This window comes from Microbacterium sp. NPDC057659 (assembly GCF_042799915.1).
In the GTDB taxonomy this organism is placed as follows: domain Bacteria; phylum Actinomycetota; class Actinomycetes; order Actinomycetales; family Microbacteriaceae; genus Microbacterium.
On the sequence record NZ_JBHVHU010000001.1, the window covers coordinates 1,484,498 to 1,597,665 of the forward strand.

The window sequence follows — 113,168 nt, forward strand, 5'->3', positions numbered from 1 at the left end:
GTACGCAGCCAGAGCAGCACCGCGCCGGCGAGGGTGAGGACGGAGATCGCGGCCTTGACCAGGACGATGGGGTCGACTCCACCGGTGTAGATCGCGTCCTTGCGCCAGGGCACGACGGCGATGATCAGCAGTAGGCAGAGGAACCCGACGACGACGAGACGGTCGCGGCTCGGCGACCGGGCGTCGCCGTGGCGATGCGGTCGCGTGCCCGCCTCGGCGATCCCGCCGGCGATCACCGGCGGGATCGAGGAATCATCGAGACTGCGCATCGCCCTGCGCCGCGGTGACATAGCGATCCGACGCCGTCCAGGACTCCGCGACCGCGTCGTTCGCACCGCTGCGCGTGCCGGTCATGAGCACGCCGAGAGGGCGGATACCCATCACCTGCATCCGCATGCTGACGGCGATCAGCTCGGTCACCGTGGTCTCGCCGGCCCGCGTGCCGATGACGATCGGGATGCCGTGGGCGGCGAGGCCCGCCAGCGTCCCGGTCATGCCCGGATCCAGAATGGCGACCGCGATGTCGGCGGCCGCATCGTACCCGTCGAGCCGTGTCAGGACGTCGGCGAGCGGGACGGTCCCGCCCTTCCGCCCGGCCCTTGGCGCGTCGGCGTCCGGCGGCGAAGCACTCGCCCGTGCCGCGGCCCGCAGGTCCACGATCTGCGCGCGCCGCCCCAGCTCCGCGTATGCCTGGACCAGACCCGCCACGGCCTGCACCTCGAGCGCGTGCGGCGAGGTGGGAACGACGACGATCGCCCGGTGATCGGCACCGGCGAGGGCCACCACGTTGCTGACGGTCTCGGCGTAGGCCGCGCTCTGGACCTCGCGGCTGCGCTTTCCGTTGGGACTGAGCCGAGATCGACGAGGGACACGGCCGACGACCGGCAGGCCGCACGCCTTACGCACATCGGAGATCGTGTGCAGGTGGCGGTTGGTCGTCGTGCGGTAGACCGCCACGATGGCGCCGACGGCGAGGCCGAGGATCAGTCCGAGACCCACGATCGGCAGCGTCTGCGGGGAGACCGGGGATGCGGGCTGAGTGGCGGGCAGCACCTGCTGCATCGTGACGGTGTACCGCGAATCACCCGGCGTGTTCTCGGTCGACTCGATCAGCGCGGAGGTGTGCTTCGCCGCCGAATTGGCCATGTCGGCCGACATCTTCGCCGTGGGCGCCTGTGCCGTGACGACCAGGAGCACGGTGTCCGTGGTGTTCTCCGCGGACAGCATCTTCATGATGTCGCGGTCGCTGTACTCCGCCGGGTCGAGACCGAGGTCGGCGCGGACGCCGTCCACGACCTCGGGGCTGTCCACCAGTGGCGGATAGGACTTGATCCGCGCCTGACTGAACTGATTGCGTTCGAACAGGGATGCCTGATCGGACTCCACCTGCAGGATCAGCGTCGACGATGCGGCATAGGTGCGCTGCATCGGCACGGTGATGCCGTACGCGATCGCGGCGCCCACGATCGCCGCGAGAAGGATGATCGCCCATCCCTCTCGCAGAATCCGGCCGTACGGAACGTCCTCCAAGAGCCCCTCCCCCTGTCCGGCACCACGTGTCACGCGGTGCTGACTGTCTCAAAACTTAGCATTCGGTGACAGCACCGACTCGTCAGGTTCCCTGCGACTCCGCTTCGCCTCTCGCCGCGACGATGCGCAGCCCGATCCCGCCGAGCAGTGAGGCGATCGCGAGCAGGAACGGGGCGACCTCGAAGGGCGCTCCCAGTGCCAGTGCGAGGGCGGTGAGGACGATGCCGAGCACGGTGTCGCCGAGCCGGATGAGGAACACGACCATCTGCCGGCCCGAGACGGCGCTGAGCGCGCCGTACGGCGTCACCATCGCGATCGACATCCCGTAGGCGACCCAGCTGATGACCGAGACCTGGTCGAGATGAATGTCGAACACGAGCGGCCCGACGACGGGGGCGAGCACGAGTGCCACTCCGCCCAGCACGACCGAGAGCAGCAGGAGCAGGAGGACGACGCGATCGGCCTCGCGGAGGGATCCCCGTCCCCCGGCCTTGGCGCGCTCGGCGAAGCGGACGAACAGCAGGGAGGAGAAACTGCCGACGACGAGTGTGAGCGGCGAGACGTAGGTGCGCGCCGCCTCGAGGAGTCCCACCGCCGCGATGCCGGCGAAGGCCTGCACGAGCATGCGGACGACGGTGAACAGGCCCGGTCGCAGCGTCTGCTGCAGCGCACGCCAGGATCCGTATCGCCAGACCGCACCGAGGTCGGGAGAACCGGGCCTCACCAGAGATCTCTCCTCCCGCGGGAGCATCCGCCACCCCACGAGGATTGCGACCGCCTGCCCGACCGCCATCGCCGCCAGGAACGTCCACAGCGCGAGCCCGCTGCCGTGCCAGAACGGGAGCACGACGGCCAGCGCACATACCAGGCCGATGACATCCCCCATGGCCGCGCGCAGGAACCGCAGGTGTGCGACCAGCAGCCGTCGCACGACCTCCATCACCGAGAACAGGAGCAGCGCGAGCCCGAAGACGGCCGCTTCGACGGCGTCGACGAAGCCGGTCAGCAGCGCGATCCCCGCCGAGATGATCGCCGCCCCGAGGCTCGTCCACAGCGTCATCAGCTCCAGCGCCGCCCTGATGCGGTGCTGCTCGCGATGGAGCACCACCAGCGAGTCGCCGACGAGACCGGAGATCACCGCCATCGCGAGAACGATGACGCCGTAGAGGATGGCGAAGCGTCCGTAGTCGCTGACGCCGAGCAGGCGCAGCACGAGGATCTGCAGAACGAAGCTGACGGCGGCCTGGATCCCCTGGGCCGTGACCGCCGCAAGGGCGAATCGCTTCATCTCGCTTCGGGCTGTCGTGACGGAGCCGCTCGGCGCCGGCGGAACCGTGGAGCGAAGGCGGATCCGTCGACAGTCTCGATGCCGCCTCCGGTGTTGAGGGTGTGCAGCCGGGTCCCCGGCCACGCCTCCCCCGGGGCGAAGCGCCGGATCACGCACTGCTCGAACGCCTCGTCATCCAGCCGGGTGATCTCGGCCACCGCGAGCGCGGCGCCGTACCCGGCGCGGCAGTCCTGTACCGGGCGCAGGAGTCGGCCCTCATGTTGCACCACTCGTCCCGCTGGTCGTGCGCTGGCGATGTCGACGAGGACGGGGTTGTTCCGGTGCGGGCTCCACGGCCCGCGCAGGTCGGGGGCCGACCACAGCCAGAGGCTGTCGGACAGTGAGCCGCCGTCGCCGACCGTGGCGGTCAGCCACCACCGCCCGCCGTGTCGGAACGGCGTGCTGTCGCTGGCCTCGACGTCCTCCAACAGGATGCTGTGCCGTTCCCACGTCCAGGGGAACCGGACGGCGCGATACAGCTCGACGGTCCGTGCTCCGGAGGTCTCCGGGATCATCCACACGTCGCCGTCGTGCTCGAGCACGAACGGGTAGGACAGATGCACGTCGTGTTCGAGCACCGGCACCGGCACACCGTCCGGACCATCCTCCGTCCACGGGACGACCGAGATGCCCGCGCGCCCGACGGAGTGCTCGAAGTCCTCGACGAACAGATACGCGCGTCCCTCGTGCTCGAACGGGAAGGGATCCGCGTAGAACCGGAGCCCGTCGTCGGGCAGGTCGTGCCACGGCCCCTGCGGAAGCGCGTCCTCGGCCACCGTCCCGGCGCCGTCGACCCGTCGCCATCCGACGCGCCAATGCGGCGCGCGGTACAGCAGGCGGTAAGCGTGACGCGCCATCGCGCCGGCGACACGGCGGATGCCGATCTCCGTCAGGGAGCGATTCCGCCCCGACGGGCGCGGCGCATCCGCCGGCGGTGCGAAGTCGCGCCCTGCCAGCGCTCCCACGATCAGCGCGACCACACCCGCGCTGAGATCGGCGAGCGCCGTCGCGAAAAGACCCGGCACTTCACTGCCCGGTCGTCCCTGCGCGCGGATGTCACCGGTGCCGTCCAGCACGGTCACGACGGGGAACCCGCCCGTTCGCAGGGCGGCCGCGGCCGCGCACTCGCCCCAGCCGTCCTCGTACCGCACGGCCCATGCGCCGCGGAGAGGAGCCGACGTCAGGTCCACGATCGTGTCCGGCTCCCAGGCATCCGGCACTTCCGACTCGATGCGCGCTACGGCCAGCAGTCCGTCGTCGAGGCCGTAGAGCCGCCGTTCCAGACGGAGGAGTCGTTCCCAGCTGCGCTGCGTCGGGCACACCGGTTCGTCGACGACGCGCACGCCCACCTCGACTTCGTCAAGGGCGCGCAGACGCTCGATCAGCACCTGCTGCCACCGCCGCAGGGTGCGCCGGCCCAACCTGATCTCCACGCGCATTCGACATCCCCTCATGTCCCCGTATGTGCTCGTCCGACAGGGAACGGCGCATTGGCCCCCGTCCGCGTGACGCGGACGACCGGCGCGGATGCCCTCCCCGGGCCGCGCTGGTGAGCGCAAGCGTAACAGGCCGCTGCATCCCGCGGGACGGCCGTCGATGGCTATACTCACCCTGATGCTGCGACGGGGCGCCGCCCGATGCCGACCGCCCCGGCCAGCCACCTGGGGAGGAACGTGAACATGGGCACCAATCTGTCTGGCGGCGTCTTCGCCTCGCACCGAGATGCGCTGCAGCGACTCTCCGCAGCGCAGAAGCCCTCGGCCGGCACCCCCGCGTATTCCCGCTACGTCAACCGTCCGCTGGGGCGGCAGATCGCGTCCTGGGCCTACGTGGCGGGGCTCACGCCGAACGGCGTGACCGGTATCAGCGCCGTGCTGACGTTCTCGGCGGTCGCCGTCCTCGCGATCGCACGCCCGGACTGGTGGGTGGGCGTGGCGGTGTGCGTGCTTCTCCTGCTCGGCTACGCCTTCGATTCCGCCGACGGGCAGCTGGCCCGCCTGCGCGGGGGCGGCTCGGCGCAGGGAGAGTGGCTCGACCACACCGTGGACGCCGCCAAGGTCACGGCCCTCCACATGGCGGTGCTGATCACCGCTTATCGTCATTTCGACTTCCCGATCGCCTGGCTGCTCGTGCCGATCGTCTACGTGTTCGTCGACAACCTGACGTTCTTCGGCATGGTGCTCAAGGACCTGCTGTCGCAGCGCGAGACCGGCGGGAAGACCCGTGCGTGGACCACCTCCACAAGCCCGCTGCACGCCATCGCCGTGATCCCCACCGACTACGGCGTCTTCTGCCTGATGTTCCTCCTGCTCGGGCATCACGTGCTGTTCTTCGGCGCGTACACGCTCATGGCGGCCTGCAACGCCGTGATCCTCGTGCTCGTCCTCGTCAAGTGGTATCGCGACATGGGGGCGCTGTCCCACGTGTCCTGAGGACGTCGCCGAATTCAGTCATCGCGTTTCGTACGCCGTGGGACTAGACTGCACGGATGCGGCTGTGGGAGTCGCTGACGGATGGGGATCCGTCTTGGGGAACTGCGCTCTGGGGAGATCATGGGGACGCGTATCGGCTATGCCGCGGGAGCTTTCGACCTGTTCCACGTCGGGCATCTGAATCTTCTGCGCCACGCGAGACAGCAATGCGACTTCCTCGTCGCGGGCGTCGTCAGCGACGAGATGCTGCGAGAGGTGAAGGGCATCCAGTCCGTCATCCCGACGGCGGAGCGCGCGGAGATCGTGCGGCACATCTCGTTCGTCGACGACGTCTACGTCGAGACGGAGCCGTCGAAGATGGCGGCCTGGCGTGACGTCGGGTTCACTCACTTCTTCAAGGGCGACGACTGGCGCGGCACCGAGAAGGGTCTTCTGCTGGAACGCGAGTTCGCCGCGGTCGGCGTCGAGGTCGTGTACTTCCCGTACACGGCGCATACCTCCAGCACCGCGCTGCGCCGCGCGCTCGACGCCCTCAGCAGGGGCGCCTCCGCCGCGGCCGCGAAGTAGCCGGAAGCCCGTCCACGAGAATGGGCCGGCACGGGCTCGTCGTGCGACGGTCCGATCAGCGATCGTCGGGGACGAGGTACTCCCGCAGCGACCTCCGCCAGTCCGCCGCCGCGAAGCCGGTGCCCTCGATCTTCGCGAGGTCGAGCACGCTGTTCCGGGGGCGCGGAGCGATCGGTCCTGCCGCGTCGGCGTAGTACTCGGCCGTGCTGACCGGGGTCACCCGCACCGGGTCGTGACCGCTGAGCGCGAACACTTCGCGCGCGATGTCAGACCAGGCGGCCGGCTCGCCGCTGCCCGTGAGGTCGTACGTGCCGAACGGAGCCCCGGTGTCGAGCAGATGGCGGATGCCACGGGCCAGGTCGCTCGCGAACGTGAGGCGCCCGCGCTGATCGTGGACGACCCTCGGGTGAATGCCGCGCTCCGCGAGCGAGGCCATGGTGCGGACGAAGTTGCCGCCGTCGCCGATCACCCAGCTGGTTCGCACGATGTAGTGCCGTGGCGCGGTCTGTACCGCCAGGTCGCCGGCAGCCTTCGACTGGCCGTAGACGCCGAGCGGGCTCAGCGCCGACTCCTCGTCGTACAGCTCTGAATCGCCGTCGAACACGTAGTCGCTCGACACGTGCACCAGATTGATCCCGTTCGCGGCCGCGATCCGGGCCAGCGCCGCAGGACCGGAGGCGTTCACCGCCCAGGCATCGGCCCGTCCCTGGGCGGTCTCCGCGGCGTCGACCGCCGTGTACGCGGCGGCGTTGATGATCGTGCCGTAGTCGCGCCAGTGCCTGGGGCCCGGAGCGGTGATGTCGAAGTCGGCGCGTGTGACGTACTCGAGGTGCGCCGCCGTGCCGAGCTCGGCGCGCAGCGCTCGGCCGAGCTGCCCGTCAGCACCGAGGATCAGCGTCCTGCGCGGGGGCACGGATGCGACGTCGGCCAGCCGCGGGTGCGCTCTGTCCTTCTCGGACAGCACCGCTTCGGCGAGCGGGATCGGCCAGTCGACGCCCGCGGTCTCGTCGGCCAGGTTGAGGAACGAATACTCGGCGTCGGGCGACCAGTGGTCGTTCACCAGATAGGCGTATACCGTGTCGGCCTCGAGCGTCTGGTACGAATTGCCCACGCCTCGCGGCACGAAAACGGCGCGGTCGGGGCCGAGCTCGATCGTGAAGACAGCGCCGAACGAGTGCCCCTCACGCAGATCCACCCAGGCGCCGAAGATCCGGCCGGACGCCACGGACACGAACTTGTCCCAGGGTTCGGCATGGAATCCGCGAGTGGTGCCCACGGCCGCGTTGTACGCGATGCTGTTCTGCACCGGTCCGAAGTCGGGCAGGCCTGCGGCGACCATCTTCTCGCGCTGCCAGTTCTCCTTGAACCAGCCACGATTGTCGCCGTGCACCGGCAGGTCCACGACGAGCAGACCGGGGATGCTCGTCTCGGTGATCTTCAGGTCGCTCATTGGCCCTTTTCCGCGTAGAACGCCTCGACGCCGTCCTTGGACGGCGCCCACCAGTCCTCGTTGCGTCGATACCACCCGATGGTCGCGTCCAGTCCGGCCTCGAAGTCGCCGTACTGGGGTGTCCATCCGAGCTCGGTGCGCAGTTTGGTGGAGTCGATCGCGTAGCGCAGGTCGTGCCCGGCGCGGTCGGTGACGTGGTCGTACGCGTGCGGGTCCTGGCCCATCAGGGTCAGGATCAGTTCGACGACGGTCTTGTTGTCTTTCTCGCCGTCCGCGCCGATCAGGTAGGTCTCCCCGATCCGCCCCTTCTCGAGGATGGTCAGCACCGCCGAGGAGTGGTCGTCGGCGTGGATCCAGTCCCGCACGTTCAGCCCCGCCCCGTACAGCTTGGGACGGACCCCGCGGATCACGTTGGTGATCTGCCGGGGGATGAACTTCTCCACGTGCTGGTACGGGCCGTAGTTGTTCGAGCAGTTCGAGATGGTCGCCTGTACGCCGAAGGACCGCACCCAGGCGCGCACCAGCAGGTCGGACCCGGCCTTGGTCGACGAGTACGGCGAGGACGGGTTGTACGGGGTGGACTCGGTGAACCGGTCAGGGTCGTCGAGTTCGAGGTCGCCGTACACCTCGTCGGTGGAGATGTGGTGGAACCGCACCCCGTGCCGGCGCACCGCCTCGAGCAGCGTGTAGGTGCCGATGATGTTCGTGTCCAGGAACGGCCGCGGATCGTGCAGCGAGTTGTCGTTGTGGGACTCCGCCGCATAGTGCACCACGGCGTCGGCGTCCGCGACCAGGGCGTCGACAAGCTCGGCGTCGGCGATATCGCCCTGCACGAACGCCACGCGCGCGTCGGGCAGACCCGCCAGCGACGCCCGATTGCCGGCATAGGTGAGCTTGTCGAGCACGGTCACATGATGATCGGTGTGCGTGACGACATGGTGCACGAAGTTCGACCCGATGAACCCGGCACCACCGGTGACCAGCAGCCTCATCGCTCTCCTCGCTCCAGCAGACCCAGCAGGTACTTGCCGTACCCCGACTTCGCCAGCAGCTCGCCCCGGGCGCGCAGCTCGTCGTCGGAGAGGAACCCCTGCCGCCACGCGACCTCCTCAGGCGCTCCGATCTTCATACCCGTGCGGCGCTCCATCGTGCGCACATAGTCACCCGCATCCGTCATCTGGTCGAACGTGCCCGTGTCCAACCAGGCCGTGCCGCGCGGCAGCACCTCCACCTGCAGCTTCCCCCGCTCCAGATACGCACGGTTCACATCCGTGATCTCGTACTCCCCCCGCGCGCTCGGCCGCAGGCCGCGCGCGATCTCGATGACATCGTTGTCGTAGAAGTACAAGCCAGGCACCGCGTAGCTGCTCTTCGGCTGCACCGGCTTCTCCTCCAGCGACACCGCGGCACCCGACGCATCGAACTCGACGACACCGTACGCCGACGGCTCAGCCACCCAGTAGGCGAACACCGCACCACCATCGATATCGGCGAACCGCTTCAGCTGTGTGCCGAGGCCGGGCCCGTAGAGCAGATTGTCACCGAGCACGAGCGCGACCTTGTCATCACCGATGAAGTCCGCACCGATCGTGAACGCCTGCGCCAGCCCGTCCGGCGAGTCCTGCTGCGCGAAGCTCAACGAGACCCCGAACTGCGACCCGTCCCCCAGCAGCCGCTCGAAATGCGCCGCGTCATGCGGTGTCGTGATCACCAAGATGTCGCGGATGCCCGCCAGCATCAGCGTCGACAGCGGGTAATAGATCATCGGCTTGTCATACACCGGCACCAACTGCTTCGAAACGCCCAATGTGATCGGGTGCAGCCGTGTCCCCGATCCCCCAGCGAGAATGATCCCCTTCATACCGCCTATCTTGGCATCCACCCAGATACTGCACAGGTAGGGTCGTGCACGTGCGCATTCTTCTGACCGGCGGTGCCGGCTACATCGGATCCCACGTCGCCCTCGTCCTGCTCGAGGCCGGCCACGACGTACTGCTGCTGGACGACTTCTCGAACAGCAGCCGCGAGTCGCTCACCCGCGTACAGGACCTCACGTCCCGCACCATCGACGTCATCGAGTGCGATCTCGCAGATCGCGCGGATGCGGATGCCGCGCTCAAGAAGGAGCACTTCGACGCGGTCATCCACTTCGCCGGCCTCAAGGCCGTCGGCGAGTCGGTCGCCAAGCCCTCGGAGTACTACCGCACCAACCTCAACTCCACGCTGAACCTGCTCGACATCATGCGCGAGAAGGACGTCCGCAAGCTCGTCTTCAGCTCGTCGGCGACCGTGTACGGCACGCCCGCCGAGGGAGTCGAGCGGCTCGACGAGTCGCAGCCCTCGGGCACCGGCATCACCAACCCCTACGGCTGGACGAAGGCGTTCAACGAGCAGATCATCCGCGATGTGCACGTCGCCTGGCCCGAGCTCGAGGCCGTGCTGCTGCGTTACTTCAACCCGGTCGGAGCGCACCCGTCCGGCCGCATCGGCGAGGACCCCTCCGGCATCCCGAACAACCTCATGCCCTTCGTCGCGCAGGTGGCCGTGGGCCGCCGCGATCACCTCAACGTGTTCGGCGACCAGTACCCCACCCACGACGGCACCGGCGTGCGCGACTACATCCACGTGATGGACCTCGCCGAGGGCCATGTCGCCGCGCTCGAGCACCTCTCGGCCGGCGTCGAGACCTACAACCTCGGCTCGGGCGAGGGCCAGAGCGTTCTCGACGTGGTGAAGGCGTTCAGCGAGGCATCCGGCCGGGAGATCCCCTACCAGGTGGTCGCGGCGCGCCCCGGCGACTTGCCCACCACGATCGCCGACCCGACCAAGGCCAACCGCGAACTGCAGTGGCACACCACGCGCTCGCTGGCCGACGCCTGCCGCGACACGTGGAACTGGCAGTCGCAGAACCCGAACGGCTTCGCCGGGGCATGACCCGCGGGCGCACCGTCGCCCGCATCCTGCTGGCGCCGTACCTGGTCGTGGTGCTGCTGCTGACGTGGCTGCCCGCGAAGGATGCCGGGCAGGTGACCGGCATCGTGGCGACGGTCGCGCACTGGTTCGAGGGCCTGATCCCGTTCGAAGTCGGCTATCCGATCCTGGAGTTCCTCGCGAACGTGGCGATGTTCGTGCCGCTGGGCGTGCTGGCGACGCTGGCCTGGCCGCGCATGCACGGCGCGTGGGTCATCGGCGCGGGCGCCGTGCTCAGCACTGTGATCGAACTCGTGCAGCTGTCCATGCCGTCGCGGTACTCCACGCTCTCGGATGTCATCGCGAACACGCTGGGCACTGCCGTGGGATACCAGGTCGTCGTCTTTTGGCGGCGGATGAGGCGTCGTCGTACGGTGAACGCATGAGCGAGTCCGCTGCACCCGAGCCCGGTCTCACCCGTCGCGAGAGAAGAGAGCGGCGCGAGGCCGCCAAGCTGCCCTTCACATCGCCGTTCGACCCGCCGCCGTCGGGCGCCCAGCACGGCCGCGCGACGATTCTCACCGTGTGCACGGGCAACATCTGCCGGTCGCCGATGGCGGAGGTGCTGCTGCGTGCGCGTCTGCCGCAGTCGGTGAAGGTGCACAGCGCGGGCACCCAGGCGATGGTCGGATACGGCATGACGCAGGATGCCCGCGACCTGGCGGTCGAGCGGGGCGCAGAGCCGGATGCCGCGGACGCGCACCGCGCCCGGTACCTGGTGGAGCCGATCCTGGCGGAGTCCGATCTGGTGCTGACGATGACCCGTGAGCACCGCACCTTCGTGGTGCAGATGATGCCTGCGCTGATACGACGCACGTTCACGCTGCGGGAGTTCGCTCGGCTGGCCGCCGAGCTGAGCGACGAGGAGGCGCACGAGATCGCGGATGACGCAGGGACGGATGCCGCATCGCGGCTGTCCGCACTGGCGCGCGCGGTGGGCGGGCTGCGCAGCGCTGTCAACGGGCCGGACGACGACGATGACGTGATCGACCCGTACCGCCGTGGCCGCGAGACCTACGAGCTGTCCGCGTCGCAGCTGATCCCCGCACTGGCCCAGGTCGAGCGCCTCACGCGCATCGCCGCGCCGCTCTGACACCCAGGGGCGTTCCCAGCCCTGACGCCGTATGCTCAGTTCCGGAGGAGTGTCTCCGTCTCTGGGGAGGGGCGGCGGTTCGAAAGGGAGAATGTGGAGCTTCGCGATTACCTGCGCATCATGCGTGCGCACTGGATCGTCATCGTCGCCGCAACCGTTCTCGGCGCGCTCATCGGCTTCGGCTGGAGCATGATGCAGCCGAAGGTCTACACCGCCGACGCCACGGGCATCGTCTCGGTGAAGGCAACGGATGACAGCGCGGGCAGCGCAATGATCGGCAACCAGCTGGCGCAGAGCCGCGTGAAGTCGTACCTGAACCTCGGCACCTGGCGCGCGGTGGGCGAGTCCGCCGCTGAAGAGCTCGGCATCGACGAGTCTCCGGAAGATCTGGTCAAGCGCGTCACGGTGACCAACCCGATCGACACGGTCGCCCTGAAGGTCACCGCCGAAGGATCCAGCCCCGAAGAGGCGCAGAAGCTCGCCGAGGCGTGGCTGCGCGGCATGTCGGTGGAGATCAACAAGGTCGAGGGCGGCACCGCCGAGAAGCCGGCGAACGTCTCGCTGACCGTCGGCGACTCCGCCAAGCTCCCCACCGCTCCGTCTTCACCGAACACCAAGCTGAACACCCTGATCGGCGCGCTGATCGGCCTGGCTCTCGGCATCGGCTACGCGTTCATCCGCAACACGCTCGATCGCCGGGTGCGGCATCCGCGCGATATCGAGCGTGAGACCGGAGTGTCGGTCATCGGCACGCTCCCGCTGGAGAAGTCGCTCGACGGCGAGCGCAAGGTGATCGACTTCTCGGCCGACAGCGAGCGCGAGATCTCGCATCACACGATCGAGGCGATGCGCGAGCTGCGCACCAACCTGCAGTTCATCGACGTCGACAACCCCCCGCGGGTCATCGTCGTGACCAGTTCCGTGCCCGGCGACGGCAAGTCGACCGTCGCCGTGAACCTCGCATCCAGCCTGGCCGCGGCCGGCCAGTGGGCGATCCTGATCGACTGCGACCTGCGCCGTCCCGTGGTCTCCGACATCTTCGGCGTGCCCGGTGATGTCGGGCTGACCGACATCCTCGCCGGCCGTGCCGAGCTGCAGGATGTCGCGCACCGTCCGCGCGCGGACATGCCGCTGGCCGTCGTGCCTGCGGGCCGCATCCCCCCGAACCCGAGCGAGCTGCTGGGTTCGAAGCGCATGCACGAGTTCATCCAGTCGCTCAGCGAGTCGGCCATCGTCGTCCTCGACACTCCCCCGGTTCTTCCGGTGACGGATGCTGCGGTGCTCGCCGCGTCGGCGGATGGCGTCGTCGTGGTCGCCTCGGCCGGCAAGACGACCTTCGACATGCTGAACCGCGCGGTGGAGAACATCCAGCGCACGAAGGGTCGGGTGCTGGGGATCGTGCTGAACCGCGTGCCGCGCACCGGTGCCGGGTCGGCGTACTACGGCAAGGAGTACTACGGCGCCTACGAGCGGTACGGCTCGCACCAGGAGCCGACCGGCGAGCGCGGCTCGATGCCCGAGCCCGCGCCGTCTCCCACGCACACCGCGCACTGACGCCTGCGCCCTTCGTCTCGCTGCGCTCGCTCAGGGTGCGGTTTCGAGGAGCGCCGGCGACGAGACGAAGGACGTCAGCAGTAGTCGACGACTCGCTTCACCCGCAGCCCCTCGAGCAGCGCCACGACGTCGGCCTCGATATTCGCAGGCTCCACGTCGAACCCTGCGGCGACCTCGCGCAGCAGTTCACCCTGCCCGATCGAGCCGCGCTCGGAGAGCACCTGCCACACCGCGTGCGCGGAGGCTTCGAGCGCCAGCGGCTGCGCCTGCGGGTCGGCGAGCCCGAGCACGACGGCGCGGTCTGCTCCGCCGGTCCACGCCACGCGCGGATCCAGCCGCCAGCAGGGTTCGTCCGCGAGGATCCCGCTCGTGCGCAGTTCGTCGACAGCGACGCGCACCAGTCCTGCGGCATCCGCTCCTTCCGGCGGTTCGCCCATGACGTCGGTGACGGCCGTCACGAGCTCGTCGAAGGTCGTCCCGTCGGCCGCGCGCCAGATGGCGGGCGCGATGCCGTCGAGCACGCTCAGCCGCCCGCCGCTGCTCGACCGCTGCAGCACGGCGATGCGGCCGTCGTCGGGCAGTTCCATGGCGTCGACGACGGCGCCGCGGTAGAGCCGGTCCCCCGCGTCCGTCACGCGGTCCGCTGCCGGCGCCTCATAGGTGGGCACGACCGGGTCGAACGGCGGCTCACGGTCGAGCAGCACGTCGATCGCGTCGTCGAGCGAGGACGCCTCGCGGTAGCGGATGCGCACGGCACCGCCGGTCGCGCGCAGCAGCGCCTCGAGCAGGTGCAGGCCGTCGCGCAGGTCGCACAGGTAGCTGGACTGCGGTCCGAGCGCCTCGAGGGCCTCGGCGGTCGTCAGCGGCGTGACCTCGGGCTGCTCCGGTGCCTCAGGATCGCGTTCGAGCACGGCGATCGCCGAGAGCCGCAGGGCGCGCTCGGGCCAGGCGCCGCCCTCGAACTGCGATGGCGCGATCTGCTCCTTGTGCACGCGGTCGGGCTGGATCACCGAGAGCGGTTTGCGGTAGGCGACGATGCCGCCCTGCGAGTCGACGCCGACGGTCTCGTCGCTGACGTAGGCGTAGCGGGCGGAGAGATGCCGCGCGGCGGTGGTCTTGCCCGTTCCGGAGGGCGCGGCGAGCACGACCACGTGCCCGCGCTCGTCGGCGAGGCCGGCGGCGTGCAGCATCCACAGGTCGCCCTTGCGGTGTTCGAGCGCCGCGAGCGTGACCTGGGTCGACAGGTTCGACAGCATCCGCTCGGTGTCCTCGGTCGCCGCGACGAGGACGGTCACGTCGATGTGGCGTCCGTCGGGCAGCAGCGCATCGCGCCAGGCGTCTGCGACCTGGGCCCTGGCGGCTTCGTCGAGCTCGGTCATGTCGATCTCGACGCTGACCCCGACGGCGCTGATGACGATCCGTTCCCCCACACGGACAGCGTATCGATTCGTTGACACCCTGTGGATTCCCTGAAAGGCTGGCGCCGACCACCGAAGACAACGATGTCCGACGTTCTCTGGGGAAGTTCATCCGACGTCCTTGACGTTTCAAGGAGCCCCGACCCATGCCGAAGAAACCCCTCGCGATAGCCGTCAGCGCCACGATGCTGCTGTCATTGGGCGTCGCCAGCCAGGCATCCTCCTCCACCGCCTCCGCCGAGGAGACCTTCGAGCCGAGCGTCACCTACGACCTGTCGGTCAGCGACGCCGAGCGCACGAAGGTGCACGCCGAGGTGGAGGAGCTCGCAGGCAAGGTCGAGAGTGCCCGCGCCGGAGACGGCAGCTACGACCCGCTCACGCTGATGGGCGCGATGCTCGACGGCTCGAGTTACGACTCGATCTCGCGCGGCGGCACGGCGGCGACCTCGTACCCGTTCCCTGTGACCAACAACGAGGCGAACCAGAACGAGTACGACCGCAAGGTAGCGAAGCTCGCGTGGGTGGTGAAGCTGGCGAAGGATCTCGGGTTCCCCGTCGTCGTGCAGCGCCAGCCCGACAAGTACGTCTACGTCGAGATCGGTGATCCGGAGGCCCCGGAGATGGTGATGGCGCTCAGCCACCTCGATTCTCCGAAGTCCGCGGTCACCCCCGAGCAGCTGGCCCGCTGGCGCGACGCCGACGGCAACCTCGGCACGCCCGGGGCCTACCACTCGCCGTACGTGCAGGACGGCTGGATCTACGGCACCGGCATCCAGGACGACAGCGGCCCGACTCTCGCGACGCTGGTCGCCGCGAAGGCGCTGCTCGAGGCGGGACTGCCCATCGACCGCCGCATCCGCATCGTGATGGGCATCTACGAGGACGGCGGACCGGGAACGCCTTCCACCGCGAACACCGCCGCCTTCCAGTCGATCCCCTACAACTCGAACCCGGGCTTCTACGACAACTGGGCGTACAAGAACCTGAACCGCGAGGAGATGCCGATCGCCGGCTACACCTCCGACTCGCGGTTCCCGGTGATCACCGGCAACTCCGGATCGGTCACGCCGACGGTGTCGATGGATCTGTCGGCCGACGGCACGAAGGCGTTCCGGCTCCTGGACGCGTCGGCGGGGGTCACCCTGCGCGAGGGCGACCCGACGCTGAAGGACATCGCCTACGGCAGCACGACGCAGATCGCGTCGCGCGCGATCTTCACGCTCGACGTCACGGATGCCGCAGACGCCGACCGCGAGAGGTTCACCACCGCGATCACCAAGTCCGCGACCGAGAGGGGCTGGCTGCCGGCATCCGCCGGGACGACGCCGAAGGTGCAGACGAAGATCGCCGACGGCGTGCTCACGCTCGAGGTGAACACGGATGTCGCGATGGAGATGCCGACGCCGCAGTACGGCAAGAACGCGGTGGTGTGGGGCATGTCGCTGCTCGCATCGGGCTTCGACGCGCTGGGCGTGACGGCCGACGACATGCAGCTGAAGAAGGCTGCGGACGGTATCGGCGATCTGTTCTTCCGCGACGGCGTGGAGGGCGAGGCGTACCTCGGCAAGTACATGGGCATCCCGTCCGAGTTGCTTCGCAACGCGCAGAACGGCACGCCGAACCTGACGTTCGCGCTGATGGGCGGCATCAACTCCGAGGTGCCGAAGAGCTTCGTCGTGAACGGCGCGCTGAGCATCCCGATGTACGTGCGCAGCATGCACCTGAACGCGGATGACTCGAGCCGGGCGACGAAGGCGGTGACCGCGGCGTTCCAGAAGGGCGGCTTCTCGATCACCGATCTCGGCGCTCCGATCGGCGCGGGCCTGTACGTCTCGCACGACAACCCGCTGACGGCGCTGCAGTTCGCCAGTTACCAGGCCACCGTCGACCAGGATCCGAAGGGGTTCGCCGACCCGTATTCCCTGCGCGACATCGTCTACCCGCAGGGCACGACCGGGGGCACGCTGGCCAGCAGCTTCCGCAACAAGATGACCGCGTTCGGTGCCGTCATCCCCGGCAACGAGCGCTGGTGGCATTCGGCGAACGAGCGGATGAAGACCGACTCGGCCGTGCAGATGACCAAGATGATGGCCGACGGGATGCTCGAGATGGCGCGGTACTCCGGACCGGCCGGCGCGAAGTTCATGTGGGCCGACCTGCCGGGGCTGAACGCGAACCGGTCCGATCTCGACCTGCTCGACGTCACGATCGGCACCTACAAGGATGCTTCGGCCGAGGTCACGAAGAGCGAACTCGGCGACCAGGCGCTGCTGGGCGCCACCTCGTTCACGATCCCGATGTGGAACGTGCGCGGCAACTCGACTCCGACCGCCGCGGCCTTCGCCCTCGGGCACCAGCCCGGCGGCGTGTACCTGCCGCTGGACGACCCGGAGTACGTGGCCGACACCTATGTCGCGCCGATGCGCCTCGAGTTCAAGGTGGATCGACCTGAGCACCTGTCGGATGCCGCGTGGAAGACCTTCCGGGACGGCGGCTTCGGCGACTTCACGTTCAACATCCTCGTCGGCGACAAGGTCGTGCCGCTGGCTGTGCCCGAGGGCCAGGATGCTGCGAGCTACTTCTCGTCGCGCACCTCCGCGACCAACCCCGATGCGCTGTACCTGTCGGTGAATCTCGCCGTGACCGATGCCGCGTATGAGGGTGTGAAGCCGGTGCTCGCCGACTCGAAGTCCGACCTGTACACGGTGAACCCGGAGTTCCTGAAGACGAACGCCGACCCGTTCCCGGCGCGCGGCCAGGTCGAGAAGCGCGGGTTCTTCGTGTTCGGCGACGGGCAGAAGAACGCCGAGTTCTCGTCGCCGGATGCCGTGTACGTGACCGTCGACAACGCGGTGACCGACGCCGAACCGTCCGCGACCGTGAAGAAGCAGACCGGCAGCACGAACCGGCTGACGGTCACGGTGACCGAGACGCACGTCGACGGCAGCACATCGAAGGTGTCGGACACCTTCACCATCAGGAAGAACTCCACCGGCGTCTACACCGTGGGCGACTACCGGGTGCGCGTCGCGACGAGCGGCAACGACAAGGTGACGTCGGTGCGCATCGTCGAGTGAGAGCCGGCGCGGGCGGCATCCTTCGACCAGATGCCGCCCGCGCCACCCGCTGCGAGAGCGTTCAGAAGAACTGGGCGCATCACCTTCCGGTCACATTCTCCGCTCCCTCTACCTTCCCCGCCTCTTCCGCGCTACTGTCCACGACAGGGACGGCGCGCCGGCATGGGAGGCTCGGCGCGCGTCCCTTACCCGTTTGGGATGGTCGGGAAGGGAGCAGTATTGGCCATCGGCTTTCGGGGCCTTCTGTCGAGCCATTTGGGAGTGGTGGCAGCCGGCCAAGGGATCCTGCGCGGAGTCGCGCTGCGCGGCGTGCTGCTGACCGCGCACCAGGTGCTGCCGGGACCGTGGGAGTGGAACGGATCGGCAGATGCTCCGCTCTCGTACAGCGCTCTGGTGCTGCCGACGGACGGCCTGCCCGTGCCCGCCACCGGCGGTGATGCGATCTTCCTGCCGGCCACGGCTTCCGCACGGATCGATTGGGCGAAACGGCGCGATGTGCTGGTGATCTGGGTGCCGGCGGCGACGCTCGGCGAGGCCGAGCAGCTGACCGCCGGGCAGGTGATCCCGATTGCGGAGTCGCGCCTCACCGCGGCCACCAGGGCGTTCGCGACCTCGGCGCTGCGCGCCAAGCTGCCCGGGTCGCCGGTGGGCGACTATTCCATGGAGCAGCTGCTGTCGGAGATGACGCTGGGTCTGCTGCTCGAGTCGCAGGACCGTGGATTCCCCGGTGTGCGTTCCCGGTCGCTGCTCGAGCGTGCCCGAGCCCTGATGCTGGCGCGCCGAGAAGATCCTGAGCTGACTACTGCGGTGATCGCGACTGAGCTGCATGTGTCACAGCGTCAGCTCCAGCGCGAGTTCGCGCGGGCCGGCTCCAGCCCGTCGTTCGAATTGCGACAGATGCGGGCGGCTCTGGCCGAAGACGTACTGCGAAGTCCCGCCTACTCGATGCTGCCCGTGGTCGAGGTGGCCCGGTTGTGCGGGTTCCGCAGCGCCCTGCACCTGCGGCGTGCACTGCAGGCATGCGGGATGCCGACTCCCCGTGAACTGCGCGCGCAGGCGGTGGCGCTCACGACCCGTGCCCCAGGAGTCTTCCGCGAGGTGCAGAAAACGACCGGCTTGGATCATCTCGCGCCAAAGTGAACCACCGCAGTCGCGGTATACCGGAGCCTTGTCGCGAGGCGTCCCCAGCGCCTCTTAGGGAGGTCGCAGCGTTCCACGTCGAGCGCTGCGCGAACATACGTCCGGGGAGGGCGCAGTGGAAGAGAACACCACTCGCGGAGGCATCGACCGCCGCACAATCGTCAAGGGCGCCGCGTGGTCGCTGCCCGTCGTCGCCGTGGCCGTTGCCACGCCGTTCGCATCGGCGTCGGCTGCACCGTTCAACGCGACGGTCACCGGCAACTGCAGCGGCAACTACGACCTCAGCGTGCTGACGAGCATCGTCGGACCCGCCCTCGTGGGCACGGTCCAGACCGCACTGGGCCTGCTCGGCTTCCAGCCGAACGCGACCCGCCGGTTCACCGTGACAGCGACCAGCGGCACCATCCCCGCAGGCACGAGCTACACGCTCACCGACCCCAACGCGCTCCTGACCGTCAGTGGACTGCAGAACGTCATCGGCGCCGGTGTGGCCAGCGTCGTCAGCACCACCGGCGGATTCGTGATCACGACGAGTGCAGACATCGCTCAGGGCGGTTCGTTCACGGTCGACGTCTACCGCGCGCTCGTGAACGTCGGTGCACTCAGCAGCTTCACGCTGACCCAGAACGTGTCCGACTCCGACAACGCCGACAACTCCGACACTGTGAGCAGCCTCCTTGCTGCCGCCGTCAACCTCGGCTCTCTCGGGATCATCGGCGTCTCGGGCTCGCTCGCAGTCCAGACCTGCAACTGACGCTAGCCTGGCCTCGTGCCCACGAACCCCGTCGAGATCATCCTCATGTTCTCGACGGGGTTCGTCGCGTTCGTGCTGCTCCTCTCCGGCGGCGCGAAGCTCAGGCGGCCGGCACAGACGCTCGAGGCGATGCGCGCTCTCCAAGCCCCTGCGTTCGCCCAACGCCGCTGGATCGCGGCCCTTCTGCCGTTCTGGGAGATCGCCGTCGCCCTGGGCCTGCTGCTCGCCCCGAGCCCGTTCCGTGGCGTCGCAGGCGCGGCGGCGCTCGGCACCTTCCTCCTCTTCACGGTCTTCGTCGTGCGGATTCTCATCCGCGGCGAACAGGTCGACTGCGGATGCTTCGGCTCGCTCTCCGTCGATGACCGCGTGACCTGGTGGACTGTCGTGCGCAATCTGGTGCTCATCGTTGCGTCCGCCGTGGTGCTGCTCGCCTCTGCCGGGCACCCGCCGTTCATCTTCGAACTCTTCACCGCCGATCTCGTGCAGGTGCTCGTCGTCAGCCTCGCGTGGGCTCTCACGGCGATCGTCGTCCTGGTGCTCCTGCTGATCCGACGCGGGCATCCGAAGACGCCCACGCGGAACGACGCCGTCGCCGGCGTGGGCGCCCCTCTGCCGGATGCCGAGCTCGTGAGCGCGGAGAGCGTGACTGTGCCCCTGCTCGCGCTCGGGTCGGGCTCCCCCGTGCTGCTCGTCTTCCTCTCCGCCAGCTGCTCCAGCTGCGTCGCGGTCTCGTCGCGGCTCGCCGAGTGGCAGCGCGCGATCGACCCCGTCCAACTGCGCGTCGCGACATCTTCCCGACCCGCGGTCCTGGGCGAGCGGATGCCGGAGGCGCTGCCGTTCGCGTACTACGGTGCGCAGGCCGCCAGACGTGCCCTCGGCGTGCAGGGTTCGGCCGCTGCCGTACTGCTGGGCGGTTCGGCCCACCCCTTCGTCTCATCGCCGATCGCGCGCGGCGAGGACGAGATCGACGCGCTGGTGCGGGGTGTCGTCGCAGCGCGCTCCGCCGTGCCGCCTGCTCAGACCTGAGCGGGCACCCGCCCCTCTGGCCTCCAGCGTCTGCGGCGCCCGATGACGAGCCCCATCAGCCATTCCACCGGTCCGGGCCCGACGAATCGCCACCACGCCCAGCCGATGAGACAGACCAGCGGCACCACGAGCATCCATCCGATCAGGATGTTGCGGTCGGGCAGCCCGTAGAGCCGCATCCACCCGGCGATGATCGCGACGTGCAGCAGGTACATGCTCAGCGCGACCTGACCCCAGGCGCAGAACGGCACGAACACGGCCGCCCAGAATCGCTGCGCCGATCCGCGCGCGGCCGTCGCCGCGAGGATGACGATCACGTAGACGACGCACACCAGACCTAGATCGTGAAGGGTGTCGAGGTAGTCCCCGGACTGCACGGGGCCCGCGCCGAGTCGCTCCCCGATCGGCTTCGCCAGGTAGGCCGGCACCGCGACGATCGCCATCACCCACAGCATCCGTCCGCGGTGAAGGCCAGCGCGCAGCAGCAGCGCGCCGAGCAGGAAGAACAGCAGCAGGTTCAGCAGGCGGTAGTGGGTGCCGAGCACGGTCCACTCCGCGAGCGCGCGCACCACGGGACCCTGCCCGTAGATGATCGCCGCGTAGTCGCGCGCCAGCGTCAGCACCGGCTGGCTGAGCACGGCGAGCACGACGAGGAGGGTGGTGAGCACGCGGCTGCCGCACAGCAGCAGGGGCACCCCCACGATCAGGAGCAGCCCCAGGGGCTGCAGGATGATCGCGACCCAAGACCCCCAGGTCATCATCCAGAGGCCGAGCACGACCAGGATGACGCCTCGCACCGACTGCTGCAGGATCGTTCGGCCGACGCCGGCTCGCCGGTTCCAGACCAGTTGCGCCGACATCCCCATGACGAGAGCGAACAGAGGGGATGCCACATCGTTGATGTTGCCCCGGACGAAGTCGACGGCCCAGGGCATGTTCGGCAGGAAGAGTGCCGCATGGGCGATCAGCATGGCGAGAATGGCGACGCCGCGGAGGACGTCGGGCACGACCAGTCGTGTTCTTCCTGCCGGAGCAGCTTCGTTGCGTGGCAACACGGTTTCACCGTAGCGGGGCAGACATCCGTTTGTCGCGCATCTCCGCACAACTACTCGGTCGGATGTCGCTCCCGCCACCATTCCCACACGGCGACCCCGACCAGCCCCAGGCATGCCCCAGCGGTGTTCGCGATCACGTCTTCAATGCTCGGACCACGGGTCGAATAGAAGAGACCCTGCACCGACTCGATCGTCAGAGTGACCAGCAGCGCCACCGGCATGATCAAATAGCGCAGCTTCGGCATCATCAGCGCCATGCCGACACCGAGGGGCACGAACAGCAGGATGTTGAGTCCGAACTCGACGCGTTGCCCCGTGAGCCCTGGCACGACTTTCTTGATCACGTCGATCAGCCCGATGATGCCGATCTGCGCGGGGTGCGGCCAGAACACGATGATCGCCAGACCGACGGCGTAGACGATCAGCCAGGTGGAGAGCCGATGCCAGCGTGATGCCGCCAAAGGAGCGTCAACGGCGTCGGTCTCGGCCACCGCGTCGAGTCCCAGTTCAGACATCGCTGCGTCAAGTCGTGGATCCCCGTTGTCCCGAACGGGCGGCGGGGGTGGCGCAGAGGGCAACGGCGGCCGCGGCGGCACTACGAACTCGGGCTCGTCCATCTCATCCCCCCAACCCCAGAGTCAGGATATCGGTGAGAGCCGGCCACGACCCCTATGGGCTCCCCATCCCGTAGTAGGCGTACCCCGCCGCGCGCCACTCCGCCGGGTCCCAGCATTTCCGTCCGTCGACGACGATCCGCCCGGCCATGAGAGACGCCGCGTGCGCCGCCGGAGGCTGTCGCCGGTACTCGCCCACTCGGTGACCAGCAGCAGGACCTCCGCGCCCTGCAGGGCTTCGTCGCGGTCTCGCACATACGTGAGCTGCGGACTGATCCGCCGGGCGTTGTCGATGGCCTGCGGGTCGGTGACGGTCACGCGCGCACCGAGTCCGTGCAGGCGCGTCGCGACGTCCAGCGCGGGCGAGTCGCGCACGTCGTCGCTGTGCGGCTTGAAGGCCGCGCCGAGCACCGCGATCCGCCTGTCGAAGACCGAACCGCCGAGAGCATCCGTGACGATCTGCACGGCACGGTCGCGTCGGCGCATGTTGATGTCGTCGACCTCGTGGAGGAACGAGACGGATCTACCCAGGCCCAGTTCGTCGTCGTGCGAGACGAACGCACGAATGTCCTTCGGCAGGAAACCACCGCCGAACCCGATCCCCGCACCCAAGTACCGGTGGCCGATGCGGTGTCGTGGCCGATTGCTTCTGCGAGCGTCTTCACGTCGGCGCCGGTGGCTTCGGCGATCTCGGACATCGCGTTGATGAACGAGATCTTCGTGGCGAGGAACGAGTTGGCCGCGACCTTCACGAGCTCTGCGGTGGCGAGATCGGTGACGATGAACGGCGTGCCGTCGTCACCGTCGGGCTGGTATATCGAGCGAAGGATGCCGGCGGCGCGCTCGCCATCCGGACCGGAACAGAGACGCCATTGCTGCGGCATGCACCACACCCAGTTATCCACATCCGACGACGGCAATCCTCATCTGGTCTGTCCCTTTCCGTTCCCGCGCAGATGGCGCATCGTCGCGCGCCACCCGCGAGCCCATCGACGCACCCGGTATTCCCACGCCTCTCGATGGCTCGGGAGCGAGTCGACATCATTGCGAGGAACATCACGCCGCGGCACCCAGACGGCCCGCCACAGCCACGCCGGTTTTTCCCACCACCGCGCGGCGCCGATCTGACGCCACCAGGCGACGCTGGAGGCGTCATCTACGTTGCTCCGGAAGATGTCCCAGCCCAGACGTCGGGCCTCGTCGCCGTCGTCGTCCACGCCCGGAAGGCCCGCCTGAGCCAGAAGGTCCTTCAGCGCCCAGCCCGCGCCGCCCACACGGACGATACCGATGAACTCGTCGCGCTCGTTCTCCGTGAATGAATCTGTCAGAGCGGTCAGCACGAGGAGGCGTTCGGAACGATGCCGCTCTGCGCGCAGGTCTCGAACGGCGTGGAGAGCCATCACGACCGCGGTCCCGGGCCTCGACGGTGCGGAGACGCGAGTACTCGCGATGGTCAGGGTCGAGCGCGACCTCCAGAGCGCCTCGAAGACGACCTCGGCGTCTGCGAAGAAGCCCGGGAACATCCAGTGCACGTCGATGTCGCACGGCCAATCGGGGTGGATGTAGGTGGCGGAATGCTGCGGTAGCAGTGAAGGCGTATCCCGCCCCACTCGCGTTCGCCAGCCGAGTCCAGCGAGGTCGTCACAGAACTCGGCGAACCGCGCGGGTTCGACGAGGACGTCGGCGTCGGCCGACATGCGCGGAGCACGCAGCCCGTGATGCTCTGCGACCGGGCCCTTGATGCTCAGAGCACGGATGCCTCGTCGGCGAGCGATGTCAGCCGCCAGCGCATGCGCGAGAGGGGCCGCAGCACTCAGCTCGAGGACTTCAGCGTCCACGATCTCGTCCTCGAGTACTGCTCGGCAGGGGCTGCGCGCCCGGACTCGTGTGCCGGCCCGATCTCTTCCCGCGCGCGTCCGCCCGCCACAAGCCGGTACAGGATCAGCACGTAAACGAAGAGCACGGTGCCCCCGATGAGCAGACCTCCGCCGGCGAATGTCGTCCCTGCCAGCAGCGCCACGACCGCGCTCTTGAACCCAGGCCTGAAGGCGAGATCGCTGTCCCACCACTTCGCGTTATCGACACGAGTGAGGAGCATGCCCCACAGCAGAGACAGGAGGACGACACCGAGGAAGCCGAAATTGATGTACGCCTCCGTGAAGAAGCCTGGGGCCGCGGTGTAACCGTAGTGGCCGCCGTACACCCGCGCGAAGAAGTCGACTTCAAAGTTGTTGATGTCCGACCCCGGGAGGTTCGCTTGAATCGCCTGCCAATAGCTGGCTCCCTCGAGCTCGCCCGCGGCGAAGACATGACGCTGAAAGCTCAGGATCGGTGTCGCGCTCTGTTCGAAGACGATCCGCTCGTAGAGGTTCTCGAAGACGAACGACAAAGCGGATCCTGCGTTGTCGATCACCTCGGTCGTCCTCTTCTGCAGAAGAGTAATCACCATGCCCACCGCGATGAGCGCCACGCTGAACCCGAAAACGCGTCGCCCGCGGGGCCGGAGACCGAACCGGGCGAGGGCGTAGATCGCGGCAAGGGCTGTCACGACCAGATAGATCATCGGCCAGCGCTGGCCGGCGGCGAGTCCGGTGATGACTGACGCGACGATGAGGACGATGCGCAACGCCTTGCCGCGCTTCTGCAGAAGCTGCACCGTACTCACGCCGACGATGAAGAGTGTGCCGTAGTTCCTCGCGATGTCGAAGAGACCCTTGAACGGGATCGACTCGCCGGTGAGGTGCGGGGTCAGCGCCAGGCGATAGGTCTGCAGAGCCCCCAACCCGCCGTATCCGCTGTTGACGACATCCGTTACACCCATGAACAGCGGCACTTCGCCCAACAGCACGAAGTAGACCCACGAGGGGATGAGAATCGCGGCCGAAATCATGACCAGTCCCCGCGTCTCGCGCTTCGCGCGAGCCGCTGTCGCGGCGTCATCTTCGACTAGGACGAGCGGCTGAGGCGGCGCCCGACGCACAAGTGCGTCCATGAGCAGACATCCGCCGATGAACGCGAGCACGCCGAGACTCACGACCACCACGCCATCGGCGAGTCCGTCGACCTCGTTGAATCCGGACTCCGCCCAGACCGAGACGAAGGAGAACACGAAGAAGATCAGGCTCAGAACGACGAACCAGAATCCTGCGCTGGTGAGGTCGCGGCGCCGAATGCGGCTCAGCAAGAATCCGGCCGCCACGACGGTTGTGAACAGCGCGAGGATCAGGATCATGAGCCGTGCGCTCTACTGTTCGCGGTGGCCAGATGGCGCACCTCTGCTCCTGTCACGATGCACCGTCTCTGCTCGGCCACCCCGGCACCGTCGTCCGCCTGATCTCCTCGAGATCTCCGCGCAGCGTCTCTAGCTCTGGCCCGGTGAGCGGATCGATCCTCCGGTAGTACAGCCGGTCCGATCTCCCCAGCAGCGTCGCCGCCGCCACGACAGCCTGCTTCACCAGCGACTTCGCGTAGATGACCGCGACGGCCGGAGTGGAGCAGATCTCCCGCCCGTAACGCCAGATGACCTGGCGGGCGTACTTGCTGCCCCACGCGTACTTCCGATAGCTCAAAGGCTTCGGCACACGATAGAAGTAGACCGCGTCGTCCATGATCTCGATACGGCTGCCCTTGTGCGAGCGGATCCAGAAGGCACGGTCCTGTGCTCGGATCAGGCTGGTGTCGTAAGGATGGTCTCGGAACCATCCAGATGTGGCGACGGCGGTGGCATGAGAGATCGGAGTCCCCTCGACCCACCCCCGAGAGGAGTTCGGGACTCGCGCAGGTTTCTGCGCACCCTCCACGGTGACGCTGTCGCTGATGACGACCATCTGGGCGGCAAGCACATCCGGCGCGCCCGCCTCCTCCATCCGCGCGATCTGTTTCTGGAGCCGGTCCGGAGTCCACATGTCGTCGGCTGCCAGGATCGCGATGTACTTGCCTGCGGCCATGTCCGCCAGCCGGTTGAGGCTGGACGCGATCCCCTGGGATGTCTCATTGACGATGATCGACACACGAGGATCGTCGATCCTCTCGAGCATCCGCACTCGTTCCGGCGAGCTGCCGTCGCAGAAGAAGACGAGCTCCCAGTCCGGGAGACTCTGCGCGTAGACCGAGCGGACGGCGAGCTGGATCTCCTCGATGTCCTCATTGACGAGAGGAATGCCGATCGTGACGAGCGGACCAGGCATCATTCCTCCCCTCCAGAAGCATCATGATCCGGCGGGCGCCCGCCGAACACAATCCTAAGGGGAGACCTCCAGATCCGAGATCCACCGGTAGCATCGAGGCGGAGGGACGCGTATGCGGCGCGGGAACGGAGTACGTGCGTGGTTGCCGTGACAGTCCTGATGGCGGAGTACAACACGAACCCGGAGCATCTGCGCACCTCGATCGGGTCCATGCTCCGGCAGACCTTCGTCGACTTCGAGTTCCTCGTCGTCGATGACGGATCTACGACGGACGTGCTGCGAATCGCCAGCGAGTTCGACGACTCCCGCCTGTCGGTCATCTCATACGGTTCGGATCGCGAGAACCGCGGCTTCGCCGCTGCCCTCAACCACGGCCTGAGCGCGGCGAACGGTGAGCTCATCGCACGGATCGATCCGGATGACTGGGTGAGCCCGGAATATCTCGCCACGCTGTACGCCTTCATGACCGCCCACCCCGAGTACTCCGTGGCGTCCGCCTGCGCAGTCGAGTTCTCCAGTTCGATGCCCCCGATCCAGATTGGACGGGACGGCGAGAAGACGAGCCGAGACGTCATGCGCGGCTCCGCGCCCATCCACGCGGCGAGCATGATGCGCCGTTCGGATATCGAGGCCGTCGGTGGATATCCGGACCGGCACAGAGCGGAAGATCTCGCGCTGTGGTGCGAGCTCCTCCTCGCCGGGCGGCGTCTCTATGTGATCCCCTCGGTCCTCTATCACTACCGTGTCGAGCCGCAGGACCTGAGGAAGCGACGCCTCGGGAACCGGGGCGGAGAGCTCGCGGTCCGCATGCACTACTACCGTCGTCTCGGAGCGGGGCCCGTGGAGTACCTCCGCATCTTTCGCTCCGTGCTCAGCGGCGTTCTCCCGCAACGCGTTGTCCGTGGCACGCGCTATGTCCTCTGGCGCTCACGCGCGAGGCTGCGAGAGACGCAGCTCCTCCGGGGCGTGTCCCGTAAGGACGAGTCCGTACACCCAGGTGATGAGGTACGTGAACGCCAGGGCGGAGTAGATCAGCCATAGCGCGGGGAACAGGCTCAGCTGGAGCAGCATCGTGGCAGCGAAAGCGCCGCCGACGAGCATCACGCGGATCAGATCCAGGACCGTGTTCGCCAATGACCGCTGATACAGCAGGATGAACTTGCTCAGAGGGCTGCCCACGAGCCGAATCCCCGCGGCCATCGCCATGATCTGCACCGCCGTGCCGGCGTCCTGCCATTGCGCGCCGAGGAGGATCGGGATGATCCACCCCCCGAGGATTCCGAAGCCGAGCGCCGCGATAGCGGCGAGGCCGCCGAGCATCGCGCTCACCCGCCAGTAGATCGAACGGAGCCCCTGCGCCCCTTCACGAAGTCGCTTCGCCACTTCTGCCTCGAGCACCTGACCGGCTGCGGCGCCGACCAGGACGAGTGGTAATCCGACGATCCGTTCGGCCATGCCCACCTGACCACCCGCGTCGACGCCGAACCACGCGACGACGAAGATCACTGGCGCCTGCGTCCCTAGAGCGTTCAAGAGTGCGGAGGGAGTGAACACCGCAGGAAAGCGCCAATACTCCCGCCACACGTTCCGACGCGCGTCCGCGCCGACAGCGCCGAAATACTGGCGAGTCTCACGCCAGAGCGGAATGATCCCGATCGCCCGCCCGACCGCATGTCCCAGCAACAGTCCACCCGCGTTGCGCAGCACCAGCCCTAAACCGAGCTGGCTCACGGCGGTACCGCTCGACTGCAAGAGCGTCCGCGTCGCGACGGACTGATAGTGGTGATCACGGAGCGCGAGCTGGCTCATGAGCGAGAAGAGCGCGGTGAGCAGCACCAGGCCTCCCACCCAGACGCCGAGGTAGGGGAAGTCCACCTCGTCGTCGATGCCCCCGAGCGCCCTGATCACTTCGATCACGACCACAGTTCCGCAGGAGAACAGGAGGATGCTCGTCATGCAGGCGCGCACGATTGCTCGCACCCCGGTCGTATCGTGCGGCAGCATGGCCGCCGTCTCCAGCCGCAGTCCCGCGATGGGCGCGAGCACTGCGGTCACGGCCAGCACGAAGCTGAACACGCCGAAATCCGCTGGCGCGTAGAGCCTCGAGAGCAGCGGAAGCGCGAGCAGGGAGATCACTTGCGCCGCCACGGTCCCGGACATGAGGAACGCGAATCCCTTGCCCGCTCTGCCCAACCTCATCTCGAGGCCGTCCGTCGGCGGAGGGCCCGTTCCAGCTGAGAGCGGAGGTGCTCCTCGGAGAGGCGCCATACGTGCTCCGGATCGAACGTCTTCACTGCTCGACGGCGCGCTGCGACTCCGAGCGCGCGCAGTGCCACCGGATCACCGGCGAGTTCCGTGATCACGGAGCCGAGAGCATCGACATCCCCCGTCGGAACCACGTATCCAGTGACACCGTCGATGACCGAGTCCACGCATCCCGTGGCATCCGAGACAATCGCCGGCACCTCCATCGAGGCTGCCTCCAGGACCACGTTCGGGAATCCCTCCCGCCGGCTCATCAATACGAGAACGTCGAAGACTCCGAGGTACGGCCGAACGTCCATGACCTCGCCGGTGAGATGAACTGCGACGCCAGGTGGGAACTCGACGGCCGCTCCTTCTGCGCCGCCGACGAGGAGGACACGTACGTCCTCACCTTGCTCGGCCAGCCGCGACGCCGCGGCCATGAGAGTGTCGATGCCTTTGTCAGGATGCAACCGCCCGACGAACCCGAGAGTGATGCCTTCGTGCTCCGCCAGGAAGGCAGCCGTCGCCTCGTCGATCTCCGGGACCTCGGCCAGCGGGGAGAAGTGCTTGCTGTCGACCCCATGGGACGAGCCCTCGCCCAGGACGATGACGTGGTCGGCCCCGGTGATCCCGAATTCAGCGGCACGCGCGGCGAGACTGGCGCTGTTCGCGACGACGACCGTCGAACACGTGGCGATGACTCGTTCGATCCCTCTGTACAGCGCTCGCGCTGCGCCCCGCGCCGTCTCGAAACGGATTCCCCACAGCTCGTACACCCGCAACGGAACGCCGAGCACCCGTGCGGCGATCGAGGCCAGCAGGCTCGCCTTCGGCGTCGCGTAGACAACTGCATCCGGGCGTGCGCGCGCGATGAGGCTCGCCATTCTTATCAGGCTGACGAGATCCCTGAGCGGAGCGGGATCGCGCGACATCGGCAGGGACATCGCCCTCACCCCGCGCTCGAACAGCGGCTCACGCAGGGCACTGAGATCGTCCGCGACCAGCATCACCTCGTAGCCGGACCGGGAGAGAAACTCCACATATCCCCTCATGAACAGGCGCGCGGTGACCTCTGCGGTCACGACGACCATGATTCGAGGTCGCCTCTCGGTGCTCAATACCCGGCCTCCATGCCGCGTGCAGGAACGCCGATGACTGTCGTCCGGGCCTCGACGTCCTTCGTCACGCACGCCGCCGCTCCCACGACCGCGCCCGCGCCGACCTCGAGTCCCTGCAGAACCGTCGCCCCGGCCCCGATCAGCGTCTCCCTCCGCACGCGCACCTCGCCCGAGATGACCGCTCCGGGATTCACCGACACGAAGTCGTCCAACAAGGTGTCGTGCCCGATGATCGCACCGGGATTCACGTGCACGTGCTCGCCGACCCGCAGGTTCGTCGACAGCTGCACTCCCCCGCAGACCACGGTCCCGGGTCCGAGTTCTGTCTGCGTGCCCACAACCGCGGCAGGATGCACGAGCGTGACCGCCCGATGCCCCCACGGTTCGATGGTCGCGGCGATACGTGCCCGGATGGCAGGCGATCCGATACCGATCACGTACCGGCATCCGGCGCCCTGCTCGCGCAGGGCCTCGAGGCCACCGAGCAGCGGAATACCCCGCGCCTCAAGCCGCTCCGCCTGAATCTCCGCCGGCCCGTCGTCGACGACGCCGACGATGTTCCACACCGGCGCATCCGCGGCGGCGTTGATCGCCTCGATCACGTCGAGCGTCTCGCGCCCGAAACCGCCGGCACCGACGACGACGATGTCCTCAGGCATCCGACCCTCCGAACTTGCTCATCGTCGCTTCGCCCGGCGCGGAGATGCCTTCGCGCACGAACACGGAACGGATCGTCGCGAAGATGATCCGTGCGTCCAACCCTAGGCTCCGGCCGTCGACGTACTCCACGTCGCGCGCGAACTTGTCCTCCCAGCTCAGTGCGTTGCGGCCGCTCACCTGCGCCAGTCCTGTCACCCCGGGGCGCACCTCATGCCTGCGAGCCTGCTCACGCGAGTACAGCGGCAGATACTCCACCAGCAGCGGCCGCGGACCGACGAGGCTCATGTCGCCCTTCAGCACGTTCCACAGCGACGGCAGTTCGTCGAGGCTGGTCGAGCGCAGCAGCCGACCGAATCGGGTCAGCCGCTGCTCGTCCGTCACCAGCCCGCGAGCCTCGTCGACGTCGCGCATCGAGCGGAACTTGCGCAGCACGAACACGCGCCCGCCCTGACCGGGTCGCTCCTGCGCGAAGACCACCGGTCGGCCCAGATTCACCGCGACGAGAACCGCGACGACCACCATCACCGGCAGCAGTACGACAGCAGCGATCAGCGACAGGAAGACGTCGATGAACCTCTTGAGCAGGTCATAAGGCCGACGGTTGCGCGCCACGCCTCAGTGCTCCTTCAAGAAGTCGCCGATCGCGGCGACCACCCGCTCGCGCTGCTCGGTCGTCAGCGCCGAACCGCTCGGCAGCGTCAGCCCGCGCTCGAACAGCGACTCCGATGCCCCGTTGATCTCTCCGCGCAGATGGGCGAACACCGGCTGCACGTGCATGGGCTTCCACAGCGGGCGACTCTCGATGTTCTCTGCGGCGAGCGCGGCCGACAACTCCAACGGTTCCCAACCGGTCACCGACGAGTCCACCAGGATCGAGGTCAGCCACACGTTGTCGTCGTCGTCACCCTCGGCGCCGAACACCTCGACGCCGTCGACCTCCGCGAACAGCTGCTTGTACAGCTCACGCATCTCCCGCCGACGGGCGACCATCTCGTCGAGCCTTGCCAGCTGGGCACGCCCCAGAGCGGCGAGCAGATTGCTCATGCGGTAGTTGTAGCCGACATCCGTGTGCTCGTAGTGCACCACAGGCTGCCTGGCCTGCGTCGCTAGGTAACGCACGCGCTGCGCCAACTCGCCGTCATCCGTCAGCAGCATCCCGCCACCCGACGTCGTCATCACCTTGTTGCCGTTGAACGACACGATCGACGCGCGGCCGAAGCTGCCCGCGGCGCGGCCGGCGTGCGACGCGCCCAGCGACTCCGCAGCATCCGCCAGCACCGGCACGCCGAACTCGTCAGCGATCTCGAGGATGCTCGTATAGTCGACGGTCTTGCCCAGCAGGTCGACCGGCACGATCGCGCCGACGTGCTCACCGGCATCCTGCAGCCTCTGCAGCGCCTGCCGCAGCAGCGCCGGATCCATGTTGCCCGTCACCGGGTCGGCATCCACGAAGTACGGCTCAGCGCCCGTGTAGGTGATCGCGTTCGTCGTCGCGGCGAACGTCATCGTCGACGTGACCACCACATCGCCCGGGCCGACGCCCAACGTCAGCAGGCCGAGGTGCAGAGCGGCGGTGCCAGAACTCAGCGCCACGCCGTGAGCCACGCCGACACGGTCGGCCAACTCGCGCTCGAACGCGTCGACATCCGGCCCGAGCGGCGCGATCCAGCCGGAGCGCATCGCAGCGACGACCGCCGCCTCTTCCTTCTCGGTCACATCGGGCGACGACATGTAGATGCGGTCAGCCATGTGCCGACTTCAGGTCGAGCCGCCCCAGCACCTGGGTGTCGTTGTTGCGGGGTTCCTCCGCCATGCGCGCCTTCCAGCCGTGCTTGTCCAGTCGCTCCGGACTGATCGTATCGGCGTGGGTGTGCGAGATGCTCGGGTGGAAGGGGCGCTCCAGCGACTCGCGGTCGCCCACCAGCTCCTCGTGCAGCTTCTCGCCGTGGCGCAGGCCGGTGAACACGATCTCGATCTTCTTGCCCGACATCGAGATCATGCGCTTCGCGACCTCGAGGATCGACACCGGCTCGCCCATGTCGAGGATCAGCACCTCGCCGGCGCGGCCGATGCCGCCCGCCTGGACGACCAGCTGACACGCCTCGGGAATGGTCATGAAGTAGCGTGTGGCCTCGGGATGCGTCACGGTGATGGGCCCGCCCGACGCGATCAGCGTCTGGAACGTCGGCAGCATCGATCCGCGGCTTCCGATCACGTTGCCGAACCGCACCGACACGTAGTTCATGCCGGTCTGCTCCCCCGCCCAGGCCGTGAGCTTCTCTGCCACGCGCTTGGAGTGACCCAGCACGCTCGTCGGGTTCGCGGCCTTGTCGGTCGAGATGTTCACGAAGTGCGTCACGCCCACGTTCATGGCGGCACGGATCACATTCAGCGATCCGATCACGTTCGTCTTCCACGCCTCGTCGGGGTACTGCTCCAGCATCGGCAGATGCTTCAGCGCCGCGGCGTGGAACACCACCTCGGGCCGCCGCTCCTCGAAGATGCCGTTCAGAGTGTCGACATCGCGGATGTTCGCCAGCACCACGTCCTTGGTGTCGAGCAGTCCATGCCCGGCGGTGCCCAGCTGCGCCTGCTGAAGTCCGGTCTCGTCACGGTCGAGCATGATCAGCTCGGCAGGCTCGTACTTCGACAGCTGCCGGCACAGCTCCGACCCGATCGATCCGCCTGCGCCGGTCACCAGCACGCGCTTGCCCGCCACGTACCCGGCGATCAGCTCGACGTTCGTGTCGACCGGATGCCGGCCGATGAGGTCCTCGATCTTGATGTCGCGCACGTCCACGCCGCCGGGCCCGGCGAGCATCATGTCGGTCAGGCTCGGCGTGACCGAGACGCTGACGCCCGCGGCATCCGCACGGTCGCTCCACTCGCGCAGCTGGATGCTGTCGGCGCTGGCCATCGCGATGATCACGCGTGTCGCACCGGTCTGCTGCGCCAGAGCGGCGAGCTGGCTCGTGCGCCCCAGCACGGGAACGCCACGCAGCACCAGGTTCTTCTTGGCCGGGTCGTCGTCCAGCAGGCCCACCGGACGGATCGGAGACGTCGGGTCGGTGATGATCGAATGCAGCAGCCGATCACCCAGATAGCCGGCGCCTGCTATCAGCGTGGGCTCCGCATCGTCGGCGGGCTTGCGCGAGCGCTCGACCGTCGCACGGGCGACGTAACGGATGCCGAACATGACCACGAGCACGAAAGGGCCGGCGAGCAGCACCGTGCCGCGCGGCACACCGACGCTGTTGCCGAACGGAATCACGAAGCACGACAGCAGCACGGCGATACCGGCGACTGTCCACCCCAGCACCTTGACCTCGCTGAAGGAGCCGTAGGGGTAGCGCCCGCGATAGAGGCCGACCGAGTAGCCGATCAGCAGCTGCAGGATCGCCGCGACCACACCGAGCGCGATCGTCGCGAGCCATCCGCGAAGCGGCATCGTGAACTCCAGCCGCAATGCGACTGCGAACACCATTCCGACAATCCAGACAAGAGCATCCGCCGCCGCCACCAACGTGCGGCGTCGCCGCTGCTGCACAGATACCTTCACTGCATTCGTCTCGAGTTCCCCCGGGACACGATCATTCCACGCCATGCTCTCCCCGTTCAAGGCACCCTCCACGCGGCCCGACCTCCCAATCCGGCTGTGCGCTTCCGCAAGTTTCCCATACGCGGTATGCCACTTGTGGTCATGTTGCCCACAAAGAAATCGCGCCTGTGCAGAAATCACCCTGCGGGTGACCAGAGGTGTGATGCAAGTGCTGGGACTTTCGGGTCCTTCGTCTCGCTTCGAGGATCCTGAACGAGGAGCGGAGCGATGAGACGAAGGGCGCTCAGGAACCGGGAACAGGGCGGAGCGAGGGCAGAATGGCGGGATGAGCGACATCGCCGCCTCTCAGGACCGCCGCCGAATCGTCGGCATCGACCTCGCGCGGTTCGCCGCGATCGTCGGGATGATGGCGGCACACCTGCTGTCAGGCCTGGCTGCCGATCCGAACGCGATGCTCATCAGCCGGCTGCTCAACCTCGCCGAGGGCGTGATCGTCGCGAGCACGGCCGCCACCACGTTCGCCGTGCTCGGAGGGGTCAGTCTGGTGCTGCTCTCGCGCAGCATGGCCGGCGCCCCCTCCTGGCGGATCTACCTCAGCATCTGCATCCGCGCCGTGGTCATCGCCCTGCTCGGCTGGGCGCTGATGCAGCTGGACGGCCCGATCTCGGTCGTGCTGCCGTACTACGGCATCGCGATGATCATCGCCGCGGCGGCGCTCTGGCTGCCCTCGTGGGCCATCGGTGCGATCGCCGCCGTGCTCTGGGTGTTCGGCGCCGCCGTCAACGCACAGGTGCGCGCGAACCTCGCGACGCTCCCGGTGGACACCACACCCGGCATCATCGAGCAGATCGCTCGCAGCGCCCGCGACCTGCTGCTCACCGGCCACTACCCCGCCATCACCTGGGCGGCCTACATGCTCACCGGCATCCTGATCGCGCGGCTGCTGCTGCGCGCCCGGCGCGACGACACCCTGCGGCGCGTGAGCCTGCGAATGTGGACCGTCGGCTTGGTCATCTACCTGCTCCTCACCGTGATCGGACGCGTGGTGCGGTACCGCCCCGGCTGGTTCGGCCTCCCGACCGGGCTCGGCGATCAGGCGCTGGCCGGCGGTCGTGGAGCGCCGCGCGGAACCGAGTTCTGGATGCTGCTGATGCCGGGCGCCCACACCGGCAGCCCTGCCGACATGCTGCGCACCGTCGCCGGCGCGTGCTTCCTGATCGGAGTGCTCATCATGCTCTTCGATACCGGCCACCGCCGCCACGGCTTCGCGGTCGAAGCGGTCCGGTGCGCAGGCGCCGCGCCGCTCACGATCTACTCCGCACATGTGATCGCCACCGCAGCGGTCTCGCGCTGGCGCACCCAGCAGTTCTCGGCGGGAGATCCGTTGTCGCCCGACCTGCCGCTGTGGAACTTCCTCATCCAGCTCCTGTGCGTCCTGGCGATCGGCGCGGTGCTGGCTGCGCTGCGGCGTCGGGGACCGCTCGAGGCCGCGTTGGGCGTCGTGAGCGGATCGAGCCGGATCAAGGTTGCGATGACGAGATGAAATGCGACCGGCGGGTCGGCTTAGAGGCATCCTTACAGCGGGATCCGCGAGAATGAGCGAGTGACCGATATCTTTGCGTCCGAAGAGGCGCCTGAGCGCACCCACCGCCGTCGTTGGCCATGGGTCATCGTGTTCACGGTGCTGGGGATCGTCATCGCGGCCGCCATCGGCGGCGCCGTCTATCTGGGCCACCTGTCGTCACTGTACGACCAGGCCGAGAAGCTGCCTGACGCGCAGGTGTTCCCCGACCCGACGACGCGTCCCACGGCGCCCGCTGAGAATCCGGATGCCACGAACATCCTCCTGCTCGGCTCCGACACCCGCGGATCCATGGGCAAGGACGTCAAGGATCTCCGCGGCCAGCGGTCCGACACGATCATGCTCGTGCACATCCCGGCCGACCGCTCCGGCGTGCAGGTCACCTCGATCATGCGCGACAACTGGGTGCCCATCCCGGGCCATGGAGAGGCCAAGATCAACGCGGCGCTGGCCTGGGGCGGCGTACCACTGCTGGTGCAGACGGTAGAGGGGATCTTCGACGTGCCGATCGATCACGTCGCCATCGTCGACTTCGAAGGCTTCAAGGGCCTCTCCGAAGCGGTCGGCGGCGTGACTCTGAACAACCAGATCGCTTTCAGCTCCCGCGGAGAGCACTTCGCCCAGGGGCAGATCACCGTCGAGGGAGAAGCTGCGCTCGACTACGTCCGCGCCCGCTACCCGTTCACCGACGGGGACTACCAGCGCGTGCGCAACCAGCAGGCGTTCGTGAAGGGCCTCGTCGCCAAGATGATCAGCAAGGACACACTGACCAACCCGGCGCGAATTGCCGACTCGGTCGGGGCGATCTCGAAGTTCCTGGCCGTCGACTCGGGGCTGACCTCGCAGGTCGCCGCGCAGCTCGGCCTCGAGCTGAGGGACGTCCGCGCTGACGACATCATGTTCCTCACCTCGCCGACCAAGGGCACCGGCACAGTCGGCGACCAGTCGATCGTCGTGCCCGACTGGGACGGCCTGCGGGCACTCTCGGACGCGCTGAAGAAGGACACGGTGCCGGCGTACGCGGCGACGCAGAAGTGACCGTTCCCGGGCGTTGAGCGAGCGCCAGCGAGACGAAACGTCGTGAGGCTGCTGGCGATTTCGTCTCGCTCCGCTCGCTCAACGACCGAAAAGGGTGGCCCCGCCATACGGAGGGGCCACCCTTTTTCGGTCGTGCGGTCAGAGCGCGAGGCGCTCCTTGACCACGACCGCCAGCTTGTCGGCGTGCAGACGTGCGGTCTCGGCATCCGCAGCCTCGACCATCACGCGCACGAGCGGCTCGGTGCCCGAGGCGCGCAGCAGCACGCGGCCGGTGTCGCCGAGCACCTCCTCGCAGTCGCGCACGGCGGCGATCACGCTCTCGTCGTCGACGCGGTTCTTGTCGACGCCCTTCACGTTCACGAGCACCTGCGGGTACACCGTCATGACGGAGGCCAGCTCGGCGAGCGTCTTCTTGGTGCGTGCCATCTCGGCCACGATGTGCAGGCCGGTGAGCACGCCGTCGCCGGTGGTGGCGAAGTCGCTCATGATCACGTGACCGGACTGCTCGCCGCCCAGCGAGAAGCCGTTGGCGTTCATGTCCTCGAGCACGTAGCGGTCGCCGACGGCGGTCTGACGCACCGTGATGCCGTGCTCGCGCATCGCGACGTGCAGACCGAGGTTGCTCATCACCGTGGCGACGAGCGTGTCGTCCTTGAGCTTGCCGCGCTGCTTCATCGACACCGCGAGGATGGCCATGATCTGGTCGCCGTCGACGACGTTGCCGTCGGCGTCCACCGCCAGGCAGCGGTCGGCGTCGCCGTCGTGCGCGATGCCGACATCGGCCCCGACCCGCACGACCTCGGCGGCCAGCTTGTCGAGGTGGGTCGAACCCACGCCGTCGTTGATGTTGATGCCGTCGGGGTCGGCGCCGATCACGGTCACCTTCGCGCCCGCGGTGCGGAACGCTTCGGGCGAGGCACCGGATGCTGCGCCGTTGGCGCAGTCCAGCACGACGTGCAGCCCGTCCAGACGGTGCGGCAGCGAGCCCAGCAGGTGCAGGACGTAGCGATCCTCAGCATCCGAGAAGCGGCTCACGCGGCCCACCTCGGCGCCGGTAGGCTCGAGCTTGGGGCCCGCCATCGCCTCTTCGATGCGCTGCTCGACGACGTCGGGCAGCTTCACTCCGCCGCGGGCGAAGATCTTGATGCCGTTGTCGGGCGCAGGGTTGTGCGACGCCGAGATCATCACACCGAAGTCGGCGTCGATGTCGGAGATCAGGAACGCGGCGGCCGGGGTGGGCAGCGTGCCGGCATCCAGCACGTCGACGCCCGATGAGGCGAGACCCGCCTCGACGGCGGCGCTGAGGAAGTGCCCCGAGATGCGCGGGTCGCGGGCGACCACGGCGGTGAGGCGTTTGCCGGCGGCCTTGCGAGCCTCGGCAATACGGCCCTGGCCCAGGACGACAGCAGTCGCCTGGGCCAGGGTGAGCGCAAGTCCGGCGGTGAGGGTCTCGCCATTGGCGAGACCCCGCACGCCGTCTGTACCGAACAGTGCCATAGAGGGAACTGGGCGGATCAGCGCTTCGAGTACTGAGGAGCCTTGCGGGCCTTCTTGAGACCGGCCTTCTTGCGCTCGATGACGCGAGCGTCGCGCGAGAGGAAGCCGGCCTTCTTCAGGGTCGGGCGGTTGTTCTCGGCGTCGATCTCGTTCAGCGCACGGGCGATGCCCAGACGCAGAGCGCCGGCCTGGCCGGAGTCGCCGCCACCCGAGATGCGGGCGATGACGTCGTAGGCGCCGGTGAGGTTCAGAACCGTGAACGGGTCGGTGATCAGCTGCTGGTGCAGCTTGTTCGGGAAGTAATCCTCGAGGGTACGGCCGTTGACCGTGATCACGCCGGAGCCGGGGACGAGGCGCACGCGGGCGATGGCCTGCTTGCGACGGCCCACCGCTGCGCCGGGGACGCTGAGAACGCGCGGAGCGGCGGTCTCGACGACCTCGGACTCAGGAGTCGAGGTGGTGAAGTTCTGCGGGAATTCGGTGGAGTCCTGGATGTCAGCCACGAGTATGTCCTTAGTGAGAAACGGCGCTTACTGGGCGACCTGGTCGAGGGTGTACGGCGTGGGCTGCTGCGCGGCGTGCGGGTGCTCGGCACCGGCGTAGACCTTCAGCTTCAGCAGCTGCTGAGCGCCCAGCTTGTTCTTCGGGAGCATGCCGCGGACGGCCTTCTCCACGGCGCGGACCGGGTTCTTCTCGAGAAGCTCGGAGTAGGTGGTCGCCTTCAGGCCGCCCGGGTAGCCCGAGTGGCGGTAGGCGATCTTCTTCTGGAGCTTCTGACCGGTGAGCGCCACCTTCTCGGCGTTCACGATGATGACGAAGTCACCCGAGTCGATGTGGTTCGCGAAGGTCGGCTTGTGCTTGCCACGCAGAAGTGCGGCGGCGTGCGAAGCCAGGCGGCCGAGAACGACGTCAGTGGCGTCGATGACGACCCAGTCACGCTGAGCTTCGCCAGCCTTGGGGGTGTAAGTGCGCGTCACGATAGTGCTGCTTTCTTAGATTCGAACGGAGAGGTTCGTGAATCCCGCTCCGGGGTGGTTTCCCTCAAGGAGGGGAACACGCCAGTGGAGGGCTCACGTTCGTCGCACCCGTCAACGGACACACCGATGACAGGCACCAAAGGGTCAGCCTACGGCATGCAAGCCCTGAGATGCAAAACGGATCAGTGCGCGCGCGACGCCGTCGCGCGGGTCGCGGTGATCAGGATCGGGCGGTGGTCGCTCACGCCCTGCGGGAGCGTGTGCACCTTGTCGACACGGAAGCCCACGGATGTCGCGAAGTCGTAGTGCCCGCGGAACACCCGGTAGCGCGTGTACGTGTGCTCATCACTGAGGGTCAGCATGTAGCCGTGCTCGCGGATCGTCGCGCCCAGGTTCTCCTTGAACACCGGGTAGTTGTAGTCCCCCACCATCAGCACGGGCAGTCCGTGGCCCATCTGGTCGAGCTCGGCCAGCGCGGCACGGATCTGATGGCGGCGCAGCGAGTTCAGCGCCGTCAGCGGAGCCGCATGGAACGACGCCGCGATGAACTCGTACCCGTCGTCGATGTCATGCAGCCGCACCGCGACCACCCGCTCATGCGCCGGTCGCGCGATGCGGTCGTGCAGCGATTTCTTCAGGGTGATCGTGCGCACATCCGTCGCCCGGTACGTGTCCGGCCGGTAGAACACCGCGATGCCGAGACGGTTGCCCGCGGTCGCGTGCGCGAGGGTCATGCCCGCGAGGTTCTCGGGCAGCGCCTCGACATCCGCCTCCTGCAGGCAGAGCAGATCGGGTGTGTGCTCGGCGACGAGCGCTTCGAGCTCGTGCGCGGCAGCGTGCTTGCGCAGATTGTAGGAGATGACTCTCATCATGCGTGGCCCCCGTCGTCGGATGGCAGGCTGCGACGCCCCCGCGTCTGCTCGGCGCGGGATGCCAGCAGCTCGTCCGCGGGGTACCCGACCTCGGTGAGGCTGAGCCCGCGAGCGGCGAGGACCTTGAACGCACTCGTGCGGGTGAGCTCGTCGCGCAGGCGCGCGACGTCGGCGACCTCGAGCCGCCCCTCCCCCACGGCCGCGCACGCGCCGACGAGCGCGCGCACCATGCTGTGGCAGAACGCGTCGGCCTTGACCTCGGCGATCAGCACGCCGTGATCGTCGCGCGTCCAGCGGTAGTCCAGCAGGGTGCGGATGGTCGTGGCCTCTTCTCGGGGCTTGCAGTAGGCCGCGAAGTCGTGCAGCCCGATCAGGGTCTGCGCCGCGGCATCCATCCGCTGCTCGTCGAGCGTCCCCTTGACCGCGGTCGTGTCGTGTCGGCGCATCGGATCGTAGCCGCCGGTCGCGTCGGCGAGCCGGTACCGGTACCGGCGCCACACCGCCGAGAACCGGGCGTCGAACCCGTCGGGCGCGATCGCCGTGCGGGTGACGGTCACGTCGGGGTAGGCGCCGAGCGCACCGCGCATCCGGTGCGCGAGGGAACCCGCAGGGTCGTCCGCCGCTCGGCCGTGCCGCGACTGCAGCCTGGCGTACTGCGACTCGTCGAGGTCGACGTGCGCCACCTGACCGGATGCGTGAACTCCGGCATCCGTCCGGCCGGCGACGACGAGCTGCGCGTCGGAGCCGACGATGCGCGTCAGCGCGTCCTCCAGGGTGCCCTGCACCGTGCGCAGGCCTGGCTGCTTCGCCCAGCCCCGGAAATGGGTGCCGTCATAGGCGATGTCGAGACGGATGCGCACGTTCCCAGGGTACGTCGTGGATGCTGCGACTCACCCCCGCCCTACGCGGTGAACTCCGCCCGCAGCACGTGCTTCATCACCTTGCCGGAGGGATTGCGCGGCAGCGCCTCGCGCACGATCAGCTCGCGCGGGATCTTGTACTTCGCCAGGTGCTCGGCCAGGAAGCCGCGCACCTCGTCGAGCGACAGATCAGCTGATGCCTCGACGACCGCCACCACGGTCTCGCCCCACTCGCCGTGCGGCCGACCGACGATCGCGGCGTCCACGACGGCCGGATGCTGCCGCAGGGCCTCCTCTACCTCGGGCGAGTAGACGTTCTCACCGCCGGTGATCACGACGTCCTTCAGCCTGTCCACGATGAACAGGTAGCCGTCGGCGTCGGCCTTGGCGAGGTCTCCGGTGCGGTACCAGTCGCCCTCGAACACCGCATCCGTCGCCGCAGGGTCGTTCAGGTAGCCGGCCATCCGCGTCGCGGAGCGCATCCACAGCTCGCCGACCTCGCCTGCCGCGGCGTCGACCCCCTCCGCGTTCACGACGCGGATGTCGACGCCGGGCATGCCGCCCGCGCCGATCGAACCTGCCTTCTCGATCTGCTCCGCCGGGTACAGGGCGGAGCCGACCGGTCCCATCTCGCTCATGCCGTACACCTGGAAGAACGCATCGGTGCCATATGCCTTCTGCAGCATGCGCACGGTGTCGGCCCCCATGGGCGCTCCGCCGTAGGCCCACAGTCGCATCGACGAGAGGTCGAAGTCGGCCAGGCTCTTCCCGATCGTGGGCAGCACCTTCAGCGGGGCCAGATACGCGATCGGCGCACCGAAGAACGCGGTGGCCCTGTGCTGCTGCACGGCCTGCAGGAAGTGCACGGGGTGGTACTCCTTCAGCAGCACCGCCGTGCCGCCGAGGTACATCATCGACAGGAACCAGTTGTTCAGGGGCGAGGCGTGCCAGATCGGCATCGCGATCAGGAACCGGTCTTCCCTCTGCAGGCCCACCGCAGCGGTCGTGTAGGCCGGCACGTTCGCGAGCCCCTCGTGCGTGTGCAGACATCCCTTCGGGCTGCTCGTGGTCCCCGAGGTGTACAGCACCTGGGCGATATGGTCGCCCGCGACCTCGACGCCGCTCCACTCCTCCGCCGCGGCGACCGCGACGTCGAACGAGCCGGATCCGTCGTCGGCGATGGTCAGCAATCGCGCATCCGGGGCGCCCTCGCGGACGCGTCCTTCGAGGTCGACGTCCGCGACGATGACCTGCAGGCCGGCGTGCGCGGCGACGTACGCGACCTCGCGGCCGGTGAACTTGTGGTTCACCGGCACCAGCGCAGCACCCGCGCGCCACAGCCCGAAGGCCGCGACGGCGAATGCCGGGGTGTTGTACGCCATCACACCGACCCGGTCGCCGGGCTGCACACCCGCGTCGCGGAACACTGCGGCGGCCCGCCGGGAGGCAGCGAGCAACTGCCGGTAGTCCAGGCTGCCGAGGTCGGACACGATCGCGGGCTTGTCGGGGAAGGTGCGAGCGGAGCGCTCCAGCATCCAGGTCAGGTTCATCGGTCCTCACGTCGTCGTGTCGGGTGCGGCGGCATTGCCTCGGGTATTGAATCGTGATTCAATGACGTCATTGAATCACGATTCAGCCAAGATGTGAACCCGAGCGAAGGAGCACGGATGGCACAGCGCCGCGAGGCAGGACGCCGAGAGGACCTCATCGAGGCCGCCACGGCGATCGTGCGGGACTCAGGATTCGGAGCGGCATCGGTCAAGGCCGTCACCGCCCGCGCCGGCATGAGCGCCGGCCTGCTCTACAGCTATGCAGAGGGCGTCGACGACGTACTCGCCGAGGTGTTCCGGCGCTGCGCCGGCACAGAGCTCGCCGCCGTCGACCACGCCGTCGTCGCCTCGGAGCGGACCGATGCCGCCGGCCGCCTGCTCGTGCTCATCGAGACCTTCGTCACCCGCGCGCTGCGTGGCGGGCGCCTCGCATGGGCCCTGCTGGTCGAGCCTGTCGGCCGCGCCATCGACGAGGAGCGCCTCGCCTATCGCCGCGGCTACGCCGACATCCTCACCGAGATCGTCACGCAGGGCGTGCGCGACGGCTCGTTCGCCCCGCAGCATCCGGGTATCACCGCCGCCGGACTCGTCGGCGCGATCGGCGAGGCGCTGGCCGGTCCGCTCACCCCCGTCACGACGGAGGAGGACGACCCGGATGCCGTGGTCGCCGCCATCTCCGAACTGTGCCTGCGCGCCGTCGGCGCCGCCCCCGAGAGCCGCACCGAGAGGGAATCATGAGCACGCACCAGGTCCTCAATCAGTCCCCCGCCCGCGTCGGCATCGACGAGTACGGCGCCAACGTCGCTCTGGTCGAGGCCGTCGCGCGATATGACGCCGCCTGGGCGGACGAGGGGCTGCACGCCACCGGCATCCGGGTCGGTACCGCCGACTTCCAGGCCGATGCGCGCCGCGCGAACCGCAACAAGCCCCAGCTGCACACCCACGACCGCTGGGGCAACCGCATCGACGAGGTCGAGTACGACCCGTCGTACCACCGCGTGATCTCGGCCGCCGTCGCCGACGGCGCGCACACCAGCGCCTTCGCCGAGCCGCACCCCGGGGCCAACGTCGCCCGCGCGGCGTCGTTCATGCTCTACGCGCAGATCGAACCCGGCCACGCCTGCCCGGTGTCGATGACTCACTCGGCGGCGCCCGTGATCGCGCAGCATCCGGAGATCGCGGCGGAATGGATGCCGCGTCTGCTGTCGCGCTCGTACTCGCCCGACCTCGTGCCCGGCAAACAGGGCGCTCTGTTCGGCATGGCCATGACCGAGAAGCAGGGCGGCTCGGACGTGCGCGCGAACACGACCGTCGCCGTGCCGATCGGCGAAGGGCGGTACGAGCTCACCGGACACAAGTGGTTCTGCTCGGCGCCGATGTCCGACGGCTTCCTCGTGCTGGCGCAGGCGCCGGGCGGGCTGTCCTGCTTCCTGCTGCCGCGACTGCGCGAGGACGGCACCCGCAACGAGATGCGCATCATGCGGCTGAAGGACAAACTCGGCAACGCGTCGAACGCGTCGAGCGAGGTCGAGTACGAGGGCGCGGTCGGGCACCTGCTCGGCGAGGAGGGCCGCGGGGTGCGCACCATCATCGAGATGGTCACGAACACCCGTCTGGACTGCATCCTCGGGTCGCTCGCCGGCATGCGGCAGGCCGTCGCCGAGGCGTCCTGGCACGCCCGCCACCGTGCCGCGTTCGGGCGGATGCTGATCGATCAGCCCGCGATGACCGGCGTCATCGCCGACCTCCAGCTCGAGGTCGAGGGCGTCACGGCCGCCGCACTGCGGCTGGCCCGCGCCTACGACACGGATGCCTCGGAGCAGGATGCCGCGTTCACCCGGCTGGGCACGGCGGTGATGAAGTACTGGGCCTGCAAGCGCGGTCCGGCGCACGCCGCGGAGGCGCTCGAGTGCCTGGGCGGCAACGGCTACACCGAGGACTTCCCGCTTGCCATGCGATACCGCGAGCAGCCGGTGATGGCGGTGTGGGAGGGATCCGGCAACGTGATCGCCCTCGACGTGCTGCGCGCCCTCGGCCGGCAGCCCGAGGTGTTCGAGGCGTTCGACGCGGAGGTCTCGCCGGCGCGCGGAGCGGATGCCCGGCTCGACGCGCACCTGGATCGCACCCGTGCGCTGGTCCGCGCCGTGGCGTCCGATCCGTCGCCCGAGCTGCGTGCACGGGAACTGGTCGGGGCGCTGGCGCTGGCGCTGCAGGGATCGCTGCTCGTGCAGCACGGGCCGGCGGCCGTAGCCGACGGCTTCGTGGCATCCCGCCTCGCCCCGTCCTCCGGTTTCGCGAGCGGCGCGCTGTTCGGAGGGCTGCCGGCCGGTGTCGACGCCGCCGCCATCGCCGTCCGCGCCTGACCCTCCTCAGCACCGATCTCAACGGCGGTGGGCGCTCCCGGCCCGGCACGCTGCGGCCCGCGGTAGCATGGCGACCATCGCGCGGAAGGGGCTCCGATGCAGACCGAATACGACCTGATCGTGCTGGGAGGCGGGGCCGTCGGCGAGAACGTCGCCGACCGCGCCGTACAGGGCGGCCTGTCCGTCGTCATCGTCGAGGACGAACTCGTCGGGGGCGAGTGCTCGTACTGGGCGTGCATGCCGTCGAAGGCGCTGCTCCGGCCCGCTGCCGCGCTGCGCGCCGCCCGGCGCGTGCCCGGTGCGGCTGCCGCGATCACCGGCGACCTCGATGTCGACGCCGTGCTCGCCCACCGCGACGAGGTGACCAGTCACTGGAACGACGACGGCCAGGTGCGCTGGCTCAAGGGTGCGGGCATCGCCCTGATCCGGGGGCACGGTCGGTTCGTCGGCCCGAAGCAGATCGAGGTCGCTGCGGCCGGCGTCGTCCTCACCGCCCGGCATGCCGTCGCAGTGGTCACCGGGTCGAGCGCGGCGATCCCCGGCATCCCCGGCCTGCAGGACGCCAAGCCGTGGACCAGCCGCGAGGCGACCAGCGCGAAGCGCGCCCCGGCCAGCCTTGCGGTCATCGGGGGCGGCGTGGTCGCCGCCGAGATCGCCGCCGCCTTCGCCTCGTTCGGCACCGAGGTCACCGTGATCGCCCGCGGCCGGATGCTCGGAAAGCTCGAGCCCTTCGCCGCTGACCTCGTCGCAGACGGCCTGCGCGAGCAGGGCGTGCGGATCCTGACCGACGCGTCCCCGGCATCCGTCGATCGCGACCCCGACGGCGTGCACATCGCCCTCGCCGACGAGACGATCACCGCCGAGGAGGTGCTCGTCGCGACCGGCCGCTCGCCGCGCACCGACGATCTCGGCCTCGAGGCTCTCGGCCTGACGCCAGGCACCTGGCTCGAGACCGACGACACGCTGCGGGTGCCCGGATTCGACTGGCTCTACGCGGTCGGCGACGTCGCTCATCGCGCTCTGTTCACGCACCAGGGCAAGTACGAGGCCCGCGCCGCCGGCGACGTGATCGCCGCGCGCGCTTCCGGTGCCCCCGTCGACGACGCACCCTGGGGCGCGCACGTCGCGACCGCCGACCACAGCGCAGTGCCGCAGGTCGTGTTCACCGATCCCGAGGTCGCCGCGGTCGGTCTGACGGCGGCGGAGGCGGATGCCGCGGGGCTGCGCACCCGCGTCATCGACTACGACCTGTCGTCTCTGGCCGGCACCTACGTGCACGCCGACGGCTACCGCGGGCAGGCCCGCATGATCGTCGACGAGGACCGTCGCGTCATCGTCGGCGTCACGTTCGCCGGGCCGGATGTCGCCGAGCTGCTGCAGGCGGCGACGTTCGCGATCGTCGGAGAGGTGCCGATCGACCGGCTCTGGCACGCGGTGCCCGCCTACCCCACGATCAGCGAGGTGTGGCTGCGGCTGCTCGAGGCGTACGGGCGGCCGACCCCGCCTGCCCATCACATCCCGGCGCCCGGCGAGGCGAGCGTCCCCGAGATCGAGTCCGACGAGAACATCGCGCCCCGTCCCGAAGAGGAGGCCGCGGATCTGAACCGCGCCGAACCGGATGTCGCGGACCACAGCCACGGCACGGTCTGACGCCCCTCAGACGAAGGCCACGCCGTCCCAGACGGCGTCGAGGTGGCCGGCGTAGGCGCTCTCGGCGATGCGATCCGATGTCCACAGCAGTCCCAGCTCGTCGCCGAGCCGGCTCGCCCCGGGCAGCAGCCCCGCCACGGCGGCCATCCTCGCCCACGCGTAGTCGCCCCTGGCCGGCGGCAGCGCCGCGATCGGCCGACTCACGAACGGCGTCGCCGCGACCGCCGCCTCCAGCGGCAGCAGGGTGACCGTGCCGATGTCGGCCTCGACGAACGCGCCGCCGATCGCATCCCACTTGAGCCCCACCCAGTCGGCCGAGACTCCGCCTGCGGTGCCGTCGGCCACACGGATGCCGACGCGGTAGCCGGTGCCGGCATCCGTGCTCGCCCGTCCGAGCACGATCGGATCCGTCGCCGGATCGGTCAAGGCGGCGGTGGGCGCGACCCACACCTCCCGGCCGAGATACGGCAGCGGGTCCGGGGTCGGACCGGTGCCCCCGGTCGGAGCGGGCAGCGCCGGAGGCGGTCCCCACAGAGGCAGGTGACCACCGGCGGAGCGCACGTCGGCGAGCGCCGCTTGCATCCCCGCGGCGAGATCCTCTCTCACTCCCACCGCGAGCGGCACGCCATCGCCCGCAGGCGACGGCAGCCGGTCGTTCGCGATCTGCACGAGCCGCAGAGGAGGCACCGTTCCGCCGGTGCCGATGTCCACCGGTTCGAAGGACGCCAGCCCGAGCGCGGCGCCCAGCATGTCCTTGCGCATGGCGCTCTCCCGCAGATCGGTGAGCAGGTTGAAGTAGCCGCCGATCTCGGTGATGTTGAGCGGGGCGGGGATGCGGGACGGGATCACGTCGCCCTGCGTCGCGAGGCGGCGCAGCAGCATCGCCTGTGCCTGCTGGATCTCGGGGCTTGACGCTCCCTTGATGACGTCGGTCAGGGCGAGGACGAGTGCGTCGCCCGCCGCGTCCGAGACGGATGGAGTGGACATCGTCGTCTGCCTTTCTCTCGATTGCTCTCAGTACTGGAACGTCATGTCCGCGCGGCGGAGCTTCGGGTAGTCGCCCGTGCCGCCGGGGAGCACGCCACCCTCGGCCGTCGTGGCCGGCACGCCGTGCGCGGTCAGGTACGCGGCGGTGTTGGTCGCCCGATCTCGGGCCAAGGCGACGTTGTCGAATCCCGCTGTGCCCTCCGGCGATGCGTAGCCGCGCACCACGGCGCCGGTGGCGCCGCCCGCCTTCACCTCGGTGAGGATGGCGTCCAGCCCGGCCTTCTGGTCGGGCTTCAGCACGCGCTGCGCCTTCGGGAAGTAGATGCTCCGCTGGGTCGGCTTGGCCGGCGCGGGCTCAGGGGCGGGCTCGTCGCCGCCGCCGGTTCCGCTGCCACCGGACTCGCCGTCGCCATCACCCGAGCCGCCGGGGCCGTCCGAGCCGCCCCCGCTTCCGGAGCCCTTGTCCTTGCCTCCGGTCGCCCCCTTGTCGCCCGCATCCTTCTTCTTGTCGGCGCCGTAGATCGAGGCCGACGTCTCCATCGCCTTGATCGCCAGCTCCTTCGCCGCCCCGAGCGCGTCCTTGCGGGCGGACTCCGCCGTGTCGAGGGTCTTCCCGGTGAGCGTGGTCAGGCCTGCGGCGTTGGTGAGAGCACCGATGTCGAAGCTCTTCTGCGCCTCGGCGGACTTGATCAGCGCACTCGCGAGAGTGGTGTCGGCGGCGACCGGCGCCATGGAGAAGTTCTGGATCATCGGGTTAAGGCTCGTCAGTGCGCTCGGGCCGGTCAGACCTGCGGCGAGCGCGTTCTGCGGCATCCCCACCGGCGAGATCTGCGTGGCCTCGTCTCCCGGCGAGTCCTGCCAGTTCCAGAACCGGGTGAGGTCGACCCGCTCGGCCGACGGGCAGTGTCCGAGCACAGCCTCCCCCAGCACGCCCTTGGTGGGCAGCGCGATCGTCGATCTCGGTGCGGAGAAGCCGTCGGTGTGGAACCGGGTGAGGGCGTCCTGGATCTGACCGGTGGTCAGCCCCGCCTTCTTCACCGGCCGGACGCCGTGTTCGTCGGGATCGCCGTACTCGGCGGTCGCGTCGGTGATGGCCGCCGGGATCATGAACGGCAGCACCATCGAGTTGCCGAAGTAGCCCAGCACGTTGTTCGTGATGCAGCTGAGCAGCGGCACCGCCGGCCGCTCCGTGCCGTCGTCGGCGGGAGGAAGGGTGATCTCGTAGCGCTCCAGCATGACCGCCCGCTCCTCCGGCGTCAGCGAGGCGAAGACCGCGACGCTGCAGGTCATGGTATTCCGCATGACCCATTGCAGGGTCTTCTCGATCTCCAGCACCGATGCGTAGGACAGCACCGGCGGCACGGTGCGGGCGGCGATCGGATAGGTCATCGCGGGCAGCGCCATCGGGCCGCCGAACCGGCTGTCCACGAGCACGACCTGCGGCGTCGTCCCCGAGATCGCCGCGACGAAGCTGGTGACCTGCGGCCCGCCGATCTCGCGCTCCAGCCGGTCGGAGTCGTAGGACCCGGTCTTCGACTGCTTCGCGGCGGCATCCTTCAGTGCCCCTTCGAGGGCCGAACCCAGGCCGCCGAGCGTCACCTGCGCGAAGCCGAGATCGGCGATCGCCGGCGGCGCGAAATGGTAGTCCAGGCGTCGGGTGCGGCGGGTGATCTCGAAGCCGGTGATGTCCTGCCGGGCGAACGACGGCGGCAGCGACACGGTGGCGACACGGGTCCGGCCGAGCACATGGTTGGAGCGCGCGGCGCGCAGTCGCCCGAACAGGTCGTCCTCCGTCGCAAGCGCGTCCTTCCCCGTGGGCAGCGTGTCCGCGACGGCGTTGCCGCTGAGCGGGTACGGTCCGACTCGCATTCCGCGCTTGCCCACCACGGTGACGAACAGGTCGTCGAAGTCGAGGAAGGTGCCGATCAGCGTGATGTCGAGCACGTCCGTGGCCGGCGCCCCGGCATCCGCCACCGCGGTCGTCGGGTCCGACGCGAAGTCGGTGATCAGCGACAGACCCCGCCGGTATCGCGCCGGCACGACCCGGCCCAGGATGTCGGCGTGGCCGAGCAGCCGGTCGTAGCGGGCGAGCACGTCATCCCGTGTGGCTGGAGCGTCGGTGAGCTTGGGCGGCTGGTAAGCGGGCAGAAACCGCACGACATCCAGCGGCACCTGGCAGGTGAGGGTCACGCCCTCGCATGCGGTGGTCACGTCGAACAGCCGCTGCACCTCCCAGTACTGCATCGTCAGGGCGCGGGTCTTGTTGTGGTTCGTGATCACCTTCGTGGTGATCTCGGTCGACTCCGTCGCTGTGGCCAGACGCATCGAGGTGCGGGACGCCGAGCGCCGAGCGGCGGCCTGCCGCTGTACCGCGGAGTGCGTCGACTGTGCGGCGCCCGAGGTGCTGTCCCGTGCCCCGCTCATCCAGGTGCTGGTGCTGCCGCTGGTATTGGACTCGCCGAAGCTGGTCGCCACACCGCCCGCGGCGCAGCCGAACGGGAACACCGCGCCTCCGCCCGCCGCCGCGGCGATCGAGAACGAGTCGGCGTGGGTGTCGTACTGCGAGCCGCCGGATGCCGCCTCGCGGAAGGCACTCGAGAACGTGGCCGTCGCGGACGTGTCGTCCTGCTCGGCGAAGGACATCGCCTCGGAGGACTCCAGCCGTTCGCTCTCGATCACCGAGGTCGAGGCAGTGCGCTCCATGATCGCCATCCGCTGCTGCTCGCCGGGGGCGAGCGGAAGGGAGTAGACCAGGTCGCCGAGGGCGAGGCCCAGCGGGGTCCAGCGCTGCGCGAGGGTGACCACGTAGCCGATCGACAGCGACCCGGCGAGCGGCACGGAACCGTACGGGGTCTCGGTGGCGAGACCGTCGCGGAACGCGTCGATGCTGATCGGGCGGTCCACCGGCACGCGCTCGGCGAGATGGAACTCGAGTCTCTCCAGCCCGCCGGCCAGACGTGCGGCGGCGGAGTAGCCGCCGTAGAACGTGACGGGCATGCCCTTGCGGCGCCCGTCCAGGATCCGCATCCTCAGGCTGGGCTGGCTCAGGCTCGGATCGGTGAGCCGGAAGAACACACCGTACGGGAAGCGGTCGCTGGACGCGTCGCGGCGGAACACCACCTGGCACTCGTCCTCCCCCACGGCGAGCGCGGGGGCGACATGGTCCTCGTCGGGGGCTTCGAGACCCGCGGCATCCATGACGACCTTCTGCAGCGCGGCGATGGTCGCCATCGACAGTGGCGGAGCCGGCTCGGGGAGCGTCACGACGGGAAGCATCCCGCTGGGCTGAAGGTGCTTCAGCGCCGCGGCGATGCGCTGCACGCCGACGGCGGAGGTCACGACGAGGTCGGCGGCGAACGCGGTCGCCCGAGCACCGGCCGGGATCGGCAGCACGAAACTGCCGTCGTCGAGAGTGACCGTGGTGCCGAGCATCGCCTGCGCGGTCGACGCGCCGGTCAGTTCGAGGCCGACCTGCACGTGGCCGGCGGCCGATCCATCCGGCTGCAGCAGCGTTCCCACCACCTGCGGTGGCGCCTGGTTGTCCGTGGGGACGAGGTCCTGCATCGTCCACACCAGACGGTCGAGCGCGTCGAACATCCGGCGATCGCTCGCAGCCTGACGGTCGAGGTACTCCTCCGCCAGTTTCTCGGCCATCGGCGAATCGTTCTGCCAGAGCGGCGAGTCCGGGGCGATGGAGACCGGGATGTCCTGCCCCTCGCCCCCTTTCGCGCGAGCGGAGAACAGCGCGTTGGGGTTGAACATCGGCATCGCGACCTCCCGGGGTGCGTGCGCGGAGCGGAAGTCCGCGACCACAGAACAGGAGCACGATGCGGCCTCGCTGATACATCGGACGGTCGGATAGCGTGACCATATGACTGTTCAGAACATCATCGACATCGGCGCCACCGACACCTGGGAGGGCAAGACCTTCGTCGAGAAGGACCTCGGCACGAATGCCCTGGGCATGTCCGTCAACGCCACCGAGCCCGGCGGCGAGGCTCCGTTCTGGCATCGGCACGCGAAGCTCGAGGAGCTGTACGTCTTCCTCGAGGGCACCGGCGAGTTCGCGCTCGGCGACGAGGTGCTTCCGATCGGCCCCGGCTCGGTCGTCCGCGCCGGTCAGGATGTCTGGCACGCCTTCCGCTGCCTCCCCGACAGCGCCGTGCCCCTGAAGTGGCTCTGCGTGCGCAGTGCCGGTGTGCCGCTGGCGGAGGTCGGCAAGGACGCCGAACTCGACCGGGAGCGTCCGTTCCCCTGGAACGCCTGATCGTTTCTGTTGCCGACGATGCGCCCTCGTAGCACCGACGCAGGCAGCAGCGGGCAAAGAAAAAGCCCCCGGGTGGAGCCGGGGGCTTTCGTAGCAGGAGCGGGGCTTGAACCCGCGACCTCACGATTATGAGTCGTGCGCTCTGACCAGCTGAGCTACCCTGCCACGAGTCGTTCATCCGAAAGCATGAACGCTACGAGCCCCGAGTCAGGATTGAACTGACGACCCCTTCCTTACCATGGAAGTGCTCTGCCACTGAGCTATCGGGGCATGTTTCCCGTCACCGGGCAACCAGAAAAGCCTAACATCCCGGAGGGCCGATCAGGAAATCGGGCCGACCCCATCGTGACGTCCGGCGTTCGCCTTCATCCACGGCAGCGGATCGAACGTCTGACCGTTGCGAAGAAGCTCGAAGTGCAGGTGCGCTCCGTAGGAGTGACCAGTGTTTCCGACGAGCCCGACGATGTCGCCGACCTTCACCTGCTGGCCGGTCTTCACGCGGATCGAGCCGTGCTGCATGTGCGAGTAGTGGCTCGTGACGACCTTGCCGTCGATCATGTGATCGATGTAGACGGTCACGCCGTAGCCGCCGCCGTTCTCGGTCGCCTTGCGCACGACGCCGTCGGCGATCGCCTGGATGGGCGCACCGTTTCCGGGGATCAGGTCGATGCCCTGGTGCATCCGCCCACGGCGCATGCCGTACGGCCACGACATTCCGGTGCCCACGGCGAACGGCCACTGGATCAGGGCAGTGGTGTCGTTCGTGTAGACGCTGGTCGAGTAGTGGATGCCCTCTTCGGCGGCGAGGTCGGCCATCGACATCGACGAGTACTCTCCGGAGCGCGCGATCTCCTCACTCGCCACGTCGGAGGGCGCCACGAACGCCTGGATGTCCTTCTCGACGGCCTTGCGCTGCGTGGTGTCCTCGGCGGGGGCCGCGAGCGAGGTCAGCGACTGCGCGCCCTGCCCCTGGGCCGCAGCGACGGCCTCGGAGGGCAGCGTCGTCGACACCAGCATGAGACCTGCGACGGCCATGACACCGAGCGAAGCACCGGCAGCGACGATCTTGCGGCCGAGGCGACGGCGACGCCGCGGTGCGACATGTGCGGTGTCGGCCTGGTCGGCCTGCTTCTTCGTCTCATCGGCAGCGGATGCCTCGGCGGCCGGCTCGACGGTGTCGTCGAGGTCCTCCGCGCTGAACCCGAAAGCCTCGGCAGCGGCCGAGAACGCGTCGACGGACGGGTCGGTAGCGAAGGCGGACTCGGATGGCTGCGAAGCGGAGGCCTGAGCGGCGCGGCGCTGCTGAGCCGTGGCCTGCTCTGCGCGAGCCCGCTCGGCCCGCTCGGCGCGGATCTGTGCGCGGCGAGCCTCTTCCTCGGCGCGGGCCTTGGCGGCGGCCTCCTGCTCGGCGGCGATGCGCTCCGCGTGAGCCTGCTCAGCCGCGAGTCGCTCAGCAGCGGCGTGTGCGGCGCGAGCCTGCTCAGCCGCGACACGCTCAGCAGCAGCCTGCTCCGCACGTGCCTGTTCGACACGAGCCTGATCGCGCTCAGCAGCGGCGGTCTCGTCGAGGACGAGGCGCTCGGTCTTCAGGTCCGCCGCCGCGGCGGGCGCGATGGGCTCGGCCTCGACGACGCGCTCAGTGGCGACGGACTCTGCCGCGACAGGGTCGATCGCACCCGTGAGACGCTGCGCCCCGGCATCCACGATCGCGGAGCGCCAGGGCGCGGATTCCGACGCGGGCATCTGCGAGGTGCCGGCGCGACGAGCACGACGACCGACGTACGACTGCTCGCCGGCAGGTTGCTGCACGACGGGGATCTCGGCGGTCTGACGCGCACGCGCTTCGCGGCGGGAAGCCGGGATGACGGGCGACGGGACTTCAGCAGCAGCCTGAGCGGGCACCGCGCGGCGTCGGTCCGACCGACGCTCGGGGGCAGAGCCGGTCTCGGGGGCATCGAAGGGCAAAGGAAATCTCTCGGTCGCGCGTCAAGAAGGGGGACACTCTCGTTCGGGTAAACGAAAGTAACGATCGCGTAAACGATACCCGTTCGCGGCTGGGAGCGCCATGAGCGACGAGCAGAAAGTCGATCTCCCTTACGAATCAGCCTGCGGCGAGCAGCCCGGCCAGCCGCGCGTGCACATCCGGCCCGCCCGCGAACAGCAGCGGGCGCGGAGCGTCCGTGTCGATACGGGACACCGCTCCCCCGGCCTCGCCGACGAGGATCGCACCGGCCGCGAAGTCCCACGGATTCAGGCCGCGCTCGAAGAATCCGTCCAGCCGTCCGGCCGCGACGTACGAGAGGTCGATCGCCGCGGACCCCATCCTGCGCAGGTCGCGGGCCATCGTCATCACGCGGCGCACCGTCGCGAGATCGCCGTCGTGCGTGGACGGGTCGTAGCCGAATCCGGTCGCCAGCAGGGCGCCCGCCGGCGTCTCGGTCGTCACGGCGAGCCGGGCGCCGTCGTGCCAGGCGCCCTCACCACGGACTGCCGTGAACAGTTCGCCGAGCCCGGGGGCGCAGACCGCGGCGGCGACGCCCGCCCACGCCTCGGGCTCGGGCTCGCCCTCGACCACGGCGATGCTCACGGAGTACGCGGGGATGCCGTAGCTGTAGTTGACCGTGCCGTCGATCGGGTCGACGACCCAGGTGAGACCGCTCGTGCCTCCGGCCGCTCCGGACTCCTCACCGAGGAAGCCGTCATCGGGACGTTCCGCCGCCAGCCGGTCGCGGATCAGCGCCTCGACCTCGCGGTCGGCGTCGGTCACGATGTCGGCGAGGGTCGACTTCGTGGCGGCGAGGTGCACGCCCTCACGACGTCGTCGCGCCGCGAGCTCCCCTGCCTCGAGTGCGATCTCCGCGGCGAGTGCGCCCAGTTCGATGTCGGTCATGAGAGTCCTCCCGGTCGGCAGTTGTTCCAGTCTCTCGCAGACAGCCGGTCACGGCTGCGGGCAGAACGGACGCATGCAGGCGCGAATCCGCCCGATCCGCCGACATCCGCGCATCCCGCCTGCAGCTGTGACGCCGCCCGTGACCCGCCGCCCCGCGCCTCAGCGCGCCGAGCGGGCCGCGAAGGCCGCGACGCGCGCCTTCGCGTCGGGCGTCTCGAAGGATGCCCCGATCGACAGCGCCTCCTCCTCGAGCTGCTCGTGGAAAGTGCGCTCGGGCTGCGAACGCACCAGGCGCTTCGCGTGACCGTAGGCTCCGGCCGCGCCGGCCAGCCAGAACCGGGCGATCTCCTCGGCGCGCGCCTGGACGGCGGCGGCCTCGGCCGCAGCATCCGATCCCTCGGCGGCGGCGACGGCCTCGGCGACGAGCCCCCACTCGACGGCCTCAGCGGCACTGAGCATGCGGTCCTGCAGCACCAGCTGCAGCGCGCGGCGCTGGCCGATCGCGTGCGCGAGCTGCGCCGAGACCGACAGGTCGGGTGTGAGGCCGATGTTCGCGTACAGGCTGCCGATCTTCGAGTGCGCGCCGACGACCGCGTAGTCGCTGCACATCAGGATGCCGAGCCCGCCGCCGGCGGTCGTGCCGTGCGCGGCCGCGACGACCGGCTTCGCCGAGTCGGTGAGCGAGCGGATGCCTTCGTTGATCACCCGTGCGAACGCGGTGATGTCCTCGCCGCCGCCCATCTCGGTGGCCATGTCGAGCACGTCGCCGCCGGCGCAGAACGACGGACCGGCCGCGTCGATCAGGATCGCGCGCACGTCATCGCTGCCGACGGCCTCGGCGGTGGCATCCCGCCAGGCGTAGGCCAGGTCGCCGTTGAAGGCGTTCAGCCGGGCCGGGCGGTTCAGGGTGAGCCGTGCGAGGCCCTCGTCGACGGTGAACAGGATGGGCTCGCCCATTGGCGTCTCCTTCGGTGCGTACGGGTGCCTCCAGCGTATCTGCGGGACTGAGTCGCCGCATTCATGACACTCAGTCTTCGAGCACGCGCAGCACGAGATCGTGCATCCGCCGGCGGGTGCCGTCCAGCCGCATGTCGACCTGGCCGGGCGCGAGCACCTCGTTCGGCGCGAGCGGATGCGCGAGCCGCACGTTCTCGTGGCAGGACAGGTCGGCGCACACGTAGGTGCCGACCGTGTCGCCGCGGCGCCCGCGATCCCCCGCTCGCCGTGCGGCCCACAGCGCGACCTGGTTGCCGGGCTGCATGGTGTGGCAGACGTTGCACATGCCCGACCGCGTACGCCCCGCACCGGCCGTCTGCAGCACGATGCCGACGGTGCGCCCCTCATGCTCGAGCAGCACATATCCCCGCTTCGACGATGACGGGTCGCGCCAGGCGAAGAAGTCGAGATAGTCCCAGTCCGTGAGCAGGAAGTCGTGCGGCAGCTCGATCAGACGCAGTTCGTCTTCTGCGGCGTTGACGAAGGATGCCCGGACGTCGGCCTCGGTCAGCGGATGCATCGCTTCAGTCTATGCACGCCTTCCCTGACGCCCGGGACCGACCCCGCAACGTCGAACACCCCGTCATCCGGCTCGATTTCCTGCGCGGCGCAACGGCGGGTAATATGATTTCTCGCGCCCCCGGTTGGCTGTTCAAGTTGGACGGGTGTGCAATGGCGAGTTGCCCGAGCGGCCAAAGGGAGCTGACTGTAAATCAGCCGCGGAATGCTTCGGGGGTTCGAATCCCTCACTCGCCACCCAACGAAGAAGGACCTCCGCACGCGGGGGTCCTTCTTCGTTAACGTCTCAGCTCCCCTGCACGCCCCGCTCCGACTCGGCGAGGGACTCGGGCGTGCGCAGCAGGCCGCCTTCGGCACGGCAGGTCGCTGCGGCGATCAGCATCGCCCGGTCGAGCAGGGCCTGCCAGCCCGCATCATCTGCAGGGCGCCCGTCGTTCAGCCCCGCCGCCACGGCCGCGAGGGTGGCGTCTCCCGCGCCGACCGTGTCGACGATCCGGCCCGGCAGACTCGCGATCGGTGACACGACGACCCCGGCATCCGTGTCGAGCACGGCGCCGTCGGCACCGGCCGTCGCCAGCACGGCGGCAGCGCCTGCGGTGCGCAGTCGCGCGCGCAGCGCGTCCAGGTCGCCGTCGTAGAGCAGGGCCGCGTCGTCGGCGCCGACCTTGACCAGCGTCGACCGCGCCGCCAGCCGCTCGAAGCCGCGCACGAACTCGGCGCGGTCCGCGAGCATCCCGGCCCGCGGGTTCGGATCGATCGCGAGTGCTGCGTCGCCGAGCGCCTCGACCAGCGCATCCGTCTCAGCGGGAACGTCGAACGGGAAGCAGCTGACCGCCACGATCCCGGCCGCCGCGATCGCCGCGCGGGCATCGTCGCCGTAGCGGATGCTGCGCCGCTGCGCGGCCTCGTTGAACACGTACTCCGGCTCGCCGTTCCGCCCCTTCTGCACGACGGCGCGCGAGGATCCGAGCGGCGCAGGGCTGTCGATCAGGGCGACGCCGTGGTCCGCCAGGTACTCGCGGATGTGGTCGCCGGCCTCATCGTCACCGACCATCGCGATCAGCGTGACCGGCACTCCGAGCCGGCGCAGCCCGACGGCCACGTTCAGCGCCGCGCCGCCGACCAGCTCACGCACCCCCGCGCCGTCCCTGATCTCGTCGATCAGGGCGTCCCCGATCACCACTGCGCCCTGCGTCGTTCGCTGCTCCATCCCGCGACACTATCGCGCTCTCCGGCCGATGCGTTTCGTGCGAAGCAGGTGGACGCGGCGGGACTACCCTGTGGCCATGAGAGCCGCGCGCGTCTTCGTCCTCGCCGCCGCCGTCGCGGCATCCGTTCTTCTCGCCGGCTGCGCGCCCGCGGCATCCGATGCCGATGGCTCCGGCACGAAGCCGGCCACATCGTCGACCACTTCGACGGATGCCCCGGGCAAGAGCCCGACGCCGTCGGCGACGCCCACGGCGAAGCCTGCGGCCATCCCGAAGGACTGCCGCAAGATCCTGACGTCCGAGGTGCTCGCGCAGCTCAAGGACGTGCCGCTGAACGACAAGGCCTTCGGCCCCTCGGGCACGCTGAAGGACGGATCGCTGAAGTGCGTGTGGGGCGATCCTCAGGCCGACACGACCGGTCTCGTGACCACCATCACGCACGAGCGCAGCGGGCCGGCCCTCGAGAAGCTGAACGGCCTGGTCGCGGAGGGGTTCACCTGCTATGCGCCCGATGAGGGCACCCGCTGCGAGAAGATCTGGAAGAACAAGACCTACCCCGTCACCGACGGCCGGACGCTCTTCTACCGGCAGGGCGTGCTGATCGACACGCAGTACTCGAACCTCGCGCCCAAGGGCTACACCGACGCGATCATCGCCGGCATCTGGGGCTGATCAGGTCCCCGGGTACGACGAAGGCCCCGGACCCTCCGAAGAGGGGCCGGGGCCTCATCAGCTCAGCACTCAGTTGTAGGTGCCGGGCGTGATGTCGTCGGTCGAGAACGCGTCGAAGTCGACGTAGCCGAAGTCGCCCTCGGCGTACGCGCCGTCGGATGCGAAGATCCGGTTCGGGTAGCGCTCGCTCTTGGCCTCCTCGGTCGCCTCGACCGTGATGTCACGGTACTTGGCGAGACCGGTTCCGGCCGGGATGAGCTTACCGATGATGACGTTCTCCTTGAGGCCGACCAGCGGGTCGCGCTTGCCCTCCATGGCGGCCTGCGTGAGCACGCGGGTCGTCTCCTGGAAGGACGCGGCCGACAGCCAGGACTCGGTCGCCAGCGAAGCCTTGGTGATACCCATGAGCTCCGGACGGCCCGACGCCGGGCGCTTGCCCTCGGACACCGACTCGCGGTTGATCGACTGGTAGCGCTTGAGGTCGACCATCTCACCAGGCAGCAGGGTCGTGTCGCCGTGGTCGACGACGGTGACCTTGCGCAGCATCTGGCGCACGATGACCTCGATGTGCTTGTCGTGGATCGGCACACCCTGCGAGCGGTACACGCCCTGGACGCCGTTCACGAGGTAACGCTGCACCTCACGGGCACCCTGCACACGCATGACCTCCTTGGGGTCGAGCGTGCCGACCTGCAGAGGCTGCCCGACCGAGACGTGCTGGCCGTCCTCGACGAGAAGCGTCGCACGCTTCAGCACCGGGTAGACCACCTCTTCGTCACCGGAGTCGGGCGTCAGGATGACCTTCTTGCCCTTGTCGTTCTCCTCGATCGTGATGCGGCCGTCGGCCTCGGCGATCGGGGACGCACCCTTCGGCGTGCGGGCCTCGAAGAGCTCCTGCACACGGGGCAGACCCTGGGTGATGTCGTCGGCCGAGGCCGAACCACCGGTGTGGAAGGTACGCATCGTCAGCTGGGTACCGGGCTCACCGATCGACTGGGCGGCGATGATGCCGACGGCCTCGCCGATGTCGACGGTCTTGCCGGTCGCGAGCGAACGGCCGTAGCACTGCGCGCAGACACCGACGGCCGAGTCGCAGGTCAGCACGGAGCGGACCTTGATGGTCTCGACTCCGGCCTCGACCAGCTTGTCGATCAGCACGTCACCCACGTCGTCACCGGCCGAGGCGAGGACCTCGCCCGACTCGTTCACGACATCGGATGCCAGGGTGCGGGCGAACACGGAGTTCTCGACGTTCGCGTCGCGGACGAGCTCGCCCTGCGAGTTCGGCGCGGCGATCGGCAGCTCGAGGCCCTTGGTCGTGCCACAGTCCTGCTCGCGGATGATGACATCCTGCGAGACGTCCACCAGACGACGGGTCAGGTAACCCGAGTCGGCGGTGCGCAGAGCGGTGTCGGCCAGACCCTTACGGGTACCGTGCGTCGCGATGAAGTACTCCGCCACCGACAGGCCCTCGCGGTACGAGGAGATGATCGGACGGGGGATGATCTCACCCTTGGGGTTGTTCACCAGACCACGCATACCCGCGATGTTGCGGATCTGCAGCCAGTTACCACGAGCACCCGACGACACCATGCGGTTGATGGTGTTGTCGATCGGGAAGTTCGCCTTCATCGCGGCCTGGACCTCGTCGGTCGCCTCGGTCCAGATCTTGATGAGCTCCTGACGACGCTCGGCGTCGGTGGTCAGACCCTTCTCGTACTGCGACTGGACCTTCGCGGCCTGCTTCTCGTAGCCGGCCACGATCTCCGCCTTGTTCGGCGGGGTGAGGATGTCGCTCAGCGCCACCGTGACACCCGAACGGGTGGCCCAGTAGAAACCGGCGTCCTTGATGCGGTCCAGCGTCGCCGCCGTCTCGACCTTGGGGTACTCCTCGGCCAGCTTGTTGACGATCTGCGACAGCTTGCCCTTGTCGGCGACCTCGCGCACGAACGGGTAGCCCTTCGGCATCGCGTCGTTGAAGATCGCCTGGCCCAGCGAGGCGTCCACGAGACCGTGGCGCTCGTAGCCCTCGGGAGCCTCGCCCTCGAGGAAGGTCAGCCCCGGGATGCGGATGCGGATCTTCGCCTGCAGGTCGAGGGTGCCCTCGTCGCGGGCCAGCATGGCCTCGCCGACCGAACCGAACGCACGGCCCTCACCGGCGGCACCAGTGGTGACGGTGGTGAGGTGGTGCAGACCGATGATCATGTCCTGCGAGGGCAGGGTCACCGGACGTCCGTCCGACGGCTTCAGGATGTTGTTCGACGCGAGCATCAGCACGCGGGCCTCGGCCTGAGCCTCGACCGACAGCGGCAGGTGCACGGCCATCTGGTCACCGTCGAAGTCCGCGTTGAAGGCGGCGCAGACGAGCGGGTGCAGCTGGATGGCCTTGCCCTCGACGAGCTGCGGCTCGAAGGCCTGGATGCCCAGGCGGTGCAGGGTGGGGGCGCGGTTCAGCAGCACAGGACGCTCGCGGATGATCTCCTCGAGCACGTCCCAGACCTCGGGACGGGTGCGCTCGACGGCGCGCTTGGCGGCCTTGATGTTCTGCGAGTGACCGAGGTCGATCAGGCGCTTGATCACGAACGGCTTGAACAGCTCCAGAGCCATCTGCTTGGGCAGACCGCACTGGTGCAGCTTCAGCTGCGGGCCGACGACGATGACCGAACGGCCCGAGTAGTCGACGCGCTTGCCGAGCAGGTTCTGGCGGAAACGACCCTGCTTGCCCTTCAGCATGTCGCTGAGGGACTTCAGGGCGCGGTTGCCGGTACCGGTGACAGGGCGACCACGGCGGCCGTTGTCGAACAGTGCGTCGACGGCCTCCTGCAGCATCCGCTTCTCGTTGTTGACGATGATCTCGGGGGCACCGAGGTCGATCAGACGACGAAGACGGTTGTTGCGGTTGATCACGCGGCGGTACAGGTCGTTCAGGTCGGAGGTCGCGAAGCGGCCACCGTCCAGCTGGACCATCGGGCGCAGCTCCGGCGGGATCACCGGGACGACGTCGAGGACCATCGCGGCCGGGCTCATGCCGGTCTCGAGGAACGAGCTGACGACCTTCAGGCGCTTGATCGCACGGATCTTGCGCTGACCCTTGCCCTCGGAGATCTGCAGACGCAGCGACTCGGCCTCGGCGGCCAGGTCGAACGAGGCGAGGCGACGCTGGATCGACTCCGCGCCCATGTAGGCCTCGAAGTACTGACCGAAGCGGTCCTGCAGCTCGTGGAAGACGTCGTCCTCGGGACGCAGGGCGCCCACCTCGAGGGTGCGGAAGTCCTCCCACACGCGCTCGAGCTTGGCGATGGCCTCGTCGGCACCCTTGCGGGTGAGAGTCATCTCCTTCTCGGCGGCGTCCTTGACCTTCTTCTTCTGGTCGGCCTTGGCACCCTCCGCCTCGAGAGCGGCGAGCTCCTCCTCCAGCTTGGCCAGGCGCTCCGCGATCTTGGCGTCGCGGCGGTCGCCGAGCGTCTTCAGCTCGAGACGGATGTTGTTCTCCTGCGTGGCGAGGTCGCGGTGACGAGCATCCTCGTCGACCGAGATCACCATGTAGGCGGCGAAGTAGATGACCTTCTCGAGGTCCTTCGGCGCCATGTCGAGCAGGTACCCGAGGCGCGAGGGCACGCCCTTGAAGTACCAGATGTGCGTCACGGGCGCGGCGAGCTCGATGTGGCCCATGCGCTCGCGGCGGACGGAGGACTTGGTGACCTCCACGCCGCAGCGCTCGCAGACGATGCCCTTGAAGCGCACGCGCTTGTACTTGCCGCAGGCGCACTCCCAGTCACGGCTGGGTCCGAAGATCTGCTCGCCGAAGAGGCCGTCCTTCTCGGGCTTGAGCGTGCGGTAGTTGATCGTCTCGGGCTTCTTGACCTCGCCGTACGACCATCCGCGGATGTCGTCAGCGGTCGCCAGTCCGATCCGAAGCTCATCGAAAGTTGTTGCGTCGAGCACTAGTTCTCCTGTGTCGAAATTCTTCTGAAGAAAAGTTGGATGCCGGAAGCCGGCGTCAGATCTCGTCGATCGACGCGGCCTCGAAGCGGCTGGAGATGTTGATGCCGAGCTCCTCCGCAGCGCGGAAGGCCTCGTCATCCGTGTCGCGCAGGTTCACAGCCGTGCCGTCGGCCGAGAGGACCTCGACGTTCAGGCAGAGGGACTGCATCTCCTTCATGAGCACCTTGAAGGACTCCGGGATGCCGGGCTCCTGGATGTTCTCGCCCTTGACGATCGCCTCGTACACCTTGACGCGGCCGAGGATGTCGTCGGACTTGATCGTGAGCAGCTCCTGCAGCGCGTAAGCGGCGCCGTAGGCCTCGAGCGCCCACACCTCCATCTCACCGAAGCGCTGGCCACCGAACTGGGCCTTACCGCCGAGCGGCTGCTGGGTGATCATCGAGTAGGGGCCCGTCGAGCGTGCGTGGATCTTGTCGTCGACGAGGTGGTGCAGCTTCAGGATGTACATGTAGCCCACCGAGACCGGTGCCGGGAACGGCTCGCCGGAGCGGCCGTCGAACAGCTGGGTCTTGCCGGAGGCGTCGATCAGGCGGACGCCGTCGCGGGTCGGGAGCGTCGAGTCGAGCAGACCCGAGATCTCCTCCTCGCTGGCACCGTCGAACACCGGGGTCGCGACCTTGGTGTTCGGGGCGACGTCGCGAGCGTCGTCGGCGAGCTTGACGGCCCACTCCGGGTTGCCCTCGACCTTCCAGCCGGTCTTGGCGATCCACCCGAGGTGGGTCTCCAGCACCTGGCCGAAGTTCATGCGGCCCGGGATGCCGAGCGGGTTCAGGACCACGTCGACCGGGGTGCCGTCCGAGAGGAACGGCATGTCCTCGACGGGCAGGATCTTCGCGATGACACCCTTGTTGCCGTGGCGGCCGGCGAGCTTGTCGCCCTCGGTGATCTTGCGCTTCTGGGCGATGTAGACCACGACGCGGCGGTTGACGCCCGAGCCCAGCTCGTCGTCGCCCTCCTCGGCGTTGAACTCCTTGACGGCGATGATCGTGCCCTGCTCACCGTGGGGCACCTTCAGGGAGGTGTCACGGACCTCGCGGCTCTTCTCGTTGAAGATCGCGCGGAGCAGACGCTCCTCGGCCGAGAGCTCGGTCTCGCCCTTCGGCGTGACCTTTCCGACCAGGATGTCGCCGGGGCGGACCTCGGCGCCGATGCGGATGATGCCGCGCTCGTCGAGGTCCTTCAGCAGCTCGGGGCTGACGTTCGGGAGGTCACGGGTGATCTCCTCCTTGCCCAGCTTGGTGTCGCGGGCGTCGACCTCGTACTCCTCGATGTGGATCGACGAGAGGGTGTCGTCCTTCACCAGCTCCTGGCTCAGGATGATGGCGTCCTCGAAGTTGTGGCCCTCCCACGGCATGAACGCCACGAGCAGGTTCTTTCCGAGCGCCAGCTCGCCGTTCTCGGTCGCGGGGCCGTCGGCGATGACCTCGCCGGCCTCGACGCGCTCACCGGCGGAGACGATCACGCGCTGGTTGTACGACGTGCCCTGGTTGGAGCGGTCGAACTTGCGCAGGTGGTACTCCTGGATGCCGCCCTCGTCGAGCTGCACGGTGACCTTGTCGGCGGAGACCTCGGAGACGACACCGGCCTTCAGCGCGGTGACCACGTCACCGGCGTCGATCGCGGTGTAGCCCTCCATACCGGTGCCGACCAGCGGCGAGTCGGAACGGAGCAGCGGCACGGCCTGACGCTGCATGTTCGCACCCATGAGGGCGCGCTGCGCGTCGTCGTGCTCGAGGAACGGCACGAGCGAGGTCGCGACCGACACCATCTGGCGCGGCGAGACATCGATGTAGCCGATCTCCTCGGGCAGGAAGAGGTCCACCTCACCCGAGCCGCCCTTGGGGCGCGCGAGGACGTGGCTCTCGGTGAAGCGACCCTTGGCATCGAGCGGCGCGTTCGCCTGGGCGATGTTGAAGTCGGTCTCCTCGGCGGCGGTCAGGTAGTCGATGTGCTCGGTGACCGTGCCGTTCTCGACCTTGCGGTACGGCGTCTCGATGAAGCCGAACGAGTTGATGCGCGCGAAGGTCGCGAGCGCACCGATCAGACCGATGTTCGGGCCTTCAGGGGTCTCGATCGGGCACATGCGGCCGTAGTGCGAGGGGTGCACGTCACGGACCTCGACGCCGGCGCGGTCGCGGCTCAGACCACCGGGGCCCAGAGCCGACAGACGGCGCTTGTTGGTCAGACCAGCGAGCGGGTTGTTCTGGTCCATGAACTGCGACAGCTGCGAGGTGCCGAAGAACTCCTTGATCGCGGCCACGACGGGGCGCACGTTGATCAGGGTCTGCGGGGTGATCGCCTCGATGTCCTGCGTGGTCATGCGCTCGCGGACGACGCGCTCCATGCGGGACAGACCGGTGCGGACCTGGTTCTGGATCAGCTCGCCGACAGCGCGGATACGGCGGTTGCCGAAGTTGTCGATGTCGTCGGTGGCGAGACGGATCTCGGTCTTCTTGCCGCCGCGGATGCCCTCGAAGGTCTCGTCGCCGCGGTGCAGGCGCACCATGTACTTGATGGTCGCGACGATGTCGTCACGGGTCAGCACCGAGTCGGTCAGCGGGTTCGCCAGGCCGAGCTTCTGGTTGATCTTGTAGCGACCCACCTTGGCCAGGTCATAGCGCTTCGGGTTGAAGTAGAAGTTGTCCAGCAGCGAACGCGCGGCCTCGGCGGCGACCTGCTCGCCCGGACGCAGCTTGCGGTAGATGTCGCGGAGTGCGTCCTCCTGCGTGAGGATGGTGTCCTTCGCGAGCGTCTCCTCGATGGAGTCGAACCCGGCGAACTCGGCGAGGATCTCCTCGCTGGTCAGGCCCAGCGCCTTCAGGAAGACGGTGACGGACTGCTTGCGCTTGCGGTCGATGCGGACGCCGACCTGGTCGCGCTTGTCGATCTCGAACTCGAGCCAGGCACCGCGCGAGGGGATGACGCGCGCCGACACGATGTCCTTGTCGGACGTCTTGTCGGGGGTCTTGTCGAAGTAGACGCCGGGCGAGCGCACCAGCTGGGAGACGACGACGCGCTCCGAGCCGTTGATGATGAACGTGCCCTTGTCGGTCTGCAGCGGGAAGTCGCCCATGAAGACCGTCTGAGTCTTGATCTCACCGGTCTGGTGGTTCATGAACTCGGCCTCGACGTACAGCGGGGCGGCGTAGGTCTTACCGCGCTCCTTGCACTCGTCGATGGAGTACTTCTCCGGCTCCAGGTACGGGTTCGTGAAGCTCAGCTGCATCGTCTCGCCGAGGTCCTCGATCGGGGAGATCTCCTCGAAGATCTCACCCAGACCCGAGATCTCGGACACGTCGGTGCGGCCGGCCTTCTTCGCCTCGGCGACGCGCGCCTTCCAGGCGTCGTTGCCGACCAGCCAGCCGAAGGACTCGGTCTGGAGGGCGAGCAGGTCGGGGACCGTCAGCGTGTCGGAGATCTTGGCGAACGAGAGGCGGGATGCTCCGCGTCCGTTCTTTGGTGTGGTGGTGGAAGTGGATGCGTTGCGAGCAGCAGCCAAGGGAATAACCTCCGTGAGCCTGTGCGGGGCTCGTTGATTCCTCGTCGTCGGTGGAGTGCGCGCGCGGGTCTCAACATGCCGACCACCATATGAGGGCAGGGAGAAGCGAGCGCAACTACCTACTATAGGTGCGATTCGGCGACATGGCAAGCGCGGTTCTTGACGATTTGCTGGGAGTGGGGTATTAGTACGCTCGGATCATGGGACGGACGCGCGCGAAGGACGACGAGAACCCCCGGGCACGGCTGGATCACGGGGGAATCGCCGAGATCGCGGCATCCGAGTTCACCAGCGGATACGAGCTGATCGTCGACTGCACTCCCCAGTCGCACGTCGACCTCGACGACCCCACGCACCTGCACTTCGAGTACATCGTGCGGATGGGCGCGGTGATCGACCAGCTGCCGCCGGGTCCGCTGACCGCCGTGCACCTGGGTGCCGGGGCGCTGACCATCCCCCGGTACGTCGACGCCACCCGACCCGGTTCGCGGCAGCAGGTGATCGAGCTCGAGGCGCCGCTGGTGCAGCTGGTGCGCGAGCGGCTGCCGCTGCCGAAAGGCGCATCGATCCGGGTGCGGATCGGCGATGCGCGCGAGGGCGTCGGCAGGCTGCCCGCCGCGCTGCACGGCGCCTGCGATCTGGTCGTCTCGGACGTGTTCTCCGGTGCGCAGACCCCCGCGCACCTCACCTCGGTCGAGTTCTATCGCGAGCTGTCCTCGCTGCTCGCTCCGACCGGCGTGCTGCTGGTCAACGTCGCCGACGGCCCGGGGCTCGCGTTCGCGCGCCGGCAGGTCGCCAGTGTGCAGACCGTGTTCGCGGATGTCGCGGTGCTGGCCGACACGCAGGTGCTGAAGGGCCGCCGGTTCGGGAACCTCGTGATCGCGGCATCCGCCTCTCCCCTGCCGACGGACTGGCTGCCGCGGATGCTGGCCGCCGGCCCGCATCCGGCGAAGATCGCGCAGGGTGCCGAGGTCGCGGCCTTCGCGCAGAAGGCTCGCGTCGTGACGGATGCGGATGCCGTGGCATCCCCCCGTCCCGACGCGAGCCTCTTCCTGCGCTGAGCGCTCTCGCTCCCTGAAGAGCGAGCGATCAGCCGGCGATCCAGGGCGAGTGCTTCCCGCCCGGTGCGTCGCCGCGGGTCCACCAACGCGCCGTGTACCGGATGCCGTCGTGGACGACGACGTCTCCTGCTTCGTACACGTGGTCGGCGAACCAGGGCTGCCCGGCGGCAGGGTCCGCCGCGCAGTCCACATCCGTCTGCCAGGGGCTGTTCTTCGTGACCCCTGGCATGGTGCCCTTCGCGTACCAGAGCGCCTCGAACACCTTGCCGTCCAGTGTGACCCGATCACCGGCGCCGTAGGTGCGTCCGGCGTTCCAGATCGGCGTCGCCGCGCACACGGTCTTCTCATCCCCTGCGACCGGGCCGGGAGCTGCGGCGCGCAGCGCGTCGGCGCCCGTCTTCGACAGGTCGCCCTTCGCGTCGCCGGCGATCTGCCAGTAGTCCACGCCGCCGAGGCCCTGCGCGATGGCCCACTTCGTCTTCTCCGCGACGGCCGTCGGGTCGTCGAGCGAGAACCACTCGCGGGTGGAGGCGTTGTAGCCGAAGGTGGCGTTGAACGCGCCCTCGGCGTTGCGCTCGTGGGTGTACTCCAGTCCCGCGGTCTTCAGCTGGTCCCAGGTGCGGGTCCCGCCGGCGATGCCGCCACCGGACTGCTGCCACGGCTGCGGATCGGCGTCCTTCCAGCCCTGGCCATAGGCGGCGAGGCCCAGGTTCAGCTTCGCGGCGGGGACACCGGCGTTCTTGTAGGTCGCGACGATGGTGTCCAGACCGAGACCCCAGTTGTGGTCGGGGTCGCCGTAGATGTTGCCCTGGTGACCGGTGCGCGGATCCCAGGTGCCCCAGAGGTCGTAGCCCTGCAGGTTGCCGAAGTCGAGGTTCTTCCACAGCTCGGGGTCGTTCCAGCCGCCGGCGGTGATCACACCGGGGCTCGCCGGCAGGAACGCCGAGATCTCGAACTCGCGACCGGTGGCAGCCTCACGGGCGTCCAGCGCGGTGCGCAGCTCCCGCACGAACGCGAGGAAGTTCGCCCTGTCGTTCACCGGGTCCACCGAGTTGCCGACCTCCTGCGCCCAGTCCGGCGCACCCGGCCACTCCCAGTCCAGGTCGAAGCCGTCGAAGAGGCCCGCGGCAGCGCCGGGGCCGCCGCGGCCGTCGATGACGGGAAGGTTGCCGTCGAGGTAGACGTCGATGCAGGACCGCACCAGAGACGTGCGGCTCTCGGCGGTCGCGACCGCCTTCGAGAACGACTTGGACCACGACCAGCCGCCCAGCGACACCAGCACCCGCAGGTCGGGATCGAGCCTCTTCAGCTGCGCGACCTGGTTCATCGCGCCCGCGAGCTTTTGCTTCCTGGTGTCAGCGATGCCGAGCACGGATTCGTCGGCGGTGTACGCGCGGACGAAGTCTGTCTGCGCCTCGCCCGCCGTCTCGGTCCGGCCTGCGGCGGGAGCGACCCCGTCGGAGATGAAACAGGTGTACGGCTTCACGCCGTCGAGGCCCTTCACGCCGGCGGCGCGGGCGGCGTCCAGCGACTCCTGGCTGCCGGCGATGTTGCCGAAGGAGTAGTTCAGGTGCGTCAGCGAGCCGCGGTGCGCGCCCTCGGTGAAGAGGGTCTTCAGGGAGGTGGCCGGGTCGTTCGCCATCCACTGCCCGTAATAGCCGACGTTGCGGTACCCGTTGATGGTGGTGGTGCCGGGAACGGTGTCGCTCGTGACGGACACCTGCGGGGTGTCGTCGGCGGCCGCGGCCGTCACGGGCAGGAGGGTCGCAGCGAGAGCCAGCGAGCCGAGGACCACAACGGGTGCGAGCCGCCTGCGGCGCGCGGAGGCGTCGGATGCGGGGGGCATGAGGACTCCTTCGTTCGGGCGCATCGGGTGCACGCCTCGGGCCAGGATGCCGCATCCCCCGGCATCCGGCCAGCGGTTCCGCCCACGAATGTGGTTAACACGTACCTCCCGTCCGCTGTGGAAGGCAGGTCGTTGTCGCACCGGGCAGGGCGCGCCTCAGGAGGTTCCCGGCGAGAGGAGGCAGACTGTCAGAAGCCGTCGCGGAGGGAGAGTCGAGCAATGAGTCTGATCCAGGGATATGACCCGGACACCCTTCGCGAACTGGTGGATCAGCGCGAGTGCGAGTTGCGGCTCGACGAGATCGAGGCGCAGCGCAGCCTGCCCGCGCTGATGGAGCGCGTCTGGCTGCTGAAGGTGCTCGACCGGCTCGACGACGCGCTGCCGCTGTCCGAGGAGGCGGTGCGCCAGGCCCGCATGGCCGGCACCCGCAAGGATCTGCTGCGCGCCCGGGTGCTGCACGCGACGATCATGCAGTACCTCGGCAAGTACGCCGCAGCGGAGCAGGAGCTCCGGCACGTGGCATCCGAGGCCGAGGGCCAGGGCTGGGCGCAGGTCGCCGCCTTCGCCCACCAGCACCACGGCAAGAACGCCTACGACGCCGGCGACTACGAGCAGGCGCGGGAGAGCTTCAAGCGCTCGCTGTTCCTGCGCCGCGAATCCGGGGCCGAGGACCGCGACCTCGAGACCGCTCTGCTCGCCATCGAGGCCGCCGAGCGCCGCAGCAGCGTCGAACCCGTCGCCATCTGAGCACGTCCTCCGGGGTGATGTCGGCGCATCGGCCTAATGTGGGCCCATGGCAGATCTGAAGCGGGTGCGCGTCTGGGCCGAGGCCCTCATCGATCTGCATCTCGACCCGTCGTGGTCGTTCGACTTCGACCACGCCAAGCGCCGTGCGGGCGCTTGCCACTACACGACCAGCACCATCACGGTCTCGCGGTACCTCGCCGCCCGTTTCGAGGACGACGAGATCCACCAGGTGCTGCTGCACGAGGTCGCGCATGCCCTGGCCGGCCCCGCTGCCGCGCACGGCCGGGACTGGAAGCGCATCGCCGACGATCTCGGCTACGTCGGCGGCACGACGCACCACGGTGAGACGGCGACAGAGCTCGCGCCGTGGGTCGGCCGCTGCCCGTCGGGGCATCTCGTCTACCGGCACCGCCGGCCGGCGCGGGCGATCTCCTGTGCGAAGTGCTCCCGCACCTACGACCCGCGGTTCGCGTTCGCGTGGACGCACCGCGAGATCACTCCCGCCGCACGGCTCGCGGCACAGACGCCGCGCTGAGAGTTACTCGAGCTGGGGTCCGTGCGGACGGCGTCGGCGCACGAGCGCCGCGATGCCGCGCCAGCCCAGCAGGAAGACCCCGAGCGTGATTGTCGCGACGATGATGAACGGCACCGCCGCGGTGTCCCCGGAGAGCACGCGCACCAGCATTCCGCCGGCGACCGTGACCACCCAGACGACGACGCCCCAGAGGATGCTCCACGGCCGGCGCGGGCGTCCTGGGAGCAGGAAGGCGAGCGCATATCCGACGACGAGCGCGACGAGGAAGGGCCACGCCGTGATGAGGAAGCCCGTCGGGTCCTCCGAGTGCGAGGCGCGGCCGATCGCCGCGAAGACGAGCACGAGCAGGGCGTCGAGGACGAGCGCGGGGAGGAACCTCATGCCTAGACCATACGCGGGCCGCGCTCGTGAGAGGAAGCGTCAGGCGAACGCCGTGAACACCCCGTCGCGCAGGTGCGGCACCGCGCTGCTCGCGTCGTGCTCGGCAGCCTCCTCCGGCGTCGCGGGACGGATGCCGGCATCCGCCATCCGCGCGGTCGAGGCGACTCCGATCGCGAGCTCGCGGCCAGAGCCGCTCGCGGAGAGCAGGTGACGCAGGCCGCGGCGCAGCGCGCGGAATGACTCCGCGGCGGCGACCGCCTCGGGCGAGGTGTGGTCGATGCCCAGGTCGATCAGCGCGCAGACGAGGGCGCCAGCGCCGAGCAGGTCCTCGACCGCGAAGCGCAGTGAGCCGTCGGCCGCGCGCTCCCCCGCCGCGATCACCGTGACCGACGTGCGGTCGCCGCGGCGCTCCTGCAGCGACATGACGGCGGATGCCACGGCCGAGGCGTTGCGGATGCCGCCGAGCAGCACCTCCGCCCCCGTCGCAGCGGCCGCCTCTGCGACATCCGCGCCGTTGCTGGACCACGCCCGCGCACCGTCCAGCGCGACCTCGTCGCCCGCCTCGACGAGCTGGGTGACCGTTGTCGAGAACCGCAGCACGTCGACAGCGATCACGACATCCGCCGGCGCGAGCCGGGCCAGCCCCTCCGCGCCCCACTCGAGGCGCACCTGGTACGGGGACTGATCGAACGGCGAAGGCATCCCTCCAGCGTAGAGGGATGCCTCCGTCCTTCGTCCCGCTGCGCTCGCGCAGGACCCGATCCGCTCACTCCGCGGCGAGCGCCTCCACGGGCTGCACCCTCGTCGCGAGTCTGGTCGGCGTGACCGCGGCGACCAGCGTCAGCAGGGCGGTCGATGCCGCGATGATCGCGACCGGCACCCACGGCACCACCGGCCAGACGAAGCCGGCCGGGTTGAAGTCGGGCAGCACCGGCACGGAGCCGAGCAGCGACTGCGCAGCGATCCAGCCGTAGACCACCCCGAGCACCAGCCCCAGCAGGGTCGCGGCGATCGTGATGTGCGCCGCCTCGAGCAGCACCATCCGGCGCACCTGGCGACCGGTGAGACCGATGGCCCGCAGCAGTCCGAGCTCGCGCTTGCGCTGCACGACCCCGATCGTCAGCAGGTTCACCAGGCCGACCGCGGCGATCACGGCCGACACGGCGACCAGCAGCATCATGATGTTCGCGAACGAGTCCATCACGGCGAACGAGCTGTCCGCGTCCGCGCCCTGCCGCAGCATCAGCACCTTCGAGGACTCCAGCGCGACGGCGAACATGGTGACGAGCGTGACCCCCATCACGACGCCGATCGCCATGCGGCTGGATCGCTCCGGGTAGCGCAGCGCGTTCTCGGCCGCGAGCTTCGCGGTGGCACCACTGCCGAACATCCGCCCGACCAGTCGCAGCACCGGCGGCATCACGAGCACGGCCCCGATCGCCAGCCCGGTGAACGAGAGCACCCCGCCGAAGAAAGCGATGATCACACCCAGCGGCGACACCAGCCCGACCATCACGCCGGTCGCGAGCAGCGCCGCCCCCACGATCAGCATCACCAGCGCCCCGATGTGCCGTCGCGGCCGGGCCGCGACCTCGTCGCCGCTGCGCTCGACGGCGCCGCCGATCGCCTGGAGCGGGGTCACGTCCAGCACCCTCCTCGACCCCGCCCAGGCGGCGATCCACGTGGTCAGAGCCACGCCGACCGCGGGCAGCACGATCATCGGCTGCAGCGTGCTGAACGTCGCCGGCGCGGCGTCGCCCAGCAGCTGCGCCCCCACGATCGCGCCGATGTTCGCGAGCATCAGCCCGCCCCCCAGGCCGAACAGCGCGCCCAGCACGCCGACGGCCAGCCCCTGCCTCGCGACCTCCTCGCGCTGCGAGCGGGCGGATGCCCCGATCAGACGCATCAGCGCGATGCGGCGCGTGCGGCCGGCGATGATCGTGGTGAACGTGTTCGCGGTCACGATCGCGGCGACGTACATCGCGACGGCGGTGAGCAGCACCGACAGGATCATCACGACGATCGCGAGAGTACCGCTGTCGCCGATGTACGGATCGGACTGCAGCACCTGCCCGATGTACGCGGTGATCTCGACGAGGATCACACCGAATCCCGCCGCGAGCGCCGCGACCAGGACGCTGGCCCCCATGCCCCGCTCGCTCAGCCAGGCCAGGCGCTTCGGACGCGCCGCGCGCAGGTCGGCCGTCGCGGTGACGGCGGTCATGCCGCCACCCCGGTCGCCTTCGGTGCGGCGCCGGCCGTCTCGGCAGCCAGCATGTGCGCGGCGATCTGCTCCGCGGACAGCTGCGGGTGATCGGCGACGATCCTGCCGTCGCCGAGGAAGAGCACCCGGTCGGCGTGGCTCGCGGCGATCGCGTCGTGCGTGACCATCGCGATCGACTGCCCGTGCTCGCGGCTCGCGGTGGCGAGCAGCTGCAGCACCTCGCGGCCGGTGGCCGAGTCGAGGTTGCCGGTCGGCTCGTCGGCGAAGACCAGATCGGGGGCGGTGGCGAGTGCTCGGGCGATCGCGACGCGCTGCTGCTGCCCGCCGGACAGCTCGTGCGGGCGGTGCTTCAGCCGCGCGCCGAGACCGAGGGTCTCGACCAGGCCGTCGATGCGAGCCCTCTCCAGCACCGAGGGACGACGCCCGTCCAGCTCGAACGGCAGCAGGATGTTGCCCAGCGCGTCGAGCGTCGGGATCAGGTTGAACGCCTGGAAGATGAAGCCGACCCGTCGCCGGCGCAGGATCGTCATCTCGAGGTCGCCGAGCTTCGTGATCTCGGTGTCGCCGATCCACACGCGGCCCTCGGTCGGCGCGTCCAAGCCCGCCATGATGTGCATCAGCGTGGACTTGCCCGAGCCGGACGGGCCCATGATCGCGGTGAACTGGCCGCGGCGGATGCCGACGCTCACGTCGTCGAGTGCGCGCACGCCGGCGGCGCCCGCGCCGTAGGTCTTGGTGAGGTGCTGGACGCGTGCGGCGAGGCCGAGGTCCGAAGTCGTGATCTCCATGCCTACGACGCTATTTCCGGGCCACGCACCCGGTCATCGCCCTGCGGATGCATCCGCGTACATCTGCAGGATGATCCGCAGACGGGCTCAGTCGGAACCGGTCCAGGCCCGCGTCGAGACGCCGACCAGGTTCCAGGCGTTGATCGTGACGATCAGCGCGACGAGAGCCCCCAGCTCGTCGGCGGAGAACACCGCGGCAGCCACGGCCCAGTCCTCATCCGGCACCCGTGTCTCGGAGGCGCGCGTGATGCTCTCGGTCAGCGTGAACGCGGCCCGCTCGCGCGCGGTGAACAGCGGCGACTCGCGCCAGACGGCCACCGCGTTGACGCGCGCCACGACGTCGCCGGCGGTCAGCGCATCGGAGGAGTGCATGTCGACGCAGTAGGCGCATCCGTTCAGCTGCGAGGCACGCAACCGCACCAGCTCGCGCAGCCGCGGATCGATGCCCGCGGCGTCGAGCTCGCGCACCATTGAGGTGTCGAGGTGGGCGAGCGCCTTCGAGAAGCGGGGCGCGACGGCGTCGATGTCGAGGCGGACGGGGATGGAGACTGTGGGCTCGGTGGTGTCCATGCCGACATCCTGCTCCCTGCCGCCGACATCGGCGGCGCGGTCAGGCCAGCCCGTGCTCGAAGGCGAAGACCACGAGCTGCACGCGGTCGCGCAGAGCGAGCTTGGTGAGGATGCGGCTGATGTGCGTCTTCACAGTCGCCTCGCTGAGGAACTCCCGCGCGGCGATCTCAGAGTTCGACAGGCCGCGCGCCGCGAGCGCGAAGATCTCGCGCTCGCGCTCGGTCAGGTCGCCGTACGACGCCGGCACCGGCTTGGTCTCGGGCGTGAAGTGCGCGAACAGGTCGCGTGTGGCGGACGCCGCGATCACACTCGACCCGGACTCCACGGTGCGGATGGCGGCGAGCAGGAACTCCGGGTCGGCGTCCTTGAGCAGGAAGCCGCTCGCACCCTGCCGGATGGCCCGGGCCGCCGCCTCGTCCAGGTCGAAGGTGGTGAGCATGACGATGCGCGGAGCGTCCGGTCGCGCGAGGATCTCGGCAGTCGCGGTCAGGCCGTCCATCACCGGCATCCGGATGTCCATCAGCACCACGTCGGGACGCGTCTGCGCGACGACGGCCAGTGCTTCCTGTCCGTCGCCCGCTTCGCCCACGACCGTCATGTCCGCCTGCGAGGACACCAGCATGCGGATGCCGGCGCGGAACAGCGCCTGGTCGTCGACGAGCACGACGTTGATCATGAGACTCCGGATCCTGAGCGTGGCGAAGAACCGATGGGCAGACGCGCGTTCACGACGAACTCGTCGCCGTCGCGCTCGGCCTGAAGCGTACCGCCCACGAGCTGCGCGCGCTCGCGCATGCCGATCACGCCGTGTCCGCCGAATGTCGCGGTCTTCGAGGCATCCACCGTGTTCGAGACCGTCACGTCGACGGCATCCGCCCACCAGCTCAGCCGCACGTCGACCCCGCCGGTGCCGTGCCGGAGCGCGTTCGTGAGCGCCTCCTGCAGGATGCGGTAGACGGCGAGCTGGATCGCCGCCGGCGGCTCGCCGGGCGGCATCGGGTCGACCGTGACGCGCGGTTCGACACCGGCCTGCCGCACCTGTGCGAACAGGGTCTCCAGGTCGGCGAGCGTCGGCTGCGGCCCGTCGCCCTGGCGATGACGCAGCTGCGTGAGCAGCATCCGCACGTCAGACAGCGCGCCGCGCGCGGTCTGCGCGATCGTGCCGAGCGCCTCCTGCGCGATCTGCGGGTCGGATGCCGCGGCGTAGCGCGCACCGTCGGCCTGGGCGATCACCACGGCCAGCGAATGCGCGACGACGTCGTGCATGTCGCGGGCGATGCGCACGCGCTCCGCCTCCTCGGCGGCTGTGGCCTCGGCGCGCAGCTGGGCGTCGCGGGTCTCGCGCCCGCGCACGACCTGGCGCCAGAGCAGGCCGGCACCCCAGGACAGAGCGAGCGAGAGCCCCACGACAGAGCCCATGAGCGCTGCGACGAGCAGCACGCGGACGCCCTCGGACACGAGGCTCTGGGTCAGCCCGATCTGCTGCACGCCGATGTAGAGCCCGGCGAGCACACCACCGACGACGGCCGAGATCCCGCCCGCCCAGAGCACCTTGCGCGAGCCCCACGCCGCCGTCGCGAACAGCACCGCGAAGACCGCGATGTTGCTCGCCATCGGCGGCAGTCCCGCCAGCATCTGCAGCAGGCAGGCGCCCCAGGCGACGGCGAGCGCGATCGCCGGCGACAGACGGCTGATCGCCGCGGCGCCCCACAGCGCGGCACTGATGACGACGGATGTCGTCATCGCCAGCCATTCCGGAGTCAGCCAGACGCTCAGCGACCCCGCGCCCATGATGAACGCGAGCGGCGCGGTGACCAGGAAGCCGAACACGGAGCCGACGATGTCGAGCACCAGCCAGCGGCGAGGAACAGATCTGATCACGTCACCACGCTACGCGAGGGCTCCAGCGGCGGCATCCGTCGCGGGATGTATCTCCCGCCACCGTTTCGAATCGGAAGTCAGACCCGGCAGAGGATCTCGCCGTGCGGCACCAGGTACCAGCCGTCGTCGGATGCCGCCCACGTCCGCCATGTGTCACTGATGCGCTGCAGCTCGTCCTGGGTGGCGTAGCCGCCCTCGAGCAGTTGGCGCGTGAGCGCCGACTCCAGGATGCGGTCGGCCCACATGCCGCCCCACCACTCGCGCTGCTCGGGGTCGGCGTAGCACCAGGTGGATGCCGTGGCCGTGATCTCGGTGAACCCCGCGGCGCGGGCCCAGGACAGCAGGCGGCGCCCGGCATCCGGCTCGCCGCCGTTCGCGCGTGCCGCGACCTTGTACAGCCGCAGCCACTCGTCGAGCTCGGGCAGCACAGGGAACCAGATGAAGCCGGAGTAGTCCGCGTCGCGCGCCGCGACGACGCCGCCGGGCTTGGTGACGCGGCGCATCTCGCGCAGCGCCTGCACCGGGTCGGCCACGTGCTGCAGCACCTGATGCGTGTGCACGACGTCGAACGTGTCGTCGGCGAAGGACAGCGCGTGCACGTCCTGCACCGAGAAGTCGATGTTGCGGATGCCGCGCTCCGCGGCGAGCCTCTGCGACAGCGCCAGTGCGTCTTCGTTGATCTCGGTCGCGGTCACGCGCGCGACCCGCTCGGCGAACTCCACGGTGATCGTTCCGGGGCCCGCACCGACGTCGAGAAGTGTGGCGTCCGGGGTGAGGTGCTCCACGAGGTACGCGGCCGAGTTCGCGATGGTGCGCGTGTTGTGAGAACGCAGGACGGATTCGTGATGCCCGTGGGTGTAGGTCGCCATCGTGCCAGTCTGGCAGGCAGGAGACGGCGCGATACGCGGACTCAGTCCAGGATCATCCGGCGGAGCATCTCGCGGTCGGGCTTGCCGGATGCCAGCATCGGCAGTTCGGGGCTCGACTCCAGCCCGACAGGGCGCGCATGCTTGCCGAGCTCGGCGGCGACCCGCGCCCTCGCCTCGTGGAGCGCCTGCTCCGGATCGAACGCCCCATGAGCCACGAAGATCTCGGACGCCTCGCCCCAGCGCTCATCCGGAATCGCCATCACGACGGCGCCCTCCAGCCCTGGTACGGTGCGCACGATCCGCTCGACCTGGTCGAGCGAGATGTTGATGCCGCCGCTGACGATCACGTTGTCGATCCGCCCGCGCACCTCCACCACCCCGTCGGTCACGCCCCCGGCATCCCCTGTGCGGTACCAGCGCACGGCGTCCGCGTCCGTGCCGAACACGCGTCCGGTCAGCTCGTCATCGCCCAGGTATCCGCTCGCGAGGGTCGGCCCGGCGATCCGCAGTTCGCCGTCGACGGATGCCACCCGCACGCCATCCAGGGGAACGCCGTCGTACACGCAGCCGCCGCTGGTCTCGCTCGAGCCGTAGGTGCTGACGATGCGGGCACCGAGCTCCTCCGCGCGATCACGCTGATGGTGCTCGAGCCATTGACCGCCGATGAGGATCGCGTCGTAAGCGGCGAGCGCGCTGCGCACCGCGGGCAGGTCGTCAGCGGCATCCAGCAGGGTGCGCAACTGAGCGGGAACCAGTGAGGTGTACCGCCGCCCGGAGTGCATGGCGGCGGTCGCACCGACGAACGCCTCCGGCGTGAAGCGCCCCTCCAGCACCACCGGTCGCTCCCCTGCTGCCAGTGACCGCGCCAGCACCTGCAGCCCCGCGACGTAGCCGGCCGGCAGCGCCAGCATCCACTGGCCCTGGCCGATGCGCGCGGCGGTCGCCTCGCCGCTCGCCCGCAGGGCATCCGCGCTCAGCACGACCCGCTTCGGGATGCCGGAGGAGCCGGATGTCGCGATCACGACCGCCGTGCCGTCGGGCACCGTGTCTCCGGCATCCGGCACGAACCCGAGTGCAAGCGGCCGCGAGCCGTCGAGTGCCGCAGGCAGCGCCGCCTGCACCGCACGCGCGTCGGCGCCGTCGATCGGATGCAGGGCGGTCATGAACTCAGTAGTGGTACGGGAACGCCGACCAGTCGGGGTCGCGCTTCTCGAGGAACGAGTCGCGGCCCTCGACGGCCTCGTCGGTGCCGTAGGCGAGGCGGGTGGCCTCGCCGGCGAAGACCTGCTGACCGACCATGCCGTCGTCGACCGCGTTGAACGCGAACTTCAGCATGCGGATCGCGGTGGGGCTCTTCGTGAGGATCGTCCGCGCCATCGCGATCGCCTCCTTCTCGAGCTCCGCATGCGGGACGACGCGGTTGACCGCGCCCATCTCGTACGCGCGGTCGGCGGAGTACTCCTCGGCGAGGAAGAACACCTCGCGGGCGAACTTCTGCCCGACCTGACGCGCCATGTACGCCGAGCCGTAGCCGGCGTCGAAGCTGCCCACATCGGCATCCGTCTGCTTGAACCGGCCGTGCTCGCGCGACGCGATCGTCAGGTCGCACACGATGTGCAGCGAGTGCCCGCCGCCGGCCGCCCAGCCCGGAACGACCGCGATGACCACCTTCGGCATGAAGCGGATCAGCCGCTGCACCTCGAGGATGTGCAGCCGGCCGGCGCGGGCCGGGTCGTGCACCTCGGTCGTGGAGTCGCTGTACTTGTAGCCGTCACGGCCGCGGATGCGCTGGTCGCCGCCGGAGCAGAACGCCCAGCCGCCGTCCTTCGGGCTCGGCCCGTTGCCGGTCAGCAGCACCACGCCGATGCGCGGATCCTGCCGGGCGATGTCGAGCGCGCGGTACAGCTCGTCCACCGTGTGCGGGCGGAACGCGTTGCGCACCTCGGGGCGGTCGAACGCGATGCGCGCGATGCGCCCGTCACGCGACACGTGCGCGGTGATGTCGGTGTAGCCCTCGGCGCCCGGGGCGAGCGCCCACTCGGACGGGTCGAAGATGTCGGAGACGAAGTCGTCGGTCACGGCATCCAGCCTATTCTCTGCCGCTTCACCGGCGTTCCCGTTCCGCGCGGCCTCAGAGCCACGTCACGTACGATCGTGGGCGTGCGTCTGACTCCCTCTCTCCTCCGTCGTTCCCTTCTCGCCCTCACCGCGGCCACAGCGCTGGCGCTGGCCGGCTGCGCCTCGAACCCGGGTTCCGATCCGGCGTCCGCCCCCGCGCCGTCGTCCACCGCCGACGCGGCATCCGGCACCTGCCAGTACCCGGCCGACGGCCAGGCTGCGAAGGAGGCCACGGCGCCCGACGCCGAGCCGACCGCGACCGGTGAGGTGTCGGCGACCGTCAAGACCAGTGCGGGTGACCTCGCCGTCACGCTCGACGCCGACAAGACGCCGTGCACGGTGAACAGCTTCCTCTCGCTCGGCAAGCAGGGCTACTTCGACGGCACGAAGTGCCACCGCCTCACCACGCAGGGCATCTTCGTGCTGCAGTGCGGCGACCCGACGGGCACCGGCTCCGGCGGCCCCGGCTACTCGTTCGCCGACGAGCTGGACGGCTCCGAGACCTACGGCGCGGGCACGCTCGCGATGGCCAACGCCGGCCCGAACACCAACGGCTCCCAGTTCTTCGTCGTCTACGCCGACAGCCAGCTGCCGCCGAACTACACCGTCTTCGGTCACCTCGACGACGCCAGCACCAAGATCGTCGCCGGAATCGGCGCTGCGGGCACCGCCGACGGCGGACCCGACGGCGCGCCCAAGACCCCGGTGACCCTGCTCTCGGTCACCCAGAACTGAACCTGCTGCACACAGAACGGCACGGATGCCGGGAACCCGAGTTCCCGGCATCCGTGCCGTTCTTCTGTCAGACGGCCGTTGTCAGCTCAGCCGCGCCCGGCGCGCCTTGAGGAAGCCGTCGACGATGTCCCAGATGCCGATGCCGGCGATGCCGATGCCGGTCAGCGCGGCGAGCACCGCCGTCGCCTCGCCGGTCACGCCGTTCACCGTGAAGACGTCGGCGACGAAGTCGGGGTTGTAGAGCACCCCGCGCCCGAGGGCGGTGAGTCCCAGGCTCATCACGCTGATCGCGATGGCGAAGTTGACCCAGGCGAGGCCCAGCGTCCAGCGGCCGCGTGCGTACACGACGATCGCGAACACGGCCTCGGCGATGATCAGCAGGAACAGCAGCCCCATCCACCACGGCCACAGGTCGGGGTTGATGATCGGGATCACCTCGTCGCCGGGCACGAAGCCGCGGAAATGGTCCCAGAGCAGTGCGCCGGCGAAGATGCCGAGCATGACGAGCGACCCGATCAGGTCGCCGCGGGCCGCGGTGTCGTTGCTGGGCTGCGGCAGCTGGTCGGGGTTCCACTCCAGGATGGTGTCGCCGCTCGATCCCGTGCGCTCGAGCACGAAGAAGATCAGCGTCGTCCAGAAGCTCACGTGCACGACCACGCTGAGGAGGGTGGCGATGGCCTGCCCGAAGATGTCACCGATCGATGCCTCGGCGACGACCTGCCCGATCACGACCCCGGCGGTCGCGACGGGGGGCACCGTCCACAGCAGCAGGCGGAGCAGGCGCAGCCAGGCCGCGTAATAGCGGGGACCGACCAGCCACATCGGACGGTCGATCAGGGATGCCGCGTAGGCGATCGGCTCGCCGAGTTCGGCGACGACGGCCCGCTCGGCCTCGTCGCGCCCCTCGCCCTGTTCGACACGGGGCTCCACCTGATCGGCGATCGAGGCCTCGACCTCGGCGAGGATCTCGGGGCGCACGGCTGTGGGCAGGGCGCGGCCGACGGCGCTGAGGTAGCGCTCGGCGTAGGAAGCAGTGGTGGTCATGATCAGTCCTCCCCTTCGATGAGGGCGGCCGTGGCCGCGGCGATGACCGCGACCTCCTGAGTGAGCGTGTCGGCGAGGCGGATGCCTGAAGCCGAGGTGCGGTAGAACTTGCGCGGACGCGCTTCTTCGGTGTTCCACTCGCTGTCGAGATAGCCCTGCTTCTCGAGACGGCGCAGCAGGGGGTAGAGCGTGTTCGCGTCTGTCGGGAACCCGGCTTCGGCGAGTTTCTCGAGCAGACCGTATCCGTACCCCGGCTCGCGCAGCAGCTGCAGGCTGGCGAGCACGATGGTGCCGCGCCGCAGTTCCTGCAGATGGGTGTCGAACTCGCTGTCGTTCATGTTCAACACCATATTGTGTGACGCACACTATTGTCAATCCCCCGATATCGTGTGGTGCGGAAAGGGCAGGATGAGGGGATGCTCGAGATCGTGACCGTCGACGCCTTCGACGACGCAGCCGTGGACACCTGGTGGGATGCCTACGCCGAAGCCCGCCGCGCAGACATGGGCGAGCACGCCCTCGTGTGGACACGGGAGGAGCGCCGCGCCGAGCTGCAGCAGCCGCCGGTCACGACCGAGGTGCGCGCGTACGTCGCCCGCCGGGCCGGAGTCGTGGTGGGCTCCGGTTCGCTCACACTGTCGCTCAAGGACAACCTGCACTCCGCCGCGATCGGCGTGAACGTCCCGCCGCAGCATCGCCGTCAGGGCGTCGGCATCGCGCTGCTCGCGTATGTCGAGGCCGAAGCCGTCGCCGCCGGACGCACGACGATGCGGGTGGACATCCTGTGGCCGGCATCCGCTCCGGACGACGGTGCAGGGCAGCCCAACCGGGAATTCGCGCGTCGGCACGGATACGAGATCGCGATCGGCGATCTTCAGAGCCGGCTCGACCTGCCTGTGGCCGACGACGTGATCGACGGGCTGCGTGCAGAGGCTCCGGAGTCCGACGGGTACGAGCTGTACGCCTGGCGCGGCCCGGTGCCCGAGCAGTTCGCCGCCGAATGGACGGCGCTGGTTGCCGTGCTCGACACCGAGGCCCCGATGGGAGACCTCGACATCGAGGCGGCAACGGCCGACGTCGAGGACCTCCGCGCCGACGAGGAGCTGTTCGTGCGTCAGAACCGCACCTCGTTCGGCACCGTCGCGGTCGCCCCCGACGGCTCCGTCGCGGCCTACACCCAGATCGTCGTCTCGGGCGACGACGGCAACGCGTACCAATGGGGCACGCTGGTGCGCCGCGAGGACCGCGGGCACCGACTCGGGATGCGGGTGAAGCTCGCCAACCTGTGGATGCTGCAGCGCGAGTCGCCGCAGACTCCACGCATCTACACGTTCAACGCTGAGTCGAACACGCACATGCTGGCGGTGAACACACGCCTCGGATTCGTCCCCACCGCGCGCCTCGCCGAGCTGCAGAAGCGGATCTGACGCCGGGCCGCCGAGCGAGCGCAGCAAGCCCCCGGGTCCTGAGCGAGCGCAGCAAGCCCCCCGGATCCTGAGCGAGCGCAGCGAGACCCCCGGGTCCTGAGCGAGCGCAGCGAGACCCCCGGGTCCTGAGCGAGCGCAGCGAGACGAAGGACGTCCCGCGCGGCATGATGGACGCATGCTGCCGCCGCTCACCGACATCCTCAGCACCGCCCGCGTCGTCGCCCTGCCGATGCACACCCGGTTCCGCGGGGTGGATGTGCGCGAGGCCCTGCTCTTCGAGGGCCCGCGGGGCTGGGCGGAGTTCTCCCCCTTCGTCGAGTACGACGACGCCGAGGCCGCGACCTGGCTCGCGGCCGCGATCGACTTCGCCTGGCACGAGCAGCCCGCTCGACTCCGCGAGCGCATTCCGGTGAACGCCACGGTCCCCGCGATCGAGGCGGTCCGAGTGCCCGATGTCCTGGCCCGATTCGACGGATGCCGCACCGCCAAGGTCAAGGTCGCCGAACGCGGCCAGAGCCTCGCCGAGGACGTCGCCCGCATACGGGCGGTGCGCGAGGCGATGGGTCCGGAGGGCCGCATCCGGATCGACGCGAACGCCGGCTGGAATGTCGACGAGGCCGAGCACGCCCTGCACGCCCTCGCCGAGTACGACCTGGAGTACGCCGAGCAGCCCTGCGCCACCGTCGATGAGCTCGCGGATCTTCGTCGGCGGGTGAAGTACATGGGCATCCCGATCGCCGCCGACGAGAGTGTCCGCAAGGCGAGCGATCCGCTCGCCGTCGCGCAGGCCGGTGCGGCGGACCTGATCGTCATCAAGGCACAGCCGCTCGGCGGCATCCGGCGCGCGCTGCAGATCGTGGCGGATGCCGGCCTGCCGGCCGTCGTCTCGAGCGCGCTCGACACCGCGGTCGGACTCGCCCAGGGCGCGGCGCTGGCGTCCGCGCTGCCCACGCTGGACTACGACTGCGGTCTCGGCACCGCGTCGCTGTTCGCCGACGACGTCGCGGATGCCCGCCCCGTGGCCGGCGCGGTCAGCGCCGCGCGCGTCGTGCCGGCCGCCGCGGCCCTGGATCGCCTGGCTGCACCGGCGGACCGCCGGGACTGGTGGCTGGAGCGCCTCTCTCGCTGCCGCTCTCTGCTCACTGAGCAATAAAACAATCATCAAGAATCATTGACGGGTCACTCGTGCTCCCGTACGGTATCGATCGAACCAGTTTCGTTTGTATAGCTAACAAACAATGAACAGGAAGATCATGCCCCTACAACGACGTAGGACGGCCACGGGCCCCGTAGGACTCGCGCTCGCCGTCTCCCTCGCAGCGACAGCTCTGATCACCCCGGCGGCAGCATCCGCGGCGACCGCCACCGCCGCGGCCGACTCCAATCCGGCACCCGCTGTGGTGCCGGCGCTGAAGACCTGGACCGGCGGGTCCGGAGCGCTGAGGCTCAGCTCCGCCACCCGCATCGTGGCAGACCCCGAGCTCACCGACGTCGCCGCACAGCTCGCCGGAGACCTCGACGACGTCACCGGGTTGTCCCCCGAGATCGTGACCTCCGGAGCCCGCGCCGGCGACATCGTGCTCGACCTGGACGCCGGCCTCACGAACGCGGACGGCGGGGAGCGCTTCGCCGAGGAGGGCTACGACCTCGCGATCGCGGACCGCGTGGAGATCACGGCGCCCAGCACGACCGGCGTCTTCTACGGCACGCGCTCCGTCCTGCAGATCCTCGCCGGCACCGACACCCGGAGCACCCTGCCACGAGGCGAGTCGGCGGACTGGCCGGACTACGAGGTGCGCGGCTTCGCGCTCGACGTCGGCCGGCGCTTCTTCACGGCGGACTTCGTGCGCGACTACATCTCGATGATGAGCTGGTACAAGCTCAACAACTTCCAGATCCACCTCAACGACAACCAGATCTCGCGGCCGTCGACCGGCTGGCAGAACGGCTACGCGGGCTTCCGGCTGAAGTCCGACAATCCCGCCTTCGCAGGACTCGCCTCCGACGACGGCGCGTACACCCGCACGGACTGGAAGTCCTTCGAGGACACCGCCGCCGCACATCGGGTGCAGATCATCCCCGAGATCGACGTCCCCGCGCACTCCCTCGCGTTCATCAAGTGGAAGCCCGAACTCGGGCTCAACGGCGGCGACTCCGACCACCTCGACCTCACGAAGCCCGCGACCACCGAGGTGATCAAGAGCGTCTTCGACGAGTTCACCCCATGGTTCGAGGGCCCCGACCTGCATTACGGCGCCGACGAGTACCCGCGCCAGTACGCGACCCAGTACCGCGACTTCTTCAACGCCATGGCCGCGCACGTCCGCGACCTCGGCAAGCAGCCCCGCGCCTGGGGCAGCATGACCGTGATGAACGGCAACGCGGACGGGTACGACCGTGACGTCATCATCAACACCTGGAACGACGGCTGGTACGGGATGAAGGCGGCCGAGGCCGACGGCTACCGGTACATCAACACGAACGACGGCACGCTGTACGTCGTGCCGTTCGCGGACTACTACCACGGCAGCGGCCTGAACAATGCGAGCCTCTATGCCTCCTGGCAGCCGAACCGGCTCTCCTCGCAGGACACCGTCCCCGCCGGCGGCCCTGAGGGCGCCATGTTCGCGGTGTGGAACGACCTCGTCGACCGCGACTACACCGAGCTCGACGTGCACGGGCTCATCCGCGATTCGTTCCCCGTGATCGCGCAGAAGACCTGGACGGCGAAGAACCCCACCCGCTCCTATGCGGACTTCACCACCGACGTGTCGCGCATCGGGCGCGGCCCCGACCTCGGCGTGATCGAGCAGACCGGCGTCGCCGCCCCCGGCGAGCTGTCCTTCGGCGCGACCAGCACGGCGAGCTCGACCGACGAGGGCAGCGATCCCGCCTTCCTCACGGACGGCCGCAGCCTCACCCGCTGGACGACCTCGGCGAAGACCGCCGACCTGCGCGTCGACCTGGGCGAGGCGCGGTCCGTGGGACGCCTCGAGGTCGACTGGGCGGGAACGGCGCCGGCGTCCTTCCGCGTGGCGACCTCGGTCGACGGGCGGTTCTGGCAGGTCGCCGACGAGGCGACCGGCGGCGCAGGAGCCGTGGACCTGCGCGGCACGAAGGCCCGCTACGTCGCCCTGACCGGCATCGAGAGCGGCGGCGACGCCATCTCCGCCTGGGCGCTTCGCATCTACGGCCCCGCGCCGCTCACTGCCGGCGCCACGGCGACCTCATCCGGCGACGAGGCCGCGGGAACTCCCGCCGCGGACGCGATCGACGGCAATCCCGCCACTCGCTGGTCGGCGTCGTACATCGCGCAGCCGTGGCTGTCGATCGACCTCGGCTCGAAGCAGAGCATCGACCGGGTCGACATCCTCTGGGAGGCGGCCGCCGCCAGCGCGTACTCCGTGCAGGTCGGCGACGACGGCACGACCTGGCGCACCGTCGCCGAGCGCTCCGGCATGCCCGCGGCGACCGGCAAGAGCCGTGCGGACTCGGTGAGCTTCGAGGCCGTCAGCGCCCGTCATGTGCGGGTGCTGGTGACGGGGAAGAACATGAGCCCGTACCTGTCCATCATCGACGTGACCATCCCGAAGCCGGCAGGAGCCGACGCCGAGATTCTGGCGACCACGACGGCGCAGCCCGATGCGGACGGCGTCTTCGGCGCCGCGGTACCCGTTCATCTGCGCGCGCAGGGCAGCGACGGTCAGGCATCCGGAATGGAGTACCGCCTCGACGGCGGGTCCTGGACGGCCGCCCCGGCATCCGGCGACATCTCGATCGACGGCGAGGGCGAGCGTCTGCTCGAGTACCGGGCGCACGTGGGCGGCACCGCTGTCTCCGGCTACGCGAAGGTCGGTGTGGACACGGTCGGCCCGGTGACCCGGGTCCAGTTGTCCTCGCCGAACGGCGTGGCGACGGGCAAGAAGCCCCTGACGGCCGTCATCACGGCGAAGGACGGTTTCAGCACCATCGGGGCGGTGGAGATGCGCGTCGACGGCGGAGCATGGGCGACCATCGCGGAGGGCGAGACCGTCACGGTGTCGACCCGCCCGGGGCCGCACTTCGTCGAGGCCCGCGCCGCCGACAGCCGCGGCAACGTCGGTGCGGCGGTGAGCGCCGGCAAGCGCTGACCGCACGATCGGATGCGGGTGGGGCGGGCTCCGCGTCCCCCGCATCCGTCTGTCAGGACTGCGGCTCCAGCAGCAGCGACACCAGGCGGCCGAGCTCGGAGCTGCCGGTCTGGCGCAACTGCTCGTCGTCCGCGCCCCCCATCGCGCCGCGGACGGTCATGCCCTCCCACACGATCATCAGCAGACGCGCCGTCTCCTCGGCATCCGTGCGCAGGGACAGGCACTCGTTGTCGACGATGTCGGTGATGATGCGGGCGATGCCCGCGACCATCTCGCGCTCGCCGGCGAGATAGGCCGCGCCGAACTCCGCGTCGCGCAGCGCGCGGATGCGGATCTCGCTCATCAGCATGACCCCGAGCCGGTCGTCGCCGGCCGAGTCCATCACCTGCTGCACGAGCGACACCGGGTCGTCGAGCGCCAGCGCCCCCGACTCGGTCATCTGCTGCACGCGTTCTCGCACCGCATTCACCCGCGCCTCGCCGACGGACGCCGCCAGCGTCAGGAACAGCTCGTCCTTCGAGGCGAAGTTCGAGTAGAACGCGCCGCGGGTGAAGCCCGCGCGCTCGCACACCACCTCGACCGTCGCGCCCTCGAGGCCGACCTCGGCGAACACCTGCGCCGCCGCCTCGAGCAGACGGGCACGCGTGTTCTCGCGGCTGCGGGTCGCGATCGTCGTCACCGCTGCACCTTCCTTTCACACCTGGCACACAGGCTCTCACGAACATCTGGGAATACGATGCATTGACGTACTCAATACATCTCTGTATCGAGTGCACGAATGCATCCAATCGCCTGGGGAGGCCCCGTGTCCACTCTGCTGTCCTCGCTCGGACGCTGGTCGTTCCGCCACCCCTGGCGCGTGCTCGTGTCATGGCTGCTGGTGCTCGGCATCGCCGGCGGAGGTGCACTCGTGCTGGGCGCGGGCACCGACAACACCTTCTCGATCCCCGGCACCGAGTCGCAGGCCGGCCTCGAGCAGCTCTCCCGCACCTTCCCCCAGGTCAGCGGCACGAACGCGCAGTTCATCGTGGTCGCCGCGGACGGCGACAACGTCACCGACGACCCGTACAAGGCCGACATCGAGCACACCGTCTCCGAGCTCGAGAAGGTCGACGGCGTTCTCGCCGTCACCTCGCCCTACGACGAGAACATCGACGGCATGATCAGCGACGACGACAGCGCCGCCATCGTCCGCATGCAGTTCGAGGGCCAGTCCACCGACGTCACCCCCGAGGCCAAGGCCGAGCTGGAAGGTGTCGTGAGCGACCTCGGTGACGAACTGCCCAAGGGCTCCGAGACCGCGCTCGGCGGCGACCTGTTCGCGATGTCCATCCCCACCGTCACGCTCACCGAGGCCGTCGGTCTGATCATCGCGCTGCTCGTGCTGATCGTCACCTTCCGGTCGTTCGTGGTCGCCGGGCTCCCGCTCGTCACCGCGCTGCTCGGTGTCGGCATCTCGATGGCCGGAATCTTCGCCGCCACGGCATTCGCGACCGTGTCGTCGACCACGCCATTGCTCGCGCTCATGCTGGGCCTCGCGGTCGGCATCGACTACGCGCTGTTCATCGTCGCGAGACACCAGGATCAGGTCAGAGCGGGCGTCGATCCGGAGGAGTCCGCGGCCCGCTCCGTCGGCACCGCAGGTTCCGCCGTGGTGTTCGCCGGAGTGACGGTGCTCATCGCCCTGATCGGCCTCGGCTTCGCCGGCATCCCCTTCCTGACGACCATGGGCATCGCGGCATCCGTCGCCGTCGCGATCGCCGTCGCGATCGCCGTGACCCTCACTCCCGCGTTCCTCGGGTTCCTCAAGGGGCGCGTCGCCGGACGCCCGAAGAAGGTCAAGAAGGCGAAGAAGACGAAGGATGACGCGGATGCCGCGCCGCGGCGCTCGTTCTCGCAGCGCTGGGTGGGCGGCGTGACCAAGCATCCGGTCATCGTCTCGATCGCCGTCGTGCTCGGACTGGGCATCGTCGCGGTGCCCGCGCTGAGCCTGAACCTCGCGCTGCCGAACGCCGGCCAGCTGCCGCAGGGCTCCGAGGCGCGCGTGAACTACGACCTCACCGCCGATCACTTCGGTCCGGGCTTCAACGGCCCGCTGATCCTCACCGGCACCATCGTGACCTCGAAGGACCCGCTGAACCTCATGCAGGACCTCGGTGACGAGGTCGCCGATCTGCCCGGCGTCGCCGCCGTGCCGCTGGCCACCCCGAACGAGACCGCCGACACCGGCATCGTGCAGATCGTGCCGACCACCGCACCGGACGACCCGAAGACGGCCGACCTCGTGCGCGAGCTGCGCTCGCACCACGACGAGTGGCTGGACGAATACGGCATCGACCTGAAGGTCACCGGCTTCACGGCCGTCGCGATCGACATCTCCGACCAGCTCGGCGCCGCGCTGCTGCCGTTCGGCATCTTCGTGATCGGCCTGTCGCTGATCCTGCTGGCGATCGTGTTCCGCTCGATCTGGGTGCCGATCACCGCCGCGCTGGGCTATCTGCTGTCGATCGTCGCCGCCTTCGGCGTCGTCGCCGCGGTGTTCGAGTGGGGCTGGTTCGCCGACCTGCTGCATGTCGCCCGCACCGGCCCGATCATCTCGTTCATGCCGATCGTGCTGATGGGCGTGCTGTTCGGCCTGGCCATGGACTACCAGGTGTTCCTCGTCTCGCGCATGCGGGAGGACTACGTGCATGACCCGGCCATCCGCCGCCCGAACGGCCCCAAGGACGCCGCCACGGCACGCGATGCCGCCATCCGCGCCGTCCGCAGCGGCTTCGCCGGCTCGGCCAAGGTGGTGACGGCCGCCGCGCTGATCATGTTCGCCGTGTTCGTCGCGTTCGTGCCGGAGGGCGACTCGTCGCTCAAGCCGATCGCCCTGGGCCTCGCCGCCGGCATCGCGATCGACGCCTTCCTGGTGCGCATGACGCTGATCCCCGCATTGATGGCGATCCTGGGCGACCGCGCCTGGCGCATCCCGCGCTGGATGGAGCGCGTGCTGCCGCACGTCGACATCGAGGGCGAAGCCGTCGAGCGCGAGCGCGACCTGGCAGCCTGGCCCGGCGACGACAGTGTCGTGGCCGCGGACGAACTCGGCGTGGGAACGCCCGCCGTCGCCGGCGTAACGCTCCGTCTCGCGCCCGGCGGGGCGCTGGTGGCGACCGGAGCGGATGCCCGTGAGCTGCGCACCCTCGCCCTCGCGATCGCCGGCCGCGTCAAGCCGGATGCCGGACGACTGCGCGTCGCCGGGCACCTGCTGCCAGGACGCGCCGCCTGGGTGCGCAGGAGCGTCGGCTGCGTGATCGTCGACGACGCGGCATCTGCCCCTCGCGAGCTGGCTGCCGCGCTACGCGGCGCGGCCGAACTCGTCGTCATCGACGGGATCGACCGCCTCTCGGGCGCTGACCGCGACCAGATCGCCGCGGCGCTCCGCGACACCGACGCGGCCGTGTTCACCACTGCCGCTGACGCCTACGTCGCGAAGGCGCTGCTCGCCGATGCGGGCCGCGATGCGGCATCCGTCCTCGACGTGCGCGTGCCCGCGCCGTCGCTCCCTGCTTCCGACTCCGCCACGACCACCGAGGTGACCGCATGACCCTCATCGAACGCGCCCGCTCCCGCCGGCCGATCACCTGGCTGACTATCATCGGCGTTCTGCTGCTGCCGGTCGTCATCGGCGGCCTGCTCGTCGCCGCACTGCAGAACCCGACGCAGAACCTCGACCGCATGACCGCGGCGATCGTGAACCTCGACGAGCCCGTCACGATCAATGACCAGTACACGCCGCTCGGCCGCGAACTGGCCTCCGGTCTGGTCGAGGGCTCCGACGAGGTCGACTCGAACCTCACCTGGGTCATCTCGAACAAGGAAGACGCCGCCGACGGCCTCAGCGACGGCACCTACCAGGCGGTCGTGACCATCCCGAAGGAGTTCTCGAAGAACGCCACCTCTGGCGGTCAGGCGATCGCCGACGGCGGCGGCTCCGCGCAGCAGGCGCAGATCCAGGTGACCACCCCGCAGGACGCCCGCGTCGCGGACGACCTGATCACCAGCCAGATCTCCTCGGTGGCGGCATCCTCGATGAGCTCGATGCTCTCCGAGGCGACGCTGAGCAATGTGCTGATCAGCTTCGACACCCTGGGCTCGAAGATCGGCGAGGCGGCCGACGGCGCGGACAAGCTGGCCGACGGCGTTCAGGATGCCGCGACCGGCGCCGCCAAGCTGCCGGACGGTGCCACGAAGCTCGCCGACGGCGCGAACCAGCTGAGCTCGGGCGCATCCCAGCTCGGCGACGGCGCGGGGCAGGTGGCTGCCGGAGCCAGCCAGCTCGGCAGCGGGCTGGACACGATCGCGGGTAAGACCCGTGAGGTAGCGGCCGGGGCGAACAAGCTCGGTTCCGGGCTGAGCAGCGGTGCGGCGGCGCTGACTGATCCGAAGGGCGACATGGCCGGCCTCGTCGCGGCGGCGAAGGCCGTCGACAGCACGACCAAGGCCACCGCGAAGTCCACTGCAACCGTGGCGGGACAGATCGGCGGTGTCGCCCAGTCGCTGGGCGAACTGGCCGCGACGTGCGACCCCGCTGTTTCCGGTGAGAAGTTCTGTAAGCAACTCGGGGACGCGGCGACCGACGCCGGAACCGCTGCCGGCGCCGCAAAGGGCGCCGCCGTCGACGCCGGAACCGCTGCCGCGTATGCCGCTCCGGTCAGCGCGGGTATCCCGGCGCTTCAGAAGGAGCTCGCCAAGCAGTTCAAGGAGGCCGGCGGTGCCGCTTCCGCCATCGGCTCCGGCCTCGGCCAGATCGCCGGCGGCATCGACCAGTCCGCCGGCGGCGCGCGCGACCTCGGCGCCGGAGCATCCAAGGTCGCCGCGGGCAACGACGGTCTCGCGACCGGCGCCACCGCTCTCGGCGACGGCGCGACCCAGCTCGCTGACGGCGCCACGCAGCTCGGCACCGGCCTGGACCAGCTCGCCGGCGGCACGAGCGATCTCGCCGACGGGCTGCACACCGCGGCATCCTCGCTGCCGTCCTTCAGCAAGAAGGAGTCGACCTCGCTCGCCTCCGTCGTCGCGAACCCGGTGAAGTCGGATGTCGCGACCTCGAGCCTGTTCGGCGCGACCGCCATCCCGCTGCTGGTCGCGATCGTGCTGTGGTTCGGCTCTCTGGCCTCGTACGTCGTGATGCGGGCGATGCCCGAGCGCGTGCTCACCTCGCGGCGCTCGTCGATCATGCTGGCGCTGCGCGGGTTCTGGCCCGCCGCGCTGGTCGGCGCCGCGCAGGGTCTGCTGGTCTCGCTGATCGTGCAGTTCGTGGCGGACTACGACGCCGCGCGCTGGTGGTCGTTCGCGGGCATCGCCGTGCTCGCCGGCATCTCGTTCGCCGCGGTGAACCAGGCGCTGATCGCCCTGTTCGGCGGGATCGGACGCTGGATCGGCGTGCTGGTGGGCGTGCTCGCCGTCGCGACTGGCCTGGTCTCCACGGTGCCCGGCTGGCTGGCATCCGTGGGTGCGGCCATGCCGACCGCGCCCGCGCTGAGCGGCCTGATCGATGCGAGCGGCACGGCGGTCGCCGGGCTGATCGTCTGGGGCGTGCTGGCGCTGCTGGCCACGACCCTCTCGGTCACGCTGCGTCGCACGACCTCCGCGAAGGCCGTGCTCGCCACCGCCACCGCCTGATCTCGCCGCCTCTCCGGCTCCGGTCTCACTGGATGCGGGTGTCATCTGCCGCGCACCCGCAGGCATTGAGACCGGAGCAGGCGGATGTCACGGACGCCGGAGCGCCGTGCCCCGAGATGTAACGTCATCGGATGGCGCGCGACTTCATGACCGACCCGGGGCAGCTCCGCGATCTGGAGGGCCAGCAGTACATCGTGCTGCGGCCCACGGGCGCGGTCATGCACGAGTTCGACCAGGTGCAGGATTCTGCACGGCGGCGCCTCGGCGACACCGTGCGCTATCCGGGAGCGGCACACGTGACCCTGCGCGGGCTCTATGAGCCGGAGCGCGTCGACGGGGTGCGCAGGGTCGTGCGCGAATGGGCTGCACAACAGCATCCGATCGATCTGGTCTTCGAAGCGGTCGACGCGTTCCCCGCGCCCTGGCAGATCGTGATCGCAAGGCTGGCGCGCACGCGCGGCCTGCTGCACGCGTACGCATCGCTCACCGACGCGCTCGACCGCACCGATCTGCGCCGGATCGGCGAGCTCCCGCTCGACGACTGGACGTTCCACCTGTCGGCCGTCTACGCGAAGACGCTCACGCCGGAGGCATGGACCGCGCTCGCGGACGACACCCGACACGAGTACGACTCTCCGCCCGTCGAGACCGTGTCCGAGGTCGAGTTCGTCACCTACTCGGCCGCCAGGGAGCACCGTGAGGTCTTCCCCTTCACAGCATCCGCCCGCGAGAAACCATTCTCCGCGTGAGAAACCACCTCGCGCGCGGTTTCTCACGCAGGAAGTGGTTTCTCACGCGCTCAGGATGCTAGGCGGTGAAGTCCGTCGCCAGGTCGAGCAGCAGACGGGCGCCGAAGCCGGTCGCGCCCTGCGTGCGCCAGGAGTCGTCCTTCTCGACCTGCATCGTGCCGGCGATGTCGAGGTGACCCCACGGGGTGCCGCCGGTGAAGTGGTCCAGGAACAGCGCCGCGGTGATCGCGCCGCCGTACGGGCCGCCCAGGTTCGAGATGTCGGCGATGTTGCTGTCGAGCTGTGCCCGGTACTTGCGCTCCAGCGGCATCTGCCAGATCTTCTCGTCGGTCGACGCAGACGAGTCCTTGAGCAGTTCGACCACACGGTCGTCGTTGCCGAGCATCGCCGCCACGTGCCCGCCGAGCGAGACCAGCGCCGCTCCGGTCAGCGTGGCGATGTCGATGATCGCGTCGACGTCCTGCTCGTTCGCGAGCGCGAAGGCGTCGCTCATCGCGATGCGTCCCTCGGCGTCGGTGTTTTTCACCTCGATCGTCGTGCCGCCACGGGCGGTGAGCACGTCGCCGAGCTTGTAGGCCGTGGCCGAGGGCATGTTGTCGGTGCACATCAGCCAGCCGAACACCTCGGACGTCGCGCCCGCGTCGCGCAGGCCGGTGAACGCGCCGAGCACCGCGGCCGCGCCGCCCATGTCCATCTTCATCAGCAGGTGCATCGGGTCGCTCGGCTTCAGGCTGATGCCGCCCGAGTCGTACATGATGCCCTTGCCGATCAGCCCGAGCCTGCCGGTCGCGTCGCCTTCCGGCTTGTAGTGCAGCACGACCATGCGCGGCTCCTCGACCGAGCCCTGATTCACACCGAGCAGGCCGCCGCAGCCGAGCTCGATCAATCCGGCCTTGTCGTAGGAGGTCACCTCGAAGCCGAACCGCTCCCCCAGCACCGCCGCGATCTCGGCCATGTCGGTCGCGGTCAGGTGGCCGGGCGGGGTGTTCGCCAGATCGCGCGCCACGATCGCGGCACGCGCGCTCACGGATGCCGCTGCGACAGCGGCGGCATCCGCTTCGGCGTCGCCCGCACCCGCACCCAGCGTCAGTGACGCGAGCGGCACGTGCTTCGAATCGCCGATCAGCACCGTGTACCGGTAGCGCGCCAGCAGCGCGCCCTCGGCGAGCGCCGTCAGAGCGGATGCCCGGTCGGCATCGCCCAGATCGATCTGCAGTTCCAGCCGGCCGTGCCGTGCGGCCGCGCGCAGGAAGGACGCGACGGCGTCGCGCAGCGCGGCCGGCGACACATCGGATGCCGCGCCGAGACCGACAGCCACAAGGTCGGGCCCGTCCGCCTGCGGCAGCAGGAGCGTGGCCCCGGGCTTCGCGTCGAACCCGGCCGCCTCGAGCGCCTCCCGACTGAACCCGAGTCCGGCCGGCACGTCGCCGTCGGTGTGCACGCCGAAGCCGACCGCTCCGACGTCACCGTCGGTCGGCCCGACCCTCACCTCGGCTGTGTCCAGGGCGTCCAGCCCCGGCACGGTCGCGAAGTCGGCGGGGATGAGCTTGTTCGGACTGCGAGTCATGACTTCTCCTTGGTTGTCGAGAACGACGAGAAACGGCGGTGGTCAGCCGATCTGCACCGGGGATCCGGGGCCCCACGGGATCCCGGTGAGGAACCACACCACGTAGAGGGCGGCCCAGGCCAGCAGCATCCACAGCGCGTACGGGATCATCAGCGCGATGATCGTGCCGATCCCGGCATCCTTCTTGTACCGCTGCGCGACGGTGACCATGAACGGCAGGTACACCATCAGCGGGGTCAGCACGTTGACCGGCGAATCGCCCACACGGTACGCGGCCAGCAGGGTCTGCGGGGCCACGTCCAGCGAGGCGAAGATCGGGATGAACACCGGCGCGAAGATCACCCATTTCGGCACCAGTCCCGGCAGGATGAAGTCCAGGATCAGGATCACCAGGATGAAGGCGATCAGCAGCACGATCGCCGGCACGTTGGCATGCTGCAGCGCCTCGGCGGCGGAGATCGCCGCGACGGTGGGCAGGTTGGTCCAGTTGAACAGGGCGATGAACTGGGCGATCATCAGGAACATCACCAGCAGACCGCCCAGGCTCGCGAAGGTCTTGGCGATCGCGGCGACGGTCGCCGATCCGCCCTTCAGCGTCTTCGCCCCGGCGCCGTAGGCGACGCCGCAGACCAGGAACGCCAGCGAGATGATGAACACCAGGCTCGCCATGAACGGCGAGGTGCCGGCGATGTCGCCGTCGGACGGCGCCCGCAGCGGCGCCCCTGGCGGCAGGGTGAGCGCGAGGATCACGAGCACGAAGCCCAGCAGCGCCCAGCCGGAGAACTTCAGTCCGCGCGCCTCGGCGTCGTGGTCGATCGACGCCGAATCATCGACGATGGTCAACTCGGCGCGGTCGTAGGCGCCGAGACGCTTCTCGGTGACGAACATCGTCACGAAGAGGGCGACGAAGGTGAGCAGGAACGTCGAGACGATGCCGAAGTAGAGGTTGTGCGTGACCTGGATCGGCGCCATGCCCGCAGCCGTGAGCACACCGTTGGTGATCTCGGTGAGCATGCTGTCGCTCGGCGTGATGATCAGGTTCGCCCCGAACGCGGCGCCCACGGCGGCGAAGGCTCCGGCGAGCCCGGCGAGCGGATGCCGCCCGACCGTGAGGAACGCGGCGGCGGCGAGCGGAACGAGGATGAGGTAGCCCGCATCCGTGGCGACGGAGGAGAGCACGCCGACGAACAGCAGGATCGCGGCCAGCCAGCGTCGGGGAGCGACCTTGACCACCCGGCGGATCAGCGCGCCCATCAGGCCCGCGTGTTCGGCCACGCCGACACCGGCCATCGCGATCAGCACGGTCGCGACGACGCTGAAGCCGGCGAAGTTGTCCACGAAGGAGGTGAAGAAGAACCGGATGCCCTCGATGGACAGCAGGTTCTGCACCGCGAAGGTGCGCGTCTCGACGACGTACTCGGGAACGTCCGCCGGCTCACCCGTCGCCGTGTCCCAGATCACCCAGTGCGAGCCGAACTGGTCGTTCAGCTGCCCGATCTGATCGGTGGCCACGGGAGTGGCCACCTCGTCGGTGACTGACACGCCCACCCAGCTCAGGATCGCGGACAGCACCGCGATGAACCCGATCAAATACAGGAACATGATCGTCGGGTCCGGCACCTTGTTGCCGACCTTCTCGATCCAGTTGAGGAACCCCTTCTGGGGCGCCTGCGGCGCCAGGTCCGATGCTGCACTCACCCGGGGGCTCCTTCGTCCGGACCGCGGCGAGATGCGGCAGCGGTCATCATGCCCATACTTCCGACAAACAGGGCTCCGGGGCAATGGTCACCCGGCCCGGATGTGCGGCCTCAGCGACCGCGCGCCTCGTTCGTCTTCTTCTTGAAGATCAAGCTCGCCAGCAGCCAGCCTCCGAGCGCGGTGACCACCCAGATGATCAGCGTAGCGAGCAGCCACGTGCTGATGCCCCGCAGGTGCACACCGCTGGGGAACAGCGAGGCGATGAGCAGCGCGACGAAGGTCGAGATCAGTCCGATGCCGCCCACCAGCGCCTCGGCGTGACGCGTCACGATCTTGAGGATCAGCGGCGCCAGGATGGCCTGCGCGATCGCGAACACGATGACCGCGACGACGAAGCCCGCGAAGCCGATCGAGAAGCCGGGCAGCAGCCACAGGCAGATGAGCAGGGCCACCGCGACGGTGACCAGCGAGATGGCGGCGCGGAGCAGCAGACGGATCATGCCGTCAGACTACTGGCTCAGCTCAGTCCGGAGTACGAGTGCAGGCCCTTGAAGAACACGTTGACGATGGTGAAGTTGAACAGCACCGCCGCGAAGCCGACGATCGACAGCCAGGCCGAACGCGAACCGCGCCAGCCGCGGGTGGCCCGCGCGTGGATGTAGCCGGCGTAGAGCACCCAGATGATGAACGTCCAGGTCTCCTTGACGTCGAAGCCCCAGAAGCGGCCCCAGGCGTCCTGCGCCCAGATCGCGCCGGCCATCAGCGTGAACGTCCAGGCGATGAAGCCGACCACGGTGAAACGGTACGCCAGGCTCTCCAGCCGGTTCGAGTCGGGGATCGTGCGCAGGAAGCCGGGTCCGGTCTTCGCGGCCCCCTCGACGATCAGCCGTTCGCGGCGCATCTGCAGCAGCTGCATCACCGACAGCGCGAACGCCAGGGCGAAAAGCGCCGTCGACAGTGAGGCGACGAACACGTGGATGACCAGCCACGCGCTCTTCAGCGGCTCGGCCAGGGGCGTGATCGCGACGTAGAAGCTCGTCGAGGTGAGTCCGAGCAGCACCACCACGAGACCGATGATGAACGATCCGAGGTACCGAACGTCGAGTCGCGTGAGCACGATCAGATAGACCGCGACGATCAGCAGCGTGCCCACCATCGCGAACTCGTAGAGGTTCGACCACGGCACGTGCCCGTCGGCGATGCCGCGGGTCACGGTGGCGCCGAGGTGGAACAGCCAGCCCAGCACCGTCAGCGACGTGCCGATCCTGGCCATGACGTAGCGCGGCTTCGCCTCTTCGGTTCCGGACGCCGCTGACGCGACGTCTCCGGCATCCGCCACTGACCCGCCGCCGGCCGTGATGAGCTGCTTCGCCTTCGCGGTCTCGAGCTTCGCATCCGCCGTCTTCGCGGAACGGCTGGCGAGGTCGAACGCGTAGGCGAGGAACGCGAGCGCGTAGATCGCGATCGCCGTCCACATCAGCACGACGGAGAGGGATTCCAGATCGGCCATGTCAGCTCTCCTTAGGAGCGGTGGGGGTGTTCCGGGGTGCGGAGCCGTCGAGCAGCCGCTCGTGTCCGCGGGCGAGGTCGTCGACGGCGGCGGCCAGAGTCGGGTCCTCGCCCCGGGCGAGGCCAGCGTACTCCAGCGTCACGCCGCCGTCACCGGGGGTCGCCTTCACCCACATCCGGCGGCGCGGCACGAACAGCGCCAGAGCGAGGCTGACCAGGGCGAGCACGGCGAAGACCAGCACCCACACCGCGGACTCGTCGTGGTGGATCTGCAGCGAGACGTAGCGCTTCACCGATTGGGTGAAGTCCTTGGCGCCCTTGGGCGACTCGTCCTCGAAGGTGACGGAGCCCATGCCGTTCGGGAGCTGGGCCGTCTTGCCCGGCTCGAGCTGGATCGACTTCACGTCGGTGCCGCGCCCGGTGAGCTTGGTCATCGGGTTGGTGTCGAGCACGTACACCGACTGCGGGGTGCCGTCGTCGATGCCGAGGTCGCCGGTGTAGACGTCGAGGGTCAGCATCGGGCCGTACAGGTCGGGGTAGGCCGAGGTGAACGCGCCGGTGGAGAGCTTGCCCGCCGTCGGGTAGAAGAACCCGGTCAGCGCCATCTGCTCCGGCATCCCGTCCGGCACCTTCAGCACGCCGAGCGAGGTCATGTTGTTGTCCTGCGGCAGGAACGCGACAGGACCGCTGGTGACGACGTCGCCCTTCGCGTTGCGCACCGTGATGCTCGGCGCGTAGCCGTTGCCGAGCAGGTACACCTTGTCGGCGCCGATGGCGAGCGGGTGATTCACCTTGACGACGCCCTTGTGCTGGGAGTCGTCGGCCTCGGTGACCGTGACGTTCGCGGCGAAGTCGCCGGCCTGGCCGGCGCCCGCGGCGCCGGGGGGCTGGTACTTGATGTCGAAGGAGTCCAGCGTCATCCGGTACGGCGCGAGCGCGTCGTCGCCGACGAAGCGTCCGCGGTTGATCGAGTCGTAGTCGGTGAGGATGTTGACGAAGTTGCGGCCCTCGATCACGACCTTCTGGCCGGTGTACGCGAGCCCGCCGCCCACGCCGACGGCGACCAGCACGCCCACCAGTGAGATGTGGAAGAGCAGATTGCCGGTCTCGCGCAGGTAGCCGCGCTCGGCCGACACCGAGCGCACGGCGCCGCGGTCGTAGCGCGACACCCGGTAGCCGAGCGCCTTCAGCTGCTTCTCGGCGACGTCGACCGCGCGCCCTGCCTCGGCGTCGGGGTCCGCGCTCGCGCGCACCGTCTCGCGGTGGTCGTCGAGTCGCGACAACCGAGCCGGAGTGCGCGGCGGCAGCGCGCGCAGCGCCTTCAGGTGGTGCTTGATGCGCGGGATGATGCAGCCGATGAGCGAGAGGAACAGCAGCAGGTAGATCGCCGAGAACCACGGCGAGGAGTACACGTCGAACAGGCTGAGCTTGTCCAGGACGGGGAACAGGTCGGGGTTGTCGGCCTTCCACTTGATCACGCCGTTCGGGTCGGCGGAGCGCTGCGGGAAGATCGAGCCGGGGATCGCCGCGATCGCGAGGACGAGCAGCAGGATGATCGCCACGCGCATCGAGGTGACCTGGCGCCAGCCCCAGCGCATCCAGCCGGTGAAGCCGAGCCTGGGCTGATTGATGTCGCCGTCGCCGGTGTCGGTGGAGTCGATGTGGTCGGAGGGGCGCAGCGGGTCGGTCGCGGCCGAAGCGCCGTCCTTCACCTCAGAGCGGGAGGACGACATTTCCCATCACCGCCGCCACGCGAGACATGATCTGGGTCCAGACCCCGGTCACCATGAGAACTCCGAGCACGATGAGCAGCACGCCTCCGATGATGTTGATGGTGCGCACGTGACGGCGCAGGAAGCCGACGGTCCTGGTCGCCCAGCCGAAGCCGAGGGCGATCAGCAGGAACGGGATGCCGAGGCCCAGCGAATAGGCGACGCCGAGAAGGGCTGCCCGCCCAGGGGTGCCGACGTTCACCGACAGGGCCGAGATCGCGGCGAGCGTCGGGCCGAGGCAGGGCGCCCAGCCGAGGCCGAGCGCGACGCCCAGCAGCGGCGCCCCGATCAGGCCGGTCGCCGAGCTCACGTGCATCCGCATCTCGCGCTGCGCGAAGCCGAAGAAGCCGAGGAAGACCAGTCCCATCGCGATGATCACGACGCCGAGGATGCGGGTGATCAGCGGCATCCACTCGAGCAGGAACATGCCCGCGGTGCCGAACAGGACGGTCATGCACACGAAGACGACGGTGAAGCCGGCGATGAAGAGCAGCACGCCGAGCAGCAGACGGCCCTTCGCAGATCCGGTTCCTGAGCGCCCTTCGTCTCGCTTCGCTCGCTCAGGACCCGCGGAATTCGTGCCCACCGCTCCCCCGATGAATCCCAGGTACCCGGGCACGAGCGGCAGCACGCACGGCGAGAGGAACGACACCAGTCCCGCCAGCATCGCGAGCGGGACGGCGAGCCAGAGCGCGCCGGATCCGATGACGTCTACGGGATTCACGCCTTCTCCGAGAGGGCGTCCTGGATGAGGGTGGAGAGCACGGACGGACCGTCGATCGGTCCGATGATGCGCGCGGCGACGCGGCCCTGGCGGTCGAGGACGAGGGTCACCGGCGGAGCCTGGATGGGCGTCACCTTGGCGAAGGCGAGCTTGGCCTGGCCGCTGTCGGCGTCCATGATGCTCGGGTAGGTGATGCCGTACTTGTCGGCGAAGGCCTTCGCGGTGTCGGCCTGGTCGTAGATGTTGATGCCGACGAACTCGACGCCGTCGGCCTGGTGCTTCTGCCAGACCTTCTCGAGGTCCTTCGCCTCGAGCCGGCACGGACCGCAGGACGAGTACCAGAAGTTGACCACCGTCACATCGCCGCGGGTGTCGGCGCTGTCGAACTTCTTGCCGTCCTCCGTGGTGCCGGCGAACTCGATCGCCGCTCCGCGTTCGGTGGGCTTGATCTCGGCGACGCGCACGTCGTTGGAGCTGTAGACGGTGTCGCCCTTGCCGAACTCGTCGGCGGCGGGGTCATTGGCCGTGCAGGCGCTCAATCCGATGGCGAAGACCGCGGCGAGCGCGGCAGCGATCAGGGGACGTACAGGGCGGGACACGCTGGGAATCGTACGCGTGAACCCTATGCACGCTCTGTAAGGTACGGCTCCGGGAACCGGGCCAGCACGTCCGCGACTCCTGCCCGGAAACGCGGACAGGTGGCGATGTCGTGAGAGCGGCATCCCATGGCGTGCTCTGTCATCTCGCGTGAGCGCCGCATCTCGTCCATCCGGCGATCGAGGTCGTCCAGATGCGCCTGGAGCACCTGATGCCGTCCGGCGCTTCCGTCGTCGAGCAGCACTCCGATCTGCTCGAGGCTCATCCCGGCGGCCTTGCTCCGCTGGATCACGGCGATGCGGACGACCTCGTCCTCGCCGTACCGCCTTCTCCCGGCGGCATCACGCGCGGGTCGCAGCAGCCCCACCGCCTCCCAGTGCCGCAGCACGTTGGTGGGCAGATCGAAGCGAGCGGCGACCTCGCCCACGGACCAGGGATGTTCGGCGCTTGACTTCATGTCGACATGAAGTCACAGACTGGGGCCGAACGCAACCCCGCGCCGACGGAAGGACAGGACATGTACGACGCGATCATCATCGGCGGAGGCCCCGCCGGCCTGCAGGCCGCCCTCACCCTCGGGCGCATGCACCGCTCAGTGCTGCTCCTCGACTCCGGCGAGTACCGCAACGGCACGGTGCTGCACATGCACAATGTGGTCGCGAACGACGGCACCCCGCCCTCGGACTTCCGCGCCACCGCACGGGCGCAGCTCGCCGCGTACTCCGACATCGAGATCAGGAATATCAAGGCCGAGGAGATCACGGGTGCGGAAGACGCGTTCGACGTGCGCCTGGCCGACGGGACCGTGGCCGGAGCGCGCCGCATCGTCCTCGCCACCGGCGTGGCCGATGAACTTCCGGATGTGCCCGGCCTCGCCGAGCTGTGGGGCGTGCGCGCGTTCGGCTGCCCGTTCTGCGACGGCCACGAGCACGCCGGTCGGCCGATCGCCGTGCTGGGCGCCGCGGCGCGCGCCGAGCACCTGACCGGCCTCCTCGGCCGCATCGCCTCATCGGTGACCGCGTTCCCGATCGACGCGCCGTACACGGAGGCGGAACGACGGATGCTCGAGAGCTCCGGCGCCGGGGTGAGCGATCGGCCGGTCCGCTCGGTCGCATCGTCGACCGAAGGAGTTCTCGTCCGGACCGATGCGGACGAATCGCAGGTCGCCGGAGTCTTCGTCGCCTCCGGCTCGCTGCGCCAGCGCGCCCCGTTCGCCGAGTCACTCGGCCTGCGGACGCTGGACTCCGGAGCGATCGAGGTCGACGACTTCGGCCGCGCCTCCGTCGCGGGGGTGTCGGCGGCGGGCGATCTGGCTCATCGCGCAGCGCTCCCGGGCCCCATGGCTTCGGTGATCGCCGCGGCTGCGGCCGGTCAGCTCGCCGCGGTCGGAGTCGTGCAGTCCCTGCTGGCCGGATGACGCACGAGGCGCTCACCGGTGGTGGTCAGACCGCACCGAGGTCGATCCCCGCCGCCGCAGGCTCGGCGTAGTCCACCTCGCGCCAGACGTCGCCGACGCGCTCGAAGCTCGTGATGCTGCTCAGCGCGCAGCGCCGGGTGCGCGGATCGTGCCGCAGCTTCAGCCCGGCCACACGACGGTGCGTGATCCAGATCGGCGCCTGGTGCGACACGAAGACGACGTCGCCCTCGTCCGTGGCGTCCCACGCGTCGTCCATCGCGGCGACCATGCGATCGGCGATCGACTCGTAGGGCTCGCCCCAGCTCGGCATGTTCGGGTCGCGCAGCTGCCACCAGTTCAGGGGGTTGCGCAGCGCCTTGCGCATGCGCCTGCCCTCGAAGAAGTTCCAGGGCTCGATGATGCGCTCCTCGAGCACGGGAGCCAGCCCGAAGGCGGCGGCGAACGGCGCGGCCGACTCCTGCGTGCGCTCCAGCGGCGAGCAGCGCAGGGTGCTCACCGGGCGGCCGAGGGCTGTGACATGGTCGGCGGCGGCCTGCGCCATCCCGCGCCCCGCCTCGCTGAGATGGTAGTCCGGCAGTCGGCCGTAGAGCACGTGTTCGGGGTTGTGCACCTCACCGTGACGGACGAGGTGCAGTCGGGATGCCGGCATGCCCGCGAGTCTACTGATCGGCCGCTCTGCGGCTTCCTCCCCCTCACGTAAACTGGACTGATATCCCGTCCCCTATCAGGAGGAATTCTCCGTGCTTCGCACACACACGGCAGGCTCACTGCGAGCCGAGCACATCGGTCAGACCGTCACCCTCACGGGTTGGGTCGATCGTCGTCGTGATCACGGAGGAGTCGCGTTCATCGATCTGCGGGATGCCTCGGGCATCGCTCAGGTCGTCATCCGCGACGAGGAGATCGCGCACCCGCTGCGCAGCGAGTTCGTCCTGAAGGTCACCGGTCAGGTCTCGCTGCGCCCGGAGGGCAACGCGAACCCGAACCTGCCCTCGGGCGAGATCGAGGTCACCGCCGACGACGTCGTGGTGCTGAACGAGTCGGCCCCGCTGCCGTTCCAGGTCTCCACCGGACTCGAGGGCGCCGACCCGGTCGGCGAGGAGGTGCGCCTCAAGCACCGCTACCTCGACCTGCGCCGCCCCGAGCCGGCCGCCGCGATGCGCCTGCGCTCGCAGGTCTACAAGGCGATCCGCGATGTGCTGCACGAACGCGACTTCCTCGAGGTCGAGACCCCGACGCTGACCCGGTCCACCCCGGAGGGCGCCCGCGACTTCCTGGTGCCCGCGCGTCTGCACCCTGGCAGCTGGTACGCGCTGCCGCAGTCGCCGCAGCTGTTCAAGCAGCTGCTCATGGTCGGCGGCATCGAGAAGTACTACCAGATCGCGCGCTGCTACCGCGATGAGGACTTCCGCGCCGACCGTCAGCCGGAGTTCACGCAGCTCGACATCGAGATGAGCTTCGTCGACCAGGAGGACGTCATCGAGATGATGGAGTCCGTCATCAAGGCGATGTGGGCGACCATCGGCGTCGAGGTGCAGACCCCGCTGCCGCGCATGACGTACGCCGACGCGATGGCCCTCTACGGCTCGGACAAGCCCGACCTGCGCTTCGGTCTGCCGATCGTCGAGGCGACGTCGTACTTCGCCGACACCCCGTTCCGCGTGTTCCAGTCGGAGTACGTCGGTGCGGTGCTCATGCCCGGCGGCGCCTCGCAGCCCCGCAAGCAGCTCGACGCCTGGCAGGACTGGGCCAAGCAGCGCGGCGCCCGTGGCCTCGCGTACGTCCTGTTCAACGAGGACGGCACGCTCGGCGGCCCCGTGGCCAAGAACCTCTCCGAGTCGGAGCAGGCCGGTCTCGCCGAGCTCGTCGGCGCCTCGGCAGGCGACTGCGCGTTCTTCGCCGCCGGTTCGACCAAGGACAGCCGCGCGCTGCTCGGCGCCGCACGCGTCGAGATCGGCCGCCGCCTCGGCCTGCTCGACCCCGACGTGTTCGCCTTCACCTGGGTGATGGACGCCCCGATGTTCGAGCCCGCCGCCGATGCCGTGGCATCCGGCGACGTGGCAGTGGGTGCCGGCGCCTGGACCGCCGTGCACCACGCGTTCACCGGCCCGAAGCCCGAGTTCGAGGACACCTTCGACACCGACCCCGGCTCGGCACTGGCCTACGCGTACGACATCGTGTGCAACGGCTCCGAGCTCGGCGGCGGCTCGATCCGCATCCACCGGGAAGACATCCAGAAGCGCGTCTTCAAGGTCATGGGCATCAGCGAGGAGCAGGCGCAGGAGAAGTTCGGCTTCCTTCTCGACGCCTTCAAGTTCGGCGCCCCGCCGCACGGCGGCATCGCGCTGGGCATGGACCGCGTGCTGCAGCACCTGACCAAGACCGACTCGATCCGCGAGGTCATCGCGTTCCCGAAGTCGGGCAACGGCTTCGACCCGCTCACCGAGGCCCCGGGCACCATCACGCCCGAGCAGCGCGCCGAGGCGGGCGTCGACTTCGTCCCGGAGGACGAGTCGGAGGATGCTCCGGCCCAGGCCTGATCCCTTCGCCGAGACCCCGCGACGCCCGTCGTCGCGGGGTCTCGGCGTCTCCGGCTGAGAGACTGGACCCATGCTCGACGCCCTCCCCCTGCCGCATCCGTTCGATTCCCGTGCCGGCGCGGCCGTGCTGCGGCGAGCGACTCCGGACGACGCGGACGCGATCATCGCCCTGCTCGCGGATGACCCGATCAGCGCGTCGCGCGGCGACCAGGCATCCGATGCCGACCGCCCCGCTTACGCGGCCGCCCTCGTCGAGATCCTCGCCGAGCCGTCGAACGACCTGCTCGTCGTCGACCTCGACGGCGCGCTGGTCGGCACCCTGCAGCTCACCCTGATACCCGGGATGGCTCGGCAGGGCGCGAAGCGCCTGCTGATCGAGGCGGTGCGGGTGCGCAGCACCCTGCGCTCCTCCGGCATCGGCTCCGCCGTGATGCGCTGGGTGTCGGATGCCGCGGCGCCCGCGCTCGGTGCGGCCCTGATCCAGCTCACCTCGGATGCCGCACGCACCGATGCGCACCGTTTCTACGAACGCCTCGGCTACGTCGGCTCGCACGTCGGCTTCAAGTACCGCGTTCCTCGCTGAGTGGAGCCCGATGCTTCCCTCCGCGCGGATTCGGGTCTACGTTCATCCGTGAGGGGATCTTCCCTCGGACCCGAACGAGAGGGGTTGCCCTATGGCAGGTAAGTTCGAGCTCTACACGGACAAGGGCGGCGATTGGCGTTTTCGTCTGAAGGCCGGCAATGGCGAGGTCATCGCCACCGGCCAGGGCTACTCGTCTAAAGCGAGTGCCATGAACGGCATCGATTCGGTGCGACGCAACGCCGCTGAAGCAGAAGTCGTCGAAGTCGACGGCTGAGAGATCAGTACAGAGAGGGCGGGATGCTCAGCATCCCGCCCTCTCTCCGTGTCCTGAGGATCAGGCCGTGCAGTTGTCGCACGGCGGCGTCGCCGCCGTGCTGATGACGACGGACCCTGATCCACCGGCGGAGTGCGACCACGGGATGGATCCGGTGATGGTCGCCGTCGGGCTGTTCCCCTGGTTGACGATGTTCAGCAGCACCCGCTGACTGTCGCCGGCAGGGATCGTGAACGTCGACGGGCTGACCGTGAAGGTCACGTCGACGCCGTTGAGCGCCAGCGTCACGGTGGACGGAATCGTGACGGTGACGGCCTCGCCGGTCGGGTTGTCGATCGTCAGCGGCTGCAGGTAGCCCTTGGTCCAGCCGTTGTCCTTGCAGGAGCTGCCGGGCAGCTTGCAGGCGTTCCCTCCTGACGCGATGACCACGCCCACCTCGGACGCCGACGCGAACGGCACCGCCGTGGCCGCGGCGATGACGGGAATGCTCCACGCGGCACCCTTGAGCACTGTCCGCCGTGTCGTTCCGGACTTCGAGTTTCGGCCCCCCAGAGACGCGAAAGACTCCATGCTGATCCTCCCCAGAATCGTGATGGTGATGCGCACCGCCCCAGTCGGGTGCGCACCACCATCGTGCGTGTGCACGGCAGGCCGGGCCGAATCGGGCCGAGATCCTGACCCACACCGTGGGTCAATACACGGAACCTGCGTCACGCCTCCGGATCGGCGAGCCCGTCACGCCAGGCCGTCCGGATCAGGTCCACCTTGGTGCGTGCCTCGACCCCGACGGCCGCGTACTTCTGCTTGATCCGCGACAGGTACTTGCGCGCGGTGTCCGGCCGGACGCCGAGTTCCTCCGCAGCGGCGGAGATGCTCCATCCATCGGCGTACAGCGCCAGGAGCCGTGATTCCTGCGGGGAGAGTCCGGGGATGCGCGAATCGTCCCTGGCGGCCGCCTCGGCGGCCGCGGTGACCACCTGCTCGCCGTCGAGCACCCGCATCACCGAGGCGATCAGCACATCCTCGCTGTCCGTCTTCGACACGAGGCCATCCACGCCGGCCTCACGCACCGCGCGCACATCGTGCCGTGAGTCGAGCGACGACAGCAGCAGCACGCGCATCCCCGCCCTTCTCAGCGCAGCGAGCGCGCGCAGGTCGCCCCCGGCAGGAGCGATCGGCAGCAGCTCGGCGACCAGCAGGTGCGGCCAATGCCTCTCGTCCCTGCCCCGCATCCACTCCAGCAGCCCCGCGAGCGAGTCGGTGCCGTGCACGACCTGCAGACCTCCGCGCTCGCGCAGCAGCCGCACTGCTCCGTTGCGCTGTAGGACGTGCGGTTCGACCACGGCAGCGCGGCGCACCACGGCCCGCGCCGAGCTCGATGATCTCCGGGTCGCGCTCCCCAGAACGCGACTCCGTGATTGAGTCCCCATACACTAGAGAGTCCGATACCGGCGGAACATGACGCCGGTCGTCCTGGATTCCTGCCAGGGACGGGCTCAGAGCACGCGCGAGAGGAAGTCCTTCGTGCGCTGCTCCTGCGGGTTCGCGAGCACCTCGCGCGGGTCGCCCTGTTCGACGATGTTGCCGTCCGCCATGAAGATCAGGCGCGAGCCGACCTCGCGGGCGAAGCCCATCTCGTGCGTGACCACCAGCATGGTCATGCCCTCGTCGGCCAGCTGCCGCATCACCTGCAGCACGTCGCCGACCAGCTCAGGATCGAGCGCCGAGGTCGGCTCGTCGAACAGCATCATGTCGGGGTTCATGCACAGGGCGCGGGCGATCGCGACGCGCTGCTGCTGCCCGCCGGAGAGGTGGCTGGGGTAGGCGTCAGCCTTCTCCGAGAGACCGACGCGCTCGAGCATCTCGCGAGCCAGCTTCTCGGCCTCGGCCTTCGAGCGCTTCTTCACCTGCCGCTGGGCAATCATCAGATTGCCCAGCACGTTCATGTGCGGGAACAGGTTGAAGTTCTGGAACACCATGCCGATGCGTGTGCGCACCCGGTCGATGTCGGTGTCTTCGTCGGTGATGTCGATGCCCTCGATGAGGATCTTGCCGCCGGTGGGCTCCTCGAGCAGGTTCACCGAGCGCAGCAGCGTCGACTTGCCAGACCCCGACGGACCGATGATGCACACCACCTCACCGGCCCGCACGGTGAGATCGATGCCCTTGAGCACCTCGTTGTCGCCGTAGGTCTTGACCAGCCCGCGCACCTCGATCGCGGGTGCGCTCGTGTCGATCTGCCCGGTGCTCATCGCTGCCTCGCCATCCGTCGTTCCAGCCACGCGACGTAGCGCGTGAGCGGAATCGTCACCACCAGGTACAGCAGCGCCGCCATCACGAACGGCGTCGAGTTCGCGAACTGCGAGATGCCGTCACGCGCGAAGGTGGTGAGTTCCTTGGTGTACAGGGTGGACCCCGCGATGAACATCAGCGAGGTGTCCTTCAGCAGCAGCACGAACTCGTTCGTCATCGGCGGGATGATGATGCGGAAGCCCTGCGGCAGCACGATGAAGAACATCGTCTTCATCGGCGACATGCCCAGCGAGCGGGATGCCTCGGTCTGCCCCTTCGGCACAGCCTGGATGCCGGCGCGAATGGTCTCGGCCATGTACGCCGACGACACGCAGATCAGACCGAGCAGGCCCGCGCCCACCGAGCCGCCCGGGAACTGCACCTTCAGTGCGATGGGCAGCATGAAGGCGAACGCGAAGATCGTCATCAGTGCAGGGAGGCCGCGGAACAGCTCGATCCAGACCGTGGCGATCCAGCGGAACGGCCCGACGCTGGACAGCTTCATCAGGGCCAGCACGATGCCCAGCAGCAGTCCACCGAGGAACGAGACCACGGTGAACACGATCGTGTTCTTCAGACCGATCGTGATGATGCCGGGGAGCATCTGCATCGCGATCTCGGGGTTCGCGAACTGCTTCTGCACCGCCGACCAATCCGTGACGATCAGCATCCACAGCAGCAGACCGCCGAGCACGACATAGACCGTGCCCTGATAGAGCCTGCTCCGCGTCCTCTTGCGCAGCGCCATCGACTACTCGCCGCCTCTTACTTCGCGGTGAAGTACTTGTCGTAGATCTTGTCGTACTCGCCGCTGTCGCGCAGCTCGCCGAGGGCCTTGTTCACGTCCTCGCGCAGCTTGTCCTTCTCGCCCTTCGCGAAGGCCCAGCCGTACTGCTCGTCCGTGTTGTAGGTCTCGACGATCTTGTACGACTTGTCGGCCTTCTCGTGCTCGAGGTTCACCGGCTGATCCTGCAGAATCGCGTCGATCTGGCCCGCCTGGATCGCCGGCCACAGCTCGCCGTCGGACGGGAACTGCACCAGTTCGGCGCCCTTCGCGTTCTCCTTGGCGTAGTTCTCACCGGTGGTGCCCTGCTGCACACCGACCTTCTTGCCGTCGAGGTCGTCGATGCTCTTGATGCCCGAGTCGGTGCGCACCAGCAGCGACTGCAGCGAGTCGTAGTACGCGTCGGCGAAGTCGATGTTCTTCTTGCGCTCGTCGGTGATGGTCATCGCCGAGGCGCCGATGTCGCAGGTGCCGGCGGCGAGCGTCGCACCGGACTGCAGAGCGTCGAATCCGGTGTCCTGCACGGCGAGCTTGAGGTCGAGCTTCTTGGCGACCGCGTCGAGCAGGTCGATGTCGAAGCCGGTGTAGCCGGTGCCGTTGTCGCCGCCCTCGAACTCGAAGGGTGCGTACGGGATGTCCGAGCACACGGTGAGGGTGCCGTCGGTCACCAGACCGTAGTCCGCGCCGGCCGCGGGCTTGTCGGAGTCGCCACCGGAACCGGGGTTGCTCGCGCAGCCGGTGAGGGCGAGGGCGGCGGCCGCGAGGACGGCAGCGCCGAAGAGAAGTGGGCGGCGACGGTTCATTGTCACTCCAGGGTCGGTCGGGTTCCCCGGTGCTCGGGTGCATACATCCTTACACGACGAACCTGAGTCGGTGACATCGGTATCTGACCGATCGGTCACGATTACGTTGCAGTCAGACCTCGAAGTCGACGGCGACGCGCGACGCCACGACCGAGCGGATGTAGCCGGCCGCCTCCACGTGCGCCGGATGCACCTGATAGGCCTCGAGGTCGTCGGCACTCTCGACGTCGGCCACAAGCGCGACGTCCCAGTTCGACTCGATCGGAACTGCGTTCGCGCCGGCGTTCACGGCCCGCAGCTGCGGCACGACGCCGTCGAGCGCGTTCAGGCGGCGGGCCACCTCGGCGGCCTGCTCGGCGCGCTCCGCGGGGTCCTCGCTCGCGAGCTTCCACATGACGACGTGACGGATCACTTCGACTCACTCCGTTCGCTCAGTACAAGCACTTCGACTCACTCCGTTCGCTCAGTACAAGCACTGATCTTCTCCTCCAGTGCGGTGCGCAGCCGATCGGGCGAGACTCGCCAGTGCGCATGGAACTCGCCGTCGATCAGCACGACAGGGATCTTCTCCCACCACAACTCATACAGGGCGGGGTCGTCCTGGATGGAGGCCTCGACGATCTCGATGCTCTCGGCCGCCGCATCCGGCATCTCGGCGATCACCTGGTCGACGACCTCGGAGGCGACGTCGCAGAGGTGGCAGTCGGGCTTGCCGATCAGCGTGAGTGTGGTCATGGGAGATCGACCGGACGTCCCTGGGCGCGCCATTCGGCGGTGCCGCCGTCGACGTTCGTGGCGTCGTAGCCACGCGCCTCGAGCGCCTGAACGACGTTGGCGGAACGGCCGCCGAGCTCGCAGATCACGTTGAACGCCTCGGTGGGCAGCTCGTCCAGGCGGTTGCCCAAGTCGGACATCGGCAGGTTCACGGCACCGGGCACGTGTCCCCGGGCGAACTCGTCGCGCTCGCGGACATCGATGAGCGGGGTGTCGCCTGCGGCGGCGAGCTGCTCGACGGTGATCGACTTCATGGCTTCCTTCCCGGGCGCAGACACGAAGCGCCCCACCGACCGGAGGTCGAGGAGCGCTCGGTGTCGTGCCGCTTACTTCTTGTTGCGGCGCTGGTGGCGAGTCTTGCGAAGCAGCTTGCGGTGCTTCTTCTTCGCCATGCGCTTGCGGCGCTTCTTGATGACAGAACCCACGGGAACCTCTTTACGTCAGGGGCTGGGCGTCGACTCTGCGGACACCCGGGAACGGGCATGGAAAAATGCCCCGATCGAGTCTAGCAAACCGACAGCCATGCCGGTGACGCAGGCTCAGCCGGCGTCGGCGATGGGGCGCTGCAGCGCCTCGGCCACGGCGGACTCGGGCACGCGGAAGCTGCGACCGAACCGGATCGCGGGCAGCTCGCCGGAGTGCACCATGCGGTACACGGTCATCTTCGAGACCCTCATCAGTTCGGCCACCTCGGCCACCGTGAGGAATCGGACGTCAGGAACATCGGGCATCCCACATACCCCTCTCTGTTGAGCACACTCTAGAGGCGCGCTGCGACGGATGTAAACCTCTGTGACCCGTGTGATCGCTGTGACCGCCCCGCGCGGGTTCGTTCACACGGATTGTCGAGCCTGCTCCCAGGCCGCTCGCACCGCCGTCGCACGGCACGCATAGGGCGGTGCGGCACGCTTGTGAGCAGTGCCGCTCCTCCCAAGCGGCCAGCCCCCCGAAAGGCGGACCCGGGTCCGCCGGACGCCTCCGTCAGCGGCCATCTCCCCCTGTGCTGCTGCGGAGGCGTCACTTCTCCGTTCTGGACGCGAGGCGGGCCGCGGCGTCGCGGCGGACCTGGCGCTCCTCCTTCCGCGCGGAGCGCAGCGCCTTCTCCGCCTCGCGCACGTGCTTCGCTGCAGCCCGGACGCGCTTGTCCGCGCTCAGTTCCGCACTGTCGTCGCGCAGCCACGGCGCGGCATCCGCATGATCGCCGCCGCGGTCCAGACCGGCGATGTACGTCTCCACGCCCTCGAGGTAGCGCTCGATCGAGAACCGGAACGGGTCGTCGTCGTGCAGGAAGACTCCGGAATCGATGGCCGCGCGGAGCGCGGGGAACTCGGCCGCGGTGATGACGCGATCGAACAGCGCCGCCTCGCGGGCCGTGATCTCGTCGGCCGACAGCCCGCTCGTGCGCGCCTGCTCGGTGTAGCCGGCGAGCACGGTGCCGTACCAGCGCGCCTGTCCGGTGCAGCCGAGCGCGACCGCCAGCCGCTCGGACGGGTTCAGCGGCGTCCCGTCCAGGGCTTCCAGCGCGGAGTCCAGCCAGGCCGAGCTGTTCGGCGTGATCGGCGATCCGGTGATCGGCAGGGACAGCATCCACGGATGCCGCAGATAGATGAGCACCTGGGCCTCGAAGTACGCGCGCAGTCGCGCCCGCCAGCCGTCGATCTCACGGAGATCCTCGGGCGGGAGCCCGACCGCCTGCTCCTCCATGAGCAGCAGCAGGTCGTCCTTCGCGCTGACGTAGCGGTACAGCGACATCGGGGTGAAGCCGAGCTTCGCGGCGACCGCCGCCATCGACACCGCGCCGATGCCCTCGGCATCGGCGAGCTCGACCGCTGCGTCGACGATCCGCTCGACGCTCATCTCGCGCTTGGGCCCGCGCTGGGGGTTCGCGGCGACGCCCCAGGCGAGGGCGATCCCGCGCGGAAGCTCTTCGGGTTCGACGTCGGTCATGCTCGCAATCCTATGGTTGTGTACGCCATAAACGGTATGTTACGGTCATACACAGTTTCACCCATACACAGAAAGGATGCCGAGATGAACCCCGCCATCGACGTCCGAGGCCTACGTGTCTCGTTCGGAACCCACACCGTGCTCGACGGTCTCGATCTCGAGGTCGCGCCGGGTGAGGTGTTCGCCCTCCTGGGACCCAACGGGGCCGGCAAGACCACCGCGATCTCCGTGCTCACGACGCTGCTCGCCGCGACGGCAGGCACCGTGCGCGTGGCCGGCCACGACGTGGCATCCGAACCGGTGGAGGTGCGCAGGCGCATCGCCCTCACCGGCCAGAGCGCCGCCGTCGACGACATGCTCACCGCCACCGAGAACCTGGTGATGCTCGGGCGGCTCTCCGGCCTGCATCCCCGCGCGGCGCGCGAGCGCGCCGGCGAGCTGCTCACGCGGTTCTCGCTCACGGATGCGGCGTCGAAGCCGGTGAAGACGTTCTCCGGCGGCATGCGCCGCCGCCTCGACCTCGCGCTCAGCTTCGTCGTCACCCCTGAGGTGCTGTTCCTGGACGAGCCGACCACCGGCGTCGACCCGCGCAGCCGCCTCGAGCTGTGGGAGGTGATCCGCACGCTGGCGGATGCCGGCACCACCGTGTTCCTCACCACGCAGTACCTCGAGGAGGCCGACCTGCTCGCCGACCGCGTCGCGATCCTGGACGGCGGGCGCATCGTCGAGACCGGCACGCCCGCGCAGCTGAAGGCCCTGGTCGGCAGCGACACCGTCGTGCTGCACGGAGCCGACGACGAGGTGCTCCGCGAGATCCCCACCGACGGCAGCGTCGCCGGCCTGCGGCGAGCGCTCGATCAGCTCGACCAGGCGGATGCCGCGGCATCCGTCTCCCTGCGCCGCCCGACTCTGGACGACGTGTTCCTCAGCATGACCGGTGCGCCGCGGAGCGACGCCCGCATCCCCCAGGAGATCTCATGACCGCCATCGCCGCTCCCCTCGCCCTTCCGGCTCCGCGCCCCCGCATCCGCGGGTTCGGCGCCGAACGCGTCTTCGTGCGCCGCAGCCTCACCCAGTCGTTGCGCGACGGCGAGTCGCTGAGCATGTCGATCATGCTGCCCGTGACGCTGATGCTGCTGTTCACCTTCGTGTTCGGCGGCGCTCTGCAGTCCGATGGCAACTACGTCGACTACGTCGTGCCCGGCATCATCCTGCTGTGCGCAGGGTTCGGCGCCGCGACCACGGCGACCTACGTCTCGCGCGACATGACCACCGGCATCATCGACCGGTTCCGCACCATGCCGCTGCGCGCCGGCGCCGTTCTCACCGGGCACGTCGTGGCCAGCCTGGTGCGCAACCTCGTCGCCACCGCCGTGGTCATCGGCGTCGCGCTGCTGCTGGGCTTCCACCCCACCGCGAACATCGCGGGCTGGATCGCCGCGACCGCGGTGATCGCGCTGTACATCCTTGCGATCACCTACCTCTATGCGGCGATCGGCCTCGCCGCCGGGAGCCCTGAGGCGGCCAGCGGATACGGATTCATCCTGATGTTCGTGCCGTACCTGTCCAGCGCGTTCGTGCCGATCGACACCATGCCGTCGTGGCTGCAGTGGATCGCGACCTACCAGCCCGTGACGCCGATCATCGAGACGATCCGTGGTCTGCTGATGGGCACCGACCTCGGCACCCAGCCGGTCTGGGCGCTCGGCTGGTGCGTCGCCATCATCGCGATCGCCGCACTCTGGGGCGCGTGGCTGTTCGGTCGGCGGCGTCGCGCCTGACCGCTAGGCGCCGAGCCGCTTGAGCGCGGTGGTCACCGCGTACTTGGCGGATGCCGCGGCGCGGCCGACGACCTCGGCCGCGTGCGCGGCGCCGTCGGGCAGCGGCATGAGGTCGATGTCG

104 protein-coding genes, 3 tRNA genes and 1 pseudogene (2 of these 108 running past the window's edge) are annotated in these 113,168 nt (G+C 69.0%); 35 read left to right on the plus strand and 73 right to left on the minus strand.

The genetic code is table 11. The features are described 5' to 3' along the window. The 4 genes from ACFVAE_RS07015 to ACFVAE_RS07030 form a co-directional block, all read right to left on the minus strand. Positions 1-269 carry the beginning of an O-antigen ligase family protein gene (locus ACFVAE_RS07015; protein ID WP_378889600.1) on the minus strand. It extends 994 nt beyond the left edge of the window, so 269 of the gene's 1,263 nt are visible here — the first part of the coding sequence; its start codon is at positions 267-269; its stop codon lies beyond the left edge, outside the window. Then, the gene (locus ACFVAE_RS07020) at positions 253-1,530 is read right to left on the minus strand and encodes a YveK family protein (protein WP_378889603.1); all 1,278 of its coding nucleotides are present in this window, start codon (positions 1,528-1,530) and stop codon (positions 253-255) included. The genes ACFVAE_RS07015 and ACFVAE_RS07020 overlap by 17 nt, the downstream gene beginning before the upstream one ends. An 82-nt stretch (positions 1,531-1,612) precedes the next feature. Further along, a complete protein-coding gene (locus ACFVAE_RS07025; protein WP_378889606.1) occupies positions 1,613-2,818 on the minus strand; it encodes a lipopolysaccharide biosynthesis protein in 1,206 nt (401 codons plus the stop codon). Further along, positions 2,815-4,296: a hypothetical protein gene (locus ACFVAE_RS07030; protein WP_378889609.1), complete on the minus strand. Its 1,482-nt coding sequence runs from the start codon at positions 4,294-4,296 to the stop codon at positions 2,815-2,817. The genes ACFVAE_RS07025 and ACFVAE_RS07030 overlap by 4 nt, the downstream gene beginning before the upstream one ends. Before the next feature lie 240 nt (positions 4,297-4,536). Between ACFVAE_RS07030 and ACFVAE_RS07035 the strand changes: the two genes are divergently transcribed. Further along, entirely contained in the window at positions 4,537-5,289 is a 753-nt protein-coding gene (locus tag ACFVAE_RS07035) for a CDP-alcohol phosphatidyltransferase family protein (protein ID WP_378889611.1), read from the plus strand. A gap of 120 nt (positions 5,290-5,409) precedes the next feature. Then, entirely contained in the window at positions 5,410-5,856 is a 447-nt protein-coding gene (locus ACFVAE_RS07040) for an adenylyltransferase/cytidyltransferase family protein (protein WP_378889613.1), read from the plus strand. 55 nt (positions 5,857-5,911) lie between these two features. Here ACFVAE_RS07040 and ACFVAE_RS07045 read toward each other — a convergent pair whose 3' ends face one another. From ACFVAE_RS07045 to rfbA, 3 genes are read right to left on the minus strand one after another with little or no spacing between them, the layout of a single operon-like run. Continuing rightward, positions 5,912-7,306: a sugar nucleotide-binding protein gene (locus tag ACFVAE_RS07045; protein ID WP_378889616.1), complete on the minus strand. Its 1,395-nt coding sequence runs from the start codon at positions 7,304-7,306 to the stop codon at positions 5,912-5,914. Next, positions 7,303-8,298: a dTDP-glucose 4,6-dehydratase gene (gene rfbB, locus ACFVAE_RS07050; protein ID WP_378889619.1), complete on the minus strand. Its 996-nt coding sequence runs from the start codon at positions 8,296-8,298 to the stop codon at positions 7,303-7,305. The genes ACFVAE_RS07045 and rfbB overlap by 4 nt, the downstream gene beginning before the upstream one ends. Continuing rightward, positions 8,295-9,167: a glucose-1-phosphate thymidylyltransferase RfbA gene (gene rfbA / locus ACFVAE_RS07055; protein WP_378889621.1), complete on the minus strand. Its 873-nt coding sequence runs from the start codon at positions 9,165-9,167 to the stop codon at positions 8,295-8,297. Before rfbA ends, rfbB begins: the two co-directional genes overlap by 4 nt. A gap of 50 nt (positions 9,168-9,217) precedes the next feature. On the opposite strand from rfbA, the gene galE reads away from it, so the two are divergent. The 4 genes from galE to ACFVAE_RS07075 all read left to right on the plus strand — a co-directional run bounded on the left by galE (position 9,218) and on the right by ACFVAE_RS07075 (position 12,923). After that, positions 9,218-10,240, plus strand: a complete 1,023-nt coding sequence (gene galE / locus ACFVAE_RS07060) for a UDP-glucose 4-epimerase GalE (RefSeq protein ID WP_378889623.1) — start codon at positions 9,218-9,220, stop codon at positions 10,238-10,240. Next, positions 10,237-10,662 (plus strand): VanZ family protein, encoded by a 426-nt coding sequence (locus tag ACFVAE_RS07065; protein WP_378889626.1) that lies wholly within the window; start codon positions 10,237-10,239, stop codon positions 10,660-10,662. Before galE ends, ACFVAE_RS07065 begins: the two co-directional genes overlap by 4 nt. Further along, entirely contained in the window at positions 10,659-11,369 is a 711-nt protein-coding gene (locus ACFVAE_RS07070) for a low molecular weight phosphatase family protein (protein WP_378889629.1), read from the plus strand. Before ACFVAE_RS07065 ends, ACFVAE_RS07070 begins: the two co-directional genes overlap by 4 nt. A gap of 93 nt (positions 11,370-11,462) precedes the next feature. After that, positions 11,463-12,923: a polysaccharide biosynthesis tyrosine autokinase gene (locus tag ACFVAE_RS07075; protein ID WP_378889632.1), complete on the plus strand. Its 1,461-nt coding sequence runs from the start codon at positions 11,463-11,465 to the stop codon at positions 12,921-12,923. A gap of 74 nt (positions 12,924-12,997) precedes the next feature. On the opposite strand, the gene ACFVAE_RS07080 is transcribed toward ACFVAE_RS07075, so the two are convergent. After that, positions 12,998-14,353: a PqqD family peptide modification chaperone gene (locus tag ACFVAE_RS07080; protein ID WP_378889634.1), complete on the minus strand. Its 1,356-nt coding sequence runs from the start codon at positions 14,351-14,353 to the stop codon at positions 12,998-13,000. A 134-nt stretch (positions 14,354-14,487) separates the two neighbouring features. Between ACFVAE_RS07080 and ACFVAE_RS07085 the strand changes: the two genes are divergently transcribed. From ACFVAE_RS07085 to ACFVAE_RS07100, 4 genes are all read left to right on the plus strand, one after another. Beyond that, entirely contained in the window at positions 14,488-17,418 is a 2,931-nt protein-coding gene (locus tag ACFVAE_RS07085) for a M20/M25/M40 family metallo-hydrolase (RefSeq protein ID WP_378889637.1), read from the plus strand. A 264-nt stretch (positions 17,419-17,682) separates the two neighbouring features. After that, on the plus strand, positions 17,683-18,558 hold the full coding sequence (locus ACFVAE_RS07090; protein WP_378889640.1) for a helix-turn-helix domain-containing protein: 876 nt from the start codon (positions 17,683-17,685) through the stop codon (positions 18,556-18,558). Between the two features lie 115 nt (positions 18,559-18,673). Then, the gene (locus ACFVAE_RS07095) at positions 18,674-19,312 is read left to right on the plus strand and encodes a hypothetical protein (RefSeq protein ID WP_378889642.1); all 639 of its coding nucleotides are present in this window, start codon (positions 18,674-18,676) and stop codon (positions 19,310-19,312) included. Positions 19,313-19,327: 15 nt separating this feature from the next. Continuing rightward, positions 19,328-20,338 carry a MauE/DoxX family redox-associated membrane protein gene (locus tag ACFVAE_RS07100; RefSeq protein ID WP_378889645.1) on the plus strand — a complete coding sequence of 337 codons (1,011 nt, stop codon included), beginning with the start codon at positions 19,328-19,330 and terminating at the stop codon, positions 20,336-20,338. Here ACFVAE_RS07100 and ACFVAE_RS07105 read toward each other — a convergent pair. The 7 genes and pseudogenes from ACFVAE_RS07105 to ACFVAE_RS07135 form a co-directional block, all read right to left on the minus strand. Further along, positions 20,329-21,345, minus strand: a complete 1,017-nt coding sequence (locus ACFVAE_RS07105) for a hypothetical protein (RefSeq protein WP_378889648.1) — start codon at positions 21,343-21,345, stop codon at positions 20,329-20,331. The two genes, ACFVAE_RS07100 and ACFVAE_RS07105, sit on opposite strands and share 10 nt — an antisense overlap. 98 nt (positions 21,346-21,443) lie before the next feature. Then, positions 21,444-21,908: a VanZ family protein gene (locus ACFVAE_RS07110; RefSeq protein ID WP_378889651.1), complete on the minus strand. Its 465-nt coding sequence runs from the start codon at positions 21,906-21,908 to the stop codon at positions 21,444-21,446. 123 nt (positions 21,909-22,031) lie between these two features. Then, positions 22,032-22,493 carry a UDP binding domain-containing protein gene (locus tag ACFVAE_RS07115; RefSeq protein ID WP_378890536.1) on the minus strand — a complete coding sequence of 154 codons (462 nt, stop codon included), beginning with the start codon at positions 22,491-22,493 and terminating at the stop codon, positions 22,032-22,034. Between the two features lie 57 nt (positions 22,494-22,550). Then, positions 22,551-22,891, minus strand: a pseudogene (locus ACFVAE_RS07120) (UDP-glucose 6-dehydrogenase); the annotation flags it as partial. A 39-nt stretch (positions 22,892-22,930) separates the two neighbouring features. Beyond that, complete coding sequence (locus tag ACFVAE_RS07125) at positions 22,931-23,845, minus strand: nucleotidyltransferase family protein (protein WP_378889654.1); 915 nt, start codon at positions 23,843-23,845, stop codon at positions 22,931-22,933. Beyond that, complete coding sequence (locus tag ACFVAE_RS07130; RefSeq protein ID WP_378889657.1) at positions 23,821-25,041, minus strand: O-antigen polymerase; 1,221 nt, start codon at positions 25,039-25,041, stop codon at positions 23,821-23,823. Before ACFVAE_RS07130 ends, ACFVAE_RS07125 begins: the two co-directional genes overlap by 25 nt. Before the next feature lie 250 nt (positions 25,042-25,291). Continuing rightward, entirely contained in the window at positions 25,292-26,194 is a 903-nt protein-coding gene (locus ACFVAE_RS07135; protein WP_378889661.1) for a glycosyltransferase family 2 protein, read from the minus strand. Positions 26,195-26,332: 138 nt separating this feature from the next. Between ACFVAE_RS07135 and ACFVAE_RS07140 the strand changes: the two genes are divergently transcribed. Next, on the plus strand, positions 26,333-27,235 hold the full coding sequence (locus tag ACFVAE_RS07140; RefSeq protein WP_378889664.1) for a glycosyltransferase family 2 protein: 903 nt from the start codon (positions 26,333-26,335) through the stop codon (positions 27,233-27,235). Here ACFVAE_RS07140 and ACFVAE_RS07145 read toward each other — a convergent pair. The 6 genes from ACFVAE_RS07145 to ACFVAE_RS07170 are packed head-to-tail and all read right to left on the minus strand — an operon-like array spanning position 27,122 to position 33,703. Further along, positions 27,122-28,462, minus strand: a complete 1,341-nt coding sequence (locus ACFVAE_RS07145) for a lipopolysaccharide biosynthesis protein (RefSeq protein WP_378889667.1) — start codon at positions 28,460-28,462, stop codon at positions 27,122-27,124. The two genes, ACFVAE_RS07140 and ACFVAE_RS07145, sit on opposite strands and share 114 nt — an antisense overlap. Continuing rightward, positions 28,390-29,532, minus strand: coding sequence for a glycosyltransferase family 4 protein (locus tag ACFVAE_RS07150; RefSeq protein ID WP_378889669.1), 1,143 nt, complete (start codon positions 29,530-29,532; stop codon positions 28,390-28,392). Before ACFVAE_RS07150 ends, ACFVAE_RS07145 begins: the two co-directional genes overlap by 73 nt. A gap of 23 nt (positions 29,533-29,555) precedes the next feature. Further along, on the minus strand, positions 29,556-30,218 hold the full coding sequence (locus ACFVAE_RS07155) for a NeuD/PglB/VioB family sugar acetyltransferase (RefSeq protein WP_378889671.1): 663 nt from the start codon (positions 30,216-30,218) through the stop codon (positions 29,556-29,558). Continuing rightward, entirely contained in the window at positions 30,211-30,831 is a 621-nt protein-coding gene (locus ACFVAE_RS07160) for a sugar transferase (protein ID WP_378889675.1), read from the minus strand. The genes ACFVAE_RS07155 and ACFVAE_RS07160 overlap by 8 nt, the downstream gene beginning before the upstream one ends. 3 nt (positions 30,832-30,834) lie before the next feature. Further along, positions 30,835-31,968 carry a DegT/DnrJ/EryC1/StrS family aminotransferase gene (locus ACFVAE_RS07165; protein WP_378889677.1) on the minus strand — a complete coding sequence of 378 codons (1,134 nt, stop codon included), beginning with the start codon at positions 31,966-31,968 and terminating at the stop codon, positions 30,835-30,837. Then, the gene (locus ACFVAE_RS07170) at positions 31,961-33,703 is read right to left on the minus strand and encodes a polysaccharide biosynthesis protein (protein WP_378889680.1); all 1,743 of its coding nucleotides are present in this window, start codon (positions 33,701-33,703) and stop codon (positions 31,961-31,963) included. Before ACFVAE_RS07170 ends, ACFVAE_RS07165 begins: the two co-directional genes overlap by 8 nt. Positions 33,704-34,103: 400 nt before the next feature. Here ACFVAE_RS07170 and ACFVAE_RS07175 point away from each other — a divergent pair, with 400 nt between their 5' ends. Beyond that, complete coding sequence (locus tag ACFVAE_RS07175) at positions 34,104-35,321, plus strand: heparan-alpha-glucosaminide N-acetyltransferase domain-containing protein (protein WP_378889683.1); 1,218 nt, start codon at positions 34,104-34,106, stop codon at positions 35,319-35,321. Positions 35,322-35,381: 60 nt separating this feature from the next. Continuing rightward, entirely contained in the window at positions 35,382-36,398 is a 1,017-nt protein-coding gene (locus ACFVAE_RS07180; protein ID WP_378889686.1) for an LCP family protein, read from the plus strand. Between the two features lie 138 nt (positions 36,399-36,536). Here ACFVAE_RS07180 and glmM read toward each other — a convergent pair whose 3' ends face one another. From glmM to ACFVAE_RS07210, 6 genes are all read right to left on the minus strand, one after another. Next, positions 36,537-37,895, minus strand: coding sequence for a phosphoglucosamine mutase (gene glmM / locus ACFVAE_RS07185; protein ID WP_378889689.1), 1,359 nt, complete (start codon positions 37,893-37,895; stop codon positions 36,537-36,539). 17 nt (positions 37,896-37,912) lie between these two features. After that, positions 37,913-38,398: a 30S ribosomal protein S9 gene (rpsI, locus tag ACFVAE_RS07190; RefSeq protein ID WP_332837415.1), complete on the minus strand. Its 486-nt coding sequence runs from the start codon at positions 38,396-38,398 to the stop codon at positions 37,913-37,915. Positions 38,399-38,425: 27 nt separating this feature from the next. Then, on the minus strand, positions 38,426-38,872 hold the full coding sequence (gene rplM, locus ACFVAE_RS07195) for a 50S ribosomal protein L13 (RefSeq protein WP_378889692.1): 447 nt from the start codon (positions 38,870-38,872) through the stop codon (positions 38,426-38,428). Positions 38,873-39,054: 182 nt separating this feature from the next. Continuing rightward, positions 39,055-39,741: an endonuclease/exonuclease/phosphatase family protein gene (locus ACFVAE_RS07200; protein ID WP_378890539.1), complete on the minus strand. Its 687-nt coding sequence runs from the start codon at positions 39,739-39,741 to the stop codon at positions 39,055-39,057. After that, a complete protein-coding gene (gene truA, locus ACFVAE_RS07205) occupies positions 39,741-40,604 on the minus strand; it encodes a tRNA pseudouridine(38-40) synthase TruA (protein WP_378889695.1) in 864 nt (287 codons plus the stop codon). Before truA ends, ACFVAE_RS07200 begins: the two co-directional genes overlap by 1 nt. Positions 40,605-40,645: 41 nt before the next feature. Continuing rightward, complete coding sequence (locus tag ACFVAE_RS07210; protein ID WP_378889698.1) at positions 40,646-42,154, minus strand: class I adenylate-forming enzyme family protein; 1,509 nt, start codon at positions 42,152-42,154, stop codon at positions 40,646-40,648. A 117-nt stretch (positions 42,155-42,271) separates the two neighbouring features. On the opposite strand from ACFVAE_RS07210, the gene ACFVAE_RS07215 reads away from it, so the two are divergent. The 3 genes from ACFVAE_RS07215 (at position 42,272) to ACFVAE_RS07225 (ending at position 46,167) form a co-directional block, all read left to right on the plus strand. Further along, a complete protein-coding gene (locus tag ACFVAE_RS07215; protein WP_378889700.1) occupies positions 42,272-42,892 on the plus strand; it encodes a TetR/AcrR family transcriptional regulator in 621 nt (206 codons plus the stop codon). Continuing rightward, positions 42,889-44,517 carry an acyl-CoA dehydrogenase family protein gene (locus tag ACFVAE_RS07220; RefSeq protein ID WP_378889702.1) on the plus strand — a complete coding sequence of 543 codons (1,629 nt, stop codon included), beginning with the start codon at positions 42,889-42,891 and terminating at the stop codon, positions 44,515-44,517. The genes ACFVAE_RS07215 and ACFVAE_RS07220 overlap by 4 nt, the downstream gene beginning before the upstream one ends. Before the next feature lie 96 nt (positions 44,518-44,613). Further along, positions 44,614-46,167 (plus strand): dihydrolipoyl dehydrogenase family protein, encoded by a 1,554-nt coding sequence (locus tag ACFVAE_RS07225; RefSeq protein WP_378889704.1) that lies wholly within the window; start codon positions 44,614-44,616, stop codon positions 46,165-46,167. 6 nt (positions 46,168-46,173) lie between these two features. Here the strand turns inward: ACFVAE_RS07225 and ACFVAE_RS07230 are convergent, their stop codons facing one another. After that, the gene (locus ACFVAE_RS07230) at positions 46,174-47,154 is read right to left on the minus strand and encodes a hypothetical protein (protein WP_378889706.1); all 981 of its coding nucleotides are present in this window, start codon (positions 47,152-47,154) and stop codon (positions 46,174-46,176) included. Between the two features lie 27 nt (positions 47,155-47,181). Then, a complete protein-coding gene (locus tag ACFVAE_RS07235) occupies positions 47,182-50,922 on the minus strand; it encodes an OmpA family protein (protein WP_378889708.1) in 3,741 nt (1,246 codons plus the stop codon). A gap of 103 nt (positions 50,923-51,025) precedes the next feature. Here ACFVAE_RS07235 and ACFVAE_RS07240 point away from each other — a divergent pair, with 103 nt between their 5' ends. Next, positions 51,026-51,421, plus strand: a complete 396-nt coding sequence (locus tag ACFVAE_RS07240; protein ID WP_378889710.1) for a cupin domain-containing protein — start codon at positions 51,026-51,028, stop codon at positions 51,419-51,421. A 91-nt stretch (positions 51,422-51,512) separates the two neighbouring features. On the opposite strand, the gene ACFVAE_RS07245 is transcribed toward ACFVAE_RS07240, so the two are convergent. The 6 genes from ACFVAE_RS07245 to ACFVAE_RS07270 all read right to left on the minus strand — a co-directional run bounded on the left by ACFVAE_RS07245 (position 51,513) and on the right by ACFVAE_RS07270 (position 55,827). Continuing rightward, positions 51,513-51,586 (minus strand) — tRNA-Met (locus ACFVAE_RS07245). Positions 51,587-51,619: 33 nt separating this feature from the next. Beyond that, a tRNA-Thr gene (locus ACFVAE_RS07250) sits at positions 51,620-51,691 on the minus strand. A 51-nt stretch (positions 51,692-51,742) separates the two neighbouring features. Next, a complete protein-coding gene (locus ACFVAE_RS07255) occupies positions 51,743-53,230 on the minus strand; it encodes a M23 family metallopeptidase (RefSeq protein WP_378889713.1) in 1,488 nt (495 codons plus the stop codon). Positions 53,231-53,522: 292 nt separating this feature from the next. After that, complete coding sequence (locus tag ACFVAE_RS07260) at positions 53,523-54,311, minus strand: inositol monophosphatase family protein (protein WP_378889716.1); 789 nt, start codon at positions 54,309-54,311, stop codon at positions 53,523-53,525. A 159-nt stretch (positions 54,312-54,470) separates the two neighbouring features. Then, on the minus strand, positions 54,471-55,268 hold the full coding sequence (locus tag ACFVAE_RS07265) for an enoyl-CoA hydratase/isomerase family protein (protein WP_378889719.1): 798 nt from the start codon (positions 55,266-55,268) through the stop codon (positions 54,471-54,473). A gap of 70 nt (positions 55,269-55,338) precedes the next feature. Continuing rightward, entirely contained in the window at positions 55,339-55,827 is a 489-nt protein-coding gene (locus ACFVAE_RS07270) for an FBP domain-containing protein (protein WP_378889721.1), read from the minus strand. Positions 55,828-55,981: 154 nt separating this feature from the next. Between ACFVAE_RS07270 and ACFVAE_RS07275 the strand changes: the two genes are divergently transcribed. Continuing rightward, positions 55,982-56,063 (plus strand) — tRNA-Tyr (locus ACFVAE_RS07275). Positions 56,064-56,112: 49 nt separating this feature from the next. Here ACFVAE_RS07275 and ACFVAE_RS07280 read toward each other — a convergent pair. Beyond that, a complete protein-coding gene (locus ACFVAE_RS07280) occupies positions 56,113-57,036 on the minus strand; it encodes a PfkB family carbohydrate kinase (RefSeq protein WP_378889724.1) in 924 nt (307 codons plus the stop codon). A 76-nt stretch (positions 57,037-57,112) separates the two neighbouring features. Here ACFVAE_RS07280 and ACFVAE_RS07285 point away from each other — a divergent pair, with 76 nt between their 5' ends. Then, positions 57,113-57,706: a hypothetical protein gene (locus ACFVAE_RS07285; protein ID WP_378889727.1), complete on the plus strand. Its 594-nt coding sequence runs from the start codon at positions 57,113-57,115 to the stop codon at positions 57,704-57,706. Positions 57,707-57,775: 69 nt separating this feature from the next. On the opposite strand, the gene rpoC is transcribed toward ACFVAE_RS07285, so the two are convergent. Together rpoC and ACFVAE_RS07295 are read right to left on the minus strand one after the other, a co-directional pair. Beyond that, complete coding sequence (rpoC, locus tag ACFVAE_RS07290; RefSeq protein ID WP_378889730.1) at positions 57,776-61,651, minus strand: DNA-directed RNA polymerase subunit beta'; 3,876 nt, start codon at positions 61,649-61,651, stop codon at positions 57,776-57,778. Positions 61,652-61,706: 55 nt separating this feature from the next. Beyond that, positions 61,707-65,210, minus strand: a complete 3,504-nt coding sequence (locus ACFVAE_RS07295) for a DNA-directed RNA polymerase subunit beta (protein ID WP_378889732.1) — start codon at positions 65,208-65,210, stop codon at positions 61,707-61,709. A gap of 200 nt (positions 65,211-65,410) precedes the next feature. On the opposite strand from ACFVAE_RS07295, the gene ACFVAE_RS07300 reads away from it, so the two are divergent. Then, a complete protein-coding gene (locus tag ACFVAE_RS07300) occupies positions 65,411-66,271 on the plus strand; it encodes a spermidine synthase (protein WP_378889735.1) in 861 nt (286 codons plus the stop codon). Between the two features lie 28 nt (positions 66,272-66,299). Here ACFVAE_RS07300 and ACFVAE_RS07305 read toward each other — a convergent pair whose 3' ends face one another. Beyond that, positions 66,300-68,117 carry a glycosyl hydrolase family 18 protein gene (locus tag ACFVAE_RS07305; RefSeq protein ID WP_378889739.1) on the minus strand — a complete coding sequence of 606 codons (1,818 nt, stop codon included), beginning with the start codon at positions 68,115-68,117 and terminating at the stop codon, positions 66,300-66,302. Between the two features lie 219 nt (positions 68,118-68,336). On the opposite strand from ACFVAE_RS07305, the gene ACFVAE_RS07310 reads away from it, so the two are divergent. Then, positions 68,337-68,864: a hypothetical protein gene (locus ACFVAE_RS07310; protein WP_378889741.1), complete on the plus strand. Its 528-nt coding sequence runs from the start codon at positions 68,337-68,339 to the stop codon at positions 68,862-68,864. Between the two features lie 46 nt (positions 68,865-68,910). Beyond that, complete coding sequence (locus tag ACFVAE_RS07315) at positions 68,911-69,399, plus strand: SprT-like domain-containing protein (RefSeq protein ID WP_378889744.1); 489 nt, start codon at positions 68,911-68,913, stop codon at positions 69,397-69,399. Between the two features lie 3 nt (positions 69,400-69,402). On the opposite strand, the gene ACFVAE_RS07320 is transcribed toward ACFVAE_RS07315, so the two are convergent. The 10 genes from ACFVAE_RS07320 to ACFVAE_RS07365 all read right to left on the minus strand — a co-directional run bounded on the left by ACFVAE_RS07320 (position 69,403) and on the right by ACFVAE_RS07365 (position 78,191). Then, the gene (locus ACFVAE_RS07320; protein ID WP_378889746.1) at positions 69,403-69,780 is read right to left on the minus strand and encodes a DUF3054 domain-containing protein; all 378 of its coding nucleotides are present in this window, start codon (positions 69,778-69,780) and stop codon (positions 69,403-69,405) included. A gap of 39 nt (positions 69,781-69,819) precedes the next feature. Further along, complete coding sequence (locus ACFVAE_RS07325; RefSeq protein ID WP_378889749.1) at positions 69,820-70,482, minus strand: 2-phosphosulfolactate phosphatase; 663 nt, start codon at positions 70,480-70,482, stop codon at positions 69,820-69,822. 64 nt (positions 70,483-70,546) lie between these two features. Continuing rightward, on the minus strand, positions 70,547-72,004 hold the full coding sequence (locus ACFVAE_RS07330; RefSeq protein ID WP_378889752.1) for an FtsX-like permease family protein: 1,458 nt from the start codon (positions 72,002-72,004) through the stop codon (positions 70,547-70,549). Beyond that, on the minus strand, positions 72,001-72,792 hold the full coding sequence (locus tag ACFVAE_RS07335) for an ABC transporter ATP-binding protein (protein ID WP_378889755.1): 792 nt from the start codon (positions 72,790-72,792) through the stop codon (positions 72,001-72,003). The genes ACFVAE_RS07330 and ACFVAE_RS07335 overlap by 4 nt, the downstream gene beginning before the upstream one ends. Before the next feature lie 87 nt (positions 72,793-72,879). Beyond that, complete coding sequence (locus ACFVAE_RS07340; RefSeq protein ID WP_378889758.1) at positions 72,880-73,362, minus strand: carboxymuconolactone decarboxylase family protein; 483 nt, start codon at positions 73,360-73,362, stop codon at positions 72,880-72,882. Positions 73,363-73,402: 40 nt separating this feature from the next. After that, positions 73,403-74,038 carry a response regulator gene (locus ACFVAE_RS07345; RefSeq protein WP_378860059.1) on the minus strand — a complete coding sequence of 212 codons (636 nt, stop codon included), beginning with the start codon at positions 74,036-74,038 and terminating at the stop codon, positions 73,403-73,405. After that, on the minus strand, positions 74,035-75,243 hold the full coding sequence (locus ACFVAE_RS07350) for a sensor histidine kinase (protein ID WP_378889760.1): 1,209 nt from the start codon (positions 75,241-75,243) through the stop codon (positions 74,035-74,037). The genes ACFVAE_RS07345 and ACFVAE_RS07350 overlap by 4 nt, the downstream gene beginning before the upstream one ends. Positions 75,244-75,320: 77 nt before the next feature. Then, entirely contained in the window at positions 75,321-76,112 is a 792-nt protein-coding gene (locus ACFVAE_RS07355; protein ID WP_378889763.1) for a class I SAM-dependent methyltransferase, read from the minus strand. Positions 76,113-76,153: 41 nt separating this feature from the next. Beyond that, the gene (locus tag ACFVAE_RS07360) at positions 76,154-77,275 is read right to left on the minus strand and encodes an AMP-binding protein (RefSeq protein ID WP_378889766.1); all 1,122 of its coding nucleotides are present in this window, start codon (positions 77,273-77,275) and stop codon (positions 76,154-76,156) included. A 4-nt stretch (positions 77,276-77,279) separates the two neighbouring features. Then, entirely contained in the window at positions 77,280-78,191 is a 912-nt protein-coding gene (locus ACFVAE_RS07365; RefSeq protein ID WP_378889768.1) for a 1,4-dihydroxy-2-naphthoyl-CoA synthase, read from the minus strand. An 81-nt stretch (positions 78,192-78,272) separates the two neighbouring features. Here ACFVAE_RS07365 and ACFVAE_RS07370 point away from each other — a divergent pair, with 81 nt between their 5' ends. Then, a complete protein-coding gene (locus tag ACFVAE_RS07370; RefSeq protein WP_378889771.1) occupies positions 78,273-78,965 on the plus strand; it encodes a peptidylprolyl isomerase in 693 nt (230 codons plus the stop codon). An 81-nt stretch (positions 78,966-79,046) separates the two neighbouring features. Here the strand turns inward: ACFVAE_RS07370 and ACFVAE_RS07375 are convergent, their stop codons facing one another. Both ACFVAE_RS07375 and ACFVAE_RS07380 read right to left on the minus strand, forming a co-directional pair. Continuing rightward, the gene (locus ACFVAE_RS07375; RefSeq protein WP_378889773.1) at positions 79,047-80,009 is read right to left on the minus strand and encodes a permease prefix domain 1-containing protein; all 963 of its coding nucleotides are present in this window, start codon (positions 80,007-80,009) and stop codon (positions 79,047-79,049) included. A 2-nt stretch (positions 80,010-80,011) separates the two neighbouring features. Next, entirely contained in the window at positions 80,012-80,347 is a 336-nt protein-coding gene (locus tag ACFVAE_RS07380) for a PadR family transcriptional regulator (RefSeq protein WP_378889776.1), read from the minus strand. Between the two features lie 78 nt (positions 80,348-80,425). Between ACFVAE_RS07380 and ACFVAE_RS07385 the strand changes: the two genes are divergently transcribed. The 3 genes from ACFVAE_RS07385 (at position 80,426) to ACFVAE_RS07395 (ending at position 85,566) form a co-directional block, all read left to right on the plus strand. Then, entirely contained in the window at positions 80,426-81,436 is a 1,011-nt protein-coding gene (locus ACFVAE_RS07385; RefSeq protein WP_378889778.1) for a GNAT family N-acetyltransferase, read from the plus strand. Positions 81,437-81,611: 175 nt separating this feature from the next. Then, positions 81,612-82,589, plus strand: a complete 978-nt coding sequence (locus ACFVAE_RS07390; protein WP_378889779.1) for an o-succinylbenzoate synthase — start codon at positions 81,612-81,614, stop codon at positions 82,587-82,589. 85 nt (positions 82,590-82,674) lie between these two features. Beyond that, entirely contained in the window at positions 82,675-85,566 is a 2,892-nt protein-coding gene (locus tag ACFVAE_RS07395; protein WP_378889781.1) for a discoidin domain-containing protein, read from the plus strand. A 52-nt stretch (positions 85,567-85,618) separates the two neighbouring features. Here ACFVAE_RS07395 and ACFVAE_RS07400 read toward each other — a convergent pair whose 3' ends face one another. After that, positions 85,619-86,245, minus strand: a complete 627-nt coding sequence (locus ACFVAE_RS07400) for a TetR/AcrR family transcriptional regulator (RefSeq protein WP_378889783.1) — start codon at positions 86,243-86,245, stop codon at positions 85,619-85,621. A 126-nt stretch (positions 86,246-86,371) separates the two neighbouring features. On the opposite strand from ACFVAE_RS07400, the gene ACFVAE_RS07405 reads away from it, so the two are divergent. From ACFVAE_RS07405 to ACFVAE_RS07415, 3 genes are all read left to right on the plus strand, one after another. After that, complete coding sequence (locus ACFVAE_RS07405) at positions 86,372-89,158, plus strand: efflux RND transporter permease subunit (protein WP_378889784.1); 2,787 nt, start codon at positions 86,372-86,374, stop codon at positions 89,156-89,158. Continuing rightward, positions 89,155-91,236, plus strand: coding sequence for a YhgE/Pip family protein (locus ACFVAE_RS07410; protein ID WP_378889786.1), 2,082 nt, complete (start codon positions 89,155-89,157; stop codon positions 91,234-91,236). The genes ACFVAE_RS07405 and ACFVAE_RS07410 overlap by 4 nt, the downstream gene beginning before the upstream one ends. A 131-nt stretch (positions 91,237-91,367) precedes the next feature. Further along, complete coding sequence (locus tag ACFVAE_RS07415; protein ID WP_378889788.1) at positions 91,368-91,985, plus strand: 2'-5' RNA ligase family protein; 618 nt, start codon at positions 91,368-91,370, stop codon at positions 91,983-91,985. A 58-nt stretch (positions 91,986-92,043) separates the two neighbouring features. On the opposite strand, the gene ACFVAE_RS07420 is transcribed toward ACFVAE_RS07415, so the two are convergent. The 8 genes from ACFVAE_RS07420 to ACFVAE_RS07455 all read right to left on the minus strand — a co-directional run bounded on the left by ACFVAE_RS07420 (position 92,044) and on the right by ACFVAE_RS07455 (position 100,309). Beyond that, a complete protein-coding gene (locus ACFVAE_RS07420; RefSeq protein WP_378889789.1) occupies positions 92,044-93,552 on the minus strand; it encodes a leucyl aminopeptidase family protein in 1,509 nt (502 codons plus the stop codon). Positions 93,553-93,594: 42 nt separating this feature from the next. Next, positions 93,595-95,250, minus strand: a complete 1,656-nt coding sequence (locus ACFVAE_RS07425; RefSeq protein ID WP_378889790.1) for an AbgT family transporter — start codon at positions 95,248-95,250, stop codon at positions 93,595-93,597. A 110-nt stretch (positions 95,251-95,360) separates the two neighbouring features. Beyond that, the gene (locus ACFVAE_RS07430; RefSeq protein ID WP_378889793.1) at positions 95,361-95,750 is read right to left on the minus strand and encodes a phage holin family protein; all 390 of its coding nucleotides are present in this window, start codon (positions 95,748-95,750) and stop codon (positions 95,361-95,363) included. Between the two features lie 17 nt (positions 95,751-95,767). Then, positions 95,768-96,760 carry a c-type cytochrome biogenesis protein CcsB gene (gene ccsB, locus ACFVAE_RS07435; RefSeq protein ID WP_378889796.1) on the minus strand — a complete coding sequence of 331 codons (993 nt, stop codon included), beginning with the start codon at positions 96,758-96,760 and terminating at the stop codon, positions 95,768-95,770. Position 96,761: 1 nt separating this feature from the next. After that, the gene (locus ACFVAE_RS07440) at positions 96,762-98,492 is read right to left on the minus strand and encodes a cytochrome c biogenesis protein ResB (protein WP_378889799.1); all 1,731 of its coding nucleotides are present in this window, start codon (positions 98,490-98,492) and stop codon (positions 96,762-96,764) included. Then, entirely contained in the window at positions 98,473-99,255 is a 783-nt protein-coding gene (locus ACFVAE_RS07445) for a cytochrome c biogenesis CcdA family protein (protein ID WP_378889801.1), read from the minus strand. Before ACFVAE_RS07445 ends, ACFVAE_RS07440 begins: the two co-directional genes overlap by 20 nt. Then, positions 99,252-99,854, minus strand: coding sequence for a TlpA family protein disulfide reductase (locus ACFVAE_RS07450; protein ID WP_378889804.1), 603 nt, complete (start codon positions 99,852-99,854; stop codon positions 99,252-99,254). The genes ACFVAE_RS07445 and ACFVAE_RS07450 overlap by 4 nt, the downstream gene beginning before the upstream one ends. Positions 99,855-99,877: 23 nt before the next feature. Continuing rightward, the gene (locus ACFVAE_RS07455) at positions 99,878-100,309 is read right to left on the minus strand and encodes a MerR family transcriptional regulator (protein ID WP_378889807.1); all 432 of its coding nucleotides are present in this window, start codon (positions 100,307-100,309) and stop codon (positions 99,878-99,880) included. A gap of 60 nt (positions 100,310-100,369) precedes the next feature. Between ACFVAE_RS07455 and ACFVAE_RS07460 the strand changes: the two genes are divergently transcribed. Next, the gene (locus ACFVAE_RS07460) at positions 100,370-101,269 is read left to right on the plus strand and encodes an NAD(P)/FAD-dependent oxidoreductase (protein ID WP_378889809.1); all 900 of its coding nucleotides are present in this window, start codon (positions 100,370-100,372) and stop codon (positions 101,267-101,269) included. A 25-nt stretch (positions 101,270-101,294) separates the two neighbouring features. Here the strand turns inward: ACFVAE_RS07460 and ACFVAE_RS07465 are convergent, their stop codons facing one another. Further along, positions 101,295-101,918, minus strand: a complete 624-nt coding sequence (locus tag ACFVAE_RS07465) for a histidine phosphatase family protein (RefSeq protein ID WP_378889812.1) — start codon at positions 101,916-101,918, stop codon at positions 101,295-101,297. A 91-nt stretch (positions 101,919-102,009) separates the two neighbouring features. On the opposite strand from ACFVAE_RS07465, the gene aspS reads away from it, so the two are divergent. The 3 genes from aspS (at position 102,010) to ACFVAE_RS07480 (ending at position 104,666) form a co-directional block, all read left to right on the plus strand. Then, positions 102,010-103,809, plus strand: coding sequence for an aspartate--tRNA ligase (gene aspS / locus ACFVAE_RS07470; protein ID WP_378889815.1), 1,800 nt, complete (start codon positions 102,010-102,012; stop codon positions 103,807-103,809). Between the two features lie 70 nt (positions 103,810-103,879). Next, complete coding sequence (locus ACFVAE_RS07475; protein ID WP_378889818.1) at positions 103,880-104,392, plus strand: GNAT family N-acetyltransferase; 513 nt, start codon at positions 103,880-103,882, stop codon at positions 104,390-104,392. Between the two features lie 91 nt (positions 104,393-104,483). Continuing rightward, positions 104,484-104,666, plus strand: a complete 183-nt coding sequence (locus ACFVAE_RS07480; RefSeq protein WP_378889820.1) for a YegP family protein — start codon at positions 104,484-104,486, stop codon at positions 104,664-104,666. Between the two features lie 60 nt (positions 104,667-104,726). On the opposite strand, the gene ACFVAE_RS07485 is transcribed toward ACFVAE_RS07480, so the two are convergent. The 11 genes from ACFVAE_RS07485 to ACFVAE_RS07535 form a co-directional block, all read right to left on the minus strand. Continuing rightward, a complete protein-coding gene (locus ACFVAE_RS07485; RefSeq protein ID WP_378889822.1) occupies positions 104,727-105,176 on the minus strand; it encodes a hypothetical protein in 450 nt (149 codons plus the stop codon). Between the two features lie 200 nt (positions 105,177-105,376). Continuing rightward, positions 105,377-106,027 (minus strand): DNA-binding response regulator, encoded by a 651-nt coding sequence (locus tag ACFVAE_RS07490; RefSeq protein WP_378889825.1) that lies wholly within the window; start codon positions 106,025-106,027, stop codon positions 105,377-105,379. 135 nt (positions 106,028-106,162) lie between these two features. Then, the gene (locus ACFVAE_RS07495; RefSeq protein WP_378889827.1) at positions 106,163-106,918 is read right to left on the minus strand and encodes an amino acid ABC transporter ATP-binding protein; all 756 of its coding nucleotides are present in this window, start codon (positions 106,916-106,918) and stop codon (positions 106,163-106,165) included. After that, positions 106,915-107,706 carry an amino acid ABC transporter permease gene (locus tag ACFVAE_RS07500; protein WP_378889829.1) on the minus strand — a complete coding sequence of 264 codons (792 nt, stop codon included), beginning with the start codon at positions 107,704-107,706 and terminating at the stop codon, positions 106,915-106,917. The genes ACFVAE_RS07495 and ACFVAE_RS07500 overlap by 4 nt, the downstream gene beginning before the upstream one ends. 17 nt (positions 107,707-107,723) lie before the next feature. Further along, positions 107,724-108,545, minus strand: a complete 822-nt coding sequence (locus ACFVAE_RS07505) for a basic amino acid ABC transporter substrate-binding protein (RefSeq protein ID WP_378889831.1) — start codon at positions 108,543-108,545, stop codon at positions 107,724-107,726. 112 nt (positions 108,546-108,657) lie between these two features. After that, positions 108,658-108,957, minus strand: coding sequence for a Dabb family protein (locus ACFVAE_RS07510; RefSeq protein WP_378889833.1), 300 nt, complete (start codon positions 108,955-108,957; stop codon positions 108,658-108,660). A 38-nt stretch (positions 108,958-108,995) separates the two neighbouring features. Further along, positions 108,996-109,280 (minus strand): glutaredoxin family protein, encoded by a 285-nt coding sequence (locus tag ACFVAE_RS07515; RefSeq protein WP_378889835.1) that lies wholly within the window; start codon positions 109,278-109,280, stop codon positions 108,996-108,998. Next, positions 109,277-109,573: a rhodanese-like domain-containing protein gene (locus ACFVAE_RS07520; protein WP_378889843.1), complete on the minus strand. Its 297-nt coding sequence runs from the start codon at positions 109,571-109,573 to the stop codon at positions 109,277-109,279. The genes ACFVAE_RS07515 and ACFVAE_RS07520 overlap by 4 nt, the downstream gene beginning before the upstream one ends. A 72-nt stretch (positions 109,574-109,645) precedes the next feature. Next, positions 109,646-109,744, minus strand: coding sequence for a 30S ribosomal protein bS22 (locus tag ACFVAE_RS07525; RefSeq protein WP_003792170.1), 99 nt, complete (start codon positions 109,742-109,744; stop codon positions 109,646-109,648). Between the two features lie 114 nt (positions 109,745-109,858). Further along, positions 109,859-110,050: a helix-turn-helix domain-containing protein gene (locus ACFVAE_RS07530; protein WP_378855763.1), complete on the minus strand. Its 192-nt coding sequence runs from the start codon at positions 110,048-110,050 to the stop codon at positions 109,859-109,861. Positions 110,051-110,336: 286 nt separating this feature from the next. Continuing rightward, positions 110,337-111,266: a TetR/AcrR family transcriptional regulator gene (locus ACFVAE_RS07535; RefSeq protein ID WP_378889846.1), complete on the minus strand. Its 930-nt coding sequence runs from the start codon at positions 111,264-111,266 to the stop codon at positions 110,337-110,339. An 84-nt stretch (positions 111,267-111,350) separates the two neighbouring features. Here ACFVAE_RS07535 and ACFVAE_RS07540 point away from each other — a divergent pair, with 84 nt between their 5' ends. After that, complete coding sequence (locus ACFVAE_RS07540; protein WP_378889848.1) at positions 111,351-112,247, plus strand: ATP-binding cassette domain-containing protein; 897 nt, start codon at positions 111,351-111,353, stop codon at positions 112,245-112,247. Next, positions 112,244-113,047 carry an ABC transporter permease gene (locus ACFVAE_RS07545; RefSeq protein WP_378889851.1) on the plus strand — a complete coding sequence of 268 codons (804 nt, stop codon included), beginning with the start codon at positions 112,244-112,246 and terminating at the stop codon, positions 113,045-113,047. The genes ACFVAE_RS07540 and ACFVAE_RS07545 overlap by 4 nt, the downstream gene beginning before the upstream one ends. A gap of 3 nt (positions 113,048-113,050) precedes the next feature. Here ACFVAE_RS07545 and ACFVAE_RS07550 read toward each other — a convergent pair whose 3' ends face one another. Next, a protein-coding gene (locus ACFVAE_RS07550) for an ArsR/SmtB family transcription factor (RefSeq protein ID WP_378889854.1) crosses the window boundary here: on the minus strand, positions 113,051-113,168 show its final stretch. It continues 293 nt past the right edge of the window; the window shows 118 of its 411 coding nt (coding positions 294-411); the start codon falls outside the window, past its right edge; its stop codon occupies positions 113,051-113,053.

What these genes read in the sequence shown, in the direction of transcription:
- ACFVAE_RS07025 (WP_378889606.1), bottom strand. Translation starts at nt 2,818, where the DNA reads ATGAAGCGATTCGCCCTTGCGGCGGTCACGGCCCAGGGGATCCAGGCC.
- ACFVAE_RS07030 (WP_378889609.1), bottom strand. Translation starts at nt 4,296, where the DNA reads ATGCGCGTGGAGATCAGGTTGGGCCGGCGCACCCTGCGGCGGTGGCAG.
- ACFVAE_RS07035 (WP_378889611.1), top strand. Translation starts at nt 4,537, where the DNA reads ATGGGCACCAATCTGTCTGGCGGCGTCTTCGCCTCGCACCGAGATGCG.
- ACFVAE_RS07040 (WP_378889613.1), top strand. Translation starts at nt 5,410, where the DNA reads ATGGGGACGCGTATCGGCTATGCCGCGGGAGCTTTCGACCTGTTCCAC.
- ACFVAE_RS07045 (WP_378889616.1), bottom strand. Translation starts at nt 7,306, where the DNA reads ATGAGCGACCTGAAGATCACCGAGACGAGCATCCCCGGTCTGCTCGTC.
- rfbB (WP_378889619.1), bottom strand. Translation starts at nt 8,298, where the DNA reads ATGAGGCTGCTGGTCACCGGTGGTGCCGGGTTCATCGGGTCGAACTTC.
- rfbA (WP_378889621.1), bottom strand. Translation starts at nt 9,167, where the DNA reads ATGAAGGGGATCATTCTCGCTGGGGGATCGGGGACACGGCTGCACCCG.
- ACFVAE_RS07065 (WP_378889626.1), top strand. Translation starts at nt 10,237, where the DNA reads ATGACCCGCGGGCGCACCGTCGCCCGCATCCTGCTGGCGCCGTACCTG.
- ACFVAE_RS07070 (WP_378889629.1), top strand. Translation starts at nt 10,659, where the DNA reads ATGAGCGAGTCCGCTGCACCCGAGCCCGGTCTCACCCGTCGCGAGAGA.
- ACFVAE_RS07085 (WP_378889637.1), top strand. Translation starts at nt 14,488, where the DNA reads ATGCCGAAGAAACCCCTCGCGATAGCCGTCAGCGCCACGATGCTGCTG.
- ACFVAE_RS07110 (WP_378889651.1), bottom strand. Translation starts at nt 21,908, where the DNA reads ATGTCTGAACTGGGACTCGACGCGGTGGCCGAGACCGACGCCGTTGAC.
- ACFVAE_RS07115 (WP_378890536.1), bottom strand. Translation starts at nt 22,493, where the DNA reads ATGCGCCGACGCGACCGTGCCGTGCAGATCGTCACGGATGCTCTCGGC.
- ACFVAE_RS07135 (WP_378889661.1), bottom strand. Translation starts at nt 26,194, where the DNA reads ATGCCTGGTCCGCTCGTCACGATCGGCATTCCTCTCGTCAATGAGGAC.
- ACFVAE_RS07145 (WP_378889667.1), bottom strand. Translation starts at nt 28,462, where the DNA reads ATGGCGCCTCTCCGAGGAGCACCTCCGCTCTCAGCTGGAACGGGCCCT.
- ACFVAE_RS07150 (WP_378889669.1), bottom strand. Translation starts at nt 29,532, where the DNA reads ATGGTCGTCGTGACCGCAGAGGTCACCGCGCGCCTGTTCATGAGGGGA.
- ACFVAE_RS07155 (WP_378889671.1), bottom strand. Translation starts at nt 30,218, where the DNA reads ATGCCTGAGGACATCGTCGTCGTCGGTGCCGGCGGTTTCGGGCGCGAG.
- ACFVAE_RS07165 (WP_378889677.1), bottom strand. Translation starts at nt 31,968, where the DNA reads ATGGCTGACCGCATCTACATGTCGTCGCCCGATGTGACCGAGAAGGAA.
- ACFVAE_RS07170 (WP_378889680.1), bottom strand. Translation starts at nt 33,703, where the DNA reads ATGGTGTTCGCAGTCGCATTGCGGCTGGAGTTCACGATGCCGCTTCGC.
- ACFVAE_RS07175 (WP_378889683.1), top strand. Translation starts at nt 34,104, where the DNA reads ATGAGCGACATCGCCGCCTCTCAGGACCGCCGCCGAATCGTCGGCATC.
- glmM (WP_378889689.1), bottom strand. Translation starts at nt 37,895, where the DNA reads ATGGCACTGTTCGGTACAGACGGCGTGCGGGGTCTCGCCAATGGCGAG.
- ACFVAE_RS07200 (WP_378890539.1), bottom strand. Translation starts at nt 39,741, where the DNA reads ATGAGAGTCATCTCCTACAATCTGCGCAAGCACGCTGCCGCGCACGAG.
- ACFVAE_RS07210 (WP_378889698.1), bottom strand. Translation starts at nt 42,154, where the DNA reads ATGAACCTGACCTGGATGCTGGAGCGCTCCGCTCGCACCTTCCCCGAC.
- ACFVAE_RS07215 (WP_378889700.1), top strand. Translation starts at nt 42,272, where the DNA reads ATGGCACAGCGCCGCGAGGCAGGACGCCGAGAGGACCTCATCGAGGCC.
- ACFVAE_RS07220 (WP_378889702.1), top strand. Translation starts at nt 42,889, where the DNA reads ATGAGCACGCACCAGGTCCTCAATCAGTCCCCCGCCCGCGTCGGCATC.
- ACFVAE_RS07225 (WP_378889704.1), top strand. Translation starts at nt 44,614, where the DNA reads ATGCAGACCGAATACGACCTGATCGTGCTGGGAGGCGGGGCCGTCGGC.
- ACFVAE_RS07230 (WP_378889706.1), bottom strand. Translation starts at nt 47,154, where the DNA reads ATGTCCACTCCATCCGTCTCGGACGCGGCGGGCGACGCACTCGTCCTC.
- ACFVAE_RS07235 (WP_378889708.1), bottom strand. Translation starts at nt 50,922, where the DNA reads ATGCCGATGTTCAACCCCAACGCGCTGTTCTCCGCTCGCGCGAAAGGG.
- ACFVAE_RS07240 (WP_378889710.1), top strand. Translation starts at nt 51,026, where the DNA reads ATGACTGTTCAGAACATCATCGACATCGGCGCCACCGACACCTGGGAG.
- ACFVAE_RS07260 (WP_378889716.1), bottom strand. Translation starts at nt 54,311, where the DNA reads ATGACCGACATCGAACTGGGCGCACTCGCCGCGGAGATCGCACTCGAG.
- ACFVAE_RS07265 (WP_378889719.1), bottom strand. Translation starts at nt 55,268, where the DNA reads ATGGGCGAGCCCATCCTGTTCACCGTCGACGAGGGCCTCGCACGGCTC.
- ACFVAE_RS07270 (WP_378889721.1), bottom strand. Translation starts at nt 55,827, where the DNA reads ATGCATCCGCTGACCGAGGCCGACGTCCGGGCATCCTTCGTCAACGCC.
- ACFVAE_RS07280 (WP_378889724.1), bottom strand. Translation starts at nt 57,036, where the DNA reads ATGGAGCAGCGAACGACGCAGGGCGCAGTGGTGATCGGGGACGCCCTG.
- ACFVAE_RS07285 (WP_378889727.1), top strand. Translation starts at nt 57,113, where the DNA reads ATGAGAGCCGCGCGCGTCTTCGTCCTCGCCGCCGCCGTCGCGGCATCC.
- ACFVAE_RS07300 (WP_378889735.1), top strand. Translation starts at nt 65,411, where the DNA reads ATGGGACGGACGCGCGCGAAGGACGACGAGAACCCCCGGGCACGGCTG.
- ACFVAE_RS07305 (WP_378889739.1), bottom strand. Translation starts at nt 68,117, where the DNA reads ATGCCCCCCGCATCCGACGCCTCCGCGCGCCGCAGGCGGCTCGCACCC.
- ACFVAE_RS07310 (WP_378889741.1), top strand. Translation starts at nt 68,337, where the DNA reads ATGAGTCTGATCCAGGGATATGACCCGGACACCCTTCGCGAACTGGTG.
- ACFVAE_RS07315 (WP_378889744.1), top strand. Translation starts at nt 68,911, where the DNA reads ATGGCAGATCTGAAGCGGGTGCGCGTCTGGGCCGAGGCCCTCATCGAT.
- ACFVAE_RS07320 (WP_378889746.1), bottom strand. Translation starts at nt 69,780, where the DNA reads ATGAGGTTCCTCCCCGCGCTCGTCCTCGACGCCCTGCTCGTGCTCGTC.
- ACFVAE_RS07325 (WP_378889749.1), bottom strand. Translation starts at nt 70,482, where the DNA reads ATGCCTTCGCCGTTCGATCAGTCCCCGTACCAGGTGCGCCTCGAGTGG.
- ACFVAE_RS07330 (WP_378889752.1), bottom strand. Translation starts at nt 72,004, where the DNA reads ATGACCGCCGTCACCGCGACGGCCGACCTGCGCGCGGCGCGTCCGAAG.
- ACFVAE_RS07335 (WP_378889755.1), bottom strand. Translation starts at nt 72,792, where the DNA reads ATGGAGATCACGACTTCGGACCTCGGCCTCGCCGCACGCGTCCAGCAC.
- ACFVAE_RS07340 (WP_378889758.1), bottom strand. Translation starts at nt 73,362, where the DNA reads ATGGACACCACCGAGCCCACAGTCTCCATCCCCGTCCGCCTCGACATC.
- ACFVAE_RS07345 (WP_378860059.1), bottom strand. Translation starts at nt 74,038, where the DNA reads ATGATCAACGTCGTGCTCGTCGACGACCAGGCGCTGTTCCGCGCCGGC.
- ACFVAE_RS07355 (WP_378889763.1), bottom strand. Translation starts at nt 76,112, where the DNA reads ATGGCGACCTACACCCACGGGCATCACGAATCCGTCCTGCGTTCTCAC.
- ACFVAE_RS07360 (WP_378889766.1), bottom strand. Translation starts at nt 77,275, where the DNA reads ATGACCGCCCTGCATCCGATCGACGGCGCCGACGCGCGTGCGGTGCAG.
- ACFVAE_RS07375 (WP_378889773.1), bottom strand. Translation starts at nt 80,009, where the DNA reads ATGACCACCACTGCTTCCTACGCCGAGCGCTACCTCAGCGCCGTCGGC.
- ACFVAE_RS07380 (WP_378889776.1), bottom strand. Translation starts at nt 80,347, where the DNA reads ATGAACGACAGCGAGTTCGACACCCATCTGCAGGAACTGCGGCGCGGC.
- ACFVAE_RS07385 (WP_378889778.1), top strand. Translation starts at nt 80,426, where the DNA reads ATGCTCGAGATCGTGACCGTCGACGCCTTCGACGACGCAGCCGTGGAC.
- ACFVAE_RS07390 (WP_378889779.1), top strand. Translation starts at nt 81,612, where the DNA reads ATGCTGCCGCCGCTCACCGACATCCTCAGCACCGCCCGCGTCGTCGCC.
- ACFVAE_RS07395 (WP_378889781.1), top strand. Translation starts at nt 82,675, where the DNA reads ATGAACAGGAAGATCATGCCCCTACAACGACGTAGGACGGCCACGGGC.
- ACFVAE_RS07410 (WP_378889786.1), top strand. Translation starts at nt 89,155, where the DNA reads ATGACCCTCATCGAACGCGCCCGCTCCCGCCGGCCGATCACCTGGCTG.
- ACFVAE_RS07415 (WP_378889788.1), top strand. Translation starts at nt 91,368, where the DNA reads ATGGCGCGCGACTTCATGACCGACCCGGGGCAGCTCCGCGATCTGGAG.
- ACFVAE_RS07420 (WP_378889789.1), bottom strand. Translation starts at nt 93,552, where the DNA reads ATGACTCGCAGTCCGAACAAGCTCATCCCCGCCGACTTCGCGACCGTG.
- ACFVAE_RS07430 (WP_378889793.1), bottom strand. Translation starts at nt 95,750, where the DNA reads ATGATCCGTCTGCTGCTCCGCGCCGCCATCTCGCTGGTCACCGTCGCG.
- ccsB (WP_378889796.1), bottom strand. Translation starts at nt 96,760, where the DNA reads ATGGCCGATCTGGAATCCCTCTCCGTCGTGCTGATGTGGACGGCGATC.
- ACFVAE_RS07440 (WP_378889799.1), bottom strand. Translation starts at nt 98,492, where the DNA reads ATGTCGTCCTCCCGCTCTGAGGTGAAGGACGGCGCTTCGGCCGCGACC.
- ACFVAE_RS07455 (WP_378889807.1), bottom strand. Translation starts at nt 100,309, where the DNA reads ATGAAGTCAAGCGCCGAACATCCCTGGTCCGTGGGCGAGGTCGCCGCT.
- ACFVAE_RS07460 (WP_378889809.1), top strand. Translation starts at nt 100,370, where the DNA reads ATGTACGACGCGATCATCATCGGCGGAGGCCCCGCCGGCCTGCAGGCC.
- ACFVAE_RS07465 (WP_378889812.1), bottom strand. Translation starts at nt 101,918, where the DNA reads ATGCCGGCATCCCGACTGCACCTCGTCCGTCACGGTGAGGTGCACAAC.
- ACFVAE_RS07475 (WP_378889818.1), top strand. Translation starts at nt 103,880, where the DNA reads ATGCTCGACGCCCTCCCCCTGCCGCATCCGTTCGATTCCCGTGCCGGC.
- ACFVAE_RS07480 (WP_378889820.1), top strand. Translation starts at nt 104,484, where the DNA reads ATGGCAGGTAAGTTCGAGCTCTACACGGACAAGGGCGGCGATTGGCGT.
- ACFVAE_RS07495 (WP_378889827.1), bottom strand. Translation starts at nt 106,918, where the DNA reads ATGAGCACCGGGCAGATCGACACGAGCGCACCCGCGATCGAGGTGCGC.
- ACFVAE_RS07500 (WP_378889829.1), bottom strand. Translation starts at nt 107,706, where the DNA reads ATGGCGCTGCGCAAGAGGACGCGGAGCAGGCTCTATCAGGGCACGGTC.
- ACFVAE_RS07505 (WP_378889831.1), bottom strand. Translation starts at nt 108,545, where the DNA reads ATGAACCGTCGCCGCCCACTTCTCTTCGGCGCTGCCGTCCTCGCGGCC.
- ACFVAE_RS07515 (WP_378889835.1), bottom strand. Translation starts at nt 109,280, where the DNA reads ATGACCACACTCACGCTGATCGGCAAGCCCGACTGCCACCTCTGCGAC.
- ACFVAE_RS07520 (WP_378889843.1), bottom strand. Translation starts at nt 109,573, where the DNA reads ATGAAGTCGATCACCGTCGAGCAGCTCGCCGCCGCAGGCGACACCCCG.
- ACFVAE_RS07530 (WP_378855763.1), bottom strand. Translation starts at nt 110,050, where the DNA reads ATGCCCGATGTTCCTGACGTCCGATTCCTCACGGTGGCCGAGGTGGCC.
- ACFVAE_RS07535 (WP_378889846.1), bottom strand. Translation starts at nt 111,266, where the DNA reads ATGACCGACGTCGAACCCGAAGAGCTTCCGCGCGGGATCGCCCTCGCC.
- ACFVAE_RS07540 (WP_378889848.1), top strand. Translation starts at nt 111,351, where the DNA reads ATGAACCCCGCCATCGACGTCCGAGGCCTACGTGTCTCGTTCGGAACC.
- ACFVAE_RS07545 (WP_378889851.1), top strand. Translation starts at nt 112,244, where the DNA reads ATGACCGCCATCGCCGCTCCCCTCGCCCTTCCGGCTCCGCGCCCCCGC.